At 55.3% G+C, this 115,343-nt stretch carries 104 protein-coding genes (2 of these 104 only partly in view); 68 read left to right on the top strand and 36 right to left on the bottom strand.

What is annotated here, in order from left to right; all coding sequences use genetic code 11:
* Window positions 1-347, bottom strand: partial view of a LysM peptidoglycan-binding domain-containing protein gene (locus ACYASS_RS24810; protein WP_463588069.1) — the 5' portion only. Its footprint begins 679 nt before the window's first position; the window shows 347 of its 1,026 coding nt (coding positions 1-347); it begins with the start codon at window positions 345-347; its stop codon lies beyond the left edge, outside the window.
* A 139-nt stretch (window positions 348-486) separates the two neighbouring features.
* Between ACYASS_RS24810 and def the strand changes: the two genes are divergently transcribed.
* The 4 genes from def (at window position 487) to trkA (ending at window position 4,971) form a co-directional block, all read left to right on the top strand.
* Window positions 487-993: a peptide deformylase gene (gene def / locus ACYASS_RS24815; protein WP_027901565.1), complete on the top strand. Its 507-nt coding sequence runs from the start codon at window positions 487-489 to the stop codon at window positions 991-993.
* Window positions 994-1,138: 145 nt separating this feature from the next.
* Window positions 1,139-2,098: a methionyl-tRNA formyltransferase gene (fmt, locus tag ACYASS_RS24820; protein WP_463588070.1), complete on the top strand. Its 960-nt coding sequence runs from the start codon at window positions 1,139-1,141 to the stop codon at window positions 2,096-2,098.
* Complete coding sequence (gene rsmB / locus ACYASS_RS24825; protein ID WP_463588071.1) at window positions 2,095-3,411, top strand: 16S rRNA (cytosine(967)-C(5))-methyltransferase RsmB; 1,317 nt, start codon at window positions 2,095-2,097, stop codon at window positions 3,409-3,411. Before fmt ends, rsmB begins: the two co-directional genes overlap by 4 nt.
* A 186-nt stretch (window positions 3,412-3,597) precedes the next feature.
* A complete protein-coding gene (gene trkA / locus ACYASS_RS24830) occupies window positions 3,598-4,971 on the top strand; it encodes a Trk system potassium transporter TrkA (protein WP_243244665.1) in 1,374 nt (457 codons plus the stop codon).
* Window positions 4,972-5,082: 111 nt separating this feature from the next.
* Here trkA and ACYASS_RS24835 read toward each other — a convergent pair whose 3' ends face one another.
* The gene (locus ACYASS_RS24835; protein ID WP_122667201.1) at window positions 5,083-5,970 is read right to left on the bottom strand and encodes a lysophospholipid acyltransferase; all 888 of its coding nucleotides are present in this window, start codon (window positions 5,968-5,970) and stop codon (window positions 5,083-5,085) included.
* A 350-nt stretch (window positions 5,971-6,320) separates the two neighbouring features.
* Between ACYASS_RS24835 and ACYASS_RS24840 the strand changes: the two genes are divergently transcribed.
* Entirely contained in the window at window positions 6,321-7,037 is a 717-nt protein-coding gene (locus ACYASS_RS24840; RefSeq protein WP_463588072.1) for a PAAR domain-containing protein, read from the top strand.
* A 320-nt stretch (window positions 7,038-7,357) separates the two neighbouring features.
* Here the strand turns inward: ACYASS_RS24840 and ACYASS_RS24845 are convergent, their stop codons facing one another.
* On the bottom strand, window positions 7,358-7,909 hold the full coding sequence (locus ACYASS_RS24845; RefSeq protein WP_463588073.1) for a DNA-3-methyladenine glycosylase I: 552 nt from the start codon (window positions 7,907-7,909) through the stop codon (window positions 7,358-7,360).
* 80 nt (window positions 7,910-7,989) lie between these two features.
* On the opposite strand from ACYASS_RS24845, the gene glyQ reads away from it, so the two are divergent.
* Genes glyQ through ACYASS_RS24865 form a run of 4 tightly spaced genes read left to right on the top strand, consistent with a single transcriptional unit; the run spans window position 7,990 to window position 12,377 of the window.
* Entirely contained in the window at window positions 7,990-8,943 is a 954-nt protein-coding gene (gene glyQ, locus ACYASS_RS24850) for a glycine--tRNA ligase subunit alpha (protein ID WP_020292021.1), read from the top strand.
* Entirely contained in the window at window positions 8,940-10,994 is a 2,055-nt protein-coding gene (gene glyS / locus ACYASS_RS24855) for a glycine--tRNA ligase subunit beta (protein WP_463588074.1), read from the top strand. Before glyQ ends, glyS begins: the two co-directional genes overlap by 4 nt.
* Before the next feature lie 14 nt (window positions 10,995-11,008).
* Window positions 11,009-11,560, top strand: a complete 552-nt coding sequence (gene gmhB, locus ACYASS_RS24860; RefSeq protein WP_463588075.1) for a D-glycero-beta-D-manno-heptose 1,7-bisphosphate 7-phosphatase — start codon at window positions 11,009-11,011, stop codon at window positions 11,558-11,560.
* 46 nt (window positions 11,561-11,606) lie between these two features.
* On the top strand, window positions 11,607-12,377 hold the full coding sequence (locus ACYASS_RS24865; protein ID WP_463588142.1) for a lysophospholipid acyltransferase family protein: 771 nt from the start codon (window positions 11,607-11,609) through the stop codon (window positions 12,375-12,377).
* Between the two features lie 198 nt (window positions 12,378-12,575).
* Here ACYASS_RS24865 and ACYASS_RS24870 read toward each other — a convergent pair whose 3' ends face one another.
* Entirely contained in the window at window positions 12,576-13,412 is an 837-nt protein-coding gene (locus ACYASS_RS24870; protein ID WP_463588076.1) for a helix-turn-helix domain-containing protein, read from the bottom strand.
* Between the two features lie 119 nt (window positions 13,413-13,531).
* Here ACYASS_RS24870 and ACYASS_RS24875 point away from each other — a divergent pair, with 119 nt between their 5' ends.
* Window positions 13,532-13,882 (top strand): DUF2834 domain-containing protein, encoded by a 351-nt coding sequence (locus ACYASS_RS24875; protein ID WP_463588077.1) that lies wholly within the window; start codon window positions 13,532-13,534, stop codon window positions 13,880-13,882.
* 223 nt (window positions 13,883-14,105) lie between these two features.
* On the opposite strand, the gene gyrB is transcribed toward ACYASS_RS24875, so the two are convergent.
* From gyrB to dnaA, 4 genes are read right to left on the bottom strand one after another with little or no spacing between them, the layout of a single operon-like run.
* Complete coding sequence (gyrB, locus tag ACYASS_RS24880; protein ID WP_463588078.1) at window positions 14,106-16,523, bottom strand: DNA topoisomerase (ATP-hydrolyzing) subunit B; 2,418 nt, start codon at window positions 16,521-16,523, stop codon at window positions 14,106-14,108.
* A 4-nt stretch (window positions 16,524-16,527) separates the two neighbouring features.
* Window positions 16,528-17,631 (bottom strand): DNA replication/repair protein RecF, encoded by a 1,104-nt coding sequence (gene recF, locus ACYASS_RS24885; RefSeq protein ID WP_463588079.1) that lies wholly within the window; start codon window positions 17,629-17,631, stop codon window positions 16,528-16,530.
* A 24-nt stretch (window positions 17,632-17,655) separates the two neighbouring features.
* Entirely contained in the window at window positions 17,656-18,759 is a 1,104-nt protein-coding gene (gene dnaN / locus ACYASS_RS24890) for a DNA polymerase III subunit beta (protein ID WP_243244676.1), read from the bottom strand.
* Window positions 18,760-18,797: 38 nt separating this feature from the next.
* A complete protein-coding gene (dnaA, locus tag ACYASS_RS24895; RefSeq protein WP_463588080.1) occupies window positions 18,798-20,312 on the bottom strand; it encodes a chromosomal replication initiator protein DnaA in 1,515 nt (504 codons plus the stop codon).
* A gap of 585 nt (window positions 20,313-20,897) precedes the next feature.
* On the opposite strand from dnaA, the gene rpmH reads away from it, so the two are divergent.
* The 5 genes from rpmH (at window position 20,898) to mnmE (ending at window position 24,822) form a co-directional block, all read left to right on the top strand.
* Window positions 20,898-21,032 carry a 50S ribosomal protein L34 gene (rpmH, locus tag ACYASS_RS24900; RefSeq protein ID WP_003213577.1) on the top strand — a complete coding sequence of 45 codons (135 nt, stop codon included), beginning with the start codon at window positions 20,898-20,900 and terminating at the stop codon, window positions 21,030-21,032.
* A 16-nt stretch (window positions 21,033-21,048) separates the two neighbouring features.
* A complete protein-coding gene (rnpA, locus tag ACYASS_RS24905) occupies window positions 21,049-21,450 on the top strand; it encodes a ribonuclease P protein component (protein ID WP_027901579.1) in 402 nt (133 codons plus the stop codon).
* Window positions 21,443-21,688: a membrane protein insertion efficiency factor YidD gene (gene yidD, locus ACYASS_RS24910; RefSeq protein ID WP_027901580.1), complete on the top strand. Its 246-nt coding sequence runs from the start codon at window positions 21,443-21,445 to the stop codon at window positions 21,686-21,688. Before rnpA ends, yidD begins: the two co-directional genes overlap by 8 nt.
* A gap of 2 nt (window positions 21,689-21,690) precedes the next feature.
* Window positions 21,691-23,373, top strand: a complete 1,683-nt coding sequence (yidC, locus tag ACYASS_RS24915) for a membrane protein insertase YidC (RefSeq protein WP_463588081.1) — start codon at window positions 21,691-21,693, stop codon at window positions 23,371-23,373.
* Window positions 23,374-23,451: 78 nt separating this feature from the next.
* Entirely contained in the window at window positions 23,452-24,822 is a 1,371-nt protein-coding gene (mnmE, locus tag ACYASS_RS24920; protein ID WP_463588082.1) for a tRNA uridine-5-carboxymethylaminomethyl(34) synthesis GTPase MnmE, read from the top strand.
* Window positions 24,823-24,877: 55 nt separating this feature from the next.
* Here the strand turns inward: mnmE and ACYASS_RS24925 are convergent, their stop codons facing one another.
* The 3 genes from ACYASS_RS24925 to ACYASS_RS24935 all read right to left on the bottom strand — a co-directional run bounded on the left by ACYASS_RS24925 (window position 24,878) and on the right by ACYASS_RS24935 (window position 28,868).
* Window positions 24,878-27,319 carry a TonB-dependent siderophore receptor gene (locus tag ACYASS_RS24925; RefSeq protein WP_463588083.1) on the bottom strand — a complete coding sequence of 814 codons (2,442 nt, stop codon included), beginning with the start codon at window positions 27,317-27,319 and terminating at the stop codon, window positions 24,878-24,880.
* A gap of 95 nt (window positions 27,320-27,414) precedes the next feature.
* The gene (locus ACYASS_RS24930; protein ID WP_463588084.1) at window positions 27,415-28,362 is read right to left on the bottom strand and encodes a FecR domain-containing protein; all 948 of its coding nucleotides are present in this window, start codon (window positions 28,360-28,362) and stop codon (window positions 27,415-27,417) included.
* Entirely contained in the window at window positions 28,359-28,868 is a 510-nt protein-coding gene (locus ACYASS_RS24935) for a sigma-70 family RNA polymerase sigma factor (protein ID WP_463588085.1), read from the bottom strand. Before ACYASS_RS24935 ends, ACYASS_RS24930 begins: the two co-directional genes overlap by 4 nt.
* Window positions 28,869-29,446: 578 nt before the next feature.
* Between ACYASS_RS24935 and mnmG the strand changes: the two genes are divergently transcribed.
* From mnmG to ACYASS_RS25045, 22 genes are all read left to right on the top strand, one after another.
* Window positions 29,447-31,339, top strand: a complete 1,893-nt coding sequence (gene mnmG, locus ACYASS_RS24940; RefSeq protein ID WP_463588086.1) for a tRNA uridine-5-carboxymethylaminomethyl(34) synthesis enzyme MnmG — start codon at window positions 29,447-29,449, stop codon at window positions 31,337-31,339.
* A complete protein-coding gene (rsmG, locus tag ACYASS_RS24945) occupies window positions 31,336-31,980 on the top strand; it encodes a 16S rRNA (guanine(527)-N(7))-methyltransferase RsmG (protein WP_463588087.1) in 645 nt (214 codons plus the stop codon). Before mnmG ends, rsmG begins: the two co-directional genes overlap by 4 nt.
* 18 nt (window positions 31,981-31,998) lie before the next feature.
* Entirely contained in the window at window positions 31,999-32,790 is a 792-nt protein-coding gene (locus ACYASS_RS24950; RefSeq protein ID WP_122667186.1) for a ParA family protein, read from the top strand.
* A 9-nt stretch (window positions 32,791-32,799) separates the two neighbouring features.
* Window positions 32,800-33,672, top strand: coding sequence for a ParB/RepB/Spo0J family partition protein (locus ACYASS_RS24955; protein WP_243244686.1), 873 nt, complete (start codon window positions 32,800-32,802; stop codon window positions 33,670-33,672).
* Between the two features lie 146 nt (window positions 33,673-33,818).
* Entirely contained in the window at window positions 33,819-34,226 is a 408-nt protein-coding gene (locus ACYASS_RS24960; protein ID WP_463588088.1) for a F0F1 ATP synthase subunit I, read from the top strand.
* A 16-nt stretch (window positions 34,227-34,242) separates the two neighbouring features.
* Window positions 34,243-35,112 (top strand): F0F1 ATP synthase subunit A, encoded by an 870-nt coding sequence (atpB, locus tag ACYASS_RS24965; protein WP_027901591.1) that lies wholly within the window; start codon window positions 34,243-34,245, stop codon window positions 35,110-35,112.
* Window positions 35,113-35,259: 147 nt separating this feature from the next.
* The gene (gene atpE, locus ACYASS_RS24970; RefSeq protein WP_002555987.1) at window positions 35,260-35,517 is read left to right on the top strand and encodes a F0F1 ATP synthase subunit C; all 258 of its coding nucleotides are present in this window, start codon (window positions 35,260-35,262) and stop codon (window positions 35,515-35,517) included.
* Between the two features lie 57 nt (window positions 35,518-35,574).
* On the top strand, window positions 35,575-36,045 hold the full coding sequence (locus ACYASS_RS24975; protein ID WP_243244687.1) for a F0F1 ATP synthase subunit B: 471 nt from the start codon (window positions 35,575-35,577) through the stop codon (window positions 36,043-36,045).
* Window positions 36,046-36,057: 12 nt separating this feature from the next.
* The gene (locus ACYASS_RS24980) at window positions 36,058-36,594 is read left to right on the top strand and encodes a F0F1 ATP synthase subunit delta (protein WP_027901593.1); all 537 of its coding nucleotides are present in this window, start codon (window positions 36,058-36,060) and stop codon (window positions 36,592-36,594) included.
* 21 nt (window positions 36,595-36,615) lie between these two features.
* Window positions 36,616-38,160 carry a F0F1 ATP synthase subunit alpha gene (gene atpA, locus ACYASS_RS24985; protein ID WP_032628510.1) on the top strand — a complete coding sequence of 515 codons (1,545 nt, stop codon included), beginning with the start codon at window positions 36,616-36,618 and terminating at the stop codon, window positions 38,158-38,160.
* A 50-nt stretch (window positions 38,161-38,210) separates the two neighbouring features.
* Complete coding sequence (gene atpG / locus ACYASS_RS24990; protein WP_087269415.1) at window positions 38,211-39,071, top strand: F0F1 ATP synthase subunit gamma; 861 nt, start codon at window positions 38,211-38,213, stop codon at window positions 39,069-39,071.
* 27 nt (window positions 39,072-39,098) lie between these two features.
* On the top strand, window positions 39,099-40,478 hold the full coding sequence (gene atpD / locus ACYASS_RS24995) for a F0F1 ATP synthase subunit beta (protein WP_122667181.1): 1,380 nt from the start codon (window positions 39,099-39,101) through the stop codon (window positions 40,476-40,478).
* A 44-nt stretch (window positions 40,479-40,522) separates the two neighbouring features.
* A complete protein-coding gene (locus ACYASS_RS25000) occupies window positions 40,523-40,948 on the top strand; it encodes a F0F1 ATP synthase subunit epsilon (RefSeq protein WP_027901597.1) in 426 nt (141 codons plus the stop codon).
* A gap of 115 nt (window positions 40,949-41,063) precedes the next feature.
* Window positions 41,064-42,431, top strand: a complete 1,368-nt coding sequence (gene glmU, locus ACYASS_RS25005) for a bifunctional UDP-N-acetylglucosamine diphosphorylase/glucosamine-1-phosphate N-acetyltransferase GlmU (protein WP_463588089.1) — start codon at window positions 41,064-41,066, stop codon at window positions 42,429-42,431.
* 314 nt (window positions 42,432-42,745) lie between these two features.
* Window positions 42,746-43,513 carry a DeoR/GlpR family DNA-binding transcription regulator gene (locus tag ACYASS_RS25010; RefSeq protein WP_463588090.1) on the top strand — a complete coding sequence of 256 codons (768 nt, stop codon included), beginning with the start codon at window positions 42,746-42,748 and terminating at the stop codon, window positions 43,511-43,513.
* Window positions 43,514-43,523: 10 nt separating this feature from the next.
* Window positions 43,524-45,359, top strand: a complete 1,836-nt coding sequence (gene glmS / locus ACYASS_RS25015; RefSeq protein WP_463588091.1) for a glutamine--fructose-6-phosphate transaminase (isomerizing) — start codon at window positions 43,524-43,526, stop codon at window positions 45,357-45,359.
* A 281-nt stretch (window positions 45,360-45,640) separates the two neighbouring features.
* Window positions 45,641-46,495, top strand: a complete 855-nt coding sequence (locus tag ACYASS_RS25020) for a TnsA endonuclease N-terminal domain-containing protein (protein ID WP_054068352.1) — start codon at window positions 45,641-45,643, stop codon at window positions 46,493-46,495.
* Window positions 46,492-48,660 carry a Mu transposase C-terminal domain-containing protein gene (locus tag ACYASS_RS25025; protein ID WP_463588092.1) on the top strand — a complete coding sequence of 723 codons (2,169 nt, stop codon included), beginning with the start codon at window positions 46,492-46,494 and terminating at the stop codon, window positions 48,658-48,660. Before ACYASS_RS25020 ends, ACYASS_RS25025 begins: the two co-directional genes overlap by 4 nt.
* Complete coding sequence (locus ACYASS_RS25030; RefSeq protein WP_439852297.1) at window positions 48,657-50,117, top strand: ATP-binding protein; 1,461 nt, start codon at window positions 48,657-48,659, stop codon at window positions 50,115-50,117. The genes ACYASS_RS25025 and ACYASS_RS25030 overlap by 4 nt, the downstream gene beginning before the upstream one ends.
* A gap of 16 nt (window positions 50,118-50,133) precedes the next feature.
* Complete coding sequence (locus ACYASS_RS25035) at window positions 50,134-51,801, top strand: TnsD family Tn7-like transposition protein (protein ID WP_463588093.1); 1,668 nt, start codon at window positions 50,134-50,136, stop codon at window positions 51,799-51,801.
* A gap of 358 nt (window positions 51,802-52,159) precedes the next feature.
* Window positions 52,160-53,791 carry a TniQ family protein gene (locus ACYASS_RS25040; protein WP_463588094.1) on the top strand — a complete coding sequence of 544 codons (1,632 nt, stop codon included), beginning with the start codon at window positions 52,160-52,162 and terminating at the stop codon, window positions 53,789-53,791.
* Between the two features lie 187 nt (window positions 53,792-53,978).
* Window positions 53,979-54,311, top strand: a complete 333-nt coding sequence (locus ACYASS_RS25045) for a DUF2790 domain-containing protein (protein WP_039593249.1) — start codon at window positions 53,979-53,981, stop codon at window positions 54,309-54,311.
* Window positions 54,312-54,616: 305 nt separating this feature from the next.
* On the opposite strand, the gene ACYASS_RS25050 is transcribed toward ACYASS_RS25045, so the two are convergent.
* From ACYASS_RS25050 to ACYASS_RS25075, 6 genes are all read right to left on the bottom strand, one after another.
* Window positions 54,617-55,084: a DUF411 domain-containing protein gene (locus tag ACYASS_RS25050; RefSeq protein WP_039593193.1), complete on the bottom strand. Its 468-nt coding sequence runs from the start codon at window positions 55,082-55,084 to the stop codon at window positions 54,617-54,619.
* The gene (locus ACYASS_RS25055) at window positions 55,074-55,877 is read right to left on the bottom strand and encodes a c-type cytochrome (RefSeq protein ID WP_397478709.1); all 804 of its coding nucleotides are present in this window, start codon (window positions 55,875-55,877) and stop codon (window positions 55,074-55,076) included. The genes ACYASS_RS25050 and ACYASS_RS25055 overlap by 11 nt, the downstream gene beginning before the upstream one ends.
* Before the next feature lie 9 nt (window positions 55,878-55,886).
* Complete coding sequence (locus ACYASS_RS25060; RefSeq protein WP_039593195.1) at window positions 55,887-56,861, bottom strand: copper resistance protein B; 975 nt, start codon at window positions 56,859-56,861, stop codon at window positions 55,887-55,889.
* Complete coding sequence (locus tag ACYASS_RS25065) at window positions 56,833-57,081, bottom strand: hypothetical protein (RefSeq protein WP_143170045.1); 249 nt, start codon at window positions 57,079-57,081, stop codon at window positions 56,833-56,835. The genes ACYASS_RS25060 and ACYASS_RS25065 overlap by 29 nt, the downstream gene beginning before the upstream one ends.
* A 12-nt stretch (window positions 57,082-57,093) precedes the next feature.
* A complete protein-coding gene (locus tag ACYASS_RS25070; RefSeq protein WP_101159749.1) occupies window positions 57,094-59,070 on the bottom strand; it encodes a copper resistance system multicopper oxidase in 1,977 nt (658 codons plus the stop codon).
* A 177-nt stretch (window positions 59,071-59,247) separates the two neighbouring features.
* Window positions 59,248-59,454: a co-regulatory protein PtrA N-terminal domain-containing protein gene (locus tag ACYASS_RS25075; RefSeq protein WP_019816895.1), complete on the bottom strand. Its 207-nt coding sequence runs from the start codon at window positions 59,452-59,454 to the stop codon at window positions 59,248-59,250.
* A gap of 383 nt (window positions 59,455-59,837) precedes the next feature.
* Here ACYASS_RS25075 and flgB point away from each other — a divergent pair, with 383 nt between their 5' ends.
* Window positions 59,838-60,251: a flagellar basal body rod protein FlgB gene (flgB, locus tag ACYASS_RS25080; RefSeq protein WP_034115527.1), complete on the top strand. Its 414-nt coding sequence runs from the start codon at window positions 59,838-59,840 to the stop codon at window positions 60,249-60,251.
* Window positions 60,252-60,361: 110 nt separating this feature from the next.
* Here the strand turns inward: flgB and ACYASS_RS25085 are convergent, their stop codons facing one another.
* On the bottom strand, window positions 60,362-60,562 hold the full coding sequence (locus tag ACYASS_RS25085; protein ID WP_047292961.1) for a heavy-metal-associated domain-containing protein: 201 nt from the start codon (window positions 60,560-60,562) through the stop codon (window positions 60,362-60,364).
* 358 nt (window positions 60,563-60,920) lie between these two features.
* Between ACYASS_RS25085 and ACYASS_RS25090 the strand changes: the two genes are divergently transcribed.
* From ACYASS_RS25090 to ACYASS_RS25105, 4 genes are read left to right on the top strand one after another with little or no spacing between them, the layout of a single operon-like run.
* Window positions 60,921-61,196 (top strand): metal/formaldehyde-sensitive transcriptional repressor, encoded by a 276-nt coding sequence (locus tag ACYASS_RS25090; protein ID WP_073470825.1) that lies wholly within the window; start codon window positions 60,921-60,923, stop codon window positions 61,194-61,196.
* Window positions 61,197-61,216: 20 nt separating this feature from the next.
* Window positions 61,217-62,131, top strand: a complete 915-nt coding sequence (gene dmeF / locus ACYASS_RS25095) for a CDF family Co(II)/Ni(II) efflux transporter DmeF (RefSeq protein WP_074759365.1) — start codon at window positions 61,217-61,219, stop codon at window positions 62,129-62,131.
* A 39-nt stretch (window positions 62,132-62,170) separates the two neighbouring features.
* Window positions 62,171-62,542 carry a hypothetical protein gene (locus tag ACYASS_RS25100; RefSeq protein ID WP_024014914.1) on the top strand — a complete coding sequence of 124 codons (372 nt, stop codon included), beginning with the start codon at window positions 62,171-62,173 and terminating at the stop codon, window positions 62,540-62,542.
* Between the two features lie 2 nt (window positions 62,543-62,544).
* On the top strand, window positions 62,545-62,727 hold the full coding sequence (locus ACYASS_RS25105; protein WP_024616838.1) for a DUF1289 domain-containing protein: 183 nt from the start codon (window positions 62,545-62,547) through the stop codon (window positions 62,725-62,727).
* A gap of 37 nt (window positions 62,728-62,764) precedes the next feature.
* On the opposite strand, the gene ACYASS_RS25110 is transcribed toward ACYASS_RS25105, so the two are convergent.
* The 3 genes from ACYASS_RS25110 to ACYASS_RS25120 all read right to left on the bottom strand — a co-directional run bounded on the left by ACYASS_RS25110 (window position 62,765) and on the right by ACYASS_RS25120 (window position 66,348).
* Window positions 62,765-65,122 carry a heavy metal translocating P-type ATPase gene (locus ACYASS_RS25110; protein ID WP_463588095.1) on the bottom strand — a complete coding sequence of 786 codons (2,358 nt, stop codon included), beginning with the start codon at window positions 65,120-65,122 and terminating at the stop codon, window positions 62,765-62,767.
* Window positions 65,123-65,303: 181 nt separating this feature from the next.
* Window positions 65,304-65,837 carry a cupredoxin domain-containing protein gene (locus ACYASS_RS25115; protein WP_019816982.1) on the bottom strand — a complete coding sequence of 178 codons (534 nt, stop codon included), beginning with the start codon at window positions 65,835-65,837 and terminating at the stop codon, window positions 65,304-65,306.
* 157 nt (window positions 65,838-65,994) lie between these two features.
* Window positions 65,995-66,348 (bottom strand): co-regulatory protein PtrA N-terminal domain-containing protein, encoded by a 354-nt coding sequence (locus ACYASS_RS25120; RefSeq protein ID WP_024014911.1) that lies wholly within the window; start codon window positions 66,346-66,348, stop codon window positions 65,995-65,997.
* Between the two features lie 204 nt (window positions 66,349-66,552).
* On the opposite strand from ACYASS_RS25120, the gene ACYASS_RS25125 reads away from it, so the two are divergent.
* The 12 genes from ACYASS_RS25125 to ACYASS_RS25180 all read left to right on the top strand — a co-directional run bounded on the left by ACYASS_RS25125 (window position 66,553) and on the right by ACYASS_RS25180 (window position 81,721).
* Complete coding sequence (locus ACYASS_RS25125) at window positions 66,553-67,239, top strand: heavy metal response regulator transcription factor (RefSeq protein WP_019816984.1); 687 nt, start codon at window positions 66,553-66,555, stop codon at window positions 67,237-67,239.
* Window positions 67,239-68,627, top strand: coding sequence for a heavy metal sensor histidine kinase (locus tag ACYASS_RS25130; protein WP_243241216.1), 1,389 nt, complete (start codon window positions 67,239-67,241; stop codon window positions 68,625-68,627). The genes ACYASS_RS25125 and ACYASS_RS25130 overlap by 1 nt, the downstream gene beginning before the upstream one ends.
* Before the next feature lie 360 nt (window positions 68,628-68,987).
* Complete coding sequence (gene copC / locus ACYASS_RS25135) at window positions 68,988-69,371, top strand: copper homeostasis periplasmic binding protein CopC (RefSeq protein ID WP_024014909.1); 384 nt, start codon at window positions 68,988-68,990, stop codon at window positions 69,369-69,371.
* 3 nt (window positions 69,372-69,374) lie between these two features.
* Complete coding sequence (gene copD / locus ACYASS_RS25140) at window positions 69,375-70,313, top strand: copper homeostasis membrane protein CopD (RefSeq protein ID WP_024014908.1); 939 nt, start codon at window positions 69,375-69,377, stop codon at window positions 70,311-70,313.
* Window positions 70,314-70,386: 73 nt separating this feature from the next.
* The gene (locus tag ACYASS_RS25145) at window positions 70,387-70,728 is read left to right on the top strand and encodes a hypothetical protein (RefSeq protein WP_080377434.1); all 342 of its coding nucleotides are present in this window, start codon (window positions 70,387-70,389) and stop codon (window positions 70,726-70,728) included.
* Between the two features lie 100 nt (window positions 70,729-70,828).
* Entirely contained in the window at window positions 70,829-72,085 is a 1,257-nt protein-coding gene (locus tag ACYASS_RS25150) for a TolC family protein (protein ID WP_243241218.1), read from the top strand.
* Entirely contained in the window at window positions 72,082-73,563 is a 1,482-nt protein-coding gene (locus ACYASS_RS25155) for an efflux RND transporter periplasmic adaptor subunit (protein ID WP_463588096.1), read from the top strand. The genes ACYASS_RS25150 and ACYASS_RS25155 overlap by 4 nt, the downstream gene beginning before the upstream one ends.
* A complete protein-coding gene (locus ACYASS_RS25160; protein ID WP_206403300.1) occupies window positions 73,560-76,703 on the top strand; it encodes an efflux RND transporter permease subunit in 3,144 nt (1,047 codons plus the stop codon). The genes ACYASS_RS25155 and ACYASS_RS25160 overlap by 4 nt, the downstream gene beginning before the upstream one ends.
* A 353-nt stretch (window positions 76,704-77,056) precedes the next feature.
* Entirely contained in the window at window positions 77,057-78,223 is a 1,167-nt protein-coding gene (locus ACYASS_RS25165; protein WP_099586113.1) for an SAVED domain-containing protein, read from the top strand.
* Complete coding sequence (locus ACYASS_RS25170; protein WP_206403299.1) at window positions 78,224-79,474, top strand: nucleotidyltransferase domain-containing protein; 1,251 nt, start codon at window positions 78,224-78,226, stop codon at window positions 79,472-79,474.
* Complete coding sequence (locus tag ACYASS_RS25175; RefSeq protein WP_463588097.1) at window positions 79,458-81,242, top strand: HesA/MoeB/ThiF family protein; 1,785 nt, start codon at window positions 79,458-79,460, stop codon at window positions 81,240-81,242. Before ACYASS_RS25170 ends, ACYASS_RS25175 begins: the two co-directional genes overlap by 17 nt.
* Window positions 81,239-81,721 (top strand): Mov34/MPN/PAD-1 family protein, encoded by a 483-nt coding sequence (locus ACYASS_RS25180; RefSeq protein ID WP_206403297.1) that lies wholly within the window; start codon window positions 81,239-81,241, stop codon window positions 81,719-81,721. Before ACYASS_RS25175 ends, ACYASS_RS25180 begins: the two co-directional genes overlap by 4 nt.
* A gap of 29 nt (window positions 81,722-81,750) precedes the next feature.
* Here the strand turns inward: ACYASS_RS25180 and ACYASS_RS25185 are convergent, their stop codons facing one another.
* Window positions 81,751-82,299: a 3'-5' exonuclease gene (locus tag ACYASS_RS25185; RefSeq protein WP_206403295.1), complete on the bottom strand. Its 549-nt coding sequence runs from the start codon at window positions 82,297-82,299 to the stop codon at window positions 81,751-81,753.
* 223 nt (window positions 82,300-82,522) lie between these two features.
* Between ACYASS_RS25185 and ACYASS_RS25190 the strand changes: the two genes are divergently transcribed.
* Entirely contained in the window at window positions 82,523-83,161 is a 639-nt protein-coding gene (locus tag ACYASS_RS25190) for an antitoxin Xre/MbcA/ParS toxin-binding domain-containing protein (protein ID WP_463588098.1), read from the top strand.
* A gap of 122 nt (window positions 83,162-83,283) precedes the next feature.
* Here the strand turns inward: ACYASS_RS25190 and arsH are convergent, their stop codons facing one another.
* The 4 genes from arsH to ACYASS_RS25210 are packed head-to-tail and all read right to left on the bottom strand — an operon-like array spanning window position 83,284 to window position 86,180.
* Complete coding sequence (gene arsH, locus ACYASS_RS25195; protein WP_322375176.1) at window positions 83,284-83,997, bottom strand: arsenical resistance protein ArsH; 714 nt, start codon at window positions 83,995-83,997, stop codon at window positions 83,284-83,286.
* A 29-nt stretch (window positions 83,998-84,026) separates the two neighbouring features.
* Window positions 84,027-84,497, bottom strand: a complete 471-nt coding sequence (locus ACYASS_RS25200; RefSeq protein WP_074754935.1) for an arsenate reductase ArsC — start codon at window positions 84,495-84,497, stop codon at window positions 84,027-84,029.
* A gap of 15 nt (window positions 84,498-84,512) precedes the next feature.
* A complete protein-coding gene (locus ACYASS_RS25205; protein WP_463588099.1) occupies window positions 84,513-85,796 on the bottom strand; it encodes an arsenic transporter in 1,284 nt (427 codons plus the stop codon).
* Between the two features lie 27 nt (window positions 85,797-85,823).
* Window positions 85,824-86,180, bottom strand: coding sequence for a metalloregulator ArsR/SmtB family transcription factor (locus tag ACYASS_RS25210; RefSeq protein WP_099456557.1), 357 nt, complete (start codon window positions 86,178-86,180; stop codon window positions 85,824-85,826).
* 526 nt (window positions 86,181-86,706) lie between these two features.
* On the opposite strand from ACYASS_RS25210, the gene ACYASS_RS25215 reads away from it, so the two are divergent.
* The 5 genes from ACYASS_RS25215 (at window position 86,707) to ACYASS_RS25235 (ending at window position 90,430) form a co-directional block, all read left to right on the top strand.
* Window positions 86,707-87,252 (top strand): arsinothricin resistance N-acetyltransferase ArsN1 family B, encoded by a 546-nt coding sequence (locus ACYASS_RS25215; protein ID WP_099456556.1) that lies wholly within the window; start codon window positions 86,707-86,709, stop codon window positions 87,250-87,252.
* 74 nt (window positions 87,253-87,326) lie between these two features.
* Window positions 87,327-87,767 (top strand): DUF6957 family protein, encoded by a 441-nt coding sequence (locus ACYASS_RS25220; RefSeq protein WP_135290085.1) that lies wholly within the window; start codon window positions 87,327-87,329, stop codon window positions 87,765-87,767.
* Between the two features lie 748 nt (window positions 87,768-88,515).
* Window positions 88,516-89,070 (top strand): hypothetical protein, encoded by a 555-nt coding sequence (locus tag ACYASS_RS25225; RefSeq protein ID WP_463588100.1) that lies wholly within the window; start codon window positions 88,516-88,518, stop codon window positions 89,068-89,070.
* Window positions 89,071-89,124: 54 nt separating this feature from the next.
* Complete coding sequence (locus tag ACYASS_RS25230) at window positions 89,125-89,463, top strand: hypothetical protein (protein ID WP_463588101.1); 339 nt, start codon at window positions 89,125-89,127, stop codon at window positions 89,461-89,463.
* A gap of 337 nt (window positions 89,464-89,800) precedes the next feature.
* Window positions 89,801-90,430: a pyridoxamine 5'-phosphate oxidase family protein gene (locus tag ACYASS_RS25235; protein WP_243244692.1), complete on the top strand. Its 630-nt coding sequence runs from the start codon at window positions 89,801-89,803 to the stop codon at window positions 90,428-90,430.
* 36 nt (window positions 90,431-90,466) lie between these two features.
* On the opposite strand, the gene ACYASS_RS25240 is transcribed toward ACYASS_RS25235, so the two are convergent.
* From ACYASS_RS25240 to lpdA, 8 genes are all read right to left on the bottom strand, one after another.
* Window positions 90,467-91,018 (bottom strand): ankyrin repeat domain-containing protein, encoded by a 552-nt coding sequence (locus ACYASS_RS25240; RefSeq protein WP_463588102.1) that lies wholly within the window; start codon window positions 91,016-91,018, stop codon window positions 90,467-90,469.
* A 69-nt stretch (window positions 91,019-91,087) separates the two neighbouring features.
* Entirely contained in the window at window positions 91,088-92,563 is a 1,476-nt protein-coding gene (gene katB / locus ACYASS_RS25245) for a catalase KatB (RefSeq protein ID WP_463588143.1), read from the bottom strand.
* Between the two features lie 193 nt (window positions 92,564-92,756).
* The gene (locus tag ACYASS_RS25250) at window positions 92,757-93,545 is read right to left on the bottom strand and encodes a substrate-binding periplasmic protein (protein WP_463588103.1); all 789 of its coding nucleotides are present in this window, start codon (window positions 93,543-93,545) and stop codon (window positions 92,757-92,759) included.
* A gap of 133 nt (window positions 93,546-93,678) precedes the next feature.
* Window positions 93,679-95,571, bottom strand: a complete 1,893-nt coding sequence (locus ACYASS_RS25255; protein WP_463588104.1) for an acyltransferase family protein — start codon at window positions 95,569-95,571, stop codon at window positions 93,679-93,681.
* Between the two features lie 42 nt (window positions 95,572-95,613).
* Window positions 95,614-96,927, bottom strand: a complete 1,314-nt coding sequence (locus ACYASS_RS25260; RefSeq protein ID WP_463588105.1) for a hypothetical protein — start codon at window positions 96,925-96,927, stop codon at window positions 95,614-95,616.
* A 2-nt stretch (window positions 96,928-96,929) separates the two neighbouring features.
* On the bottom strand, window positions 96,930-98,237 hold the full coding sequence (locus ACYASS_RS25265; RefSeq protein ID WP_463588106.1) for a hypothetical protein: 1,308 nt from the start codon (window positions 98,235-98,237) through the stop codon (window positions 96,930-96,932).
* A 441-nt stretch (window positions 98,238-98,678) separates the two neighbouring features.
* The gene (locus ACYASS_RS25270) at window positions 98,679-100,301 is read right to left on the bottom strand and encodes a glucan biosynthesis protein D (RefSeq protein ID WP_243244698.1); all 1,623 of its coding nucleotides are present in this window, start codon (window positions 100,299-100,301) and stop codon (window positions 98,679-98,681) included.
* Between the two features lie 251 nt (window positions 100,302-100,552).
* Window positions 100,553-101,953, bottom strand: coding sequence for a dihydrolipoyl dehydrogenase (gene lpdA / locus ACYASS_RS25275; RefSeq protein ID WP_463588107.1), 1,401 nt, complete (start codon window positions 101,951-101,953; stop codon window positions 100,553-100,555).
* Between the two features lie 342 nt (window positions 101,954-102,295).
* Here lpdA and hflK (ACYASS_RS25280) point away from each other — a divergent pair, with 342 nt between their 5' ends.
* The 5 genes from hflK (ACYASS_RS25280) (at window position 102,296) to cfaB (ending at window position 109,768) form a co-directional block, all read left to right on the top strand.
* Complete coding sequence (hflK, locus tag ACYASS_RS25280) at window positions 102,296-104,248, top strand: protease modulator HflK (RefSeq protein ID WP_463588108.1); 1,953 nt, start codon at window positions 102,296-102,298, stop codon at window positions 104,246-104,248.
* A gap of 11 nt (window positions 104,249-104,259) precedes the next feature.
* On the top strand, window positions 104,260-105,312 hold the full coding sequence (gene hflC, locus ACYASS_RS25285) for a protease modulator HflC (RefSeq protein WP_463588109.1): 1,053 nt from the start codon (window positions 104,260-104,262) through the stop codon (window positions 105,310-105,312).
* Window positions 105,309-106,373: a protease modulator HflK gene (gene hflK, locus ACYASS_RS25290; RefSeq protein ID WP_463588110.1), complete on the top strand. Its 1,065-nt coding sequence runs from the start codon at window positions 105,309-105,311 to the stop codon at window positions 106,371-106,373. Before hflC ends, hflK (ACYASS_RS25290) begins: the two co-directional genes overlap by 4 nt.
* On the top strand, window positions 106,370-108,301 hold the full coding sequence (locus tag ACYASS_RS25295) for a cation-translocating P-type ATPase (protein WP_463588111.1): 1,932 nt from the start codon (window positions 106,370-106,372) through the stop codon (window positions 108,299-108,301). The genes hflK (ACYASS_RS25290) and ACYASS_RS25295 overlap by 4 nt, the downstream gene beginning before the upstream one ends.
* Before the next feature lie 282 nt (window positions 108,302-108,583).
* The gene (gene cfaB, locus ACYASS_RS25300) at window positions 108,584-109,768 is read left to right on the top strand and encodes a C17 cyclopropane fatty acid synthase CfaB (protein WP_463588112.1); all 1,185 of its coding nucleotides are present in this window, start codon (window positions 108,584-108,586) and stop codon (window positions 109,766-109,768) included.
* A gap of 45 nt (window positions 109,769-109,813) precedes the next feature.
* On the opposite strand, the gene cls is transcribed toward cfaB, so the two are convergent.
* A complete protein-coding gene (gene cls / locus ACYASS_RS25305) occupies window positions 109,814-111,253 on the bottom strand; it encodes a cardiolipin synthase (RefSeq protein WP_463588113.1) in 1,440 nt (479 codons plus the stop codon).
* 169 nt (window positions 111,254-111,422) lie between these two features.
* Between cls and ACYASS_RS25310 the strand changes: the two genes are divergently transcribed.
* Window positions 111,423-111,944: a DUF3617 domain-containing protein gene (locus ACYASS_RS25310; protein WP_122667162.1), complete on the top strand. Its 522-nt coding sequence runs from the start codon at window positions 111,423-111,425 to the stop codon at window positions 111,942-111,944.
* On the opposite strand, the gene folE2 is transcribed toward ACYASS_RS25310, so the two are convergent.
* Window positions 111,928-112,845, bottom strand: coding sequence for a GTP cyclohydrolase FolE2 (folE2, locus tag ACYASS_RS25315; RefSeq protein WP_463588114.1), 918 nt, complete (start codon window positions 112,843-112,845; stop codon window positions 111,928-111,930). The genes ACYASS_RS25310 and folE2 overlap by 17 nt on opposite strands.
* Before the next feature lie 108 nt (window positions 112,846-112,953).
* Between folE2 and ACYASS_RS25320 the strand changes: the two genes are divergently transcribed.
* Both ACYASS_RS25320 and zigA read left to right on the top strand, forming a co-directional pair.
* Window positions 112,954-114,174, top strand: a complete 1,221-nt coding sequence (locus tag ACYASS_RS25320) for an N-acetylmuramoyl-L-alanine amidase (RefSeq protein ID WP_463588115.1) — start codon at window positions 112,954-112,956, stop codon at window positions 114,172-114,174.
* 157 nt (window positions 114,175-114,331) lie between these two features.
* On the top strand, window positions 114,332-115,343 hold the 5' portion of the coding sequence (gene zigA, locus ACYASS_RS25325; RefSeq protein ID WP_463588116.1) for a zinc metallochaperone GTPase ZigA. It continues 197 nt past the right edge of the window; the window shows 1,012 of its 1,209 coding nt (coding positions 1-1,012); its start codon is at window positions 114,332-114,334; its stop codon lies beyond the right edge, outside the window.

A 115,343-nucleotide genomic window follows, 5' to 3' on the forward strand; every position in this document is an offset into this window, starting at 1 on the left:
GGAATGCTTGGCACTGCTTCGACCATAGGCGTGCTGCGCACCCGGGGCGAGAGTTTGACGGTGCCGCGCGACTCACCACGATTGAGGGTTACCCGTGGCTGACCGTCGACATAACTCAACGACAGAATGTCACCGGGATAGATCAGATCAGGGTCGTGGACCTGCGGATTGGCACGCCAGATCTCCTGCCATTTCCAGGGCTCGCTGAGGAATTTTCCTGAAATGTCCCAAAGCGTGTCACCGGCAACCACTGTGTAACGCTGCGGATGGCCTTCCCTGAGTTGCACTTGCGCCTGCACAAGACCGGTCGCGGCCAACAGCAGCAGGGCGAGTAGTGATTTCCTCATGCAGTGAATCCCTTTATCATGTTGCTTCGCGTGAACATAGAGTCCTATCCGGCTCGGTGTGAAAATGGTTGCCCCGCTTGAACGTCCAAAGCCTAGCAGCCGATTTTGACTTTACCCTACAAGTGCAGCTCTTACGTATATGGCTATTCTAAACATCCTCGAGTTTCCCGATTCGCGCCTGCGCACCATCGCCAAGCCGGTGGCCGTAGTAGACGCCGACATTCGTCAGTTGGTCGATGACATGTTTGAAACCATGTATGAGGCGCCAGGTATCGGGCTGGCTGCAACCCAGGTCAACGTCCACAAACGTGTCGTGGTTATGGACCTCAGCGAAGACCGCAGTGAGCCTCGGGTTTTCATCAACCCCGAGATCGAAATGCTGACCGATGAAATGGATCAGTATCAGGAAGGCTGCCTTTCCGTTCCGGGCTTCTATGAAAACGTCGATCGCCCGCAAAAAGTGCGTATCAAGGCACTGGACCGTGACGGCAAGGCTTACGAAGAAATCGCCGAAGGCCTGCTTGCTGTGTGTATCCAGCATGAGTGCGATCACCTGAACGGCAAGCTGTTCGTCGATTACCTGTCCAACCTCAAGCGCGACCGGATCAAGAAAAAGCTCGAAAAACTGCACAAACAGAACGCTTGATTCCTACCTGACTGTAAGAGCTACCGCAGGCTGCGAACGACCGGGAACCGGTCGCCATGGCCATTGTTGCTGAAGGTTGTTCCAACCTTATCGCAGCCTTCGGCAGCTCCTACAGTTCAAAATGCCCTTTCCCAACGAGAAGCCCATGACTGAGCCACTGCGCATCGTCTTCGCCGGCACACCAGAGTTTGCCGCTGAACACCTCAAGGCCTTGCTCGACAGCCCTCACCAGATCATCGCGGTCTACACCCAGCCTGATCGCCCGGCGGGTCGTGGACAAAAGCTGATGCCCAGCCCGGTCAAGCAACTGGCTGTGCAACACGATATTCCGGTGCTGCAACCGCCAACCCTGCGCGATGCCGCGGCTCAGGCCGAACTGGCTGCGCTCAAGCCTGATTTGCTGGTGGTGGTCGCTTACGGTCTGATCCTGCCGCAAGTGGTGCTGGATATTCCGCGCCTGGGCTGCATCAACAGCCACGCATCGCTGCTGCCACGCTGGCGCGGTGCGGCGCCAATTCAGCGCGCTGTAGAGGCAGGCGATGCCGAAAGCGGTGTGACCGTGATGCGCATGGAGCTGGGCCTGGACACCGGACCGATGCTGCTCAAGGCCGTCACGCCCATCACCGCTGAAGACACCGGCGGCTCGTTGCATGATCGCCTCGCCGAACTGGGCCCGCCTGCTGTGTTGCAAGCCATTGCCGGTCTGGCCGATGGCACACTCGTCGGCGAAGTCCAGGATGACAGCCTCGCCACTTACGCTCACAAACTCAACAAGGACGAAGCGCGCATCGACTGGAGCCGTCCCGCTATCGAGCTTGAGCGTCTGGTTCGCGCATTCAATCCATGGCCGATCTGCCACAGCACGCTGAACGGCGAAGCCCTGAAAGTCCTCGCCGCTAGCCTCGCTGAAGGGCAGGGCGAACCAGGCGTCATTCTCGAAGCAAGCAAGGACGGTCTGATAGTCGCCTGTGGCCAGGGTGCACTGCGTCTGACGCGGCTGCAATTGCCCGGCGGCAAGCCACTTAATTTCACCGACCTGTTCAACAGCCGCCGCGAGAAATTCGCCATCGGCACCCTGCTGGGCCAACAGGTGACAGCACAATGAACCCGCGCCTAGCCGCCGCCAAGGCACTGGCCGCTGTGCTCAGCGGCAAAGCTTCGCTCAACAGTTCGCTGCCGACGCAGATGGACAAGGTTGAAGTCCGTGATCGCGGCCTGACTCAGGATCTGGCGTTCGGCACCGCCCGCTGGCAACCGCGCCTTTCTGCACTGGCGGCAAAACTGTTGCAAAAGCCTTTCAAGGCCGCCGATGCCGACGTCGAGGCGTTGCTGCTGGTGGGTTTGTATCAACTCCTGTATTCGCGCATCCCGGCTCATGCCGCCATCGGCGAAACCGTGGGCTGTGCTGACAAACTGAAAAAGCCCTGGGCCAAGGCGCTGCTTAACGCGGTATTGCGCCGGGCTCAGCGTGAAAGCGAAGCGTTGCTGGCAGAGCTGGAACACGACCCGGTGGTGCGTACATCGCACCCGCGCTGGCTGCAAAAAGCGTTGAAAGCCGCCTGGCCGGAACAGTGGGAAGCCATCTGCGCCGCCAACAACGCGCATCCGCCGATGATTCTGCGAGTCAATCGTCGGCACAACAGCCGCGATCAATACCTCGAACTGCTGGCCAAAGCCGACATTGAAGCCGTCGGCTGCACATTCAGTCAGGACGGTATTCTCTTGGCCGAACCTTGCGATGTACGCAGTCTGCCGGGCTTTGCCGAAGGTTGGATCAGCGTGCAGGACGAAGCGGCGCAACTGGCTGCCGATCTGCTGGAATTGGCGCCAGGCCAACGTGTACTGGATGCCTGTTGCGCACCTGGTGGCAAAACCTGTCACTTGATGGAAGTCCAGCCTGCATTGGCAGGCGTAGTGGCGGTGGATCTGGAAGCCAAGCGGCTGGTGCGGGTGCGCGAAAACCTGGAACGCCTGGGCCTGAGCGCTGAACTGATCGCCGCCGATGCCCGGGAAACCTCACAGTGGTGGGACGGCAAACCGTTCCAGCGCATCCTGCTTGATGCGCCGTGCTCGGCAACCGGCGTGATCCGTCGTCATCCCGACATCAAGCTGACCCGACAGGCCGATGACATCCCGGCCCTGGCAACCCTGCAAGGCGAGTTGCTCGACGCCCTTTGGCCAACCCTGCAAGTCGGCGGCATTCTGCTCTACGCCACTTGCTCGACGCTGCCCATGGAGAACACCGAAGTCATAGACGCGTTCCTCGCGCGGACATCCGGTGCACGTGAGCTGGACATCGCCGGTCAGCTCGCCCAGCAACCGCCAGGCCTCAAGCAGCCACACGGTCGCCAACTGCTCGCGCAGGAAGGCGGGCATGATGGGTTCTATTACGCCAAACTGATCAAGATCGCTGCTTGATTCGCGATACTCAAATTCAATGCAAACTCTTGTGGGAGCTGGGCTTGCCCGCGATGAACGATGGCGCTTTTTGAAGAAAGACCGCAGCGCCTATATCGTCGGAATGCCGCCCAGACCAAGCCCGGCTCCCACAGGTATTTACGCCATTTCCATAGGTTTGCTAACGCCGCTTCAAGGAGCAACTGATTGAAAATCATCATCCTCGGCGCAGGGCAGGTTGGCGGTACGCTGGCTGAGCACCTCGCCAGCGAAGCCAACGACATTACCGTGGTCGACACCGATGGCGACCGGCTGCGTGATCTGGGCGATCGTCTGGATATCCGCACGGTGCAGGGCCGCGGCTCGTTCCCGACCGTACTTCGTCAGGCCGGTGCAGATGATGCCGACATGCTGGTGGCGGTCACTAACAGCGATGAAACCAATATGGTCGCCTGCCAAGTGGCCTATACGCTATTCCACACCCCGACCAAGATCGCCCGTGTTCGGGAAGCGGCTTATCTGACCCGCGCAGGCCTGTTCGACAACGATGCCATCCCCGTAGACGTGCTGATCAGCCCCGAGCAGGTCGTTACCAACTACATCAAGCGCCTGATCGAATACCCAGGCTCGCTGCAAGTGATCGACTTCGCAGGTGGCAAAGCACAGCTGGTGGCGGTGAAGGCCTATTACGGCGGCCCGCTGGTCGGTCAGCAACTGCGCCAGTTGCGTGAACACATGCCCAATGTCGACATGCGTGTGGCGGCTATTTTCCGTCGTGACCGGCCAATCCTGCCGCAAGGCGATACTGTCATCGAAGCGGATGACGAAGTGTTCTTCATCGCCGCCAAGGCGGACATTCGAGCGGTCATGAGTGAGATGCGCCGCCTGGACGAGAACTACAAACGCATTGTCATCGCGGGCGGCGGGCATATCGGCGAGCGGCTGGCGGAAGCCATCGAAAGCCGTTATCAGGTCAAGATCATCGAGATGAACCCGGCGCGCTGCCGACACCTGTCCGAGTCGCTGAACAGCACGGTCGTGCTGCAAGGCAGCGCCTCGGACCGTGATCTGCTGCTGGAAGAGAACATCGCCAACACCGACCTGTTTCTGGCCCTGACCAACGACGACGAAGCCAACATCATGTCGTCGCTGCTGGCCAAGCGCATGGGCGCACGCAAGGTGATGACCATCATCAACAACCCGGCCTATGTGGATTTGGTGCAGGGCGGCGAAATCGATATCGCGGTCAGCCCGCAACTGGCAACCATCGGCACCTTGCTGGCCCACGTGCGACGCGGCGATATCGTCAGCGTGCACTCACTGCGTCGCGGTGCAGCCGAGGCCATTGAGGTGGTTGCTCACGGCGATACCAAGTCCAGCAAGGTGATCGGCAAGGCCATCAAAGACATCGCTCTGCCGTCGGGCACCACGATCGGCGCCATCATTCGTGCCGACGAAGTACTCATCGCCCACGACGCCACTGTGATCGAAACCGGCGACCACGTGATCATGTTCCTTGTGGATAAAAAGTACATCCGCGATGTGGAGCGGTTGTTTCAGGTGGGGTTGAGCTTTTTTTAAGCGGGTACACAGCCCCGGTAGGAGCGAACTTGTTCGCGAGCAATAGTGCTGTGCAATCAGGAATATCGTCTCGCGAACAAGTTCGCTCCTACCGGTATTGCATCTAGCCCATTAATACCAGCGAGCCTCTCCGGCAGGGCGTTTCTTGAAGCGCTTCATGGTCCACATGTACTGGCTCGGATACGCCCGCACATATTTTTCCACCACCTGGCTCATGGCCGCGGCAGACGTTTCCGTGTCGGTGCTGTACATGGCCTCGGGCGCAGCTTCCAGCACCACTTTGTAGCCCGAACCGTCCGGCAGGCGCATGGCATGCAGGAACACGCCGACCGCCTTTCCACCGGCCAGCATGTTGGGCACAAACTTGCTGGTCAGGGCTGTAGTGGCGAAAAACGGCACGAATATGCCTGCCGATTCAGCCGGCTCAGGATCAGCAGGAATACCCACCGAGCCACCTTTACGCACTTCCTTGATGACGCTGAGAATGCCTTCCTTGGTGGAGGCCGCCACCCGGTTACCCAGTTGCACCCGCTGTTTGCGCAGCAGGTCATCGACCGCTTTTAGTTTGGGCGGGCGGTAGAAAATGATCGGTTTGCACTGGCTGCAGTAGAAGTGGTTCAACACTTCCCAGTTGCCGAGGTGACTGGTGATGCCAACGACACCCTTGCCGGAAGCCAAGGCATCCTTGAGCACGTCGAGGCCTTCCACTTCGCGCACCAGATCGATTGACTTCTGAGCAGGCCAGATCCAGGCACAAGCGCTTTCGGTAAGGGTCTTACCGATGTCCATCAAGCTACGACCGACCAGACGCTCGCGCTCGGCAGGGTCCATTTCCGGAAAGCATTTGGCCAGGTTGATGCGCGCGACCTCACGAGAGCGGTTCGGCAGTTTCCACATCAGCCAGCCGATACCCGCACCGGCCCACTGCACAACGCGCCAGGGCAACAAGGCAAACAGTCGCAACGCGCCCACCATTAGGGCACCTTTAAACTTTTCCACAGATCACTCCCCAAAACTCAAGGCGGCCATTGTACCCATCAGGCCACATGACCTGGCTAGTCATGACGTTAATGCAGAAATGAGCGACTTATGTCGAACCCGGTTGCTCAAAATAAGTAGGAGCAAGACTACGCACTCTAGAGAGTTTGCTGATAACACCTGTCGAGCACCCCGCCTTATCTGCACCTCCGCGCGATCCAATATTCATCACTTCGCCCCCCGTACTGGGTGAGGCGGGTCACTGACGCAGCTGATATTCGAAGAAACCGCATGGATGCGCACAGGCACATGGATAGGACGCACAATGGCGCAACCAGGCGTAATAGTTATAGGGCATTACATCGGATTGGGTGATCAAACAAGCTGTGGAGGGCGCCGTCCTGGAAGGCGGTACCGGGATCAATGCATACGGCATCCGTCCTTCCCACGAAGGTGACCGGGTTACCTGTGGAAAGGATGGCAAAACCTATCAGATTGTCGATGGCGCTCCTTACATGATGAGCAGCGAGGGCAAGCGGCTGGCTGGTTCGCTGCACAGCTACAGCACTTGCCCGTGCAGGGCCCGACTGATCAGCTCAATGCGTACTGCCCGCTATGGCGCGTGGGGGGATGAGCTACCTGAAGACTCTGCCTTTCGCCGAGGTCATATACCTTGCAATCACTCCAATCGCATGGAGGAACTGGCCAGTTCCATCGCCGACGAGATGAACCGCAACATAAGCCATCCTTCGGCGTTGGAAATGAAAGCTCTCAATAACTACGACCCAATAGTCGAAACTAAAGAGTACATGGCCTTTCCGTTTTACCGAAGACTTGGCATCCAACCTGATTTCCATACGCTTGCTCTTGCCAAACGAGCGAGGGCGTTGGCTTTATGGACCGAGCGGGTTGGGCAGAATCGGCCGTGGGATCATAAGCCGATCATATTGGCTAAATTTGGCGGTGATCTGGCGAGTTTTACTGCTGACGCTAACCGCAATTTACAGTTTTTGGTACATGGGTCAGCCGAGAGTGGAGGTCTATTATTCAGACACTGCAAAGAGCCAGCTGGATTTTGTCTGGAATAACACGCATGTCATCTATAGGGGGACAATTCTTCCGGGTGGTGCAACAGGAGACTCAGGGCATATCTTTCCTGATGAAAGCTTCTTTATGTTTTTTGAGTGGACAGCTTCGAAAAAACATCGCTGTTTGAAAATCAACCCGAAATGGCCGACAACCAAAATCTATATCCGCGCTGATGGAACAATCGATAGCAGCTCCAAAAGCGGTACCGATCTGAACCGATTGAGCTCCTGCGCTGGAGAAGCGCCGAAGGGGGAGAAGTAGCAGGGCTGGCTCTCACCTTAAAAATGCGCACCGTCGCCTTCACCACGGTGCAAGACAATCAGCGGGCCAAAACCGCGTATCGATCACAATCCACGGTGTGGTCCATGACCATACCGCTCGACTGCATGTAGGCGTAACAGATGGTCGGGCCAACAAAGGTAAAGCCTGCTTTCTTCAGCGCTTTGCTCATGGCCTCGGCCTCGGGCGTGATAGCCGGGACTTCGCTGCGGTCCTTGCGGTGGTTGATCTTTTGCTCACCGCCAACGAACGACCAGAGGAATTCGACCGGGTCGTCCAGCCTCAACCATGCTTGCGCGTTACGCCGGGCGGCATTGAGCTTGAGACGATTGCGAATGATGCCCGGCTCCTGCATCAGGACTTCGATTTCATCGTCAGTCATGGCGGCGACTCGATGCACATCAAAACCGAACATGACCTCCCGGTAACGCGCACGCTTTTTCAAAACGGTGATCCATGACAGACCGGCCTGGAACCCTTCGAGCAAAAGCAACTCGAAGAGCTTCTGCGCATCGCGCAACGGCACGCCCCACTCCTGATCGTGATAATCGATGTAAATCGGCTCTTCGTTGCACCAATAGCAGCGTGGCATAGGGCTTCCAAGGGTGGAGGTGCTGCTGAATCGGGTATACTCCCGCTCTTTAAATCGCAGCCCCAGTACAGGTGAATTTCGTGAGCCAGCCTACGCCAGCCGTGCGTACCTTCCAAGACTTGATCCTCGCCCTCCAGCAATACTGGGCCGAGCAAGGTTGTGTGGTACTTCAGCCCTACGATATGGAAGTAGGCGCCGGCACTTTCCACACCGCCACGTTTCTGCGCGCCGTAGGCCCGGAAACCTGGAACGCAGCCTACGTGCAACCAAGCCGCCGTCCTACTGACGGCCGTTACGGTGAAAACCCGAACCGCCTGCAGCACTACTACCAGTTTCAGGTAGTCCTCAAACCGAACCCGGACAACTTCCAGGAGCTGTATCTGGGCTCGCTGAAGCACGTTGGTCTGGACCCGTTGGTCCATGACGTTCGTTTCGTTGAAGACAACTGGGAATCGCCGACTCTCGGCGCCTGGGGTCTGGGCTGGGAAATCTGGCTCAACGGCATGGAAGTGTCGCAGTTCACTTACTTCCAGCAAGCAGGCGGCATCGAGTGCTACCCGGTGACCGGTGAGATCACCTACGGCCTGGAACGTCTGGCGATGTACCTGCAGAACGTCGATTCGGTCTATGACCTGGTCTGGGCTGATGGTCCATTCGGCCGCGTGACTTACGGCGATGTGTTCCACCAGAACGAAGTGGAGCAATCGACCTACAACTTCGAACACGCCAACGTCGACAAGCTGTTCGAACTGTTTGATTTCTACGAGAGCGAAGCCAAGCGCCTGATCGAACTGGATCAGCCGCTGCCACTGCCAAGCTACGAGATGGTTCTGAAGGCTTCTCATACCTTCAACCTGCTGGACGCCCGCCGCGCTATTTCGGTAACTGCTCGTCAGCAGTACATCCTGCGTGTTCGTACTCTGGCTCGTTCGGTTGCCCAGGCTTATCTGATGGCACGCGCCAAGCTGGGCTTCCCAATGGCTCCACCTGATTTACGTGATGAAGTGCTGGCCAAGCTGGAGGCGCAACAATGAGTGCTCAAGATTTCCTGGTTGAACTGGGCACCGAAGAGCTGCCGCCAAAAGCACTCAACACTTTGGCTGACGCCTTCCTGGCCGGTATCGAAAAAGGCCTGCAGTCTGCTGGTCTGACTTACAGCGCCAAGCAGGTTTATGGCGCACCGCGTCGTCTGGCTGTATTGATCACTGGTCTCTCGACTCAGCAGCCTGATCGCAGCATCAACCTTGACGGTCCTCCGCGTCAGGCGGCTTTCGATGCTGAAGGCAACCCGACTCAGGCAGCCCTGGGTTTTGCCAAGAAGTGCGGCGTAGATCTGAGCGAAATCGACCAGAGCGGTCCCAAGCTGCGCTACAGCCAGAGCATTGCTGGCAAGCCAACCGCGAGCCTGCTGCCGACCATCGTTGAAGACTCCCTGAACGACCTGCCGATTCCCAAGCGCATGCGCTGGGGCGCTCGCAAGGAAGAGTTCGTGCGTCCAACCCAGTGGCTGGTCATGCTGTTCGGCGATCAAGTCATCGATTGCACGATCCTGGCTCAGACTGCTGGCCGTGACTCCCGCGGTCATCGCTTCCACCATCCAGAAAGCGTTCGCATCACCTCTCCAGCCAGCTACCTGAGCGATCTGCGCAACGCGTATGTATTGGCTGACTTCAACGAACGTCGTCAACTGATCACCAAACGCGTCGACGAACTCGCAACCCAGCACGAAGGCACTGCCATCGTGCCGCCGAGCCTGCTGGACGAAGTGACTTCGCTGGTCGAGTGGCCGGTTCCACTGGTGTGCTCGTTCGAAGAGCGCTTCCTGGAAGTGCCGCAAGAAGCACTGATCACCACCATGCAGGACAACCAGAAGTATTTCTGTCTGCTGGACGCTGAGGGCAAGTTGCTGCCGCGCTTCATTACCGTGGCCAACATCGAAAGCAAAGACCCGCAGCAGATCGTACTGGGTAACGAGAAAGTGGTTCGCCCACGTCTGACTGACGCCGAGTTCTTCTTCAAGCAGGACAAGAAGCAGAAGCTGGAAACCTTCAACCAGCGTTTGCAGAACGTCGTGTTCCAGGCTCAACTGGGCAGTGTTTTCGACAAGGCTGAACGTGTATCCAAACTGGCCGCATTCATCGCCCCGCGCATCGGTGGCGATGCTCAACGCGCGGCCCGTGCCGGTCTGTTGTCCAAGTGCGACCTGGCCACCGAGATGGTCGGTGAATTCCCTGAAATGCAGGGTATCGCCGGTTATTACTACGCCAAGGCTGACGGCGAGACTGACGACGTAGCCCTGGCGCTGAACGAGCAGTACATGCCGCGCGGTGCTGGCGCTGAACTGCCAACGACATTGACCGGTTCGGCAGTGGCCATCGCTGACAAGCTGGACACACTGGTCGGCATCTTCGGCATCGGCATGCTGCCAACCGGCAGTAAAGACCCGTACGCATTGCGTCGTGCCGCGCTGGGCATACTGCGCATTCTGATCGAGAAGCAACTGGACCTGGATTTGATCGAGACTGTGAAGTTTGCAGTGGGTCAATTCGGCGCCAAGGTCAAAGCTGCCGGTCTGTCCGAACAGGTACTGGAGTTCATCTTCGACCGCCTGCGTGCGCGTTACGAAGACGAAGGCGTCGAAGTGGCGGTTTATCTGTCGGTTCGTGCCCTGCAACCAGGCTCGGCGCTGGATTTCGATCAGCGTGTTCAAGCCGTTCAGGCGTTCCGCAAACTGCCGGAAGCGGCAGCGTTGGCCGCGGTGAACAAGCGCGTATCGAATCTGTTGAGCAAAGCTGAAGGCAATATCGCTCAGACCGTCGAGCCCAAGTACTTCGATAACGCTAACGAGTTCTCGCTGTATTCGGCGATCAAGCAAGCGGATCAGGATGTTCAGCCAATGGCTGAAGCGCGCCAGTACAGCGAAACCCTCGCGCGTCTGGCAGCCCTTCGTGAGCCGGTTGACGCGTTCTTCGAAGCCGTGATGGTCAATGCCGAGGATGCCAGCGTGCGTGCCAACCGCTATGCGCTGCTGGCGCGTCTGCGTGGCCTGTTCCTGGGTGTCGCTGACATCTCGTTGCTGGGCTGAGAAAGGGGCGTACCGTGAAGTTGCTGATCCTCGATCGGGATGGAGTTATCAATCATGACTCCGACGCTTACATCAAGTCGGTGGCGGAGTGGATTCCGATTCCCGGATCGATTGAGGCCATTGCGCAACTGAGCAAAGCGGGCTGGACGGTTGCAGTAGCGACCAACCAGTCCGGCATCGCCCGAGATTATTACGATCTGGCCACTCTGGACGCCATGCACGCACGTTTGCGTGAGTTAGTAGCGGAGCAGGGTGGCCAGGTTGGTTTGATTGTCTATTGCCCGCATGGGCCCGATGAGGGATGCGATTGCCGCAAACCGAAACCGGGCATGTTGCAAACCATCGCCCGACACTACCAGACCGAGCTGGCGGGAACATGGTTTGTGGGCGACAGCAGTAGTGACCTGAAGGCCGCACTGGCCGTCGATTCACAACCGGTTCTGGTGAAGACCGGTAAAGGTGAGAAAACACTGGCCGGTTCGCTACCCGCCAATACGTTGGTTTTTGACGATCTAGCGGCGGTTGCCGCAGAACTTATCCACAATAGCGCGCCGCAAAACAACTAGCGGTACGCTTGATGAACGGGCTTTCGCCCGCATGGTAAAAGCAACTATGTCGATCATCCAGGCAATCAGGACTTTTCTCTTTTACCTGTTGCTAGGCACCAGCTCTCTGCTGTGGTGCACGTTAAGCTTCTTTATCGCCCCGTTCCTGCCATTCAAGGCTCGCTACCGCTTCATTAATGTCTACTGGTGCCGATGCGCAATCTGGTTGACGCGCGTGTTCCTGAACATCCGTGTTGAAGTGACTGGCGCGGAAAATGTTCCCCAAACACCTTGCGTGATCATCTCCAATCACCAGAGCACGTGGGAAACGTTCTTTCTGTCACAGTACTTCTCGCCACTGAGCCAAGTGCTCAAGCGTGAGCTTCTGTATGTCCCGTTCTTTGGCTGGGCGATGGCGATGCTGCGTCCTATCGCGATTGATCGTGACAACCCCAAAGCTGCCCTCAAGCAAATTGCCAAGAAGGGCGACGAGTTGCTCAAGGACGGTGTCTGGGTGCTGATCTTTCCAGAGGGCACCCGCGTCCCGTTTGGACAGGTAGGCAAGTTCTCGCGCGGTGGCACTGCATTGGCAGTCAACGCAAACCTGCCTGTACTGCCTATCGCACACAACGCTGGCAAGTACTGGCCGAAGGAAGGCTGGGCGAAAAAGCCAGGGACTATTCAGGTCGTGATTGGCGAACCCATGTACGCAGAAGGCGAGGGCCCACGCGCTATCGCTGCCCTGAATGATCGCGTTCAAACCTGGAACGAAGACACTCAGAAAGCTTTGGGTTCAATTGCTGCACCGACCTCGAGCAATGAAGAAGCCCTGATTTGAGTTTTGTGGATAACCTGTGCACTGTTTTTGATTTTTTCGTAAAAATCGGCGGCAAACCCTTGGATTCACTGCTTATTTCCGATGCTCATTAAAGAGCCAAAAACGTGCATAAGTTTTTATGAGCTTCTAGAACCGACCTCTTGGGGTCGGTTTTTTTATGGCTGGAATTTATGCGAATCCTTTATGCGCTGAATAACACTATGACTGTTTAGTACCGCCTTCAGGTAACCCGGCTTTCAATTTTTCGTAAGCTTGGGTCATGACGTTCCAGGTTTTCGTATCAGCAGGAATCAGGTGCTCGATACGCAACGACTCCATGGTGACGTCTAGCGGCATACCGAATGTTGTAAAAGTGGACATGAATTTCAATTCACCCTGCCTTGAGTTGAGTCGTGTGAATAATAGCGGGGGTGGTTCATTGGTTAGCGCTGATGAGCCGCTTGGTACTGGCAGACTTTTCAGGAGACCTGCCAGCTTGAGGTTACTCAAGCTCTCTCTTGCAGCTCTTTGCCAGGCCACCAACCTGATCTCCTCAACGTTGATTAAATGGTCGCCTAACCCGCCAGGCTGCAATAGGGTTTCGAGCAGATTAAGTCCATTAGATGCAGCGGCATCAAGGCCTACCAGATCAAATAGAACTCCGGCGCTTACATTCGCAGCCAACACATCCCACTCACTACCCATGACAATCGCCGGGGCGGGATTGTTGGCGTGAAGTAGATGAGTAATAGCTTCGCGAACCGCCTCCATACTCGGAGAGGTGAGGGGAGTAGCTTCGTAGCGGGGCGCATAACCGGCTGCGAGAAACACTTTATTGCAATGCTCTAAAGGCGCTTCGAGTGCCGTCAGCAGGTTATGCAAAGTAGAAGGACTCGGCCTGGCCCGTCCTGTCTCAATGCAACTGAGGTGGCGCTGAGACACGCCAGAAATCAAAGCCAGATCAAGTTGGCTCAATTTGGCCTGACGGCGCAATTGCCGTAACAGCTCACCGGCATCAACTGGGGGCGTGGATCGAAGAAAAGGTAGGGGCTTCATTCATTGACTCTAACGGCGGGAGTTCAGTGAGTCCATGACCTGTGAGGTCATTGATCCTGTGAGGAAAATATCACTAACTTGGCTTGCCAAGCTCATCGCTGATTACTCAAGGAAGACTAATGAATAAACCCTACCTCGCATTGGCCACCCTGGTGGTTTTCTCGCTCTATACGGCGGGCACCCTGTGGCTGTCCGAACAATCACTGGTCAGTTTTGGCATTGAGCTCCTATCCAGTCCAGACACTGCACAGGTGGTCATTGACCTCTACATGCTCGGTTTCCTTGCTTGCGTCTGGATGTATCGGGATGCACGCGCAAGAGGTCATTCCACCGTATCTCTCCTGCCTTATTTTTTAATAACAGTGTTGTTCCTGTCGATCGGCCCATTGCTTTACATCGTGATCAATGGCTTCAGAAGAGCATCGGCAGATATGGTTGATCATGGGGACGGATCCGAGAAGGTGGGTTGAGGGGAGGGCAGAGTTGCTGACGAGACGAGTTCATCGGCTTGCAGCCCAACGCTTCGCGAACAAGTTTGCTCCTACAGATGGAGCATCTGAGCCCCTGGAATAGTGCCATTGGACCAACCGGAGCTTCGACTCAATTCTGTTCCACGTGGAACATATATCAACTGTCAAAAAAAACCCCGGCTCAATGGCCGGGGTTTTTGTTTGCTATATAACGCGTACCTTTTTAGAAATCCAGGTTAGACACTGCCAAAGCGTTGCTTTCGATGAAGTCACGGCGAGGTTCTACTGCGTCACCCATCAAGGTATTGAAGATCTGGTCTGCACCGATAGCGTCTTCAATGGTGACCTTGAGCATCCGGCGAACCGATGGGTCCATCGTGGTTTCCCACAACTGATCGGGGTTCATTTCGCCCAGACCTTTGTATCGCTGGATGGTGTGACGCTTGGTGCTCTCCGCCATCAACCAGGCCAGGGCTTCCTTGAACTCGGTGACCTGTTTTTTACGCTCGCCACGTTGAACGTAAGCACCTTCTTCCAGCAGAGTACTGATCTGCAGGCCCAAGGCGGTTACGGTCTTGTAGTCGTTACTGCCGAAGAAATCACGGTTGAAGGTCACGTAGTTGGACAGGCCGTGGGAGATCAGTTCAACCTCTGGCAGCCATACATTACGTTCGCGATCTTCACGCAGGCTGGCTTTGTAAACCAGACCCGACTTCTCACCACCACGCAGACGTGCGTCAAACAGCGCCAACCAGGCTTGCATGCCTTCGTGGTCAGACAGCTGCTCAAGAGTCACAGGAGGCAGGTAAACGAAGTGCTCGGTGAGCTCCTGAGGATACAAGCGCGACAGACGCTTGAGAGTCTTCATCACCATGCGGAAGTCATTGACCAGACGCTCCAGCGATTCGCCAGAAATACCAGGTGCAGACTCGTTCAGGTGCAGGCTCGCGTCTTCAAGAGCCGACTGGGTCATGTACTCTTCCATGGCCTCGTCGTCTTTGATGTACTGCTCTTGCTTACCCTTCTTGACCTTGTACAGCGGCGGCTGAGCGATGTAGATATAGCCACGCTCGATCAGTTCCGGTAGCTGACGGAAGAAGAAGGTCAGCAGCAACGTACGGATGTGAGAACCGTCGACATCAGCATCGGTCATGATGATGATGTTGTGATAACGCAGCTTGTCGATGTTGTACTCATCGCGGCCTATGCCACAGCCCAGGGCGGTGATCAACGTACCTACTTCTTGCGACGAAATCATCTTGTCGAAACGTGCTTTCTCGACATTGAGGATCTTACCTTTGAGTGGCAGGATCGCTTGGGTTTTACGGTTACGCCCCTGCTTGGCTGAACCGCCAGCAGAGTCACCTTCCACGAGGTACAGTTCGGAAAGGGCAGGGTCTTTTTCCTGGCAGTCAGCAAGTTTGCCCGGCAGGCCTGCGATATCCAGCGCGCCTTTACGACGAGTCATTTCACGAGCTTTACGAGCGGCTTCACGCGCGCGCGCAGCGTCGATCATCTTGCCAACAACAGCCTTGGCTTCGTTCGGGTTCTCCAGCAGGAAGTCAGAGAAGTATTTACCCATCTCTTGCTCTACTGCGGTTTTAACCTCGGAAGAAACCAACTTGTCTTTGGTCTGCGAGCTGAACTTCGGATCCGGTACTTTCACCGAAATAATCGCGGTCAAACCTTCGCGCGCATCGTCACCGGTGGTCGCGACCTTGTGCTTCTTGGCCAGACCTTCCTGCTCAATGTAAGCGTTAAGGTTACGCGTCAACGCGGAGCGGAAACCCACCAGGTGAGTACCGCCATCGCGTTGCGGTATGTTGTTGGTGAAGCACAACAGGTTCTCGTTGAAGCTGTCGTTCCACTGCAAAGCGATCTCGACGCCAATGCCGTCGTCGCGCTGAATGTTGAAGTGGAACACCTGGTTGACCGCAGTCTTGTTGGTGTTCAGGTATTCAACGAAAGCACGTAAACCGCCTTCATACTTGAAGAGTTCTTCCTTGCCGCTGCGCTCATCTCGAAGGACGATGCCAACACCGGAGTTCAGGAAGGACAGCTCACGAATCCGCTTGGCCAGAATGTCCCAGCTAAAGTGGATGTTCTTGAAGGTTTCAGCGGAAGGCTTGAAGTGGATCTCGGTGCCAGTTGTGTCGCTGTCACCCACAATACGCATCGGCTCCTGTGGAACACCGTGAACGTATGTTTGCTCCCAGATCTTGCCGCTACGACGCACAGTCAGCAGCAGCAGTTCGGACAAGGCGTTAACTACAGAAACACCCACACCATGCAGGCCGCCGGATACTTTGTAGGAGTTGTCGTCGAACTTACCGCCAGCGTGGAGCACGGTCATGATGACCTCTGCTGCCGACACGCCCTCTTCTTTGTGCACGTCTACCGGAATACCGCGACCATTGTCACGGACAGTAATGGATTCGTCCGGGTGGATCGTGATAGTGATGTCGTCGCAATGGCCGGCCAGTGCTTCGTCGATCGAGTTATCAACAACCTCAAACACCATGTGGTGAAGACCGCTGCCATCGTCAGTGTCACCGATGTACATTCCGGGACGCTTGCGTACGGCATCTAGTCCTTTCAGTACCTTGATACTGGAGGAGTCGTACGTTTGGTTTTCGCTCATGCAATCACTCCCGATGATCGTGGGTCTGGGTGATACGGCCTTGTTCCACGTGGAACAAAGCGACTGGCGTTTCCGTTTGCCAGCCGTCCCTCAATAATTCGTGGTCTACACAGGTGATAAAAACCTGGCAGCGTAAGTCTTCAAGCAAGCGGCAAAGCGCACGGCGATGCTGGTCATCCAGTTCAGACGGTAAATCGTCAACCAGGTAAATACATTGGCCACGACGAGCCTGGCTAACGAGATGTCCTTGAGCAATACGCAGCGCGCACACCACCAGTTTCTGCTGACCACGCGACAAGATATCTGCCGCGTTATGCGCGCCTAATCTAAGTCGCAAATCAGCTCGCTGCGGTCCAGCTTGCGTATGGCCCATCTGTTGATCGCGATGGAGGGAAGAGGCGAGCACAGTGCTCAAGTCTTTTTCCTTGTCCCATCCACGGTAGTAACTCAGGGTCAAACCTTCGAGTTCGACCAGCTCACTTAGAGTCTGCTCGAAGACGGGCTTTAACGCCTTGATGTATGACCGCCGATACCCATCAATTTCATCGCTGGCCAGGCACAGTTCCCGGTCCCATGCAGCTTGCGAAGCGCCGTCAAGTGTACCATGCCGAAGCCACGAGTTACGTTGCTTGAGGGCCTTCTGGAGGCGCTGCCAAGTAGCCATAAAACGAGGTTCCACGTGGAACACTCCCCAGTCCAGAAACTGCCGACGAATCTTCGGCGCACCTTCCAGCAAGCGGAAACTGTCTGGGTTGATGAGCTGCAGGGGCAGAGTTTCAGCAAGTTGCGCAGCGCTACGAGCGTTCTGCCCATCTATGCGTATTTGAAAATCCCCCTGACGATCACGGGAAACACCCAGATTGCTATGCCCACCTTCAATCAGATCGACCTGACCAAAAACCGTGCAAGCGGGTTGCTCATACTGGATAACCGGGAGCAGTCGAGCACTACGGAATGACCGCGCGAGACCAAGCAAATGGATGGCTTCCAGCACGCTGGTTTTGCCACTGCCGTTGGCGCCGTGAAGGATATTGATACGGGGGGAGGGGGAGAAGGTCACCGGGTGCAGATTGCGCACCCCGGTGACCGAGACGCGACTAAGAGACATCTAGCTTCTGCTGAACATGGAGGGTTACAGACGCATCGGCATGACTACATAAGCGGAGTCGTCGTTATCCGATTCCTGTACCAGCGCGCTGCTGTTGGAATCAGACAGAATCAAACGAACTTGCTCGGTAGTCATTACGCCCAGCACGTCGAGCAAGTAGCTGACGTTGAAACCGATCTCCAGCGAGGCGCCGTTATAGTCGACGCTGATTTCTTCTTCCGCTTCTTCCTGCTCAGGGTTGTTCGCCTGGATTTTCAGCTGACCGCTGGCCAGTTGCAGGCGAATACCGCGGTACTTCTCGTTGGACAGAATTGCCGTGCGGCTGAACGCTTCACGCAATGCCTGGCGATCGCCCAATACAAGCTTGTCGCCACCTTTAGGCAGAACACGCTCGTAGTCCGGGAACTTGCCATCAACCAGCTTGGAGGTGAAAGTGAACTCACCAGTGGTTGCACGAATGTGATGCTGACCCAGGACGATACTAACGATGCCATCCTGCTCAGTCAGCAGGCGCGCCATTTCCAGAATACCTTTGCGCGGCACGATGACCTGATGACGGTCAGCTTGTTCGATATCGGCAGTCATCGAGCACATCGCCAAACGGTGACCGTCGGTAGCGACAGCACGAAGAATACCGGCGCTGACTTCAAGCAACATGCCGTTGAGGTAATAACGAACGTCTTGCTGAGCCATAGCAAAGCTGGTGCGTTCGATCAAACGGCGCAGTTTGCTTTGTACCAGGTTAAAGGTCAGCGAGCCTGGACCTTCTTCAACAGTAGGGAAATCATTGGCTGGCAATGTCGACAGAGTGAAGCGACTGCGACCGGCCTTGACGACCAGCTTTGCATCATCGACTTTGATGTCGATCAGCACATCGTTAGGCAAGCTTTTGCAGATATCCATCAGCTTGCGGGCAGGAACAGTGATTTCGCCTGGCTCGGCAGGTTCTTCCAGCTGAACACGGCCGACGAGCTCGACCTCAAGGTCTGTACCGGTCAACGAGAGCTGCTGCCCTTCGACAACCAGCAGCACGTTGGATAGCACCGGCAGGGTCTGGCGGCGTTCAACAACGCCGGCGACCAATTGCAGGGGTTTCAACAAGGCTTCGCGTTGAATGGTGAAATGCATGGTCTAGTCCCTTGCCTTAATAAGCTGCGCTGATGTCATCAAGTGGTCAGTGTACGCAGCAGGTTCTTGTAGTCCTCGCGGATATCCGCGTCGGATTCCTTCAATTCATTAATCTTGCGGCAGGCGTGCAGCACAGTAGTGTGGTCTCGCCCGCCAAACACATCGCCAATTTCCGGCAGACTGTGGTTAGTCAGTTCCTTCGATAATGCCATCGCCACCTGACGCGGCCGGGCTACAGATCGGGAACGACGCTTGGACAACAGGTCGGAAATCTTGATCTTGTAATACTCGGCGACAGTGCGCTGGATGTTATCCACACTCACCAGCTTGTCCTGCAGTGCCAACAGGTCCTTCAACGACTCGCGAATCAGCTCGATAGTGATATCACGGCCCATGAAGTGCGAGTGAGCGATAACACGCTTGAGCGCACCTTCAAGTTCGCGAACGTTTGAGCGGATACGCTGTGCGATGAAGAACGCAGCGTCGTGAGGCAGATCAACTTTCGCCTGATCCGCTTTCTTCATCAGAATCGCGACACGGGTTTCCAGCTCAGGTGGCTCAACAGCCACTGTCAGACCCCAGCCGAATCGCGACTTCAGACGCTCTTCAAGTCCCTCAATCTCTTTCGGATAACGGTCGCTTGTCAGAATGACCTGCTGACCGCCTTCGAGCAGAGCATTGAAGGTGTGGAAAAACTCTTCCTGAGAACGCTCTTTACGCGCAAAGAACTGAATGTCATCGATCAGCAACGCGTCCACAGAACGATAAAAACGCTTGAACTCGTTGATCGCATTCAACTGCAGCGCTTTGACCATGTCTGCCACGAAACGCTCCGAATGCAGGTACACGACCTTGGCGTTCGGGTTTTTCTTGAGAAGATGGTTACCCACAGCGTGCATCAAGTGAGTTTTACCCAAACCCACACCACCATAAAGGAAGAGCGGGTTGTAGCCATGCTTGGGGTTATCCGCCACTTGCCAGGCCGCGGCACGCGCCAGTTGGTTGGACTTACCCTCCACGAAATTCTCGAAAGTAAACGTACGATTCAGGTAGCTGGTGTGTTTAAGCGCACCTTCTACCTGGACCGTACGCTGCTCGGCACGAGCAGGTGCTTGTTGAGAAATCGCACCAGCCATCGGATCGAAGCTGTCTCGAGAGGGTTCGTCGTTAACCTGTAATGATTGTACGGGCGCAGGAGTAGTCACTTGAGCAGGTGCAGGCGCCTGATTCACAGGCTGGCTGGCCGCCATTGCTTGCGAAGCCGCCGCAGCCAATGGCGCATTCGGTGCCGCACGAGGAGCGGAGCTGCGCTTGCTGCCTATTAATAAGGAAAGCGCAGGTGCCAGCCCTTGACCGTGCTCACCGAGCAGTTCAAGCAAACGGCTCAAATACTTTTCGTTGACCCAATCGAGAACGAAACGGTTTGGTGCATAGACACGCAACTCGTCGCCTTCGGCTTCAACCTGTAGCGGACGGATCCAGGTGTTGAATTGCTGGGCAGGCAGCTCATCGCGCAAAAGCTCTACGCATTGCTGCCAAAGTTCCAATGACACGGACATCCCCTAGGTTAAAAGCCGGTGAGGCAAAAACAGCCGACATTGTACCGACCGCGGCGGTACTTATCCACATGTAGGTGGCCTGCTGGCCGGGATAAATCCGGATTTTACTTCCAATCGAGCCGACCAGTGGCATGTGCATAAGGTCTGTGGATAACCATCCTTCAGCTCATTGCATAACCCAGGCTTAAAATCTGTGGATAAGCGCCCTGTGGATAAAAAGCTATTCCACACACAGGTTTTCCGACAGTGCAGCACAGGCAGAGCACGGCTTCTCGACAGTGTTGTCATTCTCTGTACACGTTGATTATAAAGGTCTAAGCCTAGTTATCCACAGACGATGGCTTACGTTACTTTAATAAGCTCTATAAAGAAGCTTTAAATACTTCTCTTCTTTTATTTCTATATCTGGGTGCGGAACATAACCAGGCTTTCAGGTGAAAGTGATCAAAAAGCCGTTACATAACTAAATGAAGGAAACGTTGGTTGGAAATTGACCTAGAGGCTTGCTTTCTCTAGAATCCCCGGTCTCTTAAAACGGGGGCCATTCCGGCCCGTTGTGGACGAACCAGGTAACACGCCATGAAACGTACTTTCCAACCAAGCACTATCAAACGCGCTCGCACTCACGGCTTCCGTGCCCGCATGGCCACCAAGAACGGCCGTGCCGTCCTGTCGCGTCGCCGCGCCAAAGGTCGTGCGCGTCTGGCAGTTTGATAATCCGGCACTGGAGGTGAGTCAGGACTTCAGTCGGGAAAAGCGTTTGCTTACCCCCCGGCATTTCAAGGCAGTCTTTGACTCCCCTACCGGCAAGGTTCCGGGGAAAAATCTCCTGCTCCTTGCGCGCAACAACGACCTTGATCATCCCCGCCTGGGGCTGGTTATCGGTAAAAAGAGCGTCAAACTCTCCGTTGAGCGCAACCGTTTGAAACGCCTGATGCGCGAATCATTTCGCCACCACCAAGACAATTTGGTCGGCTGGGATATCGTGATTGTCGCGCGTAAAGGCTTGGGTGACGTAGAAAGCCCCGAACTGATTCAGCATTTTGGCAAGCTATGGAAGCGCCTGGCACGCAGTCGGCCGGTTCCAGAAGCAAAAACCGAAACTGCAGGGGTAGATAGTACCGATGCGTAAACTGGCACTCGTTCCGATCCAGTTCTATCGCTATGCCATTAGCCCGCTGATGGCCAGCCACTGTCGTTTCTACCCCAGTTGCTCCTGCTACGCGTATGAAGCCATTGAAAATCATGGCCTTCTGCGCGGTGGCTGGCTGACCTTTCGTCGATTAGGTCGCTGTCATCCGTGGAATCCCGGTGGTTATGACCCGGTTCCGCCTGTCCCTACCTCCCGTTCTTCTTCGATGGCCGAGTAATCATGGATATTAAACGCACGATCCTGATCGTCGCCCTGGCAATCGTGACCTATGTCGGGGTTCTGAAATGGAACCAAGACTACGGCCAAGCCGCCTTGCCGACTCAGAATGTTGCTGCCAGCACACCTGCACCGGGCATTCCGGACACCGCTACTGGTGCTCAAACGTCTCCAAGTGCAGATGTTCCTAGTGCCAATGGCGAAGCTGCTGCTCCTCTGGAAGCTCCGACAGTTGCCAGCAAAGACCTCATTCAGGTCAAAACCGATGTGCTTAACCTGGCAATCGATCCGGTCGGCGGCGACGTCGTTCAACTGCGACTGCCACTGTATCCGCGTCGTCAGGACCATCCTGAAGTTCCGTTCCAGTTGTTTGACAACGGTGGCGAACGTACTTTTCTGGCTCAAAGTGGCCTGACCGGTACCAATGGTCTCGATGCTCGTTCAGCAGGTCGCCCGGTTTACTCGTCCGCACAGAAGAGCTACCAACTGGCCGATGGCCAGGAAAATCTGGTTGTAGATCTGAAGTTCACCGACAACGGTGTCAACTACATCAAGCGCTTTACGTTCAAGCGCGGCCTGTACGATCTGGTTGTCAGCTATGAAATCGATAACCAGAGCGCTCAGCCTTGGTCGGGTAACCTGTTTGCCCAGCTGAAACGTGACGGCAGCGATGATCCATCCTCCACAACTGCTACTGGTACCGCGACCTATCTGGGTGCCGCGTTGTGGACAGCCGCCGAGCCTTACAAAAAAGTGTCGATGAAAGATATCGACAAGGCTCAGCTCAAGGAAACCGTTCAAGGTGGTTGGGTTGCATGGCTGCAGCACTACTTCGTAACGGCGTGGATCCCGAGCAAAGACACTGCCAACGCAGTTCAGACTCGTAAAGACAGCCAAGGCAACTACATCATCGGCTTCACCGGCCCGGCTGTAACAGTCGCACCGGGTAGCAAAGGTGAGTTGAGTGCCACGTTGTATGCGGGTCCGAAGAGCCAGGCGGTACTGAAAGAGTTATCCCCAGGTCTGGAATTGACCGTTGACTACGGGATTCTGTGGTTCATTGCCCAACCAATCTTCTGGTTGCTGCAGCACATTCACGCGATTGTGGGTAACTGGGGCTGGTCGATCATCTTCCTGACCATGCTGATCAAGGGTTTGTTCTTCCCATTGTCGGCAGCCAGCTACAAATCCATGGCTCGCATGCGCGCTGTAGCACCGAAACTCGCGATCCTGAAAGAGCAGCATGGCGACGATCGGCAGAAAATGTCGCAAGCGATGATGGAGCTGTACAAGAAAGAGAAGATCAACCCACTGGGTGGATGCTTGCCGATTCTTGTGCAAATGCCTGTATTCCTGTCGCTGTACTGGGTACTGCTTGAAAGCGTTGAAATGCGCCAAGCACCATGGATCCTGTGGATAACAGACCTGTCGATCAAAGACCCGTTCTTTATTCTGCCGATCATCATGGGCGCTACCATGTTCATCCAGCAGCGCTTGAACCCGACTCCGCCGGATCCGATGCAGGCCAAGGTCATGAAAATGATGCCGATCATCTTCACGTTCTTCTTCCTGTGGTTCCCTGCTGGTCTGGTTCTGTACTGGGTTGTGAACAACACCCTGTCGATCGCTCAACAGGCATACATCACTCGCAAGATCGAAGCGGCGACCAAAAAAGCCGAAGCTTGATCTAACCTGTGAATAAGTTTGACAAGGCGCCCCCTAGTGGGGCGTTTTGCTATCCGCTATTTGTCCTGGAGCCGGACCATGAATACCCCACGTGAAACCATTGCAGCCATCGCCACCGCCCAAGGCCGCGGCGGGGTAGGCATCGTGCGTATTTCCGGACCTCTTGCCGCCAAGGCCGCCTCAGCTATCACAGGCAGAACCCTGAAACCGCGATTTGCGCACTACGGTGCGTTTGAAGATGGCGCCGGGCACGTTATTGATGAGGGGATTGCGCTTTATTTTCCGGGCCCTAATTCGTTCACAGGCGAAGACGTGCTCGAGCTCCAAGGGCACGGTGGTCCCATTGTTCTGGATATGCTGCTGCAGCGCTGTCTCGAATTGGGTAGCCGTCTGGCCAGACCCGGCGAATTCAGCGAACGCGCTTTCCTTAATGACAAGCTGGATCTGGCACAGGCCGAAGCCATCGCTGATCTGATTGAGGCCAGTTCCGCACAGGCTGCACGCAATGCATTGCGTTCATTACAGGGGGCGTTTTCGCGCCGTGTGGATAACTTGACTGAGAAACTGATCAGCTTGCGTATCTATGTCGAAGCCGCGATCGACTTCCCCGAGGAGGAAATTGATTTCCTGGCTGACGGTCACGTGCTGTCCATGCTCGATGCGGTACGCGATGAGTTATCCACAGTGATGCGTGAGGCAGGGCAAGGTGCCCTGTTACGGGATGGCATGACCGTAGTGATTGCCGGACGTCCTAACGCGGGTAAGTCCAGCCTGCTGAACGCGCTGGCTGGTAAAGAAGCAGCCATCGTTACAGAAATTGCGGGCACCACCCGGGATATTCTTCGTGAACATATCCACATTGATGGCATGCCCCTGCACGTCGTCGATACAGCAGGGCTGCGCGATACTGAAGATCAGGTCGAGAAGATTGGAGTACAGCGTGCGCTGAAGGCTATCGGCGAAGCTGATCGCGTGCTGCTGGTGGTGGACGCGACTGCACCTGAGGCACTCGATCCCTTTTCGCTATGGCCAGAGTTTCTGGAGCAGAGGCCGGATCCAGCCAAAGTCACCTTGATCCGTAACAAGGCGGATCTGAGTGGAGACACCATCCAACTGCAGACCAGTGCTGATGGCCACGTCACCATCAGTTTAAGTGCCAAATCTGCCGGTGAAGGCCTGGATTTGTTGCGCGAGCATCTCAAAGGCTGCATGGGCTATGAGCAAACCTCGGAAAGCAGCTTCAGCGCTCGCCGACGTCACCTGGAAGCATTGCGCCATGCAGGTGACTCGCTTGAGCACGGCAGGGCCCAGCTAACATTGGCAGGAGCAGGTGAGTTGTTGGCAGAAGATCTACGCCAGGCTCAACAGTCTCTGGCGGAAATTACCGGCGCATTCAGTTCGGATGATCTGCTTGGAAGGATCTTCTCCAGCTTCTGCATCGGAAAATAGATAGGGATCGTTGGCCACTGGGGATAACTCGACAGTGGCCAACTTATCCACAACCCTACCAGTTATAGCTGACGGTTCCCAACAGCGTCCGGCTGTCTCCCCAGTAACAGCGCCCCGCATCGTTGCATCCCGACACGTATTCCTTATCGAAGAGATTCTTGGCGTTTACGTCCACTGACCAATTCTTGTCTATCTGGTAGCCAATATTGGCGTCTACCAATGTCACGTCGCCGGCATCGAGTTTTCCGTACAGCGTCGTCGGGGTGTAGGAGAAGGTGCTGTCGAAATAACGGATGCCTGTACCCACATGCAGCCCGTTCAGATAGCCGTTCAGGAAACGGTATTTAGCCCAGGCTGATGCCTGATTGCGCGGAACGCCTGTGATCTGGTGCCCTTCAATGAGTGAACCTGGGGCATCTTTGGTCACTTTCGCGTCGGTGTAAGAATAGGATGCGGTTATATTCAGGTTTTGGCTGATATCACTGTTTATCTCAAGCTCAACGCCTTTGGAGCGACTTTCCCCAACCTGTCGGTAACTGGCACTGGCCGTATCGAAGTAGGTATCGTCCTTCTTGCGCAGATCGTAGACGGAAGCCGTAAGGGAGGTGTTCCAACCGCGAGGCTCGTATTTCAAACCCACTTCATACTGGCTACTGGTAATTGGGTCCAGCGGAGCACCGCCGTTGGATATCTGTTGCACCGGAACAAAGGCAGTCGAGTAGCTGACATACGGCGTCAGGCCGTTGTCGAACTGGTACATGATCCCGCCTTGGTAAGTAAACTTCTTATCGCTGGCGCTAAGGTCGCCAGCCGGGGCCAACTTGTTGCGGAAGTCACTGTCGACCCAATCCTGACGGCCACCCAACAAGAAGATCCATTGGTCGTATTTGCTCTGGATCTGCCCGTAAACCCCCTGCATCTGCTGTTCAAGAAGCGTGTTCTGTACAGGAATGGATGTCACTGGATCCCCCGCGTAAATGGGATCATAGATGTTGATGCGGCCCGCGAAGCCGGCATCCCAGTCCTGGCTGAATGATGTTCGGTCAACACTCACACCAAACAGGACCGTGTTCTCCAGACCACCGGTGTTGAATTTACCTTCCAACTGGTTATCCAGTGAGTAAACCATTGATTTGTTATAGCGATCATAGGCCATGACATTCAGCTGGGTACCGAACCCGGCGCTGTCGAGACTCCCCGGCCAGGTTTCATGCCGGGTGATGCGCGACTGCATATATCGCGAGTTCTGCCGGAATTGCCAGTCATCGTTGAAGCTGTGGCTGAACTCATAGCCAGCACTCCACATTTCACGTTCGAAAGTGTTCCAGTCTGGAACGCCGAGCATTGTGTCCTTGTCCAGCTTGCCATTCGGGTTGCGCAACAACGTGCCAGCAGCTGGCAACCCTAACTCCATATTGGTGTGGTCTTTCTGATAGCTGCTCAGCAGAGTCAGGCTGTTGTAATCATCGAAATTCAACGTCACCGAAGGTGCGATGTAGAGTCGATCATCGGGTACGTGATCTGTCTGTGTGTCAGCGTTACGCCCGAGCATGACTACTCGCCCCAGAACATTACCGCTTTCATTCAAAGGACCAGAGATATCTACACCTAGTTGCCGACGGTTGTTGGAGCCGTAGCTGAGTTGGACCTCGCCCTGGGAGTTTTCGGTCGGGCGTTTGCTGACAAGATTGACCAGACCGCCCGGCGCATTTTCGCCGTAGAGAATCGACGATGGCCCGCGGAATATCTCGACTCGTTCAAGTCCGTAGGGCTCAGTGGTGGTGTCATAGCGATTGCCCTGCACACGCAACCCGTCACGCATCAACCCATAGCCGTAGTCAGTGGCATTGAAACCTCGGATGAAGAACAGGTCGCCCGCCAGGTTGTCGCCCGCAGCGAAAGGCGGCGCAAAAATACCCGGCACATAACCTAACGCCTCTGTGAGGGTTTGGGTTTTCTGATCCTTCATGCGTTGCGCAGTGACGACCGAAACCGAGCGCGGCGTTTCTGCAAGCGGTGTGCTGGTTTTAGTCCCCACCCGACTGTTTTCAGCCTTGTAGCCACGATCCGGTAACTCGAAACCACCGGATTGGGTACTGTCTATATTCGTCGGTGATAAAACAATCGACCCATCCTCAGGCATGGATTGCAGGACATAGCTGCCAGGAGATTGCGCGACGACCTGCAGCTTCGCTCCCTGCAGCAGTGCTGAGAAACCTTGTTCTATTGAGTAGTTGCCGCGCAGACCCGGACTCGTGCGGCCGACTGTCTGCTCCGGAGAGAATGAAAGGATCACATGGGAAGCCGACGCGAACTGATTCAATGCGCTATCAAGTGGCCCCGCGGCGATGTTGTAGTTCTGAACAGCAACGGCAGCCATGACGCTGGTGGTTGTCACTGCGCACCCAATGCCACTGGCCGCCAGCAGCAAGCTATAGCTGATGCATTGTCGAGAAAGGTGCTGCCGGGCATGGAGCGGAAGAGGTGGGAAGCGCATTTTTATTAAAGACCCCGAGGTGATGAATTCGCATTTACCTGTAGGGCCGTGCCTGAACTAAAAAAGATAACCCTCGCCGAGAAATTTTTTCAGCGTCAGACGATACGCTTCACAGACACCCAATAACGGGTGAAGTAACTCACACGAATCGGCAGCGTCGCTTGTAGATTGGCCAAGACTGCCTCTGTAGCATCCACACGAAATGCACCAGACACCCGCAAGCTGGCTGCCTGTTCATCGCACTGCATTACCCCAGGGCGATATCGAGCCAATTCCTTGATGACATCCCCCAGCCGCGCATCCAGAACAACTAGCTGACCATCGAGCCACGCCGTCTCGGCCTGTGGATAAATACGGGTTGGGCCAACCCCTTCAGTGTAGAAATCCACCCCCTGACCCACTGTTAACAGGCTCGGTGAGGTTAATGAACGGGCAGGATGAATGCTGACGCGATCCTCCAGCACCCCGACTCGAGTGCCATATTCCATTTGCCTGACAACGAATCGAGTACCAAGAGCCTGCACTCTTCCGTCTCGAGTTTCGACATAGAACGGCCGGGTATCCCCTCGCTTGCCGGTACGAATCAGAATCTCACCGTCACGCAAACGAATCAGCCGCTGCTGGCTATCAAATGCCACGTCTATTGCGGTATCCGTGTTCAGCTCGACTTGAGTACCTTCCGCCAGTTCTACATGTCGACGCTGACCCACCGGCGTGCGGTAGTCTGCCCACATATTCTTCAGCGCAGTGTGCTGTTGAATATTCCAGCCTACATAGCCGGTGCCTGCCAAAGCCAGCATTAACTTGAGCACCTGCCGACGTCGCTGAGGGGCCGATAAAACGCGGCGGGTCAGGTCAGGAGACAAGCCGCCAAGGCCTCGTTGCAGTTGTTCCATTCGTTCCCAGGCAACCCTGTGGGCGGGGTCGCTTTCAAGCCAGCGACGCCAGGCTGTCTGGTCTTGCTGAGTCAAAGGCTCACTCTGAAAGTGCACATACCAACTGGCGGCAGCCTCGAATACCGTGCGGTCGGGCGCAGGACTCACGACATCTGCGCCATGAGCATCGTGCATTCAGTAAGCGCGCGGATCATGTGCTTTTTCACAGTCGTCAGGGACACCTTTAACTGAGTCGCTATCTGTTGATAAGTCAGCCCGTCGATCTGCGAAAGAACAAAAATGTGCTTGGTGCGGGCCCCAAGGTCACTCAACGCTTTATCCACAGCCATCAGGGTTTCGATGATCAACGCCTTGTCTTCTTCACTGATCACCGTCGTTTCCGGCCTGTCAGCCAATGTCTGCAGGTAAGCCTGTTCAATCGTCCTGCGCCGGTAACGATCAATCACCAGACCGCGAGCCACCGTAGCCAGGTAATCACGTGGCTCACGTATAGGCGCGGCATTGGAAGAACCAAGAATACGAACGAAGGTGTCCTGGGCTACATCGGCGGCATCGCACGCGTTGTTCAGTCTGGCTTTGAGCCAGGCGTTCAACCACGAGTGATGCTCCTCATATATGCACTGCACGGCGACCGCATGGGAGTAGGAGGGCATGGCGACAAGGTACGTTAATGATAATAGCTATTATTAGCTTTTGTCGGGGGAACTCACAATAGCTGTGTTTTAACCATTTCAGTCATGGCTTGAGGCCTAGTTTTTTCACTCGACAATGCCTTGGCTCGATTACATCGCTCACCAGCCCATCAATAAATGTGGTTGCCCACCATGGATTGGCGCAAATTTCGTACATTAAGCTCTGTGGATAACAGCCGTTAAGGTCGGTTGATAACAGGGGTCGAAATCTGAGCATAACCCCCTCAGTGGACAAGTATGGTTTTAATCCACAGGCTAAAGCCGGTTATCCAGAACCCTCCCGAGCACATGAACACAGACTTTTGATTCTCTGTACATATTGAAATACGTGGCCTGCATAAATCTATCCACAGAAAATAGCCTCTGTATAAATAGCATTTAAAATAAGGTTTTATAAATCTTCTTTCTTTTTAATTTCTTTATCTCGGACTTTTCCACAGCTGGTTAATTTTTGTGCAACGGGTTCCTTTCAGGGGGGGTAAGTCCCTATACTTGTCAGCTATCCCAATTTCCCATCTAGAACAGGCACGAGGTGCGTGGTGGATTTCCCTTCCCGTTTTGAAGTGATCGTCATCGGTGGCGGTCATGCCGGTACCGAGGCCGCACTGGCGTCGGCACGTATGGGTGTAAAAACCCTTTTGCTGACCCACAACGTGGAAACGCTGGGTCAGATGAGCTGCAACCCTGCTATTGGCGGGATTGGTAAAAGCCATCTGGTCAAGGAAATCGACGCGTTGGGCGGCGCTATGGCTATGGCCACGGACAAAGGTGGTATCCAGTTCCGCGTGCTGAACAGCCGCAAAGGCCCTGCAGTCCGGGCAACTCGTGCACAGGCAGATCGTGTTCTGTACAAAGCGGCAATTCGCGAAACCATCGAAAATCAGCCGAACCTGTGGGTATTCCAACAAGCCTGTGATGACTTGATCGTTGAGCAGGACGAGGTACGCGGTGTTGTGACCCAAATGGGTCTGCGTTTCATGGCCGATTCGGTTGTGCTGACGACCGGCACCTTCCTGGGTGGACTTATCCACATCGGGATGCAGAACTACTCCGGTGGTCGCGCAGGTGATCCGCCTTCAATCTCGCTGGCACATCGTTTACGTGAGTTACCGTTACGAGTGGGTCGCCTGAAAACCGGTACTCCTCCGCGTATCGATGGTCGTTCGGTCGATTTCTCGGTCATGACAGAACAGCCGGGTGATACACCGATTCCGGTCATGTCGTTCATGGGCTCCAAGGAACAACATCCACAGCAGGTCAGTTGCTGGATTACCCACACAAACGCCCGAACTCACGAAATCATTGCGGCTAACCTTGATCGCTCACCTATGTATTCAGGTGTTATCGAAGGTGTTGGCCCACGTTACTGCCCTTCGATCGAAGACAAGATTCATCGGTTTGCCGACAAGGAAAGCCATCAGGTCTTCATCGAACCCGAAGGCCTGACGACGCATGAGCTCTATCCGAACGGCATTTCGACTTCGTTGCCGTTTGACGTGCAATTGCAGATCGTCCGGTCGATTCGCGGTATGGAAAATGCTCACATCGTGCGTCCTGGCTATGCCATCGAATATGATTACTTCGATCCACGCGATCTGAAGTACAGCCTCGAAACCAAGGTCATCGCGGGTCTGTTTTTCGCAGGGCAAATCAACGGCACCACCGGTTACGAAGAAGCCGGTGCTCAAGGTTTGCTCGCTGGAACCAACGCGGCATTGCGTGCGCAGGGCAAGGAAAGCTGGTGTCCACGTCGCGATGAAGCGTACATCGGCGTGCTTGTGGATGATTTGATTACTCTGGGTACCCAAGAGCCGTACCGGATGTTCACTTCCCGTGCGGAGTACCGCTTGATTCTGCGTGAAGACAACGCCGATTTGCGTCTCACCGAGAAAGGTCGCGAGCTGGGTCTGGTCGATGATCAACGCTGGGCTGCTTTCTGCACCAAGCGTGAAAACATCGAACTGGAAGAGCAGCGCCTGAAAAGCACCTGGGTCCGTCCTGGGACCGAGCAAGGCGATGCGATTGCCAGCCATTTCGGTACACCTTTGACTCATGAATACAACTTGCTCAACCTGCTGACCCGTCCAGAAATCGACTATACAAGTCTGGTTTCCCTCACGGGTCATGGCAGCCCTGATCCGCAAGTGGCTGAACAGGTCGAGATCAAGGCTAAATACGCGGGCTACATTGACCGCCAGCAAGACGAAATCGCCCGACTGCGTGCGAGTGAAGATACGAAGTTGCCTGAAGATATCGATTACACGACCATTTCCGGGCTCTCGAAAGAAATTCAGAGCAAGCTGGGGATAACTCGTCCTGAGACACTGGGACAGGCGTCGCGAATCCCCGGCGTCACGCCTGCGGCAATTTCCCTGTTGATGATTCACCTGAAAAAACGCGGCGCGGGCCGTCAGTTGGAGCAAAGCGCTTGAGTTCTATGGTTACCCCGCAACACGCCGAAGAGTTATCCCGTGGCGCGCAGGAACTGGGTGTACCACTCAGTGAAAGCCAGCACTCGCAACTGCTGGCTTATCTGGCTCTGCTGATCAAATGGAACAAGGCTTACAACCTGACGGCTGTGCGTAACCCGGACGAAATGGTTTCACGGCACCTGCTCGACAGCTTGAGTGTTGTACCTTTCGTTGACGGTGAGCGTTGGCTGGATGTGGGAAGTGGCGGGGGGATGCCTGGTATTCCCCTGGCCATCATGTTCCCGGACATGAAAGTTTCGCTTCTGGACAGCAATGGCAAGAAAACGCGCTTTCAGACTCAGGTCAAACTTGAGCTCAAGCTGGATAACGTAGAAGTTATCCACAGCCGCGCAGAGTCCTTTCATCCGGAGCTTCCGTTCACCGGGATTGTTTCCCGTGCGTTCAGCAGTCTGGAAGACTTTACTGGGTGGACTCGCCATATGGGCGATACCAATACGCGATGGCTGGCAATGAAGGGCCTGCATCCGACCGATGAACTGGTAGCATTGCCCGCAGATTTTCATGTGGATAGCGCACAAGCCTTGACCGTACCCGGTTGCCAAGGCCAACGTCATCTGCTGATACTGCGCCGCACGGCATGACTGGGAACACAAGCACGCATGGCTAAGGTATTCGCGATTGCGAACCAAAAAGGTGGTGTGGGTAAAACCACCACCTGTATCAACCTCGCAGCATCGCTGGTCGCCACCAAGCGACGCGTACTGCTGATCGATCTGGATCCGCAAGGTAATGCCACGATGGGCAGTGGTGTGGATAAACACGCCCTTGAGCATTCGGTGTATGACCTGCTCATTGGTGAGTGCGATCTGAACCAGGCGATCCAGTTCTCCGAGCATGGCGGTTATCAATTGCTGCCTGCCAACCGCGACCTCACTGCAGCTGAAGTGAATCTTCTGGAAATGCAGATGAAGGAAAGCCGTCTGCGCAATGCGCTGGCGCCTATCCGCGAAAACTACGATTACATTTTGATTGATTGCCCGCCGTCCTTGTCGATGCTGACATTGAACGCGCTGGTTGCTGCTGATGGGGTAATTATCCCCATGCAATGTGAATACTTTGCTCTGGAAGGTCTTAGCGACCTTGTGGATAACATCAAACGCATCGGTGAATTGCTCAATCCTGCGCTGAAAATCGAGGGGTTGCTGCGCACCATGTATGACCCGCGGTTGAGCCTGATCAACGACGTGTCTGCGCAACTCAAAGAGCATTTCGGCGAACAGCTGTACGACACTGTAATCCCGCGCAACATCCGTCTGGCCGAGGCACCGAGTTTCGGGATGCCCGTTCTGGCCTATGACAAGAGTTCGCGCGGTGCACTGGCCTACCTTGCTTTGGCAGGGGAAATGGTTCGTCGTCAACGGCGCGGTTCGCGCACAGCTCAGCCAACTTAAGGAAACCCCATGGCCGTCAAGAAAAGAGGTCTCGGACGTGGGCTGGACGCACTTCTGAGCAGTCCAACCGTCAGCTCCCTCGAAGAACAAGCCGTGAAGGCCGATCAGCGTGAACTGCAGCACATTCCGCTGGACCTGATTCAGCGCGGCAAGTATCAGCCGCGTCGCGACATGGATCCTCAGGCGCTTGAAGAGCTCGCTCAATCGATCAAGGCCCAGGGCGTAATGCAGCCGATTGTGGTGCGTCCAATTGGTGAAAACCGCTTTGAAATCATCGCAGGTGAGCGCCGTTGGCGTGCAAGCCAGCAGGCCTCCATGGAAACCATCCCGGCGATGGTGCGTGATGTGCCGGATGAAACCGCTATAGCGATGGCGCTGATCGAGAACATTCAACGCGAAGACCTCAATCCCATTGAGGAGGCGGTCGCTTTACAGCGTCTTCAGCATGAGTTCCAGCTCACTCAGCAACAAGTTGCCGATGCTGTCGGCAAATCGCGGGTGAGTGTTGCCAACCTGCTGCGCCTGATCGCGCTGCCGGATGTGATCAAAACCATGCTTTCCCACGGCGACCTGGAAATGGGTCACGCTCGTGCATTACTCGGTCTGCCGGAAGATCGGCAGGTTGAAGGGGCGCGACATGTTGTCGCACGAGGCCTGACGGTTCGCCAGACAGAAGCGCTTGTGCGTCAATGGTTGAGTGGAAAACCTGCTGCCGCCGAGCCAGTGAAGACCGATCCGGATATCAGCCGCCTTGAACAGCGTCTGGCCGAGCGGCTGGGCTCTGCGGTGCAAATTCGTCATGGGCAGAAGGGTAAAGGGCAGTTGGTGATCCGGTATAACTCACTGGATGAGCTGCAAGGGGTGCTCGCCCACATCCGCTGAAACAATTGCACTGTAGCGTGTGATCGGAAATCACTACCTGAAGGTTGAATAGGGGCTGAACCGCCCCTATACTCTGCGCGCATTTTGTCGGCACAAATTATGCCAAGTTATTGATTTTGGCGGCCGACGCACGAGGAGCAGGAGTGATGGAAACACGCATGCCAAACCGCTTGCCGTTCCATCGACTGGCGGTTTTCCCGGTACTGCTGGCTCAATTTATAGTCCTGCTGCTGTCAGCCTTGGCGCTGTGGCAGTGGCATGGAGTCGTAGCAGGATATTCAGGGCTGTGCGGAGGCCTGATAGCCTGGCTGCCCAATTTGTACTTTGCTCATAAGGCTTTCCGGTTTTCCGGGGCTAGAGCAGCGCAAGCCATTGTCCGGTCATTCTATGCCGGCGAGGCGGGCAAACTGATTTTTACGGCAGTGCTTTTTGCATTGACCTTTGCAGGTGTGAAGCCATTGGCGCCGATTGCTGTATTCGGCGTGTTCATGTTGATCCAGGTGGTCAATTGGTTCGCTCCCCTGCTGATGAGAACAAGACTTTCGAGACCTTAGGGCGTTTGAGGCACACATGGCAGAGCAAACAGCTTCGGGCTATATCCAGCACCACTTGCAGAACCTGACCTTCGGTCAGCTACCAGATGGCGGCTGGGGTTTCGCCCACACCGCGGCAGAAGCGAAGGAAATGGGCTTTTGGGCTTTCCACGTCGATACTCTCGGCTGGTCTGTTGCCTTGGGTCTGATTTTCGTCCTGATTTTCCGTATGGCGGCCAAGAAGGCGACTTCCGGTCAACCAGGCGCGCTGCAAAACTTTGTTGAAGTGCTGGTCGACTTCGTCGACGGCAGCGTGAAAGACAGCTTCCATGGCCGTAGCCCGGTGATTGCACCGCTGGCGCTGACCATTTTCGTCTGGGTGTTCCTGATGAACGCCGTCGACCTGGTTCCTGTTGACTGGATTCCTCAGTTGGCGATCCTGATTTCGGGCGATTCGCACATTCCTTTCCGCGCTGTTTCGACCACTGACCCTAACGCCACTCTGGGCATGGCTCTGTCGGTCTTCGCGCTGATCATTTTCTACAGCATCAAGGTCAAGGGTATCGGCGGTTTCATCGGCGAACTGACCCTGCACCCATTCGGCAGCAAGAACATTTTTGTTCAGGCGCTGTTGATTCCGGTGAACTTCCTGCTTGAATTCGTGACTCTGATCGCCAAACCGATCTCGTTGGCACTGCGTCTGTTCGGCAACATGTATGCGGGCGAACTGGTGTTCATCCTGATCGCCGTCATGTTCGGCAGCGGCCTGCTCTGGCTCAGCGGCCTGGGTGTGGTTCTGCAATGGGCGTGGGCTGTATTCCACATCCTGATCATCACCTTGCAGGCATTCATCTTCATGATGCTGACCATCGTGTACCTGTCGATGGCTCACGAAGATAACCATTAAGACTCGCCTGGCGCGTCTGGATGTACCTCTCGCTCCGGCGAGAGGAGGCCGCAAGCGGGTAACCGCAAGGGCTGATGTAAAACGATTTGTTTTACCGCTTTAATCTAAGAAAACCTAACCAATACGACGTAAAAGTCGGGAGGAAAGATGGAAACTGTAGTTGGTCTAACCGCTATCGCTGTTGCACTGTTGATCGGCCTGGGCGCACTGGGTACTGCAATCGGCTTCGGCCTGTTGGGCGGCAAATTCCTGGAAGGCGCTGCTCGCCAACCAGAAATGGTTCCAATGCTGCAGGTTAAAATGTTCATCGTTGCCGGTCTGCTCGACGCCGTAACCATGATCGGTGTTGGTATCGCTCTGTTCTTCACCTTTGCGAACCCCTTCGTTGGTCAACTCGCTGGCTAATCTCTCGATTCTTCGAGGTGATTGGTGTGATGGACAACGAACGAGCGAGGTGTTGGCGTGAACATTAATGCAACCCTGATTGGCCAGTCCGTTGCGTTCTTCATTTTTGTGCTGTTCTGCATGAAGTACGTTTGGCCTCCGGTCATTACGGCTTTGCACGAACGTCAGAAGAAGATCGCGGATGGACTGGACGCTGCCAGCCGAGCAGCTCGCGACCTGGAGTTGGCCCAAGAGAAAGTGGGTCATCAACTGCGCGAAGCTAAAGCTCAGGCAGCCGAAATCATTGAGCAAGCCAAGAAACGCGGTACTCAGATTGTCGACGAAGCCCGTGAACAGGCCCGTGTCGAAGCTGACCGTGTGAAGGCTCAGGCTCAGGCCGAGATCGAGCAGGAACTGAACGGTGTCAAAGACGCGCTGCGCGCCCAATTGGGTAGCCTGGCAGTTGGCGGTGCTGAGAAGATCCTGGGTGCCACAATCGATCAAAACGCGCACGCGGAGCTGGTTAACAAACTGGCTGCTGAAATTTAAGCGAGGGCGATCATGGCAGAACTGACCACGTTGGCCCGACCTTACGCTAAGGCAGCCTTCGAGCACGCCCAGGCCCACCAGCAACTGGCCAATTGGTCAGCCATGCTCGGCCTGGCTGCAGCGGTGTCGCAAGACGACACCATGCAGCGCGTACTCAAGGCCCCGCGACTGACGAGCGCAGACAAGGCCACCACTTTTATTGAAGTGTGTGGCGACAAGTTCGATGCCAAGGCACAGAATTTCATCCATGTCGTTGCTGAAAACGACCGTCTCCCGCTTCTGCCGGAGATCGCCGAACTGTTCGACCTGTATAAGGCTGAGCAGGAAAAATCGGTCGATGTGGATGTCACCAGTGCTTTTGCATTGAACCAAGAACAGCAAGACAAACTCGCCAAGGTTCTCAGTGCACGGCTCGGCCGGGAAGTGCGCCTGCACGCTGCGGAGGATGCCACCCTTATCGGTGGTGTCGTAATCCGCGCCGGCGACCTGGTTATCGATGGCTCAGTTCGCGGCAAACTCGCGCAACTAGCCGAAGCATTGAAATCTTGAGTTTGAAGGGGCAGCAGAGCAATGCAGCAACTCAATCCTTCCGAAATAAGTGAAATCATCAAGGGTCGCATCGACAAGCTCGATGTAACCTCCCAAGCCCGTAACGAAGGCACTGTCGTCAGCGTATCTGACGGCATCGTGCGGATTCACGGTCTGGCCGACGTAATGTACGGCGAGATGATCGAGTTTCCGGGCGGCGTCTACGGTATGGCGCTGAACCTTGAGCAAGACTCTGTAGGTGCTGTAGTACTGGGCGCATACACGACTCTGGCAGAAGGCATGAGCGCCAAGTGCACTGGCCGCATCCTCGAAGTTCCGGTTGGTAAGGAACTGCTGGGTCGCGTAGTCGACGCACTGGGTAATCCAGTTGACGGCAAAGGTCCGCTGAACAACACCGAGACCGATGCGGTCGAGAAAGTTGCTCCAGGCGTGATCTGGCGTAAGTCGGTAGACCAGCCTGTACAGACTGGCTACAAGGCTGTCGATGCCATGATTCCAGTCGGCCGTGGCCAGCGTGAGCTGATCATCGGTGACCGTCAGATCGGTAAAACCGCTCTGGCCATCGACGCAATCATCAACCAGAAAGACAGCGGCATCTTCTGCGTCTACGTTGCAATCGGTCAGAAACAATCGACCATCGCCAACGTTGTTCGCAAACTCGAAGAAAACGGCGCATTGGCTAACACCATCGTCGTGGCTGCAAGTGCTTCTGAATCCGCTGCGCTGCAATTCCTTGCACCGTACTCGGGTTGCACCATGGGTGAATTCTTCCGCGACCGCGGTGAAGACGCGCTGATCGTTTATGACGATCTGTCCAAGCAAGCAGTGGCTTACCGCCAGATTTCCCTGCTGCTGCGCCGTCCACCAGGCCGTGAAGCTTACCCAGGCGACGTGTTCTATCTCCACTCCCGTCTGCTGGAGCGCGCATCGCGTGTTTCCGAAGAGTACGTAGAGAAGTTCACCAACGGCGCAGTAACCGGCAAAACCGGTTCCCTGACCGCATTGCCGATCATCGAAACTCAGGCTGGCGACGTTTCCGCGTTCGTTCCGACCAACGTGATTTCCATCACTGACGGTCAGATCTTCCTGGAATCGGCCATGTTCAACTCTGGCATCCGTCCAGCAGTTAACGCCGGTGTTTCGGTATCCCGTGTGGGTGGTGCCGCTCAGACCAAGATCATCAAGAAGCTCTCCGGTGGTATCCGTACCGCTCTGGCTCAGTACCGTGAACTGGCAGCATTCGCCCAGTTTGCTTCTGACCTGGACGAAGCGACCCGTAAGCAACTTGAGCATGGTCAGCGCGTTACCGAGCTGATGAAGCAGAAGCAATACGCACCAATGTCGATTGCTGACATGGCGCTGTCGCTGTATGCCGCTGAGCGTGGGTTCCTGACCGACATCGAAATCGCCAAGATCGGTAGCTTTGAACAAGCGCTGATTGCTTACTTCAACCGCGATCACGCCGATTTGATGGCGAAGATCAACGTGAAGGGTGACTTCAATGACGAAATCGACGCTGGCATGAAAGCCGGTATCGAGAAGTTCAAGGCCACCCAAACCTGGTAAGCCGCAGCGGGGGCCGAAAGGCTCCCGCTTGCTAACCTGATAGGTGTTACATGGCAGGCGCAAAAGAGATTCGCAGCAAGATTGCGAGCATCAAAAGCACGCAAAAGATCACCAGCGCCATGGAAAAAGTGGCGGTCAGCAAAATGCGCAAGGCTCAAATGCGCATGGCTGCTAGCCGTCCTTACGCGGAGCGCATCCGCCAGGTGATTGGTCATCTGGCCAACGCTAACCCGGAATACCGCCACCCGTTCATGGTCGAGCGCGCTGTAAAGCGTGTCGGTTATGTCGTAGTGAGCAGTGACCGTGGTCTGTGCGGTGGCTTGAATACCAACCTGTTCAAGGCTCTGGTCAAGGACATGGCGGTAAACCGTGAAAACGGCGTAGAGATCGATCTGTGCGTGGTTGGCAGCAAAGGTGCGGCATTTTTCCGCAACTTCGGCGGTAACGTCGTCGCTGCGATCAGCCACTTGGGCGAAGAGCCGTCGATCAATGATTTGATCGGCAGCGTCAAGGTGATGCTGGATGCTTACCTGGATGGCCGTATTGATCGCCTGTCCGTGGTATCCAACAAGTTCATCAACACCATGACCCAGCAACCAACGGTTGAGCAGTTGATTCCGTTGGTGGCTACCCCGGATCAGAAACTCAAGCACCACTGGGACTATCTCTACGAACCCGATGCCAAAGAGCTGCTTGACGGCTTGATGGTTCGCTACGTTGAGTCGCAGGTGTACCAGGCGGTGGTCGAGAACAACGCAGCTGAACAAGCAGCGCGGATGATCGCGATGAAGAACGCCACAGATAACGCCGGTGATTTGATCAGTGATTTGCAGCTGATCTACAACAAGGCGCGTCAGGCAGCGATCACCCAAGAGATCTCGGAAATCGTCGGCGGCGCTGCCGCGGTTTAACGGTTCAAATATTAGAGGAACCAGCTAATGAGTAGCGGACGTATCGTTCAAATCATCGGCGCCGTGATCGACGTGGAATTCCCACGCGATAGCGTACCGAGCATCTACAACGCGCTGGAAGTTAAAAGCGCGGCAGGGACCACCCTGGAAGTTCAGCAGCAGCTGGGCGACGGCGTGGTTCGTACCATTGCGATGGGCTCCACCGAGGGCTTGAAGCGTGGTCTGGAAGTTGCAGACTCTGGCAAAGCCATCTCCGTACCAGTCGGTAAAGCGACTCTGGGCCGGATCATGGACGTGCTGGGCAACCCGATCGACGAAGCTGGCCCGATCGACACCGAAGAACGCTGGGGCATTCACCGTCCTGCGCCGTCCTTCGCTGAACAGGCTGGTGGCAACGATCTGCTGGAAACAGGCATCAAGGTTATCGACCTGGTTTGCCCGTTCGCCAAAGGCGGTAAAGTAGGTCTGTTCGGTGGTGCCGGTGTAGGCAAAACCGTAAACATGATGGAACTGATCCGTAACATCGCCATCGAGCACAGCGGTTATTCCGTGTTCGCCGGTGTGGGTGAGCGTACTCGTGAGGGTAACGACTTCTACCACGAGATGAAGGACTCCAACGTTCTGGACAAAGTGGCACTGGTTTACGGTCAGATGAACGAGCCGCCGGGTAACCGTCTGCGCGTAGCACTGACTGGCCTGACCATGGCCGAGAAGTTCCGTGACGAAGGTAACGACGTTCTGCTGTTCGTCGACAACATCTACCGTTACACACTGGCCGGTACTGAAGTATCCGCACTGCTGGGCCGTATGCCTTCCGCAGTAGGTTACCAGCCGACCCTGGCTGAAGAGATGGGCACTCTGCAAGAGCGCATCACTTCCACCAAAAACGGTTCGATCACTTCCATCCAGGCCGTATACGTACCAGCGGATGACTTGACTGACCCGTCGCCAGCGACCACGTTTGCCCACTTGGACGCAACCGTCGTACTGTCCCGTGACATCGCCTCCCTGGGTATCTACCCAGCGGTAGATCCACTGGATTCGACTTCGCGCCAGCTGGACCCGAACGTTATCGGCCAGGAACACTACGACACCGCTCGCGGCGTACAGTACGTGTTGCAGCGCTACAAAGAACTGAAGGACATCATTGCGATCCTGGGTATGGACGAGCTGTCGGAGACCGACAAACAGTTGGTTAACCGTGCTCGTAAGATCCAGCGCTTCCTGTCGCAACCGTTCTTCGTGGCTGAAGTCTTCACTGGTGCATCGGGTAAATACGTTTCCCTGAAAGACACCATTGCTGGCTTCAAAGGCATCCTCAACGGTGACTACGACCACCTGCCAGAACAAGCGTTCTACATGGTCGGCGGCATCGAAGAAGCGATCGAGAAAGCCAAGAAACTGTAATCCCAGCGCCTGGCAACGGGCGCTAATCAGGTCGAGGCAAGCAAATGGCTATAACAGTCCATTGCGATATCGTCAGCGCGGAAGGAGAAATTTTCTCCGGTCTGGTCGAGATGGTGATTGCGCACGGCAACCTGGGTGATATCGGTATCGCTCCAGGCCACGCGCCGCTGATCACTGATCTGAAACCAGGTCCGATCCGCTTGATCAAGCAGGGCGGAGCAGCGGAGGTGTTTTATATCTCCGGTGGTTTCCTCGAGGTTCAACCGAACATGGTCAAGGTGCTTGCCGACACTGTGCAACGTGCTGATGACCTGGACGAAGCCTCTGCTCAGGCAGCCGTAAAGGCAGCCGAGAAGGCCCTGAACGAAAAAGGCGCAGATTTCGATTACGGATCTGCAACTGCTCGTCTGGCCGAGGCCGCAGCTCAGCTGCGCACCGTTCAGCAAATTCGCAAGAAGTTTGGCGGTTAACCCGTCGCCTTCTGCGCGATTGAGAAAAAGGGTAGCCTCGGCTACCCTTTTTCTTTTTTCAGGATCAGCCGACGCTTGTGGATAAGTGACGCGGCGCGCCTCAGTTGGAAATCCCATGTCTCTCGATATCGTTATTCTCGCGGCAGGCCAAGGCACACGCATGCGCTCCGCACTTCCTAAAGTCCTGCACCCGGTTGCTGGCGACTCTATGCTGGGACATGTTATCCACAGCGCTCGGCAACTATCGCCTCAACGTATCCATGTGGTGATTGGCCATGGCGCGGATGTCGTACGTGAGCGCCTGGCTGCAGATGATCTGAATTTCGTCATGCAGGACAAGCAACTGGGCACTGGGCACGCCGTCGCTCAGGCGTTGCCGGAACTAAGCGCCGACACCGTACTGATCCTCTATGGAGATGTACCGCTGATTGAAGTTGAAACCCTTCAGCGTTTGCTGAAACAGGTCAATGCCGAACAACTGGGCTTGTTGACCGTCAACCTCGACGATCCCACCGGTTACGGCCGTATCGTGCGCGATGAGCAGAACCGTGTATGTGCGATCGTTGAACACAAAGACGCCACCGAAGCCCAGAAAGCTATAACCGAAGGCAACACCGGCATTCTCGCGGTCCCGGGCAAGCGCCTGGCTGACTGGCTGGGACGGTTATCGAACAACAATGCTCAAGGCGAGTATTACCTGACTGATGTGATTGCCATGGCAGTCAACGACGGTCTGGTGGTTGCCACTGAGCAGCCCCACGACGCTATGGAAGTCCAAGGCGCCAATGACCGTAAGCAACTAGCTGAGCTGGAGCGTCACTACCAGCTACGCGAAGCACGCCGTTTGATGGCGCAAGGGGTGACGTTGCGCGATCCAGCCCGTTTTGATGTACGCGGTGACGTGACAGTAGGGCGCGATGTGCTGATCGACATCAACGTCATCCTCGAAGGTCGGGTGGTCATTGAAGACGACGTGATCATCGGCCCCAACTGCGTGATCAAAGACAGTACCTTGCGCAAAGGCGTTGTGATCAAGGCTAACAGTCACCTCGATGGTGCCGTGATGGGCGAGGGCAGCGATGCCGGCCCATTCGCACGCTTGCGTCCTGGCAGTGTGCTGGGTACCAAAGCGCATGTGGGTAACTTTGTGGAGCTCAAGAATGCTCAGTTGGGCGAAGGCGTTAAAGCCGGTCATTTGACCTATCTGGGGGACACGGTGATTGGTGCTCGTACCAATATTGGCGCAGGCACCATTACGGTTAACTATGACGGGGTCAACAAACACAAGACCTTGATTGGTGAGGATGTATTCATCGGGTCCAACAACTCGTTGATCGCGCCGGTGACTATCGGCGACGGCTCCAACACTGCAGCGGGCTCGACCATCAATCTGAATGTGGATAAGTCGCAGCTGGCTGTTGCTCGCGCCCGTCAGCGCAATATTGATGGCTGGAAGCGCCCGGTGAAAATCAAGAAAGACTGAAGTTATCCACAACGTGGCTGATGATTCTCTATCGCTTGGCAGCGGTATATCGGCTACCACGCTATCTCTGTAGGAGCGAGCTTGCTCGCGATGGCGTCAGCACAGGCGATATCCTCATCGACTGCCAGACCGAATCGCGAGCAAGCTCGCTCCAACAGGTTCCGCGTTTGCTGCGCGACAACGCGACGCATACATGTCTAAATTCACCATTGATGTGATGCATTATAAATAGGCGTTGCATCAACCCTTGACGCCTTCCTTCGAATAGGTTTTGATTGCCTTCGTTATCTTACGAATCGAAACTTAAGTCAGCCATGTCGAAACGCAACACACCTCAAAGACGCCACAACATACTTGCATTGCTCAACGAGCAGGGCGAAGTGAGCGTGGACGAGCTGGCCAAGCGTTTCGAAACTTCTGAAGTTACGGTTCGCAAGGATTTGGCTGCACTCGAAAGTAATGGTTTGCTGCTGCGTCGCTATGGCGGTGCGGTCACGTTGCCTCAAGAACTGATCAGCGAAAGCTCACAGCCTGTCTCCAGGCACAAGCAAGCCATCGCCCGAGCCGCTGTTCAGCGCATTCGCGAGCATGCGAGGATCATCGTCGACAGTGGCAGCACCACTGCTGCTTTGATTCCCGAACTGGGCCAGCAGCCAGGCCTTGTAGTGATGACCAACTCCCTTCATGTGGCCAGCGCATTGAGCGAACTGGAGCATGAGCCTGTTCTGTTGATGACCGGTGGTACCTGGGACCCGCATTCGGAGTCTTTCCAGGGCCAGGTTGCTGAACAGGTGCTGCGTTCCTACGATTTTGATCAGTTGTTCATCGGTGCCGATGGCATCGACCTGTCTCGCGGTACGACCACCTTCAACGAATTACTGGGGCTGAGCCGGGTCATGGCTGAAGTGGCCCGTGAAGTAGTGGTGATGGTCGAGGCAGACAAAGTAGGTCGCAAGATACCCAATCTGGAGCTGCCCTGGAGCAGCATCCATACCCTGATTACTGATGATCGCCTGCCCGTCGAGGCACGCGAACAGATACAAGCCCGTGGCATAACCCTGATTTGTGCCGCTGTCAGCTAGGAGAGAACGTATGTGTGGAATTGTCGGCGCAGTCGCTGAACGCAACATCACCGCTATTTTGGTCGAAGGCCTCAAGCGTCTGGAATACCGTGGCTACGATAGTGCGGGCGTCGCGGTGTTCAGCAATGCAGGTGTGCTTGATCGTCGCCGTCGCTCCGGCAAGGTGAGCGAGCTGGAACAGGCGCTCGCTGGTGAGCCGTTGCTGGGCCGTCTTGGCATTGCCCACACCCGTTGGGCCACCCACGGTGCGCCCTGCGAACGTAATGCCCACCCGCATTTTTCCGGCGACGAACTGGCAGTTGTCCACAACGGCATCATCGAGAACCACGAAGTGCTGCGCGAGCGCCTCAAAGGTCTCGGCTATGTATTCGTTTCCGACACCGATACCGAAGTCATCGTCCACCTGCTGCACCACAAGCTTAAAGACACACCTGACCTGACTGTCGCGCTCAAAGCTGCGGTCAAGGAACTGCACGGCGCCTATGGCCTTGCGGTCATCAGCGCCAAACAGCCTGATCGACTATTGGCTGCTCGCAGTGGCAGTCCTCTGGTGGTTGGCCTGGGCCTTGGGGAAAACTTCCTCGCGTCCGACCAAATGGCGCTGCGTCAAGTCACTGACCGCTTCATGTACCTGGAAGAAGGCGATATTGCCGAGATCCGTCGTGAGAGCGTGCAGATCTGGGCTGTGGATGGTTTGCCGGTTGAACGCGAAATCGTGCAATACCGTGAAGGCGCAGAAGCGGCTGATAAAGGCGAGTTCCGCCACTTTATGCTCAAGGAAATCCACGAGCAGCCAAAAGTTGTGCAGCGCACGCTTGAAGGCCGTCTTGGCCAGCAACAAGTATTGGTGCAGGCATTTGGTCCGCAAGCAGCCGAGTTGTTCGCCAAAGTACGTAACGTGCAAATCGTTGCCTGCGGTACCAGTTACCACGCGGGCATGGTTGCGCGTTACTGGCTGGAAGGATTGGCAGGCATTCCATGTCAGGTAGAAGTTGCCAGTGAGTTCCGTTATCGCAAGGTAGTGGTACAGCCGGACACGCTTTTCGTCTCCATCTCGCAGTCCGGCGAAACCGCCGACACCCTGGCCGCACTGCGTAACGCCAAGGAACTGGGCTTCCTGGCCAGCCTCGCGATCTGTAACGTCAGCATCAGCTCGCTGGTTCGCGAGTCCGACCTGACGTTGTTAACCCAGGCGGGGCCGGAGATCGGTGTGGCCTCGACCAAGGCTTTCACTACTCAGTTGGTGGCTCTGTTGCTGCTCACGCTGTCGTTGGGGCAGGTGCAAGGCACATTGGCTGAAGGCATTGAAGCCGAGCTGGTTGAAGAACTACGTCGTCTGCCTACTCGTCTGGGCGAAGCGTTGGCGATGGATAGCACGGTCGAGAAAGTCGCCGAGTTGTTCGCCGAGAAGAATCACACCCTGTTCCTGGGCCGTGGCGCTCAGTTCCCGGTGGCCATGGAAGGTGCGCTCAAACTCAAAGAGATCTCCTACATCCACGCCGAAGCCTATCCGGCGGGTGAGCTCAAGCATGGTCCGTTGGCGTTGGTCGACAGCGATATGCCGGTAGTGACCGTTGCACCGAACAACGAGCTGCTGGAAAAGCTGAAATCCAACCTGCAGGAAGTCCGCGCCCGTGGTGGTGAACTGATTGTTTTCGCTGACGAACAGGCCGGCATGAGTAATGGCGAAGGCACCCACGTCATCGCGATGCCGCACATCGTTGACGCCTTGGCACCGATCCTCTACACCATCCCGCTGCAACTGCTTTCGTACTATGTGGCGGTGTTGAAGGGCACGGATGTGGACCAGCCGCGTAACTTGGCCAAATCGGTGACTGTGGAATAAGGTTATCCACAGGGACGGTTTGGTTGGTTTTCAACAATAAAGATTGACACAAAACAATAAAGTTTGACACGCACGAACATAGATTGACACAAGGCTCAAACCCCCGTATCTACGGGGGTTTTCCTTTCCAGGCTTTCCCTTTGGTCTGGATTCATCGCTTCAACTTTCAGCGGGTGTAGTCTGGAAAATGTTTTGAATGCGGCCGCTTTGGCGGTCGTGTCCTTCTACGACTTTTTCTCGACGCGAGGTGAAGCGGTCCGCATCGACTGAGGAGGCGTGGGTTGCGAGGTCGTAAATTTGCATCACAGCAGGACATTGAACGGCACATTGCAAATGGATTTGGCGAAGGCGCCGGGGCAAGCTACGTGCCTTGGCTGCGGGTACAAGATGTCCCGTCGATAGGTCGTTCGCACAAGATTCAAGGTGTGAAGATCGAGAGGATTCATCACCTCCTGTCAGATCTCGAGCGTTCCTACTTCCTTGTGTGTGAATTTTCTGAAGACGTCGTGGATATCCGGGAGCAATACCCTTTACTACCCACAGAGCGTGCGCAAGCGATAGCGTCGGCGATCGATGTACGCTATCCAAGATACCCTAGAACAACACTGCCTTATGTGATGACAACAGACTTCCTGTTAACTGTTAAGGACCCGAGCGGAAACTTCAAATCGGTAGCTAGGACGGTGAAGTATCGTTCCGATTTAATTGGCAACGGAAGTAAAAGAACGCTTGAAAAACTTGAAATTGAAAAGCGTTTTTGGGAAAGCCAAGGTGTTGATTGGAAAATCGTAACAGACGAGTTTTTTACACGAGATTTGATTAAAAATCTTGGACTAATCAGGAGGTACTCGAAGCTCTCTCGTGATTTAATGAAAGCGCCGTTGCATTCGAATTTTATCGAGTGCCTTGTAAACAGCCGGGAATATTCGTGGACCTTGGCCACCTGTCTAAGAAAAACAGCATCACTTTTGTCCATTTCCTATATAGACGCTCAAGCGATTTTCTTTCATCTGGTTTGGAACAAGATACTGAAAATCGATTTGGTTAACACTCCTCTCCACCTTACTGGTCTAGTTCCTGGCTTCGAAGTTTCACCGAGCCCTGTCCAAGTATCGTTGAAGGAGAAAATGTCATGACTGTTCTCGTTAATGACGTTTTCGAGCCTGTAACCGATCTGTCGGTCATTGCTACGATAGCCAGGCTCCTTTATCAGGATGAAACGCATGACTTAGCAGTTTTGATGGATCTAGCTGACCCACCCCGGCAGCCGTACGCGGTTGGTCTGGAGGAGCTGCGTCGCTCGATAGCGTCTGGTCACACCAAACCAGCAGCCATCACCACGCCCGAGTTTATGCTTGTGCTTGAGGAACAGTTGGATGAGAGAGCCAAGCAAGGCCGGGACGAAAAGTGGGCCGTCATCGCCCCTCTATTAGATCCTGAATACCCGGGACAAATATTTGTACGAGGTGAGTTAGGCCGGCTTGTTAGCAGACGGGCGTCAGAGCTCGGAATCCAGCGGAAAACGATCTATCGGCTTCTTTACCGATATTGGTTTTATGGTCAAGTTCGCAACTCATTGCTTAATAATTATACGGCGGTAGGTGTTGCCGATAGAAAATATGATCCGAGCAGGCCACCAGGGCGAAAGCCTAAATTTCAAGGCGTTCTTACTTCGCCTTCCAAGATGCTCAGTGCGGTTGATAAACGATGCATCCGTGTTGGATATGCTCTTTATGTAAGAGATAAGAAATCTTCCATTTCGAGCGCATATGACGAAATGTTGAGACGATTTTACTCAGTCCGAGACATCTCTAAAAACAGTGAAGAAGAGCTTCGTTTGTTGCCTGGTTCAGAACTCCCCAGCTTGAGGCAGTTCCAATATTGGGGACAGATTTTTTTCGACGAGATTGCAACCGAGCGTGGCCGTAAAGGATTGAGGAGATGGTTAAAGGACTGCCGTCCGCTTTCAGGTACCGTTCGCGATTGGCTGCGTGGACCCTGTCATCAGTTCGAGATCGACGCGACTATTGCCGATATTTATTTGGTCAACAGCTACTCCAGGCGGATGCTCATTGGCCGGCCCGTAGTGTATATCGTTGTGGATAGCTTCTCCGGAATGATTGCTGGTCTCTATGTAGGATTGGAGGGCCCTAGTTGGAATGGGGCCAGGCAAGCGCTGTTCAACGCGTTTACCTCCAAAGTCGAGTTCTGCGCTCAGAACGGCGTCGAAATCAATGCAGATGATTGGAATTGTCACCACCTGCCCCACCAGATTTACGCCGACCGAGGAGAGATGCTGTCACTCGCAGCAGAGGGGCTATCGTCAGGATTGGGAATTGAGATGGGCACTGCTCCGCCTTATCGGCCGGATTGGAAGCCTATGGTGGGAAGTCGGTTTGGCATTTTGAATGATTTGACGGGTATCAGATGGCTACCTGGCGGGGTAGCAGCGCGAGACAAAGAGCGAGGCGAGCGAGATTACCGGCTCGATGCCACGCTGAATCTCAAAGAGTTCACCCAAATTCTCATCAAGTGCGTACTCCACTATAACGGGCACCATCGACAGCCTGAACGACTGACGCAGGCGATGATGAATGACGGCGTTGAACCTACACCCAACGGGATATGGAATTGGGCCTGCGACAAGGACGTGATCGAATCCAACAAACGTCCTGACGAGCTGGTTTACCTCCATCTCTTGCCTCGCGAGCGCGCGACCGTTCAAAAGGGTGGGGTTATGTTTCGCGGCATGCACTACGTGTGTGATATGGCCATAGAAAAAGATTGGTTTGCCAAGGCTCGCAAAGGGGGCGTTTGGTCAATAGAGTGTTGGTTCGATCCGAACTCGGCGGCACACATTTGGATTCAGGGAGAGGCCAAGCAGTTTATCCGTTGTGATCTTCGACGATCGGATGCCGGTTACGCGAATTACCGCTCGGACGAGATTTTTGATCTGCTCGAAGCCTATCGCCAAAAACCGCCTACTCGCCGGCGAGCCGAGCTGGAAAGCCGTGTGCAGCTTAGCGATCAGGTCCACCAGATCATCAGTCATGCACTCGCAGAACGAAAACTGGAACCTGCTCCGCCCACCAAGGCAGAGGCCACTGGAAACATCCGCGAGAACCGCGCAGAAGAACGTCTCCGTGAGCGTGAAAATGCGGTTGTTCCTGAAGGCGTTAGGGCGGAGCCAGCTTCACTTCAATCTGAATTGACACCGAAGGCGCATGATTCATATGCCGGCGAGCGCACTGCGCAGGTTATCGATTTGCTCAAAAGAATTCGGCCAGGACAGGCAAAATGAAAGGTGCACAGACGTTTGCCAATTACGTCAGACAGGACATTAGTGAGTATGCGGGTAACCCGCTTATCGAAGCTTTGCCTCCGATATTGTCGGAGGCGGCGGCTGTTGAGCTGATCTCGAATTTTCCTCAGCCGGTGGATCCGAAAGAGCTGACGCTCGAAGGAGCCACTCGAATTCACTGTATCGACCGGCTAAGAACCGTGGTACAGCCGTTTTTGCTACATCTGGAACTGGAGGCCCTGTTCTCACTGCTCATTCGTCGAGGGTATGTTGGGCGTAACCCGATGTCGCCCGCTACCGTCCGGCATTTGCATTCTTTATCTGGGGCTCAGCGTTACCACGATGCGTTCAAGTCCACTGCAGAAACGTTTACCGTCGTTGGCCTGAGCGGCATTGGCAAGTCAACGGCACTCCACGCCATTTTGAGCCTTTATCCACAGACAATCCGTCATGAGCGCTATGAGGGAAAGCAGTTTGTTCATACCCAAATCACATGGCTGAAGCTTGACTGCCCTCGGGATGGATCGCTGGCTGGATTTTGTCAGCAGTTTTTTTATGCGGTGGGTGACGCTCTAGGGGACAAGGATTATCACAAGCGCTACAGGCATCGAAACATCAATGATGCGCTGCAACAGATGGAGCAGGTGGCCAGCACGTTTTTCATAGGCGCCTTATTGATCGACGAGCTGCAAAACCTCCACCTGGCGAAAACCGGTGGTAAGGAGAGCATGCTGAATTTTTTTCTGCATTTGGTAAATAACATTGGGATCCCGGTCGTTTTCAGTGGCACGAATTCGACGATTAGCCTGTTCTCAGAAGCCATGCGGACTGCCCGCCGAGTCTGTGGTGCCGGCACGCTCGAATTCAAACGATTCGAAAAGGATGATGAGGAGTGGCGGTTGTTGGTCGAAAACCTCTGGAGCTATCAGTGGTGCAAGCAGACTGCTGAGCTGACCGCCGAGATTTTTGACACGCTGTATGAGCACACTCAAGGCGTCACAGATTTCCTGGTCAAGCTGCTGGTATTGAGTCAGCGTTATGCGGTCCAGAGTGGCTCGGAGTGTTTGACTGCTGAGATCCTGGTGAAGGTAAGCAACTCAAAAATGCAGATTCTAAAGCCAGCCCTTTCAGCTCTGCGTAGCCGAGATCCGAAGCGGATGCGACAGTTCGACGATTTGCTGCCGATCGAGGATCAGCTGAGCGAAATGATGGTCTTCGATGGTTTGGCACGAGAGGATCGCCTTGCCTTGCTTCGAAGCGTTGTATCCCGTGAGAAGCCGGCAGACCCATCTCCAAACATTCTTGCGAAAGACCATCCATCGCCGATTGCTACTGCTGTGGAAAACTCAGAGGCTAAAGCGCTTAGCGAACATGACGCTCCTCTCGAAGCTCTGCGCGCTTCGGGCTGGCTCAACGAGGACCTTTTTGAGTTCTCACCGATGTATCACAAAGCGTGAGTCGGAGGGTGGTGAAGTGCACCTTAAACTCCATTTCTTCCCTGCCGCGTTTCCCGACGAGACGCTGCACAGCGTGATTTCTCGCTATGCCCGTCTTTGTGGTGTTCGTAATTGCCAAGCAGCATTTGCCGGACTGAAATCGGCGGCAGCATTTTCGCAAAATGTGGCATTCCCGAGTCATTTAGGGGATTTTGTCGATGCACTACCCAGCGGTACCGAGCTATCGGTAGCCGAGGTCCTCATGCGCCACACATTATTACCCTACTATGCGCCGTTTTTGAGGATGAGCCAGGTTGAACACGCTCGGACGCTGATGACCGCTGATGGGAAAGGCTTGATGTTAAAGCTGGGCGTCAACGCGAGCCGTATTGGATTCGCCTCCCGAGTGCGGTTATGCCCAGAATGTATCGCCCAAGATCAGGCTCAACGGGGAGTTGCTTACTGGCACAGGGTACACATGCTTCCAGGCGTGCTGGTATGTCCGCATCACGGCACGTCACTCAGGATTCTTGATCCTCGCTGGTCCAGCCGCAGCTCTCGACAACTTAATCTGCCGAGTGATGAGAATGTGCAAGCACACACGGTACTTCTCGACACCCCGTTGCGGTGTATGCCGCCGCTTCACGAAATAGCGTTGCGTTCGCTTCAGGTCATCGAGTCTGAAGTCAATGCTTTGTCGGCGGAGGCGGTGCGCTACACGCTTTTACAAAGGGCAACGCAGCTCAACCTTGCCTCTGATAACCATCGCTTGCACCTGCACATGCTGGCGCAGCACATGGCCGATTTTTTTGCCGCACTCCCGCGAGAATGGGAATTTTCTATACTCGGAGATGTTCGTGCAGGTATACCCGCCTCATGGGTCACGAAGCTGCTTCGTACGCCTATAACCTCCCACCATCCGCTCAAATACATTTTATTGGCTGGCGCTTTGGGCATTGACATGGCGAGCTTGCTGCATGGTCAATGCCCAGTGAAACAGGCGGTGGCATGTGATCCGAAAGCTCACATTCGACTTCACACGCGCCTTTCTCCGGTGATGCCTGGTGAAGGCCTGGACTGTTCGTCAGCCGCTGTGTGGAAACTTGCTCTTGAGGGAGCTGATGCCAAAAAGATCGCTGGTGTTCTAGGCGTTTCATTGGCGTATGTCTATCGGCACATCCGAAATGTACCCGGCGGGCAAGATGCTTGGAGGGAGGCACGATTTCACATTGCGCTATGCGCAAGACGCGCGGCTTTCGAGGCTGATTATCGTTTTCACAAAGCACATGCCTGCAGGGGGTATGCGTGGCTGTATCACCACGATAGGCATTGGCTTTCGGAGTCCACTGTAAACCCAAGCCCCCATCGTACGCCCCGTCTAAAAAGCACCGAAATGTTCGCTGCCCTCGATGCGAGACTGGCCGGCGAAGTCCGTCAGTGTGCTGACGCGCTTTATGCTCTTGCGGGTAAGCCTGTTCGCATTTCGCGTACCAGAATTGGCCGGGAGCTTCATGTTCTGTCTCGCTTCGAAAAGCAGCTCTGCAAGCTTCCTCTCTGTGCAGCAATGCTCGACAAAGTATGTGAACCAATTGAAGGCTTTCACGATAGGCGTCTGCGATGGGCTAGGCGCAAATTGCTCTCGGAGGGCAAGCCTGTATCACGTTCTTCGCTCTACAGGGTCGCGAGCATTCGGCCCACGCTCTAATCCAGCCAGGCATTCCCTCCATCTAAAAAGTTCTAAATCAATTCACAATGAAACATTGTTTTTCTGTAAATGAAAAATTGCACCCTCCAGAATAGGTCCGGCATACGCTGGATCATCACGATCAGCATGTAACCGAATTAGTTTTGCAATCGCCATTGGCTGACCTATCCGGGTTATCGATACGTGTTCTGTATTTCAAGGAGTACGGGCGCGGCGGGGTTTAGATGAATTCACTGCGATTAAAAGTTGAGCGGCTGTGTCATTTCCAAATCCAGATCGGATACAGAATTTTACGGGTTGCATATATACTGCCCCCGGATGCACGTTCTCTTCGACCCCTACCTTTAATTGGTAAATGATGTCTGATCTATTATTTTTTCCCGTGTCGATGCCGGATGAAATGCTGCACTCTCGTGTCACCCGCTATCACTATCTGTCAGGTAACAGAACCGCGACGGAAACCTATCGCGATTTGTTCGCATCGAAACCCTTTTGCATCGGTGGCATCGTACCCAAGCAGATCGAGAGGCTCGCGCACAGGCTGCCGGGGCAATCGGAGAGCAATCTCGCAGAGTTGATCAGTAGCAATACTACTTTTCCTGCTTACCGGCCGTTTCTTGGCGTTAAGCAGGGGCCGGAGAACGACGTAGGGCCACTGGGTTATGACGGGGTGGTACGGGTGCCCCGCAGAGAAGAGTCCACCCATGGCAAGGCTAAGCTTTGTCCTACCTGCGTTCAGGAAGATCTGATTGAGCGGGGTTCTGCCTACTGGCATCGATCTCACCAGATACCCGGTGTTGCCGTCTGTTGGCGTCATGGCGACGCATTGATCAATGCCTGCCCCGAGTGCTCTCGCCCGTTCTACCGTAAATTGAAGCTGCTTCCCAATCTGACTGAGCCATGTGCATGCGGCTGGAGCCCGTTAAACAGCGCAGCAATACACAAGGGGTCAAAGATGGAACAGAAAGTCGCTCTGTTCGCACACGATATCCTGCAACGCAATATCCCTCCGATAGGCAGTACGGTATTGAGTTCGTGCTACGTCCGCCAATGCAAGAAGCGCGGATTCATTTTCGGAAAAAATGCGGGTATTGCAAAACTGTTCGACAGCATCCAAAGCGCTTACGGCGACGAGCTTTTGGCGCAAATTGATCCGGCCTATAACACCGGGAAGCATGAGCAATGGATCCGGCTCAAATCAGACAAAGGTCAGCTAAATATGCCGCTCGCGCGGCATTTGATCATTGCTCTTCATTTGTTTTCCAGTGCAGATGGCTTTGAAGAGGCTCTGAAGAATGAGTCTATCCTGCTGAGTGCCGCTGTTTCTCCGCGAGCGCCCAAAGTCGAAGAATCGCGTCTTAGCCAAAAAACTAGATATCGCCAAAAAATCGAGTTGCTTTTAGCGCTACGTACCGATGCCGATATCGAGTACCTCTGGAAGAAGGCGTACAAACCTACGCAATGGATTCTAGAAAATGATAACGCATGGTTAATGGCAAAACTCCATGCACCTAAAAAAGCTACAGTTAAGGTCGAAAAGTCCATCGATTCTAGAGACGACGCCTATGCAGCCCTTATCGAAGCGGGCGTAGATGAGCTGTATAAAGTTACGAAAGATCCGAAGAGAGTGAACATTCGGAATTTGCAATCGCTGCTCCCAGGTTCGTTACCTCATGAGCTGGATCTACGCAAGCAGAGGTTCCCTCTTACTTATCAACAGATCAAGATTCATCAGGAGTCAGTATGGCATTTCCGTCTAAGAACTTTAGTGTGGACTGTCTCTGAACTCATCAGGATGAAGCTCCCCGTGAATTACTCGACGGTAAGATTGACCTCAGCGGTATCAAGCAAGGTTTTCCTGGCTTTTTGCAGTTTCTTCGAGTGGGATCTGGAAAGCCTGGCAAGAACCGGGGTCGACGCGGAGGTCCTGCTCAGGTCTACCGGCGTATCGAGGAATTGGGAGGGACCACCGGTTCAAATAAGCTTTTGAGGGCATCTTTGTTCCGTCACCGTCTGCCAACCTTGGGTGTTAACAAAAATCCTATCTGGCTTGAAAGCGTAAATGCGGGGTAGCGTCCACCTTTCACATTAGTAACCTTCGCGGCAGCTTTCTGAAAGCTTTCACTTGTTACTCTTTAACTCAGTAAATTGAGCTTTAGGAGAAAATCATGAAAGCAATGACAGCAGTGAAAGCGTTTTGCGCCGCTTCGATTTTGACCTTATCTTCATTAGCCATGGCTGAAGGAGGCGGTGACCGCGTGTATGGTCGAATGATGCAAGAGAACCAACAAGCAATGGAGCAATATGCCTCAAGGAACGGCAAGACTCCTCCTGAAGTTGTTCATTATGAATATGGTATGAACCTCGATATCCAGAAGGTCGTCAGTGTCACGCAAGCCAATAAAACCTGTGGGGTTGCTCCTTCACGCATGACCTATGAAGACTCTACGGGCAAGCTTAACACCGTGGAATATAAGGTCATGGCCGACAACTGCCCCCATGGAAGCTAGACAATGAAAATTATTTAAGAACTGCATAATTTTCCTTTGTCCGAAACTAGCTTACTGCTCGCTGACTTAGAAGTAATTTTCAGGAAAGCCTGAAGTTATCCACTTTATGAAATCATGTCCGTCAGTCGAGGGGTTTCTAACGTGCAGTAAACAATTGCTCGACCACCTGATACATCCCGCCTCCTTGTTTTTCCTTTGGTTTGGGAGGTGGCTTAGGCGCCCTAGTGGCGCCTTTTTTACGTTCGAAATGAGCTATGTCCTCTGCACGGCCATGACCTTCACCATGCAGGAGCGAGATTAGAAGATCAGTTTTCGGGGTATTCAGCGACGACGTGGTCTGTGCCTGCCTTTGACAAGCCGATTACCTTATACGCGTCATGTTTCCCGTCCACTTCCATTCCTGGGGAGCCGGCCGGCATGCCTGGAACGGCAATCCCGAGCAGGTCATCACGTTTGCTCATCGCAATGATTTGCTCGGCGGGCACGTGACCTTCAACAAACTTTCCGTTGATGGTTGCTGTGTGACAGGACGAGAGCTCAGGAGAAATTCCGAAACCGCGCTTGATCGCGCTCATGTTGGTTTCCACGTGATCAACGACGGTAAAGCCGCTGGCTTCAAGGTGCTGGACCCATTTCTTGCAGCACCCGCAATTAGCGTCGCGATGTACATCGATCGTCAATGGCTCTGCTGCGTGACTGGCTGAACTGATGAACAGAGCCACGAAAGCAGCGAGACGAAGTGCCCGTCTGCGACGAAGAGAATTATTTCGCATGGGTATGTTCCTTCCCATCAGTATGTGTATGTGATTTGGGCTGTACGGTTGGAGTCGGGGCCGCGTCATCTGAAGCTTCCCTACCCTTATGATCGGCGTGGTCAGCAGGCTCCTTTGCAGATGGCGCTGCGGAGGGGCCATGGGCATGTGCCGTGTTTTTCTCGTCATCATGAGCGCGGACTTCCGCCCTTTGGTCGGAAGCACCTGCGCCACTTTGCCCCTGGATCGTTCCATGCTGACCCTCATGGTTGTGCATCACGCTTTCGCCACCACCGTGTTGATGGCCACTGCTACTCGTGATCAGAGCTTTGTATTGCTCTGCATCCAGTGACGGAAGCTGCTGGAGAAATGCAACCATCCCCCATACGTAGGGATCGGCCATGCTTTTGCCCCACGCGGGCATGCCGGTGGATTTGATTCCGTGTTTGATGATCCAAAAAGCTGCAGCTGGGTGCCCGTCGACGCCCAGTTTCGAAAGATTCGGAGGTGCAGGGTAAAGGCTGTTACTCAGTTCGGTGCCTGCAAGCCCCGGAGCCAAATGGCAACCGACACACATCGAGTTGTAGTTGCCAGCACCTTCACGGATGAGAGCTTCTTGGCTCAGGTCGGGGACCTGAATGTCGCGCGAGCGCACGTGTATCGAGCGATCCCGAGCAATAGAAAGTAGCGCGTAGACGGGGGCAGAGTGGGGATCATCCGCCCCGACATTGATCACGCCGAAATACACCACGCCGGCAGCCGCTGCTACGGTGGCCAGACCAGCAGCTATTAGTGCCTTCAGTGTAATCTTCATGCCCGGTTCTCAGAACCACATCCGTATACCGGCGACAAAGCGTGCCTCGCTGGCATCTTCACCTTCCTCACGTGCAAAGTCTGCCGTATTGCCATAGGAACGGCTCCAACTCACCCCGATATAAGGGGCAAATTGGCGGACAATCTCATAACGCAATCGGAGCCCCACTTCGGTGTTGGCTAATCCGGACCCGATGCCGCGCTGAGGGTCATTCTTCCCATAAAAATTGACCTCGGCCGTCGGCTGCAAGATCAATCGATTCGTCAGCAGAATGTCGTAATCGCCTTCCAGTCGAGCAGCCGATTGACCGTTCTCACCGATGTAGGCAGTTGCTTCGGCCTCGAAGTTGTAGAGGGCCATGCCCTGAATGCCGAGTGCGGCCCAGGTTTGAGGGGACCCTGGTTTGAAATCCTGTCGTACACCGGTGACGACGTCCCACCACGGTCCGATGGAGTGCCCCCAGAGCGCGGATAATTCAGCGCTTTCCGTCACGCCATTGGTACGTTCGCCTTCCGAGCGCAACCACAGTCGATCAATGTCACCGCCGATCCATCCTTTCGCATCCCAGGCCAACGCACTACCGTTGTCAGCATCCTGGTATTCAAACTTATCCAGCAGCATGAAAGAGTTGATTGTTTTGTCGTGGACACCATGACCAGCGACATCTGGGAAGGCGGCTGCACGGTCAGCATCGGTAAGAACGGGGATAGGGGTTCGACTGGTTGTCGTCGTCCCTTCATCCATACTTTCCATGCCGGTCATTTGACCGTCGTCCATTTTCATCTTGCTGTGCTCCATAGCCCCCATGTTGCTATGGTCCATCGCTCCCATGGAGCCATGGTTCATCTTGGAGTGATCCATCTCTTCAGCGGCGTGAGCCACGGCAAAGAAGACAGGACTCGTAGAAACTGCCAATACCATCAACGTTGGGCGTAAAAAATTCCTGGTCATGATCTCAATCCGCCTTCTTGTTTTCTTGGTCATGATCCATCGACTCATGGCGCATCTTGGTATGAGGCATCGTCGCGTGATTCGGCGTTGCCTCGTTTGACGTGGTCGCAGTCTTGTTCGGCGCATCCGCAGAAGTAGCAGGTGAAGGATCACCACGTTCTTCGACTGCCAATGCTACGCAGGAGAATCCACCCATCAGGCCAAAGGCAAAGAGGCAACCGACCAGCGATTTACGATTTAGGTGTGTGCTCACAGATCGTCTCCTTTACTCATCAACCCGTACTTCACGGAACATGCCCATTTCCATATGGAAAAGCAGGTGGCAGTGATAGGCCCAGCGACCTAAAGCATCGGCGGTGACTCGATAGCTGCGCTTGGTACCCGGTGGCATGTCGATTGTGTGCTTACGTACCATGAACTTGCCGTTTTCATCTTCAAGGTCGCTCCACATTCCATGAAGGTGGATGGGGTGCGTCATCATGGTGTCGTTTACCAAGGTGATGCGAAGACGCTCCCCGTACTTGAGGCGAAGGGGCTCAGCATCAGAAAATTTGATGCCGTTGAAGGACCAGGAAAACTTTTCCATGTGACCGGTCAGATGCAGCTCAATGGTGCGATTGGGCTCTCGGCCATCAGGGTCCTGGAAAGTGCTCTTCAGATCTGAGTAAGTGAGCACGCGTCGACCGTTGTTCCGCAAACCGATACCTGGATCGTTCAGTTTTGGCGTTGGGTTCATGGCCTGCATGTCAACCAACGGGTTGTTGGTTTCGGAAGCTGGGTGAGATTGCATCTCGCCTCCCATGCCCCCCATGCCTCCCATCTGGCTGTGATCCATGCCGGCCATGTTGGGCATGTCACCTTTGTCCATCCCCGCCATCTTGCTGTGGTCCATGCCGGCCATGTTGGACATGTCACCTTTGTCCATACCTGCCATCTTGCTATGGTCCATGCCGGCCATATTAGTCATGTCACCACTGTCCATGCCGGTCATCCCGGTCATGCCACCTTCGTCCATTCCCTGCATCTTGCTGTGATCCATGCCAGCCATACCTGACATGTCACCCGGTTTCATATCGCCGCCGCCCATGCCAGCCATGCTGCCATGGTCCATGCCAGCCATACCGCCCATGCCCATGTCATCCATGGTCAACAGCGGACGCGGATCGATCGCCGGTACCGGTGCTTTCAGTCCTTCACGAACTGCCAAGGTCCCCCGCGCATAGCCGGTTCTATCCATGGACTGGGCGAAGATTGTGTAAGCCTCCTCGGTGGCAGGCTCAACAATCACATCATAGGTTTCTGCCACGGCGATGCGGAATTCATCGACACTGACTGGTTGGACATATTGGCCGTCGGCCGCCACCACGGTCATTTTCAAACCAGGAATGCGAACATCGAAATAGCTCATCGCTGAGCCATTGATAAAGCGCAGGCGCAGCTTCTCGCCAGGCTTAAAAATACCGGTCCAGTTGCCGTTCGGCGCTTGGCCATTCATGAGGTAGGTGTAGGTATCCCCGCTGACGTCTGCCAGATCAGTGGGGTTCATTTTCATTTCGGCCCACATTTTCCGGTCGGCGACGGCAGCAGACCAACCTTGCTTGCTGACGTCGTCGATGAAGTCGCCCACGGTACGTTTGTGGTGGTTGTAGTAGTCCGATTGTTTCTTGAGTTTGGCCATGACGCGACCAGGATCCTCATCGGTCCAGTCAGTCAGCATCACCACATAGTCGCGATTGTATTGAAACGGCTCAGGCTCTTTCGAATCGATGACTATTGGCCCGTAAACACCTGCCTGCTCTTGCAACCCAGAATGGCTGTGGTACCAGTACGTGCCGTTTTGATGCACCTTGAACTTGTATTCGTACATGCCGTCGGGCGCGATGCCGTGGAAGCTCAAACCCGGTACGCCATCCATGTTGGCAGGCAAAATAATGCCGTGCCAGTGGATGGAGGTGTCTTGATCCAGACGGTTCTTCACGCGCAGAGTGACCGTCTCCCCTTCGCGCCAACGCAGCAAAGGCCCCGGCAACGAGCCATTGATGGTCATGGCTGTGCGCGGCGAGCCAGTGATGTTTACCGGCGTTTCACCAATAAACAGATCAAATTCGTTGCCGGTGAGGACGCTCGGCAGGCCTGGACTGGTCACTGCCCATACAGGAGTGCGCCACAGACCAAGGCCGCCAAGGATGCCGCCGGCGGCCAGGCCTTTAACGAATGTCCGTCTAGAGGTTTTGGAATGCATGCCGTTTATTTCCAATCAGTCAAAAGGGAGCCGTTCAAATCAACCCGTGAGTTGGCAAGATGAGCTTCGCTTACCGAAAAAAAGACGAATTTTTCATTGCAGGCGAGCTTAGAAATTGCCACATCTAAACCACCTTCGTGATTACATTTCTGTCAGCTTGGCCGCGTGCCTAATCGTTCAGCAGTTTTTATGATCCATCGCTTTGGCTTTGCTTTCAGCGACAGGCGGTTGAGCGCTCTGCGTTTGAGCTACCTGGTACGATTCCATCGAATTCGTCCTGGCCACTTCCATACGTGCGAAAGTCCGGTCACCACCGCCTTCAGCCATGGCCAGAGTGGAAACAGTCAGCGCTGCGACGACGAACAAGGTTTTGATGGTGTTCATATGGGCTACCTCAGATGTGTGAAAATATCCCCTCTGAATCACATCATGGATTGGACTCTTTGGGGGTGAGCAATAGACTCAGTTGGACTATAAGAGACACCCCCTGTCAGGAAGCTTAGGCCAATATTACAGTTGTGTCAGTTTGGGATATTTTTCTTGAAGTACACGCTATTTAATACGTATGGTCTCCATCTTTTCGCATTGCGCGACTTTTATTGAATATAAGATTGAAGTGTAATCATTGCTTTGGGTTCCATTAATTCTCACGGAGGCGATGTTCTAGGTCTCTCCATTAAAATTAATAGGAGACTTGAATGCGCTGCTGCAACAGCTGAATGTTCAATGATCACAGAAGATAGTAATGCCACCGAGGGTGATTAATTGTGAGCATTAATTTTGAGAAAGCATTAGGCTCCGCAGAAAGAGCGTTAGTTTATCGTGGCCAAAGAGCTGAGATCTTGAGTAACAATATCGCGAACGCTGACACTCCGAACTTCAAAGCCCAGGACTTGGATTTTTCTACTGTGCTCGCCAGCCAAACCAAAGAACCTGCTACCACTGCGTTTTCTTTGAAAACAACAAACGCAAAGCATTTTCTTAAGAAAGAATCGGCGGTGGCTATATACGGGCGCGACTTGCTTTACAGCACGCCGGCTCAGCCTGCCTTGGACCAAAATACTGTCGATCAGCAGGTCGAGGTCGCCAAATACACAGAAAACGCAATACGTTTCAACGCGGCTTTTACTCGGTTGAATGGAGCATTCAAGGGTTTGCTCAAAGCTCTGCGCGGTGACTAGCAGCGCAGGCGCATGCGAGCCCATTTTGACCGACACAGCAGCTTAAGTACTCCTAGATTCAGAGGTATTCTCCTCCAGACGGCGCTCTACTTAGGAGCAGGAATCTCCGTTCAATGGCTGATCTTGGAAGGAAAGCCAACCGCCTCCACAGCTTTACGAAGCTGTTCCGCGTTTTCGCTACTTTCAACACTCACCTTACCGGTTGATCGATCGACTGAGACCGTAGCGTTGCCGTCCAGTGCCTGGATCGCTCTGGTGATTTTGCCGACGCAGCTGCCGCAACCAATGCCTGATACATCTAAGACGACCATGTTAATTATCCTCGTGCTGAGCGGTGTCTTTTCCCCGCAGCTAAAGCATCGACGTTGACACCGTGGCAAGGTCAACAATTATCTAATCAAGGCCGTGAGCGTCATTTCGAGAAATTTCACAAACTTGACCACCCGGTTGTTAATCAGCTCACTACCGTTTGAACGGATTCGACCAGTGCGCCCTATGGCCCTGGTCGGTTGAGGTCGCCTAACGGCACATTGCGGCTCTCTTGCTTGATCCCTCGATTTTGTAAGCCTCTCGTTCCGTCAAAAAGCTTTGATCTGTCCTCCCGCGAACCTTGCATAGGTATAGGGGGTACGCCTATCATGCGAGCTAATATAGCCAGGGGGGTATCACGTGGGCCACATCGCATCACACAAAGACGATCTTCTTAAACGCGTAAAACGTATTGCCGGACAGATTCAAGCTGTTGAACGAGCATTGGAATCGGATCTCGACTGCGCCAAGACACTCCATCTTGTTGCGGCCACTCGGGGTGCCATCAACGGGCTGATGGAAGAGATCATCGAGGATCACGCACGAGAGCATGTCGCGAACCCTGCGCTCAGCGAAGAAGAGCGTAACAAGGGCGTCGAAGAGCTTCTTGAAGCTATCCGCCGGTACTCCAAGTGAATGCATCCAGGTAAACACGTATGAGCAGGACAGACATCGATTACACACACGACCACGTGTTTCTAGGCTCAGCGCACGACGAGAATGCCAAGCGTACGCTTTGGGTTGTAGCACTCACGGTGGTAATGATGATCGGGGAGATCACCGCCGGCTATATCACGGGTTCGATGGCGTTACTGGCCGATGGCTTCCACATGGCAACCCATGCCGGCGCATTGGGCATCGCGGCGGCCGCTTACGGATACGCAAAACGCCACGCTACCAGCCAGCGCTACAGTTTCGGTACAGGAAAGGTTGGAGACTTGGGCGGGTTCGCCTCGGCGCTGATTCTCGGCATTGTTGCGTTGGGCATTGGCGTTGAATCGGTCATGCGTTTGTTGCAGCCAACACCGGTTCAATTTGGCACCGCGACCCTCATCGCCGTTGTCGGTTTGCTCGTCAACATTGTCAGTGCCCTGCTGCTGGGGCATGGGCACGACCACGACCACGACCACGATCACCCTCATGCCCACAACGGAAACGACAACAACTTGAGGTCGGCCTATGTCCATGTCATTGCAGACGCGTTGACGTCGATTCTGGCCATCGCTGCATTGCTTGCCGGTCGGTATCTGGGCTGGGTGTGGCTCGACCCGGTCATGGGTATCGTCGGCGCTATCGTTATCGCGCGTTGGGCCTGGACCTTGATGGGGGTAACTGCGGGCGTGTTGCTCGATCAGACCGACGCCCACGTTGCCGAGGAAATCCGCGAACTCGTTGAGAAACCGGGTGGCGCTACCATTACAGACTTGCACGTTTGGAGGGTGGGTCCTCAAGCGCGCGCGGCGATCGTCAGCGTTCTAGGTGAAGCCACTGTGAACGCCGACAGCATTCGTGAACGTCTCAAACCGGTTCACGAAGTCAGCCACCTGACCGTCGAGTTCCGACAAACATGACTCAGCGCCTGTCCAGCACAGCCTCTATAGGAAACACCGATGCCGCCCGGTAAACGTGAGCTGGCTCGAATCGAGCGCCAGTTGATCGTCACGCTCACCGACGCGTGCGAAACAGCAAAGGACGAGATAAAGGGCTTTATTTGGCTCACTCACACCGCTGACCTAAGTGCGTTGGCTGAAACCCTAAAGGTCATCTGGGTGTTCGAAACCCTGGCTGACAGGAAGCGGGCCGAGATTGATGCGAAGGCCCGCATCTTTGAGTTGACGGCGATCGCCTTGAAAGAGGCCAATCTTGACCTGCCTGTTTCAGACCGCAATGTCCGCTTTGACTCGGAGCAAGAGTGCCAACGCACGCACATAGGCGACTGGAAACGTCGCATGGCTCAACTACATAAAGCTAAGGGGGACTGACCATGGCAAAAGAAATCGAGAATCCTTGTATCTCGGTTTGCCAACTCAGTGGTGATCTGTGTGTGAGCTGCGGGCGAAGCAAGGAAGACATCAGAAAGTGGAAGCGCATGAAGCGGCCTGAAAAAATGGCCGCTGTGCAACGGGCGAATGCGCGCTTAAAGGGACTGAAGAAAGCACATGGATAGCCATTCCCCCGAGTTAAAACCGCTGCAATTTTGAAGGTCAGTCAACTCGGGTATTCCTCAGCCTCAATGCATTGAAAACTACAGATGCAGAACTGACGCTCATGGCTATGGCAGCGATCATTGGCGACAGGAGGTGCCCCGTCAATGGATAGAGCAAACCAGCGGCAAGAGGTATACCCATTGAGTTGTAGAGAAAAGCAAAGCCCAAATTCTGGCGCATGTTTTTAACTGTGGCGACCGAAAGAGCTCGTGCTCGTAAGATCCCCATCAGGTCACCTTTTACCAGCGTGAGTTGCGCGCTATTCATCGCCACGTCTGTCCCCGTTCCCATGGCTATCCCCACATCTGCTCGCGCTAGGGCCGGAGCATCGTTGATACCGTCACCCGCCATGGCCACTTTTCGCCCGTATTGCTGTAGGTCTGCCACCAGGCGCTCCTTGTCTTGGGGTTTGACTTCACCGTGGACTTCTTCAATCCCCATTTCCCTAGCGACAGCCCGAGCGGTAGTAAGCCCGTCCCCAGTAGCCATGATGATTTTAACGTCGTGAGCCTTAAGCTTGGTGACGGCCTCTTTTGAGGTTGGCTTGATCGGATCTGAGACGGCCAACAAACCTGCCAATGCGCCGTCGACGGCGAGGTAGACAATACTGATGCCGTCAAGTCGCAATACCTCAGCGCGCTCTTGTAGGGGGCTGGTGGTCACGCCTGCGGCTTCCATCAACGCGGTGTTCCCCAGCTGGAGCTTTTTGCCATCGACAACGCCACTGACCCCGATACCCGAATCAGACTCAAAGGATTCCGGCTTGGTCAGCTTGATGTTCTCGGATCTGGCGTGATCGACGATCGCATGTGCTAAAGGATGCTCGCTGCCCTGATCAAGGCTGGCAGCCAGGTGAAGGACGTCGTCGCGATTGAAGGTGGGAGTGGCCTCCACGCTGTGAAACACGGGCCGTCCCTCTGTCAGGGTGCCTGTCTTGTCGACAACCAGCGTGTCGATTCTGCAAAGGCTCTCAATCGCACTGGCATCTCTGAACAAAACACCCATGCTTGCTGCTTTACCTGTCGACACCATGATCGACATAGGCGTAGCAAGTCCCAACGCACAGGGACAAGCGATGATCAGCACGGCGACAGCGTTGATTAGACCAAACACCCAACTGGGCTCAGGGCCGAAAAGCCCCCAACCGATAAATGTCATTATCGCAATCGTGATAACACCCATCACGAAGTAGCCGGCAATCGAGTCGGCCATTCGTTGCATCGGAGCCTTGGAACGCTGAGCTCTCGCGACCATCTGTACGATCTGGGACAGCATGGTTTCGGCACCGACCTTCTGCGCCTCCATTACCAGGCTTCCATGCGTATTCAGCGTGGCACCGATCAGGCTATCTCCAGCTTTCTTCATTACCGGGACTGGCTCGCCAGTGAGCATCGACTCATCCACCGCACTTTCACCCTCAAGTACCGAACCATCAACTGGCACCTTTTCACCTGGTCTGACCCGTAAGTGGTCTCCCAGGTGCACATGGGTGAGAGGAATATCTTCCTCCTGGCCATCGGCATTGATCCGACGTGCAGTTTTGGGCGAAAGGCCGAGAAGAGATTTAATGGCGGCGGAAGTTTGTGATCGGGCTTTGAGCTCAAGGATCTGCCCAAGCAACGTGAGCGAGATGATGACCGCTGCCGCTTCGAAGTAAACGCCGATACGTCCATCTTGCATGAAATTGGCGGGAAAACTTTGGGGGAAGAGCGTTGCTATGACGCTGTACAGATAAGCTGCGGCGGTGCCCAACCCAATCAGAGTCCACATGTTGGGACTGCGATTTTTAACCGAGGCCAGTCCCCTTACAAAAAAAGGCCATCCTGCCCATAAGGTCACGGGTGTCGCCAGAGCGAACTCGATCCAGTTTTGAGCTGAACCATGAAGAAGTTGTAACGAGTGACCCGCCATCGCGAGCACGGTTACGACCACGGTTAAGGGCAGCGACCACCAGAAGCGGCGATTGAAATCCCGGAGTTCAGGATTTTCTTCTTCATCAAGCGCCGGCATGACAGGCTCTAGTGCCATGCCACATTTAGGACAGTTACCGGGTCCGGTCTGCCGTATTTCAGGATGCATCGGGCACGTAAATTCAGCGCCCGTTTGTACCGCAGACTCCGGCGTTGTGCTGCCTGACTCGTCGCGCGCCACGTGGCCACTGTAGCGCTCAGGGTCCGCTCGAAACTTCTCCTGGCATTTCAGGCTACAGAACCGATACGTCTGTCCCTGGTAAGTCTCAGCAAATTTACTCGACGAAGTGACTGCCATTCCACACACCGGGTCATGTAGATCAGCATCATCCCGGGAAGCAGCATGGGTGTGATTATGGTCGTGATGGCCAGAGGTGGTAGGCATGTCTATTCCCCTTGTAAGGTGCTACTAGAAATGAGCATATTCAGTACAACGATTATTTGCGGCTCCACAGTGGTGCGGTGATGTTTCCGCACGGACCCCGGCTGAGTAAGCGTTGCTATGTTACTTGCGACTTAGCGTAGCCAACTCTTGCGTCGGGCCGGCAGAAATAGCCGACTCCGGTTTATTTCAGATCAAACTCGCCGACCATTCCCGATTGGTAATGCCCCGGCACGTTGCAGGCAAACTGAAGCCCTGCACTGTCGTTGAAGGTCCAGATCAGCTCTTGGGTTGAGCCAGGCTCAATCAGGACACTGTTAGGGTCGTCATGCTCCATTGCGACCATCTTCATTCCGCCCATGCCGTGGCTCATGCCGCTCATCTTCCCGGTACCGGTAGGGCTTAGTGTTCCGTTCTTGAACATGCTTGCCATTTCTTTCTGGTGTGCTGCATGAGCAGCGGCTTTGCCGATGTTGAACTCATGCAGCAGCGAACCCTCGTTGCGAAGGACAAAGCGGATTGTTTCACCAGGTTTTACGTCGATGCTTTTAGGCTTGAAAAAAATGTCGCCCATCTCGACCTCTACAGTGCGGGTAACGTCAGAGGCCACACCAGGCTGGCCTATGTCGTCTTGTCCATGCCCAGCATTAGCCATAGCCGTAGCAGCGAAAAAAAGGGTCATTGCTGCGATGAACGGGGTAGCGAGCGTAGTTTTCATGGTGACCTCAGGAATACGTGGGAACATTGGCTATGCTAATGATGCTCAGCTGCCAGCTAACTGACTTGGGCATTACTTCTTTGTCAGTTTTCTAAATAGATACGGCGTCCAATTGACGCCGCAACAAGATGCTGACAAGTACTTATCCTGGGGGCGTTTATTGATGGTTTTCTGAAAGCATCAATTTGTGCTCGCGCTGCATCTGGCGCAAAACGTCGTCAACAATTTTGTCGTGCTTCTCCATCCAGGCTAGATGCTGTTGGGGTGACATTGAGGCATCTGGGTGATCGTTGTGGAGCTGGCTCATGATGTCGCCAAGCATCTTCATGTGTTCTGCCATGTGGACGTGACGCTCTCCTTCAGGGGCTTGTTCAGCTTTCATCAACGTGGCCTCGGCCTTGTCGCGCAAACCTTCCATACGCTCAATCACACGATCTCCGCCGCTTTCAGCCCACACAGAAGCCGAGACCAGTATCGAGCTTACAAAAAACAGCATTTTCAGGTGGTTCATCGGGGTAGCTCCTCATGAGGGAATCCGACTTCCATACGATTCATCGCTCAGAGGTCGGTCGAGCACCAATGAAGTGCTCATGTCTGAACCCTAGCCAGCACTCGCTGACATCTACCTGAAGCCAAGATTACTTTTCTGTCAGTTGCTGGTTGGCTGCCAGTTTTCGTTGCAGACTCCGCTTAACCTTTATCTGAGAACGACCTCATGAGACTTCTTGTCGCTGAAGACGAACCAAAAATAGGTATCTATTTGCAGCAAGGGCTCAACGAGGCCGGGTTCAATGTCGACCGTTTCACGAATGGAAAAGAGGCGCTTCAGCACGCTTTGAGCGAAGCCTATGATCTGCTGATTCTCGACGTCATGATGCCGGGTTTGGATGGCTGGGAAGTCCTGCAGAAGGTGCGCGCTTCCGGGAAAGACGTCCCGGTGCTTTTTCTCACCGCCAGAGACCGCGTTGAAGACCGAGTGAAGGGACTTGAACTCGGTGCGGATGACTATCTGATCAAACCCTTCGCGTTTTCTGAATTGCTTGCTCGAGTCAGAACGCTGCTGCGTCGCGGTAGCAGCGCACCTTCGCAAACCTTTATGAAACTGGCTGACCTTGAAGTGGACCTGCTCAAGCGTCGAGCCATCCGAGGAGGCAAACGCATAGACCTTACGGCCAAAGAGTTCGCGTTGCTTGAGCTTCTGCTGCGTCGTCGAGGGGAGGTGCTGCCAAAGTCTCTTATCGCCTCCCAGGTTTGGGATATGAACTTCGACAGCGATACCAACGTTATCGAGGTTGCAGTGAGACGGCTCAGGGCCAAGATAGACGACGATTTTGAGGTCAAGTTGATTCATACCTCAAGGGGAATGGGTTACATGCTCGATGCACCAGATTCGGAGTCGTGATGAACCGGATGTCCCTGACGACTCGTATGAGTCTGATGTTTATGCTCGCGGTAACGGCCGTGCTCACGGTCGCCGGACTCAGTTTCAATAACCTCAGCCGGCATCATTTCAAGATGCTGGATCAGCAGGCATTGTACGAAAAACTCCACTCGACCCAGCGGATCTTGTCCGGGCTGAGCAACATCGATCAATTCAGCGAGGCTAAACCGGAGTTAGAAGCGCTGCTGGGCGCACACCGTGATTTGACTGCGCTTATCATCGATGGCGACGGCAAGGTGCTGTTTGCGGATCCCGGCCCGGTCGACGTTCCGAAGGCGTTTCGAACAACCACAAACACAACCGTCTGGGAATGGCGGGAGCAAGAGCAGATGTTCCGTGGTGTGACTGCGCAATCCGTAGTGACGGGACAAGAAAGGCCATTAACTGTCATGTTGATTTTTGACGTTACGCAGCATATGTCCTTTTTCGAGACGCTCGAACGATGGTTTTGGATAGGGTTGGTGATCAGCGCATTGGTCAGTGCTGCACTCGGCTGGATGGTAGCTAGCAGTGGCATGCGGCCTATCCGCCAGGTCACACGGGTTGCTGCCTCCATGTCAGCAAAATCACTCAAGGAGCGTATTCCCCTGGCACCCGTTCCGAAAGAGCTTCAACAGATGGTGTTGTCGTTCAACGCCATGTTATCCAGGCTCGACGATGCATTTGTCCGGTTATCCAACTTTTCGGCAGACATTGCCCACGAACTACGGACCCCCGTGAGCAACTTGATGACCCACACTGAAGTGGTGCTTTCGAGAAAAAGAAACATCGAGGACTACGAAGACAATTTGTACTCCAATCTTGATGACTTGAAGCGCATGAGCCGGATGATTGATGACATGCTTTTTCTGGCGAAATCTGACAATGGTCTAATTACGCACGAGAGCAAGCCAATAGACCTGGTGGCTGTCGTGGAAAAATTGCTTGAGTACTACCGCCTGTTGGCTGATGAACGAGGGATCGAGCTCAAGGTTTCAGGACGGGGGAGCGTGCGAGGTGATGTTCTTATGCTCCACCGAGCGATTTCCAATCTGCTCTCAAATGCGCTGCGCTACACCTATGAAGGGACGTCAATCAGTGTCGATATTCAGCACAAGGATGCGTCGGTAACGGTTGTCGTGGAAAACTATGGTGAGCCCATTGCCCCCGAACACCTTGAAAAGCTGTTTGATCGTTTTTATCGCGTGGACCCAGCGCGGCGAGAAGGAAGTCCGAGCAACGCAGGGCTAGGTCTGTCAATTACCCGATCAATTGTCGAAGCGCACAATGGCAAGATCTGGTGTACGTCAGGCGACGGGAAAACGGCTTTTCATCTTGAGTTTCCGGCCGTCGATTCAACGGTTAGCTGAGCGACGAACATTTGTGATCATCGGCGGGTTGGCGTTCTGCGCTTAGCTACGCCTCTGCGGATTTTGTAGATCGATTTAACTCCCCGGTCCTGCGGTATGCCGTCTCTTTTCCAGGCCTTGCTACGCTCAACGACTAGATGCCAAACATCGGATCAAGCTGACTGAAATGTAATCGAACAGTTTGTGATCGTGTGGCATCGTGTTCTCGCACTGTAACGTTAGGGCTAGCGAGTTTCTCCTGTTCAACCTGGCGAAGAGGACGGGGGCTCCGAGTTAATCAACAGTGGTTTTTAAAGAAATTAAAAACTAGTTCCTCCCAAAAAACCTCGAATCAACAGCGCTTGCTGTGAGGAGTCTTGCATGTCATTCCTTAAAACTACGTCCGTGGCCGTTGCAATCACTGCTGGTTTGCTTCTGAGTGCAGTGGCCCAGGCACATCCGAAACTACTTTCTTCCACTCCGGCAGAAGGCTCGGATGCGGCGGCTCCGTCGAAAATCGAACTGCATTTTTCTGAGAATCTCACCACTCAGTTTTCCGGTGCAAAGCTGATCATGACCGACATGCCTGGCATGCCTAACTCCCCCATGGGTGTAAAGGCCGCTGTCGCTGCTGGTGGTGATCCGAAAACGATGGTGATTACGCCGGCTGCACCGCTGACCACCGGTACCTACAAAGTTGAATGGCGTGCAGTGTCTTCGGACACCCACCCGATCACCGGCAACTTTTCATTCAAAGTGAAATGATCCATGAGCGACTCATTAAATATCGTGGTTCGCTTTGCTCTCTATTTTGACCTGATGTTGTTATTTGGACTGGCCATATTCGGCTTGTACAGTCTCAGGGGAAAGGAAAGGGTATCGGGCACGGTCTTGAACTTTGAGTCGCTTCTTTACGGTACTTCTATTGCAGGTGTAGCTCTGTCCCTTGCTGCGATGTTGTTGCTTGCAAAAGCAATGAGCGGTGTATCGGAGCTTATGGAGCTACATCACCACATTTTTGAAATGGTCATCATGGGCACCGATGTTGGGTTGACCTGGATGGTTCGGATAGCCGCCTTGGTGGGGGCAATTCTGGGCGTCGCGTTGAATAAACGATATCCGACACCCAGCCTCTGGATCGTCACCGCCTGTGGAGCAATCGCGTTGGCCACGCTAGCCTGGACAGGGCATGGTGCCATGGACGAAGGCAGCCGCCGCTACTGGCATTTTCTCAGCGACATTTTCCATTTATTAGCGGCAGGTGGCTGGTTGGGTGCTCTAGCGGCCTTCGCTCTACTGCTGCGGTTGAAATCGCTGAAGGGTGAGGAGGAAGCACGTATTCTTGCCCGCGTGCTGACTGGCTTTGAGTCGGCCGGCGGTGTGATTGTTGCGATCATAAGCGTTACGGGAGTTGTAAATTATCTTTTCATCGTCGGTCCCAACCTTGATGAGGTCATGCTCAGTACCTATGGTCAGTTGCTGTTTTTGAAGATCCTGCTCTTTGCCGGGATGATCGTTTTAGCGACGCTGAACCGCTTTCACTTAAGCCCGCTATTGGAGCGCTCGGTTCGCAATGGTCAATACTCTGTAGCGGTCAATGCCTTGCGCCGCAGCATGAAATTCGAATTCCTGATGGCAATCCTCATCATCTGTCTTGTCGCATGGTTAGGCACGCTAAGTCCTGAAATGGAAATGAGCGCGCAATAGAGGTTTCTGGCAGCTAACCAAGAAGCCTAGAACGTGATTGTTAGCACCATTTCTACTGGCTACACTTCAGCCCATGACACGCTATCTACGGCTTTGCCTGATTTTCCTGATTAGCCTGGCGCTTCCCTTCAGCGGGATGGCGGGTGTTCAGGCGCCGACAGAGCCGTGCCCCATGCAAACCATGGGCATGGCGATGATGGACGGCATGGGCCAAGACTGCTGCCATGACATGAAAAGCCCAACCGAGCACGGTAAACCCTGTAAGCCGGGCCAGGAGTGCAAGACCGGCGGCATGCTGCAAGTCTCCATCATCAAGCCTCCGGTGACCCTGTCGAGCCCCCTCGCAGCGTCCATCTCCATAGATTCCCATCCTGTGCAAACCCCATCAGGGGTATGGCGACCTCCCCGCATTTGATTCCTGTACCACACTGAGCCTCATTCCGCGTCAGGCGGTATGGGATATCTGCGTGCATCTCTCATGAAGCACGCAGTGGATCATCACAGGAATCGTGAACATGAAATCCAAGTGCTATTGCACAGGGCGGCCCCTCGTGGCCATCTTGGCGGCAAGCGTATTGGCCACGCCGAGTTTCGCTGCTGCGTTGACACTCGATGATGCTTTGCAACTGGCTGAAACCAATGCGCCGTCGCTGACTGCACAAGATGCAAAAATTCGTGCCGCCACTAGCGCAGCCATCCCAGCCGGGGAACTACCCGATCCCAAGTTGCTGGTAGGTATACAGAACTATCCCATTGGGGGGCCGGATCGCTGGAGCATCGATCAGGACTTCATGACCATGCAAATGGTCGGTGTCAGTCAGGAAATGCCCAACAGCGCCAAACGAAAAGCCCGAATTGAGGTTGCTGATGCAGCCATTGAGCGCGCTGCCGCTGAGCGTCAGGTCGAACGTCTAAAGGTTCGTCAGGCCACGGCGCTGGCCTGGATCAGCAGCTATTCCGTTGAGCGTAAAGACGCGCTGTTCCAGGACTTCTATAGGGAAAACCGCCTGCTGGCCGATACCGTCCGCGCGCAGATTGCCGGTGGCCGCGCTCAACCTGCTGATGCCGTCACGCCCAAACAGGAGGCGGCACAACTGGAAGAGCAGCAGGACGATCTGATTCGCCAGCGATCGCAAGCCCGATCAGCTTTGAAGCGCTGGATTGGACCAGCCGCAAACGATAAACCCGTGGGCAGCTTGCCTGAATGGCCTGTAGAAGCCTCTGGTTACTCTCATAAGGTTCAACATCACCCAGAATTGGCTGCGTTTGCCCCAATGACCCGCGAAGCGCAGGCCAGGGTCCGCGAGGCCGAAGCGGAAAAGCGGTCTGATTGGAGCTGGGAAGTCGACTATCAGCATCGCGGCCGAGAGTTCGGCGACATGGTCAGCGTGCAGTTTTCATGGGATCTACCACTGTTTCCTGACTCGCGACAAAACCCAAAAATCGCAGCCAAGCATGCGGAACTCAATCAGCTTGAGGCTGAGCGTGAAGTCCTTTCACGCGAGCACACCCAGCAATTGGAGGATGAGTTAGCGGACTATGAGCGCCTGAACCGCGCCGTTCATCGAGCCAAGACCAGCCTGCTCCCTTTGGCTAAAGAAAAGGTCGAGCTCACTATGGCCAGCTATCGCGCCGGCAAAGGCGATCTGAACTCCGTCGTGGCCGCTCGGCGCGAGCTTATCGAAGCCCGTCTCAAGCAGATTGATGTTGAAGAGCAGCGTGCTCTCACCAGCGCTCGCCTGTATTTCGCCTATGGGGAGTCCGCTCAATGATCTCTCGAACATGGAAAGGGGTTTTTGTTGTCAGCATCTCAATTGCCTTGGGCGTTGCCGGTGGTTACTGGTTGGCCCAACCGAGGGTGAGCGCAGTACCGGATGCAGCATCGGAGCCGAAGCCGGAGCCATCAGTCGATCGCAAGGTTCTGTATTGGTACGACCCCATGTACCCACAACAGAAATTCGATAAGCCGGGTAAGTCGCCCTTCATGGACATGGAGATGGTCCCTCAGTACGCGGATAGCAAGGGGGACAGCGCCACTGTTCGCATTGATCCAAGCCTGACCCAGAATCTTGGTGTGCGACTGGCTACGGTCAATCGAGGTGTGTTTGCTTCGAGTCTGGACGTTGTCGGTGTATTGACCTTCAACGAGCGTGACGTCGCCGTCATCCAGGCCCGTACGGCGGGTTTCGTCGAGCGCGTGTATGCCCATGCTCCTGGCGATGTGATCAAAGCCAACGCCGCCTTGGCGGATATTCTTGTCCCGGAGTGGGCTGCGGCTCAGGAGGAGTTTCTCGCACTCAAGCGTAGCGGCGATGCGGGCTTGCTGGCAGCGGCTCGCCAGCGTTTGCGGCTTACCGGGATGCCGGCGGCATCGATTACTCAAGTAGAGCGCAGTGGCAAAGTCCAACCGAACCTGACCCTCACCAGCCCTATCAGTGGGGTGTTGCAAGAACTCGATGTGCGCGAAGGTATGACAGTGGCTGCCGGCCAAACGCTGGCACGCGTGAATGGGTTGAGTAACGTCTGGCTGGCTCTGGCGGTCCCGGAGACTGAATCCGGGTCGATCCAGCTGGGCCAAGTGGCTGAGGCGCGTTTGGCCGCGTTCCCAGGCGTCGTGCTCAACGGCGTGGTAAGCGCGATTCTTCCAGAAACCAATCCCGATAGTCGCACCCTTCGCGTGCGCGTCGAATTGCCTAATCCGCAAGGCCGTCTCAGGCCGGGCATGACCGCACGCGTGAGCCTTAATCGCGCGACGGAGCAAAGTGTGCTGTGGGTGCCGAGCGAGGCGGTCATTCGCACCGGTCGACGTGCTCTGGTGATGCTCGCTGAAGACGCCGGTCGCTATCGTCCCGTGGAGGTGCAACTTGGGCAGGAAAGCGATGGCAAGACGGCGATATTGAAAGGCTTGGAAGAGGGCCAAAAAGTGGTTAGCTCTGGCCAGTTCCTGCTCGACTCAGAGGCCAGTCTTAAAGGCATCGTTGCCAAATCAGCGGAACCTTCACCCACCAGTGCCGCCGCCGGTTTGCATGAAGCGGATGGGAAAATCGTTGAGATCAACGATAAAGAAGTCACTCTCGCTCACGGCCCTTTTAAGACGCTGGGCATGCCTGGCATGACGATGACGTTCCCGCTCGCCAATCCCGCTCTGATGCAGGGCCTTAAAACGGGCGACAAGGTCCGGATAGGTGTGAATCAGACCGACGACGGCTTGCGCGTTGAGCGTCTGGACAAATCAGGGGGCCAGCCATGATTGCCGCCCTGATTCGTTGGTCAGTAACCAACCGATTCCTGGTGCTACTGGCGACGCTGTTCATCACGGCCTGGGGCATTTGGTCGGTGCAGAGCACGCCCATTGATGCGCTACCAGACTTGTCCGATGTGCAGGTGATCATCCGCACCCCGTATCCTGGACAAGCACCCCAGATTGTCGAGAACCAGGTCACCTATCCGTTGGCCACCACCATGCTCTCAGTGCCAGGCGCCAAGACGGTGCGTGGTTACTCGTTCTTCGGTGACAGCTTTGTCTATGTGCTGTTCGAAGACGGCACTGACTTGTATTGGGCTCGCTCGCGGGTGTTGGAGTACTTGAGCCAAGTACAAAGCCGCTTGCCGGCCAGCGCCAAACCGGCGTTGGGGCCAGATGCGACAGGCGTGGGATGGATCTTCCAGTACGTGCTGGTGGATCGCACTGGCGGGCATGATCTGGCGCAGCTACGCGCACTTCAGGACTGGTTCCTAAAGTTTGAGCTCAAGACCCTGCCCAATGTGGCGGAAGTGGCCACTGTGGGCGGCATGGTCAAGCAGTACCAGGTGCAGCTTGATCCGCTCAAACTGGCCAGCCTTGGTATTACGCAGGCCGAGGTGACCGAAGCGATCGGCAAGGCCAATCAGGAAACGGGTGGCGCGGTGCTGGAGATGGCAGAGACCGAGTTCATCGTGCGTGCATCCGGCTACCTGAAGACGCTCAATGATTTTCGGGCGATCCCACTCAAGCTGGGATCGGGCGGTGTGCCGGTGAACTTGGGCGATGTCGCCACGATCCAGTTGGGGCCGGAGATGCGCCGTGGCATCACCGAACTCGACGGCGAAGGCGAGACGGTTGGCGGCGTGGTGATTTTGCGCAGCGGTAAGAATGCTCGCGAGACCATTGCGGCGGTCAAAACCAAACTCGACGAACTGAAAAGCAGCCTGCCGGCCGGGGTGGAAATCGTCACCACCTACGATCGCAGCAAGCTGATCGACCGTGCTGTGGAAAATCTCAGCCACAAGCTCATCGAAGAGTTCATCGTTGTCGCATTGGTTTGCGGGATCTTTCTTTGGCACCTGCGCTCGTCCCTGGTGGCGATCATTTCCCTGCCGGTCGGTGTGCTGATGGCCTTTATTGTCATGCGCTACCAAGGGATTAACGCGAACATCATGTCCTTAGGCGGGATAGCCATCGCCATCGGCGCCATGGTCGATGCTGCTGTGGTAATGATCGAAAACGCACACAAGAAGATTGAGGCCTGGCACGTCGCCAATCCTGGTGAGGAACTGAAGGGTGAGCGTCATTGGCATGTAATGACCGAAGCAGCGGCTGAAGTTGGACCAGCTCTATTCTTCTGTTTGTTGATCATCACCCTTTCGTTCATTCCGGTGTTCACCCTGCAAGCGCAAGAGGGGCGGTTGTTCGGCCCGCTGGCTTTTACCAAAACCTACGCCATGGCCGCAGCAGCAGGATTGTCAGTGACCTTGGTGCCGGTGTTGATGGGCTATTGGATTCGGGGACGGATTCCTAGTGAAAAAAACAACCCGCTGAACCGCTGGCTCATCCGGATCTACCAGCCGGGTCTGGATGCAGTGTTGCGGCGACCGAAGATCACGCTGCTGGTGGCGGCGTTGGTGTTTTTTAGTGCGCTATGGCCAATGTCGCGCTTGGGTGGCGAGTTTCTTCCGCCTTTGAATGAGGGCGACCTGCTCTATATGCCTTCGGCCCTGCCTGGATTGTCCGCACATAAAGCGGCGCAACTGCTGCAACAGACCGACCGCCTGATCAAAACCGTGCCGGAGGTCGAACATGTCTTCGGTAAAGCGGGACGTGCCGAAACTGCCACCGACCCGGCGCCGCTGGAGATGTTCGAAACCACTATCCAGTTCAAGTCACAGGAGCAATGGCGCCCAGGCATGACTCAGGAAAAACTGGTGGAGGAGCTGGACCGAGTGGTGCGGGTTCCTGGGCTGACCAATATCTGGATACCACCGATTCGCAACCGAATCGACATGCTGGCTACGGGGATCAAAAGTCCGATTGGTGTAAAGATTGCCGGCACCAATCTGACGGAGATTGATTCCGCGACTCAAGCGGTCGAGCGAGTGGCCAAGGGCGTACCCGGTGTCAGTTCGGCTCTGGCCGAGCGATTAACCGGTGGACGTTACATCGACGTGGATATCGACCGAGAAGCCGCCGCCCGATACGGACTGAATATCGCCGATGTGCAGTCAATCGTGGCCGGCGCTATCGGCGGTGAAAATGTGGGCGAGACCATTGAAGGGCTTGCACGCTTCCCTATCAACGTCCGTTACCCTCGGGAGTGGCGGGATTCGCTTGGCGCTTTGGAGCAGTTGCCAATTTACACCCCGCTAGGCAGCCAGATCACCCTTGGCACAGTGGCGAAGATCAAGGTCAACGACGGGCCGCCGATGCTCAAAAGTGAAAACGCACGGCCTTCAGGCTGGGTGTACATCGACGTGCGCGGCCGGGACATTGCCTCCGTAGTCGCCGATTTGCGCCGGCTCGTCAGCGAGCAGGTCAAGTTGCAGCCCGGCATGAGCCTGAGCTACTCAGGTCAGTTCGAATTTCTTGAGAGGGCCAACGCACGACTAAAACTGGTGGTCCCTGCCACGCTGCTGATCATCTTCGTGCTGCTTTACCTGACATTTGCCCGCTTTGACGAGGCCCTGCTGATTATGGCCACGCTGCCATTTGCCCTCACGGGCGGTGCATGGTTTCTTTATCTTTTGGGATTCAACCTGTCGGTTGCCACCGGGGTCGGCTTTATCGCCTTGGCCGGCGTTTCTGCCGAATTTGGCGTGATCATGCTGCTCTACCTGAAAAATGCCTGGGCCGAGCGTCAAGACCTCGGTGACGACACAGAACGCGAGTTAATGGCCGCGATTCGTGAAGGCGCTGTGCAGCGCGTTCGACCCAAGGCCATGACCGTGGCGGTGATTATCGCTGGTTTGTTACCTATACTTCTGGGAAGCGGTACCGGCAGCGAGGTGATGAGCCGCATTGCCGCCCCGATGATTGGCGGTATGGTCACGGCGCCCTTGCTGTCGCTGTTTGTCATTCCAGCGGCCTATCAGCTCATGCGCCGCCGAAACCTATCCGCTGAGCTTGGCAGGGACTGACGCGTAGAAAATGTACAAAAGGGGCTGCACTTGCAGCCTCGTTTGCTCTGCACAGCTCGTTTTCATCAGTCCTGTTCGCGATGTGTATTGAAATTAGCGAGTTTATGTCTTTTGCATAAACTCGCTAATTTCGATACATACGCTGTGGTCAGTGCCATGACCCACCAGCACTTGCCTGAGAACGAACGCTGCCACCACTGTGTTTCGATGACCCAGAAAAGCATTCTGACTCAAAGCCGACTCAGCATTCGTCACCCACAGATCTCTCTTGAAATGGAGGCAAATGACCTTAATATGATCTTATCTTGCCATCATCGTTTTCAATCATGGATGTTTCTCGGGGGTAGGTCGGAATGGCAGAACAAGAAGACGCTAAGCCCGCAAGCGGGCGCTTCAACACAAATGATGAGACGAAGCGGATCGTATGGACACAGACCGCTGGTCATTGTGAACTGTGCGGTACGGATCTGACGTTCGACTATCGTGCCGGCAAGCCAATGAGATGGGGCGAAGTGGCGCATATTCTGCCCGCCAGTCCCAAAGGCCCTCGGGGACGCGCCGATCATGATGCTGAGGCGCACACAAACGATACCGCTAATCTGATGCTCCTGTGCCCAGGTTGTCATGACAAAATTGATCGTGACGCAGATGGGTATCCTGAAAATGATTTGAGTGGTTTACACCAAGCGTACCTGGAACGCATCCGACTCGCCGCAACGACCCCCGATGGTGGTAGAGCCATTCCTCTCATCGTCCAAAGTCAGCATTTTCAGACAATCAACGATATTCCCGTTCGCGATCTGTTGACTGCGATGTCCGCCGAGGGATTAACCGCCTTCGATCAAGGCATCAAAATCACTTTCCCTGCGCCCGGACCACGCGGCCGCGACGCTACCTATTGGCAAAACGTCAAAGACAGCATCCAGTATGAGCTGGAACAGCAACTCAAGCGTCGCGGCGGCACCTACGGCGATTCGCCTGCGCTGGCAGTAGTCGGCTTGGCCGACATCCCGGCTTTGATGATGCTGGGCCAGAGTATCGGCGACCGTTCCAAGCGCTTGATCTTCTCCTTTCACCGCGAACATCGTTTGCGCTGGCCCGATCAGTCCGCCGAGCCGCCCGCTTTTTTGTTTACACCTCCCCCCGAAGGCGACGGGCCACTGGCGCTGGTGCTTTCTATTTCTGCGCAAGTCCCAGTTCGCGACGTGACTGACGCTCTGCCCGGTGCACGTATTGCAGAGCTGGCGATCCCAGAACCAAGCTATGCGATGGTACAGAACCGTCGAGTGATTCATGCCTTTCGCGACGCACTTCAAATACGGCTGAGCCAGCTTGAAGCTCTGACTCCTGACCCTATCCACGTCTTCGCCGCAATTCCTGCGGCATTGGCCATCGAGTTTGGCGCGTTGCTCACAACGCAGCATCAACATACGTACCTGATCTTCGATCGGGACAAAGAAAACCATGATCGGTTTACGCAAACACTGCAATTGGGCTCGGTGGCCCAGGAGGCTAGGTAAATGCTATTGAGCAACGAACAGACCAAGCGCAGCAGTTGGGAATATTTTCTGCTTCGCGCCGCGCGGGAGATCTCGCTGTCGGAAGCGCAGTACGAAAAAATCAATGACCGCTACTCCCAACTGGAAAAAATCCTCTCGGCTTCCGACAACCCGCTGCTCGCAGAGGCCCACATCTTTGTTCAAGGCTCGATGCGGCTGAAAACGACCATCAAGCCAATCCCGGGCGCGCCTGCGGATCTGGACACCATTGATGCGGACGCGATTATCTGGCTCCCTCACGCTCAAGGCGCTAGTGCGAAGGAAGTTTTAGAAGCGATTGAGCAGCGTTTTAGGGAAGGCTCCCGCGTTCAGGAAGAAGTTAAACAGTTACGTCGTGGCATCCGCATCGTTTATGCCGACGAAAATCCAGGCTTCCACATCGACGTCACGCCTGCCCGCGCAATCAACGGAAATGGCGAAGCAAACGGCGAGGGAAAGCTGGAGGTTCCAGATCGGGTCACAGGGTGGAAAGCAAGCAGCCCTATCCCGTACTCGAATTGGTTACAGGTTGCCTCCGCCCAGGAAATCTCTCTGGAAAGCTTGGTAGTTGCCAAAAGCCAGCGAATGCTCGATGCCGCGACACAAGATCCTTTGCCGCATTATCAGGATTACATCGATCAAGATCCCCTGCGTGCGACCATAAAGCTGCTCAAGCGGCATCGCGATGAATGGGCCATCACCACAAGGAGCGCTGATACTCGCCCCATATCTGCGGTCATCACCACCCTGGCCACTCACGCATATCTTGATGTCGTGAAGGAATCGCAGTCGAAGCCTTTGGCTCCGCTCGATGCAATTTTGGAAATCGTCCGCAGAATGCCGCAGCACATCGCGCATAGAGGAAACGATTGCTTTGTCTGCAACCCTGCCGATAACGGCGAAAACTTTGCAGAAAAGTGGAATCGACCAGGCGAAGGGCAAGGCTATCGCCAAGCATTTGCCAAGTGGCATGCGGACGCCAGTGCATCCGTATCACTGGGTTTGGAAAGTTTTGAATCCAATGATTCCTTTGCCGAAGCAGTGAAAAAGAATTTCGGTATTGCACCGGCACTCATTACGGCAGTGAACAATGAAATCCCTGCGAATTGGACCATGCCCGGCCGACCGGATGGCACTACTCGAAACTCTGCTTCGATGGGTTCGCTCTTCGGAGGGGCCAGCGGTGGCGCAACCTCTCAGTCGAGCGTAAAGCCAGTTGGACGTCTTGGTTGATCCTATTACGACGCCATTGCAGCGCGGAATCGCCGCACTGCGAAATACCCTAGGTCAGGACGCTGCCGATGCATTGCTCCAGCCCGCACCCATGCGGGCTGACGAAGCGGCGTCCTTTTACTTTCCCTTGCCCATCGATTACACGGGGCAGGAGCGGCGACTGCGTATTGGTTTCCCCTCCAATTTTCCCCGTGGGCTTTTGCGGCTGAACGTCGAACCCTCTCCATGGCTGGTTTGGCCGCATGCCACCAGGTCGGGGCTTTGCCTTCATGGCTTTCAGGAACGCCCCATCATGGGCTCCCCGGAGGTTGTGGTAGAGGACAGCCTTGCTCGCTTGGCACAGATCGTTTCGTTGTCCAAGCTGGGATCAAGCCAGGCAACGCGCGATATCGAATTTCAGAATGAGATCACTACCTACTGGTCTTTTCAGCACGGTCAGTCATTCCAGAACCTTTTACTGTTGGATCGACCTCAGGCTGCCTCGCAGTTGTTTGCACTCAGCGATCCGCGCCGGGCTGTGCCATCCGGTCAGGAAACGGTTTGGTTAGCATCGAACGTAGCTGCACTCAAAGGGCATTACCGACGGGTTGTCGGGCGTTCCGCTGTCATTCGCGCGGCCGAAACTCCCGGTTTTTACGTCAAGCTTCAGACTTATCCGGATATCCGCACCCCGGATCCAGAAGATTTATTGCCGTGGCTAACGCCCCACCTTAAACCCGACGATGCCGAGCAATTGCTGGCATGGTTTGAGCAGAATGGAACATTGGCGAGTCGATGGATTGTTCTGGAGCTTCCAGGAGGGGCAGATGCTCCAACATATTGCCTGAATGTGCGCTCGCTCGGCGTACAGCAGGAGCGGGGGGCAAAGTTTGGCCTGCGTACAGCGCGGCGCCGGCCAGCTATCGCAAATGCACATCCACCGGCGCTCGTCCGGGCAACTACCCTGGACGTGCTTGATCGAGCGTCCATTCTGTCCCGCGATATAAGCGGCACCGCACAGCGCCTGGAAAATACTCGGGTAGTTTGCGTTGGTGTTGGCTCGCTAGGCAGTGCGGTCGCAATACAGTTGGCACGATCCGGTGTCGGCCACCTTACTCTCATCGATCCTGACACCTTGGTGTCAGCCAATCTGGGGAGGCACGTTCTGGGAGCGGATAGTCTAGGGAGACTGAAAGCGTCAGCGTTAAGGGACAAGATTCTGTTAGATCTTCCGACGACAGAATGCACCGCATATTCGACTTTTGCCGAAGTGGTAATGAGCAGCAAACCAGAAGTGTTCGATAACGCAGATCTGGTGGTGATCACGACAGCAGACTGGCAGTCGGAAGTCACTGTATGGCGAGTCAAATCCAGCGGTGCTCCTTGGGGGCTTGTACAAGCCTGGAGCGAACCGCATACCCAGGTAGGTCATGCGCTATTTGCACCAGCCGGCACCTTTGATGGCCGTCATCTATTCACGGACGTCGGCGATTTCGTGCATAGATTTACAGAGTGGCCGGGAGGAGGTGTTGTTCCGCTGCCCGCCTGTGGGGAGAGCTTCATCCCAGGCGGCTCACTGGGGATGACCAATATCGCCTCTATGGTGTCGCACACGGCCCTACGCGCATTAACTGGCAACATCGCCACTGCATCTTGGATCAGCAGCATTTACAGACCTGAAGATGTGCTGAGCCTGGGAGGCCAATACCAAGGGCCCAAACTGCCAGAGGGGGCGCAGCAAATCCTACTCGAGCGTGGATGGCCGGAAGATAAGGACGAAACGGTATGACGGATATCGCATGGCGCTGGCGATGGCCGGATGTGAATTCCGAGCTATTGGTGTCCCAAGCTGTCGCGGACATCTTGGTTAGTCATCGGCAGGGCCTTTTTGGCGTGGAGCGAGGGGGACAGTTATTCGTCAACCCGGTTGATCCGAAAGGGTTGCTGCTGGCCTTAGCCACGGTGCCCCATCGCGCCGATCGATCAGGCTGGTCTTGGCTAGAGTTGGATGCGGAGCGGTGCCGCCAGGAGATCCAGGCTGCCAACGAACAAGGGTTGCGTCTGGTAGGGTATTGGCATACGCATCCCCAATCCGTTCCGGTGATCTCTCCGGCAGACATCGGCAGCTTCTCCAAATTTGCTGCACGTTACACGCAGGATCTGCCGCGCCCGATAGCCGTTATTGTCGGCAAGTCCGAAAAACCCGAAGGTATCAAGGCGTGGTCGTTCAGGGACGGCAGATATGTTGAGGCCACCTGGGTCAGATGAGCTTTAAGTCCGTGAGGGTGGAAGGCAAGTCAGCGTTTACCTTTACCCGCTAGCATCAGAGCGAAGAGCTCTGCCTGAAAGCGGGCATCATCCAATGCGTTATGGTTCGGCTCGCTGAGTGGCTTCAGCGCAGCGGTCATTTTGGATGATTTTGTTTCCTGCCAGCTGCAACCTACAGCGCCCATAAAGAAGGCCTTCATGTCGATAGCGGTAAAACCAAAGGGGTTGGTTTCCAAGTATTTATGAAAGTAGTAGTTGACGAATGACCAGTCAAACGGTGCATTTAGTCCTACGAAAATGACCTTTTGCCCCGTTTTGCAGGACGACTTCAGCCACTTATCAAATGTCAGCATCGCCTGTTGCGGAGCGAGGCCATCGCGCTCCAGCTTCTCCAAACTCAGCCCCGATACTGCCAGCGCTTCGGGGTCGTGTTTCGGACTGTCAGGTCGTAGTTCAAGATAAATGGACGTTTCAGGTTGGGCTACAAGGCAAGCTCCAATGGAAAGCAGACTGTATTCGCCTGGTATAGGCCCAGACGTCTCGACATCGACGGAAACATAAAGCTCATCAGGGTGCATGTCATATCCTTTTGTGTAGTTACCTGATCACGCTCAGGCTTAGCCATGTGAAGGTGGAAAGGCAGGTATTGCCGTTGACCCATTTTTTGCCCTTTCACTCGCTATCTGGCGTTCGAGCAGCGGCAGTGCCTGTCTGTCAGAGGATCGCCGATTCCTTTGGTCAGCTCTGCGCCCAAGCATAATGATGTGTGTCATTCTGATGGCGGATGAGGGCCGGACGATCATGAGTGAAAACGAGCGTTGGATAGTCAGGTGCCAAAAAACTGAGGATGGCACTGGTGAGATCATCATCGATCTGCCTCAAGAATTGCTGGACCAAATGGGGTTAGGGGTTGGGGACGACCTGGAACTAACGGTAGCGAATGACACGTTGGTGCTGACGCCCGTGCACAACGCAACATCAGTGCGGCCCATGTTTGCTGGCGTCCTGCGTCATGATGTTTATCATGCTTACCGCATGCGTCTGGATGCGCTTCTTCATATCTCTGTCAATGCTTCGGATCTGGACATTCACGACATGATAGTAGCTGGCTTCTCGGTCAGCCTGATCAAAATGCTTTGTGATGATGGAACCCTAAGCGAAGAAGAACGCGACAGAATCATTCAACCCAAAACGCTGAAAACAAAACTGTCAGCCAACCAGCGCTTAACGCTGCATGAGAGCGATCGCCTGTTCCGGTTCGCACACATTACCGCCATGGCTGAGGTGATTTTCGGTGACAAAGGGAAGGCCAAACAATGGCTTTCCAAACCCAAAGCCCGTTTTTTGGGAGAAAGCCCATTGGCGATGGTCACTACAACCTTTGGCACACATTTAGTCGAAGAAATGCTGACTCAAGTGTCGGAGGGCATGTCATTTTAATCCAGCCGCAGCCGAGTAGAATCAACCCAAGCGAGTACGCGATCGCAGTTGGCATTATTAAGGCGGCGCGCTCCGTTAACTCGGGTGCCCACGGAATTGCTGAATATTTTTCTAACCTATCTTCAGATGGAGCGCTGATTCACCCGTTTCGACAGCTCTTCAGCCGACTCTTTGCGTTCCGAGTAACGGTCTACCAGGTAATCCTGACGGTCACGCAATAGCAGGGTGAACTTCATCAGTTCCTCCATCACGTCGACCAGGCGATCGTAGTAGGACGAAGGCTTCATACGTCCATTCTCGTCAAACTCGGTAAACGCTTTGGGCACTGAAGACTGATTGGGGATCGTCACCATGCGCATCCAGCGACCCAGTACCCGCAACTGATTCACCACGTTGAAAGACTGAGAGCCGCCGCAAACCTGCATGACGGCCAGGGTTTTACCTTGGGTCGGACGTACCGCGCCCATCGCCAATGGCACCCAGTCGATCTGAGCTTTAAAGACGGCGCTCATCGATCCATGACGCTCTGGGGAACACCACACCTGTCCTTCAGACCACTGCATTAGCTCGCGGAGTTCCACGACTTTGGGGTGGGTATCCGGAGCATCATCAGGCAGTGGTAATCCTGACGGGTTGAAGATTCGTGTTTCCGCACCGAAGTGCTCCAACAACCGCGCGGCTTCTTGGGTTACCAACCGGCTGAACGAACGCTCGCGGGTCGACCCGTAAATCAGAAGGATGCGCGGTTTATGCGTGGACGGCTCACGAGGAGTGAGTCGCTCCATGCTTGGGACGTCGATGAGATCTGCTTCGATGTTGGGAAAATGGTCTTTCATAGTAACTCCTGGCCCCTGCGACGCTGGGCTTACAACGTGCCGATGCGGGTTAGCTCATTTTTAAGGTCTGCCTCGCTCAACGTAGCGATAGGCAACGAAATGAAGGCGTTGACCCGCTCTTGGATTTTACTCAGGGTTTGCTGGAATGCCGCCTCGATTTGCGCTTCAGATCCCGAAGCTTCGGAGGGATCTGCCAGCCCCCAGTGAGCCTTGAGCGCCGGGCCGAAGAAAATCGGACAGGCTTCGCCGGCAGCCCGATCGCACACCGTGATCACGATGTCTGGTGGCGACCCTTCAAAGGCATCGGATGCTTTACTGCTAAGACCTTCAGTAGGGATACCAGCTGCTTTGAGCGTTTCAATCGCTCGCGTGTTTACACGACCACTTGGGAAGCTTCCGGAACTGACGGCTTCCATCCCTTCAGGGGCAAGGTGATTGAACACCGCCTCGGACAAAATGCTCCGGCAGCTGTTGTGGGTGCACATGAATAGGACTTTCATCGTGGTCTCCTGGAATCAAAAGCTGAGGCGCAAAGCCAAGGCGCTCAGGGTGGCAATGAGGATTGGAAGCGTGAGCACCACACCGGTCTTGAAGTAGTAACCCCAACTGATGGTGATGTTCTTTTTAGCCAGCACATGTAGCCAGAGCAGTGTGGCTAGGCTGCCGATTGGAGTGATTTTCGGACCAAGATCGCAGCCAATGATGTTCGCGTAGACCATGGCTTGATGAACTACGCCAGTCGCTTCCGTTGCATGGATCGAGAGCGCGCCGATGAGCACTGTTGGCATGTTGTTCATGATCGAAGAAAGCACGGCGGTCAGGAGTCCTGTACCCAGCGATGCCCCCAAAATGCCATATCCAGCGAATACGTTGAGCAATTGAGCAATGTGGTCAGTCAGTCCGGCGTTCTTCAAGCCATACACCACCAGGTACATGCCCAGCGAGAAGATCACAACTTGCCACGGGGCGCCCTTGAGCACCTTGCTGGTGTTGATGGCGTGACCTTTGGCGGCGATGACGTAGAGCACCAATGCGCAGGCGGCGGCGATAGCACTGATGGGGATACCCAGTGGCTCGACAACGAAAAAGCCGACCAGCAACGCGAGCAGCACCCACCATCCAGCCACGAAGGTTGCACGATCCCGGATCGCATCTTCAGGGGTATGCAGTTGTGCCAGGTCATAAGTCTTGGGCAAGTCTTTGCGGAAGAACCACAAGAGCATCCCCAGCGTTGCAGCGATGCTGACCAGGTTGACCGGCACCATAATTGCGGCGTACTCGCTGAAGCCAATGTTGAAGTAATCGGCCGAGACGATATTCACCAGGTTGGAGACCACCAGCGGCAGACTTGCGGTGTCGGCAATGAATCCTGCGGCCATCACAAATGCCAGAGTTGCTGCGGGGGAAAAGCGCAGGGCCAGCAACATGGCGATCACGATGGGAGTAAGGATTAGCGCTGCACCGTCATTGGCGAACAGCGCTGACACTGCGGCTCCCAACAAGATGATGAAGGCAAATAACTTGCGGCTGCTGCCACCTCCCCAGCGAGCGACATGCAACGCAGCCCACTCGAAGAAACCAGCCTCGTCGAGCAGCAGGCTGATGATGATCACAGCGATGAACGTCGCCGTGGCGTTCCACACGATATTCCATACCACCGGGATGTCGCCGAGACTGACCACCCCGCTCAGCAACGCGAGCATGGCACCCAATGAGGCACTCCAGCCAACACCCAGCCCTTTGGGCTGCCAGATGACCAGAACGATGGTGACGATGAAAATAAGTAGCGCGATTAGCATGCGAGCGGCTCGTTTCGAAAGGTTGGATCAGCCGCACACGGTCTGATTGACTGGACGATCGTTCATTCCACAGAGCCGCTTGGTTTCTGTGTCCAGCCACTGCTGGTTGGCATCAACGACACCCTTAAGCACTTCGGTGACCCAGGTCGGCAGTTCGGGATGGAGTCGGTAGTAAACCCATTGGCCTTGGCGCCGATCCGCCAGTAACCCGGAGGATCTCAGCAGTGCGAGATGTCGAGATATTTTTGGTTGGCTCTGCTTAAGAGCGGCGGTCAGTTCGCATACACAGAGTTCTCCCTCGCGGGCGATGAGTAGCGTTATTTTGGTTCGAGTGTCATCTGCCAGGCTTTTGAACAAAACGGTAGGAGTAATTGGCTCGTTCATGAGGCCTCCAGGTGTATGGTTTTCACCAATACAAATAATTTGATCCGTACGTGGATATCGTGAAGTGCATGCTTCTTCCGCGTACGGAAAATTGAATATACGACAATTCGGATATACGGTAAATTGAATATATATAGAAGATCCGGCGTAATCCTGTCCAAGTCAGAGCGAGCTGCTTTGGTGCGTTGGCTCTGAAACGTCTTCGGCCAATAGTCGATGAAAACTTGAGGGAGAGAAGCTACTGCCTATCAATTCAGCAGCATTTGCTTGGCAGAAAGTCGTCACGGCTAACGGCACTATTCTTGGCGAAGGTTCTCGGTGGCAAAGACGTCGTCGTAGATATCCCGCAGCCTGGTCTCCACGAGCAGAAACTCCCAATTCAGTGAACGGTGCTCTCTGCGGTACGTGGATGCGGTGAGCCCGTTTGAGGGAAAGCGCACGGTTCTATCGCGACATTCTGAAGGGCCGAGCCTTGCATGGGTCAGCCCTTCAAACACAATTCTTTACAGGGGCAGCAAGGAAAGAAATGAATTACAACGTGAGGGTTGCCACACCCGCTGATGCCTCCGCCATCCAGGCTATCTACGCGCCAATGGTTTTGGACACGGTCATCTCGTTCGAGCTGATACCACCGACTGTTGATGAGATGGCCGCACGAATAGCCGCAACACTGCCGACGCATCCCTATCTGGTGGCCGAGGTGGAAGGCAAGGTCGTTGGATACGCTTATGCAAGCCAGCATCGAGCGAGGGAAGCCTATCGTTGGTCGGTGGATGTCACCGTGTATGTCGACCCGGTTGTGCACCGAAACGGGGTAGGTCGTGCGCTTTATCAGCAGCTTTTACCACTTCTAGAGAAACAGGGGTTTCATGCCGCCTATGCCGGTATTGCCTTACCCAACGCGGGAAGCATAGGCATCCATGAAGCGCTCGGCTTCACCCACATTGGCACATACCCTGAGGTTGGGTTCAAGCACGGCCAGTGGCATAGCGTGGGTTATTGGCGTAAACCGCTTTGTGCTGCGATTCCGCCTATAGAAATCATCCAGTTCAGTGAGGTGGAGGGATTGTAAACGTGCAGACTGTGAGGTGAGGTTGCTGCTATTCGTCGGCATTGGAACCAAGCGACTCACTGGAAGCTATGCTGATGGATGATTCTCGTTCGAGTCGGTGTTTTGATCGACTGGAGGAACGAATGAATTTGGCTGGGTTTATTTCACTTCTCTCCGCAGGTGAGGAAATAGGCGGGTGCCAACTCGCGCCCTCAGATGCTGTGGCACTCGCCCATCTGCATTTTCCTTCACGTGCCTATTGTCTTGTTGCTGAATGGGCAATATTAGATCTCGACGTTACAACCCTTCAGCGGAAAGCGATCACCGATAGAGAGCTAATCCCTGCTCTGGTTTACGCTTTAACTGTTATCAAAGACAGCAAAGGCCGCTTCCAACTTGGTGATTGGGTCAGGACAACGCTCGGGGTTTCGTTCACCCACGCTTGCTTATTTGAGACGAAAAATACGGTTTATGTGCTTATGGGAACCGGACGTAGGTTGCGCACAGATATAGACATCGCATTGAGCTTGTGCTGAAGATCGCATCTTATGCGCTCCGTCTTCATGACTGCTGCCTCTAAATGTTCGTGTCAAACTATGATGTGAGCAGCCGGGCACTATATTTGAAGCTCAGCCCATCTGTGTCAATCTATGTTGCTGTAGCCTTCACCCAAAATCATCCTACAGACCCCGGTTTACGGGAGGGGTTGTGTCAAACTATGTTGTTGGTAACCATTGGTGGTTTTTGTGAATTAAAGCTGTCGCTTGTGAGTTAAAAACGTCGCGAGCGGCCGCTTCCCCTCTTTTGCGTTTTCATGACGCCGCGAACGCCGCAAGCTGAGGTTCGCAGTGAGAGGTCGTGAGCGATCTGTCACCGCATCACGTGGCCGGTATGGGACGTGGTCTTGCCACTGCTTGGCGCGGCCTTGATGTCACGAGACTGGTTCTCCAGTAATACGGCACGCCGCTCTTGATCATCGAAGTTCAAGTCGGGTGTTAGTTCGCGTAGAGCCGCAAGATCAGCAGCATTGATCACAGGAACTGTTATGGCTCAGCCCTGCCAGTCAAATGCTGGAACGCCTGCTGTAGGTAAGGGGGCATTGGCCAAACATCGCCGAATGGCATTCGTTCGCCCCTCCTGGACGGGAATGGGCGAGTTGCCCTGCAGCTGACACAGCAGGGGCTAAAGCCCCTTCCAAACCGCGCTGGAACCCTTCAAAATTTCCGACCCTACTACCCTGGCTCAAGGACGTGCCTGCAGACGATCATCATTCTGTATCTCGAGTTGGTCGTCGATGGCGAGGGGAAAATTTCTCATGTTCTTGTTGGGACAGAAAGCTATGAGGGAATCAACGAAGCTTTGATCCCGGCGATGCCACGCCCAAAACCTGGGAAAGAGCCACACCCAGTGTTCCTGACCAAATGCTTCTCAGATATCGATCATCATGTTTGGAGTTTGGAAAATGTTGCTGCCGAATTGTCCTATGGCCAGCTGCCTGCCGTTTATAACGTTTACATAAAACGGCGTGATATTTCTAAAGAAGAGTTTTTTGATCAGACGCTCAAAAAGAACCCGGCGACAACAATCTTCAAACTTTTGAGGCAAGGTACCCTTGTTGAAGTGGATTACGGGTTTGTTCAACAGACAGCTCGTTCCACTGCGGAGCTGAAGACTAATAAGCGCTACATGGACACGCTTCTCGATGCTGAAATGCACAAGCGCAGGCTTGCGGTCGTTGTGAAGGTGATCTCCAAAAACCTTATCCAGGTGGCCCCAATAACCTCCCAGCCAGCAGCTGATGGTGACCGCACCATTTTTACGCTGGAGCAAGACACCTAGGACAAGATGCCAAGATATAAGCACAGTGGCAAAGACAGCCACGTCATTTGCAGCATGCTGGAGAGCGTGTCGATCCAAAAGGTGCTGCCCCCAACGAGCTATTTCAAGAACACGACCGGGCGTAACCCAAGCTACGGGGTTGCTCTCAGTCGTGGTGAGATCCGGACATTGAAGGAATCACTTGTTCACGCTGTCGGGGCATCAGACTACGTTCCTGTCAATGAGGTGATCCTGAAGCGCAAATCCGTTCAAGAACGCGATGCAAGCATTGTCCAGCTCAGTGAGCAGCTTGCGGCGGCTCAGGCAAAAGTTGATGAGCTCATGGCTATCGAGCGAATGGCAAAGCGATGGACGGAGGAGATGGACGGAGGAGATGGGCAGGAATTTTGCTGAAGAGGTTGAGTTTCAACATGACCTGGATCGCGAAGGTGGACTTGAGTGACCCTGATTTCGATCCTTTTCTAAGCGGAAGCTGTGGCCTGAAAGGCCCGGTTTCAAAGGCCTAAGCACTCGAGTGCAAGCTGTATGGCTTGACATAGTTATTATGCTCTATAGAGTTGGCCGCATATGGTCGAGCAAAGAGAGCAGGACTCTACCTCGGCGACACGGCTAAAACCGTTTCCTGTGCAAGTAAAGTGTCAAAGAAACCGCCCCGAAAAAGGCGGTTTTTTTATGTCCAAAATTCGGCCCAGGCAACAGGCTATAAGTCTCACTGGAACCCGTGGAGAGCATGATGGATTCTGAAAACACTGCATATGTGACGACGACTGAGGCACTGGAAAAGCTTTACGGGCCCACGGCAAGGCCGTCCATGGTCAAGGAAGTCGACCATATTCATCCGGTTTACAGGCCTTTCATAGAAGCCGCGCCGTTTGTCGTCCTTGCGTCCTCAGGCCCTGGCGGACTCGATGCATCTCCGCGGGGCGATCAAGGCGGATTTGTTCACATCGAAGACAGCAAGACTCTGTACCTGCCTGATCGTCGAGGTAACAACCGCATCGACACGCTCCGTAACATCGTCACTGATCCGAGGGTGGCGTTGTTGTTCATCGTACCGGGTGTTGGCGAAACTCTGCGGGTCAACGGCACCGCTCAAATCTCGATCAAACCCGACCTGTTAAGCCGCTTTGCGGTCAAGGGCCAATTGCCGAAGTCCGTTCTCCACATCACCGTGACCAGTGTCTATTTCCAGTGCAGTAGAGCCGTTATCAGAGCCGGTTTGTGGGATCCGGCACGACATGTCGAGCGCAGTTCTCTTCCCACTGCAGGCCAAATCCTGAAGGAAGTGTCAGCGGCGGAAATTGACGGTGATGCCTACGACAAGGCCTTGCCAGGTCGTATTGCTGACACCCTGTATTAACTAAGCCATCGCATTGCTCTTGGCTATACGCTGGCCTCAGCGCGCAGGCTGTACCGTCTGAAACTCCCCTCGTTCAAGATTCTGCACCTGATTGCCCATAGCATCCGTGGCGTTCAGATCGGCGCCTTTGGCGGCGAGGGAGTCGAGGATGTCCTTGCGATGGAAGAGGGCGGCGTACATGGCCGCGGTCTGGCCTGCGTTATTGCGTTGATCTGGCGCGCAGTCGGCGGCGACCAGTTGGTGGGCAATACTCAGCTCGCCTTTGAAGATAGCCCCCATCAGCGCTGTATTGCCTCTCAGGTCCTTGGTGCAAGGATCGGCCCCTGCCTCCAATAGTTGCGTCACGGTCGCTTGATGGCCGTGATAGGCCGCAAGAATCAAGGCGGTGTAACCCTTTTCATCCTGGACGTTCAGGTCGAATCTGGCGTTGATGAACTCGCTCAGCATGTCCTGTCGGCCGTCACGTGCCGCCTGGAAAAACAGTGTGCGCAACTGCGCTTGAGTGTCGGCTTGTGTTTCTTCGGTCGGAGTTGCATTGGCTATGCCGGTGGTAACGCATAGCAGCAGTGCGTATAGAAACCTGCCCATTTGGAAAATCCTCCAAAGTACCTCGGCTCGCTACGCCTGATAGCTGAAGCGCAGCGAGCGAGGTATTGATCAGTCCTTCAGTGCGGCAGCGAGTTGCTTGACCTTGTCGAGATCGCCTTTGGCAACCTTGGTCACGCCTGTGCCGTACTCCGGATCAGCCTTGTAGAGGAAAGAGAGCATGATGTTTTTGCTCTCGGTGTCGGTGGTGGCCAGCGACTCACCAAAGCTCTGGATCAGATCCTGCTGGTCTTTCTTGCTGTACGAGCGATACAGGTCGCCCGCCTGCTTGAAGTTCTGCTCACGCTGGATCTTCGCTTGCTGGGTGGTGCCAGACACCGGCAATTGGCTGTAGCGAGCGGCTTCAACGGCAGGCCGCGGGTTGAGGCGGCTTGGCTCGTAGTTGACGCCGGTGGTCGTGTGACCGCTATTCAGCGAACCGTCTTGATTGCCGTTGTTGACCTTAACCTTTGGGGCGTTGATCGGCAGGCTCAGGACGTTGGTCCCGACGCGGTAGAGCTGAGTATCGGCGTAGGAAAATACCCGACCTTGCAGCAAGCGGTCTTCCGAAGGCTCGATGCCGGGTACGACGTTGGCCGGAGCCATGGCGACCTGTTCGGTTTCCTGGAAGAAGTTATCCACATTCTTATTCAGGACCATCTGACCAATTTTGCGCTCGGGAACGTCTGGCCAGATTTTGGTCGCGTCCAGTGGGTCGAAATCAAACTTGGCCAGGTCCTCAGGTTTGATCACCTGAACGTACAGGTCCCATTTTGGGAAATCACCTTTCTTGATCGCGTCTACCAAGTCGTTGGTCAGGTGGCTGTAATCTTTGGACTGGACTTCTGCGACCTGCTTGGGATCAAGGTTCTTCAAGCCTTGCAGGCTTTTCCAGTGGAACTTCACGTAGTTCACTTCGCCCTTGGCGTTCACCAGTTTGTAGGCGTGAACGCCGTTGCCGTCCATGGTGCGGTAGCTGGCTGGCGTACCTTCATTGGAGTACAGCAACGTGAGGGTGCGAGTGGCTTCCGGGACATGAGAGAAGAAATCGAAACGGCGGGAATCGTCATCCAGGTTGGTGCGTGGGTCAGGTTTGAACGCGTGGACCATGTCCGGAAACTTGATTGCGTCACGGATGAAAAACGTCGGGAAGTTGTTGCCTACCAGGTCCCAGTTGCCGTCTGCGGTATAAAACTTGGTGGCGAAACCGCGCGGGTCACGCAGGGTTTCCGGCGAATGATTGCCGTGCACCACAGAAGAGAACCGCACGAACACGGGTGTGTGTTCACCTTTGCTGAAGACCTTGGCCTTGCTCAGGTCGGAGGCGTCATCAGACGCGACGAATTCCCCATGCACACCGGTGCCGCGCGCGTGCACGACGCGCTCGGGGATGCGTTCGCGATCAAAGCGCTGGAGTTTTTGCAGGAGTTGTATGTCTTGCAGCAGGACCGGGCCGGTAGCGCCCGCTGTCTGGGAGTTCTGGTTGTCGCCGACGGCGGCACCGTTATCACGGGTCAGGTTATCGGCGAAGGCTGCGGAGCTGGCCATCAGGCTCGCGCCGATCAGGCTCACGGCTAAGTGGGATCTAGGTGGGTACATCTCAGGTCTCTCTCTATTTTTGGTTGTTTTGAGAGCCTAAGCGTAGAGACGGGTCTTGCCATTAATGAATTGTTTTAAGCTATGTCCTTGATAAATTTAGCAATATGAACTTAATTTCGAATTAATGATCGATCGCCATTTATCAACAGGTTGCGTCGCTGTTTTGACAACCGTCAGCAGGATGGGGAGAGAGGTAGAACCTGCGAATCCTGTCTACTTCTCCACTGCGGACAAGTGCCCGGATCGCCTTGTTTATATCCGGAAGCAGCCCCACCAATTCTGGCTGTAACTTGATACTTATCGGGGAATCACTGAGCCGCGCGCCCCGCTGGAAAAGGTTCGGGTCCAAGTGTTGTTCTGCAATGAGGTAATCGAAAAGATCATCGACCATCGCGACGGCGTCGACGCGTCTGGCCAATAGCAGTTGAAGCAATGCCGGGTCCTCGGAGGTTTCCAGCTGGACCAGACGTTTATCCGCGAAAGACGGGTCCATGGTCAGGTAGGTATAGCCCCTGACAGTACCAATAGTCAGGCCCCGTAACTTATCCACAGGGATCGGGACGGCGGGGCTGCCTTTGAGATAGTAAAGGTGTTCTTTGACGCGGATGTAGGGTTCGGAAAAAACAAAATGGCGAAGCTCTTCAGGGCTGTTCCATTGCGATGAGTCGGCGTAGTTCAAGTCGAGTTCGCCCTTGCCCAGCATCGCTTGCAGACGATTGACCGGGTAAGAAACGAAGTGGGCTTCTATGTTGGCCTGATGCAACACTCGCCGGGCGATATCAGTGGAGATGCCGCGCAGGTTGCCTTGCGCGTCCTCATAGCTGAACGGTCGCCATTGACTACCTCCCGCCTGATAGGTTTCTGCCTGTGCTGCTGCCAGCAGGCTCAACATCGCCAGGGTCATTGCGAGAAGGGTTTGTCTCCAAAACATGTTCAATCCTGCCTCCCTGCAAAATGTTCTGCGCTCAACTTAACAGCCAAACGTGGCGACGGCGTGAAGATTTACGTTGGGCGTAAAAAAGCCCGCGCTGAGCTGTGTCAGGCGGGCTAGTCGTCGCAGGCTGTTATCGAGTGGCTTGGGTTTTTAGCTCGGGCAAAACAAAATTCTTCACGATGTATAGCGAGCCCTTTTCACTGAGATGGCCCGAGTCGATCTGCAGCAGTGAGTGGTCCTGCAGCCTGACCAGGCAGGAGTTGGCCACGCAGAGCCTGTCGATCAGTGACACGAAATCGACAGCCTCGGGATCGATCTGGCTTCGAGTCGCCCGATCAGTTGCCATGACGCTTTGGTCCAGCGCCGGGTCGCTGATGTGCGAGTCATTCACTCCCCAATGGCGATTGGCGATAACGTTCGGTAATGAAGGGCTCCATTGTGGCAGCGGCCCCAATAACACGATGTGTTTGACCCCATAGCTCTTGAGGCGTGCAGCGATTTCACTCCAGTGCGTTTTATCGTGTTGATCTTTCTGGGCGATCACTACAACGTCCGGACGCAGTTCGCGAATACTTTGCAGTGCAGTCCTGTTGGAGTAGTTGCAGGTGAGGCGAGGTGCTGTGGCGCGTCCGCTGTCCTGGGTCAGGCTGGGTTTACAACCTGCAGAAGCCACCTGATAAAACGGCGTGCCACGCGTTAGCAGCGTTCGCAAACCCAGTGATAGAGCCTGAGCATGAGAGTCGCCCCACAGGAAGACTCCGCCCTGGCCACGCTTCTCTGTGCAGGATGGATCAATGGCGGAGAGACCCCGCTCAGTGAACGCAGAAAAGGCATCGCATTTGAGCCAGTAGGTTTCATAAAGATTTTTCTGCCGGTTGGCGTAGTCCTGCACGAAGCGCGCTTTGTCCGAGATGCTTACCGAGCGAAGCGGGGAAACCGCCCCTTCCGTCGCGTTAACTGCACCGGCAGCGACGAACACCGAGCCAATCAACGCGCTCACGCTGGCGAATCTCCAGCGCAATCTGCCTTGTGTTGCAGCGGGTGATTTTTCGATCAGTTGATAAGACGTCAAGCCCAATGCAAACGCGCACAGAATGCCGAGCAGCAGGTTGGGCGTTTCGCCCAGATAACCTGAGTAGCTCATGAATACCACTACCGGCCAGTGCCAGAGGTATAGCGAGTACGACAGTGTTCCGGTCCATTGCGAGAACCGGTTGCTGGTCAGGAAGGAATCTTGTCGCGCGGCAAGGATCACCGCCAAAGCCCCCATCACCGGCAACATGGCCAGGTAACCGGGCCAGACATCTTTCTCTGAAAGAACAAAGAAGCTTGTAAGCATCAACCCCAGCCCGACGCGCTCCAGTGCGCGCTGATGCGGGCGTTGAAGGCTGACCGGAAAGACGCAGGCAACTGCACCCACCAGCAGTTCCCAGGCTCTTGTGGGCAGCAGATAGAACGATGGCTCTGGCCATTTGAACGAGCCGTAAACACAGAAACCGAACCCTGCCAGGCATGCGCCGAGGATCAGCCAGCGTAGATGCTGCAAGGCGATCACTCGGCTCAACGCCAGCAACACCAGTGGGTAAACCATGTAGAACTGCCACTCCACCGAGAGCGACCACGTGTGCAGTAACCATTTCTCGTGTGCGCCAGGAGTGAAGTAACCGGCTTCGAACCAGTAAATAACATTCGATATAAACCCCAGGCTGGTAGCGATATGTTTGCCCAACTCGCTGTAGTCCTGCGGCAACAGATAAAACCAGCCCGCGAGCAGAAGTACAAAGCACAGCACCGCCAGCGCCGGAATAATGCGCCGGGCACGGGACTTGTAGAACGCGAGCAGGCTGAAATTGCCCGCCTCCAGACTGCGCAGGATGATCCCGGTGATCAGATAACCGGAGATCACAAAAAAGATATCCACACCCGCAAATCCGCCGGGCAACCAACCTGGATTGAAGTGGAAAAGCAGCACGGCAATCACTGCGATGGCACGCAATCCATTAATGTCTTTTCTGAAGTCCATGGCGTTCTTCGCTGGCGTTGGCAACAGGGGGAGGGGATGAAGTCAGGGGCGTTGTGGCGCGACGGTTTCGGAGTTCAGACTGATGATTTTCGGAAAGCGGGTAAGGGTGACAGGAACCGAACACTGGCCATCCTGACAACGCCAGAATTCCTCGCCGGACATCTGGCCTTTGCCGGGGTCGGCGGTGTCAACGAACATGACCGGGCCTTTCATCTGGCGTGCGCTGATGATCTGCTCCTGCCGTGAACCGCCGACCGCCCAGGCGGCGATGACCTGTGCGTTGCCTCTGCTGAAGTGCAACTGATAGACGTTGGCAGACTGAAGACTGGCCTGAGCGTCCCAAGTGAAATGTTTGATTATCTCGGCGAGGGCCAAGACCACGCCATAAGCGGGTTTGGGAGAAAGGTTTTCATTGAGCAACCCGAAGTTGTGCTCCTGATCGGTCCTATCTGGCCCGTCGTTGATCAGGTCATACCACCACAGGCCTTTGATATTGGGGACCGTGCGAGCGAATAACAGAATTCGCGCCAGATAGGCCGCCTGCGTCTGTGCGGTGTTGCCGCACGGGCCCTTGTGGCTGGGCCAGGCCATTTCCGTGATGTAGATCGGGACGATGCGACCGGCCCTGGTACGGACATGCTGTTCATAGTCGCGCAGCCATTGCACCCAGCTTTCCGGGTTGTTGCGCCCATCAGGTGCGCAGTGGGCATACGGATGAATCGAGAGCCCATCGACCAGATCCAGCACGCCAGCGTCGATCAGCCGATCAGCAAAACCGTTGTCCATGCCTTCGGGCGTTACCGAGCCTGCGAGGATTTTGGCGGGGATGCCGTTGACCTCTGCGGTGTTCTTGCGGATCAAAGGGACCGCTTCGCGGACCAGAGTGGCGTAGTCGGCACTTAGCTGTGGGTCCTTGGGTGCTTCAAGGTCCCACTCGTTCCAGATCTCGTAAAAGTCGACTTTGTTGCCCAACTGGCCGGTGACGTAATCCACGTAGTTCAAATAGCCCGCTTTGACCGTTGGCGAACGGGGTTTGGCGTTGTCGTGGAATGAGGTGCTGTAGTCCAGCAGCGTCAGCCTTTCAAGTTTGAGGCTGCTGGCTGTGCTGAGGTAATCGCGCCATGGCGCAATGATGCGCCATTGATTGGACTTTGGTTCTGCGGTTGACCAGAAGGCGTCATCCTTGACGGCGCCAAAGCCTGCCTTTGCCGCCAGTTGCAAAGCAGGTTTTGGCGAGGCATCGAAGTTCATCAGGTGTGTGCTGATACCCAGAATGAAGGCTTCTTCGGCGTTCGCCGCAGTGCAGGTCAGGCAGGCAATGCAGGCCAGTCCGATGGCAAATCCTTTGCCAGACATAGTCAGTACACCGTCGGTGCAGGCGATAAGTGAAACGCCTGCGGCCGCGGAGTTTTGCGGCTATCCATGAGTTTGTCGGACAGCGCATGACCGATCGCCAGACCCAGGAACAGGTTGGCCACCGTGACTTCAAACATGTCGGTGGTCCAACTGATCATGCAGCAACAAAAGGTTATCGCCAGCAGAGCTTTGCCCACATGGCTGTCGTCATCACTCAGCACGAAAAACAATGGAATCTGCATCACGTACAGCAGCACTCCTCCCAGCCCCAGCATCGCCCACAAATACATCGCGCTGCTGTCAGAACCGACCAACATTTCGCCGCCGGGTACCGGGAACATTGAAGCTGCGCCGCCGAACATACCAAAGCCCGCGCCGGTCAGGGTCCAGCCCTCTTTGCTGATCGCGTGAGCGACATTTGGCCAGGTATTGATTAGCCGGTCGTACAAGGTGCCCAATGCAGAGCTGCTGCTACTCACGGTGCGCATGTCAAAGTCGTAAACCATGCCCAGCACCGGCAGTGTCAGCCCCGCCAACACCGTGATGGTGCAGACGATACGGGTCGTCCAGCGCATGCGGCTGATCAGCAATAGCATCAGGGTCAACGCGAATGCGGCAGCGGGGGCTTTACTGGTGGTCAGGACGATTGCGTAAAGCGCCACCGGGCTTAATAGAATCCAGAGCAGGCGAGAGCGCAGCAGTATCAACAGATACAGGCTGTAGATAGCGATAAGGATCGACAGGATGTTGGAGACCCGGGCAAAACCGGCGATCCGGTCTTCGGTGTCCGTGGTCCACGATGTGTTGGCGCTGAGTTGCGCGTCGCCGATGCTGTAGCTATAGCCTTTCCAGGGCACGGCGGTGAATTTATCCAGCGCAACGCCTATCAGAGACGCCCCCAGACACAGGCCAATCACCCAGAGAAACAAGCGGCGGCGGTGGAACAAGTGTTCGCTGCAGACCAGCCCGAACAGCAGGGGGCTAATGCCGAATAGCGCAAAGGCGACGTTATTCAGGGTCGCGCCGTGCAGCATGGCGAGCAAACTTGAAACCATCAACAGCAGCATGCTCAGCCAGACCATCCGGCCTGCTTTGTAATCGCGTAGCTCCAGCGCGAACATCACCAGGCATGCGACCTTCGGCAGGTACAGCAAAGGTGCGATACCCGCCTTGTCGAAGTAGAAGCGCAGCGCGCCGGAAAAGGTCTCGATGAGGATCAGGCTGATGGCAATCCATACTACCGCCGTCGACTTGTTGAAGGACAGAATCGACGAGCGAGCGTCGCTGCCATTCGCAGAGTTCAACATCATGTTTTCTGCCTCGGGGAATGCTGATTGGGAAGGCCGATCTTCTGTAGGAGCTGCCGAAGGCTGCGGTAGCGGTATGGCCGGATGACTGCTTCGCAGCCTTCGGCAGCTCCTACAGGGTTAGGGTCAATCTGGAAGCCTGCAGTTTGTTTTGACAGAAGCGACTTGTCGGGATGAGCAGAAAACCATCGTCCACGCTACCGCCCCATCGGCCAGTGGGATGGACGACGCGACAGGACTGACAGGGAGGGGTGAATCAGAAATGACAGTGGGTATATCAGCCTGAGTTCAGGAGACTGTCAATAAATTAGTCAATATTCGAACGCGATCCGACGGGCGATCGCTGTGGTAGCTCGCAAGCATATGAATTAAAAGGAATCTTAAAATTGACGTATTCAGGGATGATTCAGAGGTGCCTGCAGAGCACCTCTGAATCAGGCCGGCTTAGGCCGGGTATTTACGTTTATCAGGTGCTGGCGGGAAGTATTGGTAGAGCCAGGTCTCACTCAGCGTTCGGTCCTGGGTCTTAATGTACATACGCATCTGAACCGGTTCGACCGAGTCACTGTCTGGCAGCCAGTCGAAAATGATCCGGTAACCCTTGATATCCGGCAGCACGAGAATATTGAACTCCTGCAGCTTGCCATGCGACACGGTCACGATCGGCTCGATAGCGGTGCCTTCCGGCAGGCTTTCCAGGCCGCCGCCGTTGAAGTCCACCGCGAAACGGCGCGCCCAGAACTTCGGGTAATGCTCGCCCGGTGCCCAGCCTTCCGTGAAGCCGCCCATACCGGAGCGGGTCGCGTGGACCTGAGCCAGCGGCGTGCGCACAGGTGGTAGCGGCGCCCAATACAGCTTGTAGCCGTAATTGACCGACTGACCAGCCTTGATCTTGTCCTTCGGCGTCCAGAACACCACGATGTTATCCATCGTCTCGCCGGTGGTCACGATTTCCACCAGATTCACTGCGCCTTCGCCCCATGCAGTGGTCGGTTCCACCCACAGGCTTGGGCGGCGGTGATACCAGTCAACGGTGTCCTGATAGCTGGCGAATTCGTGGTCGGTCTGCACCAGGCCGAAACCTTTCGGGTCTTTGTCGGCGAAGGCGTTGAACTGCAGGCTAGGCGGATTGTTCAGCGGACGGCAGATCCATTCGCCGTTACCACGCCACATCGCCAGGCGATCCGAGTCATGGATCTGCGGGTGAATGGTGTCGCACATCCGACGTTCGTGAGTACCGCAGCTGAACATACTGGTCATCGGCGAGATGCCCATCTGATCGATGTCAGTGCGTGCGTTGATGTTCGCATCGATGTCCATGACCACCTGGCCGGACTGGCAGTCGATATCGAAACGGTAGGCGCCGGTGCAGCTCGGTGAATCCAGCAGCGCGTAAACGACAAAACGCGTGGCGTTCTTGTCCGGGGTTTCAAACCAGAACTTAGTGAAGTCCGGAAACTCTTCCTGACGCTTGGCATAGGTGTCGATGGCCAGGCCACGTGCCGACAAGCCGTATTGCTTGTTGCTGTCCACCGCGCGGAAATAACTGGCGCCGAGGAACGACACGACGTCGTTGATGGCGATTTCTGGCGCCTTGAACAGCTTGAAGCCGGCGAAGCCCAAGTCACCTTTGACCAGCGATTTGTCGATGCCGCTGGACTCGTAGTTGAACAGCTCGTGGCGGAAGTGCACTTCCCGGGACTCTTTGGTCTTCGGGTTGACGCTGTACATGCGTACCGGCGTCTTGAAGCCCATGCCGACGTGGAAGAAATGCACGTCCAGTTGGCCGTGAAGCTCGTTCCACAAGGAGTGGCCAGCGTCGTATTTGATGGCGTTGAACTGCTGAGGCGTCATGTTGGCCAGTACTGGAGGCAGCACTTGCTTGTTGCTGACGTAGCCCCGACCGGCCAATTGCTTGGCATGGGCCTTCAATGCATCGAAGTCAAAATGTTCGATTTCGCCGTCGGCCGTGGCGGCCATCGCGCGTGCAGCAAAAAGTCCCGAGGCTGGCACGCTGCTATAAGCTGCCAACGCCATCGAAGCTTTCAGGAGAGTCCTGCGATTCATAAGGTGAAGCCCCTAACGAGTGCTGTGCATCCTGCACAAGAAAATTGCGCGCTACGACTCCTTGCTGAACGCCAAACTACCGACAACAGATAACAAACACAGCATCTGGTTCGAAAAAAACATAAATAATTACGATTTAGATGTGTGGACGATGCCGATCTTCGGTAGGAGCGAACCTGTTCGCGAGAGGCTTTGACTGAAACGGCGCCTCGCCAACAAGTTAGCTCCTGCCTGGCATTTGGCGTGCTGTATCAAGACTGCGTCGGCAGCCCGATCACGCTCATCGCCGCCTGGCGCAGGGCTTCGGAACGGGTAGGGTGGGCGTGACTGATCAGGCCGATGTCTTCGGACGAAGCGGCAAACTCCATAGCGACGCAAAACTCGCCGATCATTTCGCTGACGCTCGGGCCTACCAGATGCACACCCAGAATTTCATCAGTGCGCTCATCAGCAAGGACTTTGGCAAAGCCATCAGTCTCGTGATTGACCTTTGAGCGACTGTTGGCGCTAAACGGGAACTTCCCGACTTTGTAGGCGCGGCCATCAGCCTTGAGTTGCTCTTCGGTTTTGCCCACGCTGGCCAGTTCCGGGCGGGTGTAGATCACGTTAGGGATCAGGTTGTAATTAACCTCACCCGCCTTGCCGACGATGCGCTCCAGGCATACCGTGGCTTCGTCCTCGGCCTTGTGCGCCAGCATCGGGCCGGAAGTGACGTCGCCGATCACCCAGACATTCTCGGCAGCGGTACGATGGCCTTTGTTTTCCAGCATGCCGCGCTTGTCGACAGTAAGGCCAACCGTTTCCAGCCCCAGCCCCTTGGTGTATGGCCGACGCCCTATGGACACCAGCACGTAATCAGCCTCGATCAGCTCGGCGTCACCCCCGGCTGCGGGCTCCACGCTGAGATTGACGCCGTAATCCGACGTTGTAGCGGTGGTGACTTTCGAGCTCAACTTGAAAGTAATGCCCTGACGCGACAGTGAGCGCTGCAAGGTTTTGCCCGCTTCCAGATCAGTTCCGTGGGCGACGTGGTCAAGGTATTCCACCACCGTGACTTTCGCCCCCAGACGCCGCCACACCGATCCCAGCTCCAGCCCGATAACCCCTGCGCCGATGACCACCAAATGCTTGGGCACTTCGGTCAAAGACAACGCACCGGTGGAGTCCAGAATGCGCTTGTTGTCGATGTCGACACCGGGCAGCGGCGTGGGCTCGGACCCGGTGGCGATGATGATGTCTTTGGCTTGCAGCTCGGTTTCCACACCTTGTGCATCGGTGACGATGACTTTGCCTGGGCCTGCAATGCGACCCCAGCCCTTGATCCATTGCGCTTTGTACTTGCGAAACAGGAATTCAATGCCCTTGGTCAGGGCGGTCACGCTCTCGCCTTTCTGTTTCATCATCTGCGCAAGGTTGAGCGTGGGTGTGACGTCGATACCAAGCTTGGCGAACTCTTCACCCGTCGCCGATTCGTACAGCTCCGACGCATGCAGCAGTGCTTTTGAAGGAATGCAGCCTACGTTCAGGCAGGTACCGCCCAACGTCTCCCGGCCTTCAATGCAGGCCACGCTCAGCCCCAACTGACCGGCACGAATGGCAGCGTTATAGCCGCCGGGGCCGCCACCGATAATCACAACGTCATAGCTGCTCATAGCTTTTCCTCGGGTTATGGATGCTGCGCTGTCATGCAAAAACTCGATCCCCTACAGATAAGTGATTCCGTAAAGATGCCGTGTTCGGAAAATCTGAAGATCAAGCGCTTTAAATTATGGTTGTAATATTCAAAGTGGCGGGCGTCAAGTTCGCAAGATTAATCAAAGGTATTTCTCCGCCCATAGCGCCGTGGATATCAGCGTAGAGCGTTGTCCGAAATGTGCCGTGTGTCTGACAGAAATTTCACTATGTCTGTTATATCGTAACGCCATATTCTAAGGGCCCAGCCCGGCGCACTTGTCGGGTGCTGGCGGCAAGATTCGGTAAGTTCTGAGGCGTCGATGCGGGTTGATCTGGATGTTGAGCACGGCAGCCTGCAGGGCCTGCCCAGGTTTCAAAGAGCTGCGTTGCATGCAGCGCGTTTACGACGACTGACCTGGATGGCAGGCGGCGCTGGTATTTTCGGATTGATACTGGCGCTGTTCGCTGATTTATTCGCGCCGAATTCGCTGTGGGCGGCGGTGCTGGCCAATGATGCTGCGGTCTTGCTGCTCTTGGCGGCCGCCGTGCAATCGGCTGAAAGTGTCGCGCAGTGGCGAGCGCTGGCGTTAGACGCAAAAGTACCCGGCATCGTAACGGCTGATCCGGAAGCTGAAGAGCCCGGTTGGTATGACCGGCTCATTGAGCGGATCAGCCATCTGGGTAGTACCGCGTTGGCGCAAATCGGCGTGCCGACCCTGTGGCTGGCGGGATGGACCATTCTTTCGTTGGTGTGTATTCAAGCCGTTTGGGATCTGGCGCTGCCGGGTAGCGATCTCTCGAGAATGGGCACCGTCGCCGGTGGTATTTCCCTGTTGCTCGCCTTCGGTTTACTGGTACTGGAACGTCAGCTCAACGGTGAGCAGGCCGAATGGCCGGAAGCCTTGCAACTGGCCCAACTGCTGCGCGTCGCAATCGCTGTGTTACTGGTTGGCGCAGTCTGCCTGTTTTTTTCCAGCGTAGAGCGTCCCTGGACTGCCCGGCTGGCGGTACTGGGCGGTTTATTGCCCGCGCTTGTGGCCCTCGAACTGCTGATTCGCGCCGCGCTGTCGCTGTTCAACTCTCGTAATCCACGTGTCGAGCCTCGGTTGGTCGCGAGCAGTTTTGCGGCCGGTTTGCTGCGCTGGCCGCCGCAACCTTTGCAGGCTTTACAGCACGAGTTGCACAACAGGTTTGGCATTGATTTACGGCAAATCTGGGCCTTTACCTACATGCGTCGGGCGTTTTTTCCCGTGCTGTCGGCGGTGGTGGCGCTCGGCTGGGCGCTCAGTGGCGTGCATGAAATCCCGATGCAGGGGCGAGGTATCTACGAACGTTTCGGTAAACCGGTAGAGGTGCTCGGCCCCGGTTTGCACGCGGGTCTTCCCTGGCCATTTGGGCGCGTGTTGGCGGTGGAAAATGGTGTGGTGCACGAACTGGCTACCAGCGTTGCCGATACAGGCGGCGTCGATTCTGCTCCTGCGCTTGATTCGGCAGAGGGTCCAGCCCCCGCCAGTACCAACCGTCTGTGGGACGCCAGCCACGTCAATGAAAAGTCTCAGGTGATCGCCAGCAGTGCGGGCGACAAGCAGGGTTTTCAAATCGTCAACATGGACGTGCGTCTGGTGTATCGCATCGGCTTGACCGACGAAGCCGCCATGGCCGCCACCTACAACAGCGCTGATGTACCGATGCTGATTCGCAGCACTGCCAGCCGGGTGCTTGTGCACGATTTTGCGTCGAGAACGCTGGACGAACTGTTGGGTGAGCAGCGTTTTGATCTGGCACTGGATATCGGTAATGCAATACAGGCTGACTTGAATCGACTCAACAGCGGTGTGGAGATCCTTGCCACCGTGGTTGAGGCGATCCACCCGCCGGCGGGAGCAGCCAACGCCTATCACGCGGTTCAGGCGGCGCAGATCGGTGCGCAGGCGCTGATCGCTCGCGAACGAGGCGCGGCAAGCAGCACCTCCAATGTGGCGCAACTGAACGCAACCGCTGCACACGACAAAGCCGCCGCGAGTGCTCGGGAAGTCATGGCAGGAGCACAGGCAGCGCAGCTGCGTTTCAGTGCCGAGCAACAGGGCTACGCAAAAGCAGGGCAGGCGTTTCTGCTTGAACAGTACCTGACGCAACTGAGCCAGGGCCTGGCCCATTCAACATTGCTGGTGCTTGATCATCGTCTGGGCGGTGCCGACAACGCACCCACCATTGACCTGCGTACTTTCACACTACCGGCAGACCCAACGGCGCCGCGTAAAGCCGTTCAGTAAGGAGTCGACCTTTGAGTCTGTTTCATAACCACGATCATGCCGGTCACGATCACAGTGGCCATGGCCATCACCACGGTCATCATCACGGGCACGCCCACGACGAGTCTTCCGGCCCGCGTGTATTTCCGTGGCGACGGGGTTTGCTCGCCGCGCTGCTGATCGCATTTGCAGTGGCGGCGGCAAGCCTGGTGCAAGTGCGCTCCGGCGAGGCGACGGTGATTACCCGCTTCGGCAATCCGTCCCGGGTATTACTCGAACCCGGTCTGAGCTGGCGCTGGCCTGCGCCTTTCGAAGCGGCGATACCGGTTGATCTGCGTTTGCGGACTACTTCCAGCGGCTTGCAGGATGTTGGCACTCGCGACGGCCTGCGCATCATTGTCCAGGCCTACGTGGCCTGGCAGGTTCAGGGCGACGCGGACAACGTGCAACGTTTCATGCGTGCCGTGCAAAACCAGCCTGACGAAGCTGCTCGGCAGATTCGTACCTTCGTCGGTTCGGCGCTGGAAACCACGGCCAGCAGTTTCGACCTGGCGAGTCTGGTGAACACTGATGCCAGCAAAGTGCGTATCAGCGATTTTGAAAACCAGCTGCGTCAGCAAATCGATCAGCAACTGCTGACCACTTATGGCGTGCGCGTGCTGCAAGTGGGGGTCGAGCGTTTGACCCTGCCGTCAGTGACGCTCAATGCCACGGTGGACCGGATGCGCGCCGAGCGCGAAACCATCGCCACCGAGCGCACTGCTGTGGGTAAGCGTGAGGCGGCGCAGATTCGTTCGGCAGCGGAACGCGATGCGCGGATCGTTGAGGCGGACGCCACGGTAAAGGCCGCCGATATCGAAGCTCAATCGCGTGTCGAGGCCGCGCAAATCTATGGTCGGGCTTATGCGGGGTCACCGCAGCTCTATAACCTTCTGCGTTCACTGGACACGCTGGGGACGATTGTTACACCCGGCACCCGGCTGATTCTGCGCACCGACGCTGCGCCGTTCAGAGTGTTGGTCGATGGCCCTCCAACACTCAATGGCCCATCTGCCCCGCAGAGCAAAGCCGGGTCGCAACCATGAGTGAACCTGTCGTTTCAGGTCCGCAACGCGCACCGGTCAACCCATGGTTGCAGGCCAGCCGACTGGCCTTCCTGGCGTTGTATGGCGTGACGGTTCTGGCTGCCGTCGGCTGGGCAGTGTCCAATGTGCGGCAGATTGATCCGCAAAACCGTGCGGTAGTACTGCGTCTGGGCGCATTGGAGCGGATTCAGAACGCAGGATTGCTCATCGCTTGGCCGCAACCGTTCGAACAGGTGGTGTTGCTGCCCTCGGCGGACCGGGTGATAGAGCGTCGTGTCGAGACTTTGCTGCGCTCGTTTCAGGCCGTACAGGCTGATCGGGCGGCGAGCTTTGCGGCACCGATGAGCGATGCGTTGGCCGGGTCGGGTTATCTGTTGACCGGGGACGCAGGCGTTGTGCAACTGGACGTCACGGTCTACTACAAAGTCAGCGACCCGTATGCCTATGTTCTGCAGGGCGATCACGTGGCGCCAGCGCTGGACCGAATCGTCAATCGCAGTGCGGTGGCCCTGACGGCTGCGCGGGATCTGGACACTATTCTGGTGGCTCGACCTGAGCTTGTTTCGGCCGACAGCCAGTCTGCCGAGCGTCGCGAACGGCTGCGTGGCGATCTGGTAAGCGGCATCAATCAGCGGCTTTCAGAGCTCAGTACAACCGGTTCAGGTATTGGTATCGAAGTTACCCGGGTCGACGTTCAATCCAGCTTGCCCGGCGCAGCCATCAACGCGTTCAACTCTGTCCTGACCGCCAGCCAGCTTGCTGATCAGGCGGTGGCTAATGCGCGCAACGATGCGGAAAAGCTCATTCAGGCTGCGAACCAACAGGCAGACCGTACTTTGCAGGTGGCCCACGCACAGGCTTCCGAGCGGCTGGCAAAAGCCCAGACCGATACGGCCACGGTGGCCAGCCTGAGTGAGTCGATGCACTCCGGGAGCGACCCCGGACTGTTGCAACGACTCTATCGCGAGCGCGTACCGAAGATCCTTGGTCAGGCGGGTTCGGTGACTACTGTTGATCCGCGTGATGATTCCCGGCTGATCATTCAAGGAGCAGAAAAATGAGTAGCGAAGCGGTTCACGATCCCGTTGCCGGGCAAGCGTCGCAAAGCATGCTCAGCGCGCCGGAACAACGCAGCGCCGCCCGGCAACTGACTCTGGCGATGCTGGCGTTAGGGTTGTTGGGGTTGGGCTTGATCTGGCGCCTCATTGCGCCGGATCAGAATGGCGTCAGCCAGCTGTTACTGGGGGCGTCGTCGCTGCTGGTGGCTATTCCGGTAATCAGCGCCGGTTGGCACAGCTTGCGCTACCCGAGCCTGCACGGTGTCACCGATCAACTGATCGCGTTGGCCATGCTCGGTGCCTGGGCTACCGGAGACCTGATGACGGCGGCCTTGTTGCCCATCATCATGATCTTTGGCCATGTCCTGGAAGAGCGCAGCGTGATTGGTTCTCAGGAGGCAATTCAGGCGCTGGGCCGCTTGACCCGCAGCCACGCACGGCTGATCAAAGCCGATGGCAGCGTGCAGGAAGTGGACAACTCGACGCTGGTTGCCGGGGATCAGGTGGAAGTTCGCGCAGGTGATCGGGTGCCTGCTGACGGCCGGGTAATCTCTGGCCAGGCCAGCCTGGACACCGCGCCTATCACCGGTGAGTCCGTGCCGCTGGAGGCCAGGCCGGGCGTTGAAGTATTTGGTGGCGCAATCAATCTCGACGGTTTGCTGCGCCTTGAAGTGACCCGTACCGGGCAGGATTCAACGCTGGGCAAGGTGATCGCGCTGATGCAAAGCGCCGAGCGCTCAAAGCCTCCGATCACTCGGTTGCTGGAGCGCTATGCCGGCAGCTACATGGTGTTGGTCTTGCTGATCGCCGCAGTGACCTGGTTCATCACCAATAACGCGCAAGCCATGCTTGCCGTGTTGGTCGCCGCCTGTCCCTGCGCCCTTGTGCTGTCGGCTCCCGCGACCGCCATTGCGGGGATCGCGGTGGCGGCAAGGCACGGGATTCTGATTCGCAGTTCGGCCTTCCTGGAAGAGCTGGCCGACCTGACCTCGCTGGTGGTCGACAAAACCGGCACGCTGACCTTTGGCACGCTGCGCATTGAATCCGTGCAGTGTGTGGGTCCTGAATTGCCGCATTTTCTGCCGTTGGCGGCAAGCCTCGGGAGCGCCAGCAGTCATCCGGTCAGCCGGGCGCTGGCCAGTCTTGTTCCACAGCGTCAGTTTCTGGCGCTGAGTGACATTCGTGAGCTTCAAGGCTTGGGGGTGGTGGCGTCCAGCGAATTAGGCGTTGCGGCGTTAGGCCGTCCCGAGTTGTTTGAGCAACTGGACATTGCCGCTGCGCCGGTCCCGATTCACGACGGCCCGATTGCCGGTCTGGCACTCGACGGTGTTTTTCTCGCCTGGCTTTTGCTTGCCGACACGCTGAAGCCCGAGGCGCAAGCGGCGCTGGCTGAGCTACGGGCGCTGGGTATGGGCAGGCAGTTATTGCTCACCGGTGACCGACACGCTGTGGCGAACAAGTTGGCTGTGGATGTCGGCATCACTGACGTGCAGTCCCAAGCGCTGCCCGAGGATAAGTTGACGCGGGTTCGTGCCGAGATCAGCAGTGGCTTTCGGCCCATGGTGGTAGGTGACGGCATCAATGACTCGTTGGCCTTGAAAGCTGGCGTGGTAGGGGTTGCGATGGGGGCTGGTGGTGCCGACATCGCTTTGGCATCGGCCGATATTGTGCTGATTGGCAGTGATCTGCGACGGCTGGGCACCTGTGTACGACTCAGTCGTCAGTGCCGAAGGACGTTGCAGGTTAATGTCATCATCGGCCTGGGCTGGACGTTGGCGATTGTCGCGCTAGCCGCCTTCGGTTGGTTGGGCGCAGCGGGAGCAATGGTGGCTGCGATCCTGCACAACCTCAGCACTCTGCTGGTGCTCGGCAACGCTGGCAGACTGCTGCGGTTGCATGAGCCGCTAGGTGAATTACCTGTAGCGAAGTAGCGCTGAGATATTGCTCAAACGCGAGAACCACCGAGTTAGAGCGGCTCACTAAGTATAAAAAATAGCTTGAGCTTTGAAGAACTCTGTTACAAATTAATAGTCACTCAAGGAGAGCGCTTTACTTTTCAGCTCCACGGCGGGCTCGAATCAGGTGGGATACAAGGCCGTTCCCGGAAGTCGATTCATAGTTAATGGCTATAGAGCCTATAGCGGGTCAGTTCTATTGCAGAACTGATCCTCAACTACGCTTTTCAAGTTCTTGATCATTGGGGGTTTACTCAAATGCTCGCGCAACTTCCACCGGCCTTAAAGAATCTGCACCTTCCGCTGCGTCTCAAGCTTTGGGACGGCCACGAGCTTGACCTCGGTCCGACGCCGAGTGTCACCATCTTCGTCAAAGACCCCCGACTGGTTTCCGACTTCAACCACCCAAGCCTCGATTTGCTCGGCAGCGCGTTTGTAGAAGGGCGCCTGGAAATGGAGGGTTCCATCAGCGAAGTGGTTCGGGTGTGCGATGAGTTGACCCAGGCATTGGGTGACGTCGACAGCGAAGACACTCCGGTTCGCTCGCCGCATGACAAGGCAACAGATGCCGCGTCGATTTCCTACCACTATGACGTTTCCAACGAGTTCTACCAGCTGTGGCTGGATCGGGAAATGGTCTATTCCTGCGCCTATTTCAAAACCGGTAATGAGAGCCTTGAACAGGCGCAGCAGGATAAATTCCATCACCTGTGCCGCAAGTTGCGGCTCCAGCCTGGCGAGTACTTGCTGGATGTCGGTTGTGGTTGGGGAGGACTTGCCCGTTTTGCAGCGCGTGAATACGGCGTCAACGTGTTTGGTATCACGTTAAGCCGTGAACAATTGAAGCTCGCCAGGGCTCGCGTGAAAGCTGAAGGCCTGGAAGACAAGGTTGAGCTGCAACTGCTCGATTACCGCGACCTGCCCCAAGACGGGCGCTTTGATAAGGTCGTCAGCGTTGGCATGTTTGAGCACGTCGGGCACGCCAATCTTGCGCTCTACACTCAACGCCTGTTTGGTGCGGTGAAGGAAGGCGGTTTGGTGATGAATCATGGCATCACCGCCAAGCACACCGATGGTCGACCGGTAGGCCGTGGTGCCGGTGAGTTTATTGGCCGCTATGTATTTCCTAACGGCGAGCTACCCCACGTATCGCAAATCAGCGCGGACATCAGCGAGGCCGGGCTGGAAGTCGTGGATGTCGAAAGCTTGCGCATGCATTACGCCAAGACCCTTGACCACTGGAGCACCCGGCTGGAAACCCATCTGGAGCAGGCGGCTGCCATGGTGCCGGAGCAGACCTTGCGTATCTGGCGTTTGTACCTGGCTGGATGCTCTTATGCGTTTGCCCACGGCTGGATCAATCTGCATCAGATTCTGGCGGTCAAACCCCGCGCCGATGGCAGTCATGATCTGCCTTGGACTCGTGAAGATATCTACCGCTAGAAGCCTGACCGGGTCCTCGATCCGGTTTATCCCCAGAATGAAGGGTTACAGAATCGGTGAAATGAGACGGGCTATTCTCATACCCAATTGTTGCAGGTGGTGCGTTTCGCGGCTTTCCTGAACTGAAACTTCATGGGCAAGCGCGAAGTCGTCGTTAAGCATTTGCTCTACTTCGCTGGCAAAACCGCTGTCGACGGTCAGCAGCATCAGTTCGAAATTCAGGCGGAATGAGCGGTTGTCCAGGTTGGCACTGCCGATCGCTGTAATCTCGTTATCCACCAGTACTACTTTCTGATGCATGAACCCGGGCCCGTAACGAAATACCCGAACCCCTGCGCGGACTGCCTCAAAGGCAAACAGGCTTGATGCCGCGTAGACCACGTAATGATCCGGCCGTGACGGCAGCAGCAGCCTTACGTCCACCCCGCGCAACACGGCCAGCCGCAGCGCGGCCGATACTGCCTCATCAGGTATGAAATACGGGCTGGTGATCCAGACCCGCTCTGTTGCCGCATGAATGGCTTCGACAAAGAACAGCGAACATGTTTCCTGCTTGTCTGCAGGCCCGCTAGCCAGCAACTGACAGAGCAAGCCATCTTCCGGAAAGCTATCGGGCAAGCTCAGGGGCGGTAACTCACGTGTTGCCCAGAACCAGTCCTCCGCGAACGACTCCTGCAGGCAGGCCACGACCGGGCCGATGACTTGCACATGCGTATCGCGCCAAGGTGCCAGGGGCGGCTTCAGTCCGACATATTCGTCACCTACGTTGTGCCCACCCAGAAAGCCTTTCAGGCCGTCCACGACGACTATTTTGCGGTGGTTACGGAAGTTGATCTGGAACCTGTTGAGCCAGCCTCCGCGGGTTGCGAAGGCCTTGATCTGTACGCCGCCTTTGCGCAGCTTTTCGTTATAGCTGCCAGGCAGGGAGTGGCTGCCTATGCGGTCGTAAAGCACATACACCGCGACGCCTTCCGCGGCCTTCTCCAGCAGCAGTTCCTGCATACGCTGCCCCAGCGCGTCATCATGGATGATGAAGAACTGAATCAGAATCGTCTGTCTGGCCTCGCGTATCGCTTCGAAGATCGCGCTGAACGTCGCATCGCCGTTTATCAGCAGTTTGACTTCGTTGTTGGCCAGCGCCGGGGTAAGCCCCAGCTTGGGCATGGCACGTAATGACGCATAGGCTTCAGAGCGTCTTGCGGCCACCGCTTCTTCAATCCAGGGACGCCAGTTCAGGTCGCTGATTGCCGTGCGCATTTCCTCGTTGGCCTGACGCCGCGCTTTGATGTACGCATCGAATGAGCTACGGCCAAACACCAGATAAGGAATCAGTGTGAAATAAGGAATGAACAGTAGAGGCATCGCCCACGCAATCGACCCTTGTGCAGTGCGCACAGTGAGCAGCGCATGGATGGCGGCAATGATCCCCAACAGATGAATGAATCCGATGACATAGCCAAAGAAATACGGGCTGTGGTAATCCATTCGAAACCTTTTCCTTAGCACCATTGCTGATTAACAGACCACAGTGAGTGCTGATTGTCGCTATTTAATTCGGGGTGCAACTGGCGGCATGATCTGTCGTCTAAGCCTCATCGTCCGGCAACCCTGTGTGGTTGCTCCTGTCCCTCATGGGTTGAACAAGGATCCAGAAATGAAGAAATCCACCTTGGCATTGATGTGCTGTCTGGTCGCGCCACTGGCTCAGGCGCAGATGCTGCAACCGGGCTTGTGGGAGCTGACCTCCAGTAATATGCAAGTGGATGGGCAGGCTATGCCGGATTTGCAGATGATCCTCGGACAGCTGAAAAACTTGCCACCCGAACAGCGCGCGATGGTCGAACGCAATCTTGAGTCGCAAGGTGTGACACTGGCTGGTAAGGGTGTGCGCTTTTGTCTGACAGACGCGCAGGTCAAGGGCGATGACATCCCACTCACTGATCCGAAGTCTGGATGCACGCAACGCATTACTGAACGCAACGGTAAAAACTGGAAATTCACCTTTAGCTGCCCGAAAGCGCAGGGCAACGGTCAGGCTCAGTTTTTGAGTGACCGGGAATTCACCACCCACGTCATCGGCACTTTCAACGCGACTGGCCAGCAGCAGAACGGAAGCATGGACACCCGAGCGGTCTGGCAGGGTGCCCAATGTGGTGCGGTCAAACCCCGGACCTGATATGGGGATTCCCCACGGCGCTCCAGCTACTTTGAGCCACAGCGTCGTGGGCATGCAGGCTTTCAGCGTGCACCACCTTCACCGTAAATGCTTTTAGCTGCGGATTACGCTGCAATGAGCCGTGCAGACGCCGAGCGGCATCTTCGCAAAACATCAGATTTTGCCCGTTCGCCAGTGCGAACGCCTGCTCATCCGCTCGCTTCACTGCTGTTTGGACGGCAGTACCCAGTGCGGCTTCTGCTTGATCGATCAAATGCAGAAGCGGAAATTCCTTAGATAATTCATTGAGTTGCACGTGCAAGTGGGCGGTGCTGCGTTGACTGTGAGGTGTCGCAACGATGCCCTCAGCGGTTCCCAACCATTCCAGAACACTCTGATAATCAAGATCAGGGCTGGCGAAATCTTCAATGAACTGCTGCTGGATCAGCTGTCGCGCTAAGGCCGCTGAGCAAGGGCACGTTGAGGAATAGGCCACGTCAATTTTTAGTTCCACGTGGAACATATCGTTTTCCAGACGCGCCAGGATGCTGATTGGATAGGATTTCCACCCTGCCAATGGGCTGACTAATGCCGGCCGCTTGAGCAAGTATTCAGTGTGGATATTCAGATATGCCCGCTGTGATAATCCTTCATGACTCTCAAGGAAGCACAGCAAAACTTGCTGAACTGTGCCCAGCGTGAGGTCTCTTCCTTGCATGAGCTCAAGTGCCAGATACAGCCTCGACATGTGTATGCCTCTGGCGCTGCCATCATCCAGGCTAACGCCTGCATCGACCTTGGCACTGGCGGGTTGCCCTTCAATGCATATCGGCAATGCGACGCCGCACATCCCCACCCAATCCAGCGGCTGTGTTTGACGGGACGCTTGCGCGGCAACATCCGGAAGTGAAGCAAGTTTCATGAAAAGAGGCCGTCGGTGATGTAAATCATCACGTTATACTATAACGATAGTTTCGACGATTTCTTTTTTTGGGGCCGGGATGCTCTTCACATTCGAATGGGCTAATGCATGCACCGCCGACAAGTTCTGCTCAATCTTCTTCTCGCCAGCGCAGCGCTGACGTTGCCATTCGGTGCCACTGCGGCTCAGATCAGAAATGCGCGGTTGTGGCGCAGCGACGACAAATTAAGGCTGGTGCTCGATCTCAGCGGCCCGGTGCAATACAAAACCTTCACCCTTGGCGCGCCAGACAGATTGATCATCGATATCAGTGGTGCACGGCTAAGCGGAGATTTTAGTCAGCTCGCGCTGCAAGACACGCTGATCAAATCCATTCGCTCAGGTCATTACGGCCAAGGTGATGACACTCGAATCGTTCTCGACCTTACGGGGCCGGTGAAGCTCAACAGCTTTCTGCTCGGCCCTGCCGGTGATCAGGGCCACCGTCTGGTACTGGATCTGGGTACCGGAGCATCCGCTCCACAAATAGCTGCGCAACCGGCGCCACACTCTCCTGTGACCAATGACAAGCCACATCCTAAGCGCAACATCATGGTAGTGGTCGATCCGGGTCATGGCGGCAAAGACCCCGGAGCGGTGGGAGCCAAGGGCGAGCGTGAGAAGGATGTCGTGTTGTCCATCGCTCAGCTTTTGGCCAAGCGGTTGAAACGGGAGAAGGGATTTGATGTGCGTCTGGTGCGCAATGACGACTTCTTCGTGCCGCTGCGCAAGCGCGTTGAGATTGCTCATCAACATAACGCTGACATGTTTATCTCGGTTCATGCCGATGCGGCACCACGCCTGACGGCGTCGGGTGCGTCGGTGTTTGCCTTGTCAGAAGGGGGCGCGACATCTGCCACTGCGCGCTTTATGGCTCAGCGAGAAAACGGTGCGGATCTTCTGGGCGCGACCAGCTTGCTTAACTTGAAGGACAAGGACCCGATGCTGGCCGGGGTAATTCTCGACATGTCGATGAACGCAACTATTGCTGCGAGCTTGCAGTTGGGGAACACCATTCTCGGTAGCCTGGCGAATATCACGGCGCTTCATCAAAAACGTGTCGAACAGGCCGGTTTTGCAGTGCTCAAGTCGCCGGATGTGCCTTCGATTCTGGTGGAGACCGGTTTCATCTCGAATGCCAGAGACAGCCAGCGTCTTGTCACGGCACGCCACCAGCAGGCAGTGGCTGATGGTTTGTTTGAAGGGTTGCAGCGGTATTTCCAGCGTAATCCGCCGATTGATTCGTACATGGCGTGGCGGCAGGAGCAGAAGCAAACCGGGCAGGTTTAGCAGCCCTTGGATGTTCCTCTGTCGCCGTGCTGGCTAACGGTAAACAGGGACAGGTTTACTGACTGCATTGTTATACTATAACATTATCAGGTGATTGATCCGGTGCCCCGCACCGCTATGCGACAAGGTCAAAACCTTGCAACTGATGGGTATCCCAATGCCAAATCGTCTTCCTGTCACCGTCCTGTCCGGCTTTCTCGGCGCCGGTAAAAGCACGCTGCTTAACTACGTCCTGCGTAACCGCGAAGATTTGCGGGTGGCCGTTATCGTCAATGATATGAGCGAGATCAACATTGATGGCGGCGAAGTTCAGCGAGATGTCAGCCTGAACCGCGCACAGGAAAAACTCATCGAGATGAGTAATGGCTGCATCTGCTGCACGCTGCGTGAAGATTTGCTCGAAGAGGTCAGCCGTCTGGCTCAGGACGGGCGCTTTGATTATTTATTGATCGAATCCACCGGAATTTCTGAACCGCTGCCTGTAGCAGAAACATTCACGTTTCGCGATGAGGCGGGCAAAAGCCTGACTGATCTGGCGCGGCTGGACACTATGGTCACGGTGGTCGATGGCGTGAATTTCCTGCTTGATTACCAGGCTGCGGAAAGCCTCGCGACCCGTGGTGAAACGCTGGGAGAGGATGACGACCGCTCGATCACCGACTTGCTGATTGAGCAGATTGAGTTTGCCGATGTGATTTTGCTGAGCAAGATCGACTTGATCAGCTCCAGCGAGCGTGAAGAACTGATCGCCATTCTGCAGCGGCTCAATGCCCACGCTGAGATTGTGCCAATGGTGATGGGCGAGGTGCCCTTGGCAAAGATCCTGAACACCGGCCGGTTCGATTTCGAGCGTGCGTCTTTGGCACCAGGCTGGCTCAAGGAACTGCGCGGTGAGCATGTGCCGGAAACCGAGGAATACGGCATCGCCTCTACGGCTTATCGCGCTCGTCGACCCTTCCATCCGGAGCGCTTCTTCAGCTTCATTGATCGAGAGTGGAGCAACGGCAAGTTGCTGCGCTCCAAAGGGTTTTTCTGGCTGGCCAGCAAGCATCAGGACGCGGGCAGTTGGTCCCAGGCCGGAGGGCTGATGCGTCACGGTTTCGCTGGCCGCTGGTGGCGGTTCGTTCCGCGTGCGCATTGGCCTCAGGACGAAGAAAACATCACCGCAA

It is taken from the genome of Pseudomonas sp. HP_14 (assembly GCF_055283875.1).

Excerpts from the sequence above, each read along its gene's own strand:
- def (WP_027901565.1), top strand. The coding sequence starts at position 487 with ATGGCTATTCTAAACATCCTCGAGTTTCCCGATTCGCGCCTGCGCACC.
- fmt (WP_463588070.1), top strand. The coding sequence starts at position 1,139 with ATGACTGAGCCACTGCGCATCGTCTTCGCCGGCACACCAGAGTTTGCC.
- rsmB (WP_463588071.1), top strand. The coding sequence starts at position 2,095 with ATGAACCCGCGCCTAGCCGCCGCCAAGGCACTGGCCGCTGTGCTCAGC.
- ACYASS_RS24845 (WP_463588073.1), bottom strand. The coding sequence starts at position 7,909 with ATGCCACGCTGCTATTGGTGCAACGAAGAGCCGATTTACATCGATTAT.
- glyS (WP_463588074.1), top strand. The coding sequence starts at position 8,940 with ATGAGTGCTCAAGATTTCCTGGTTGAACTGGGCACCGAAGAGCTGCCG.
- ACYASS_RS24865 (WP_463588142.1), top strand. The coding sequence starts at position 11,607 with ATGTCGATCATCCAGGCAATCAGGACTTTTCTCTTTTACCTGTTGCTA.
- ACYASS_RS24870 (WP_463588076.1), bottom strand. The coding sequence starts at position 13,412 with ATGAAGCCCCTACCTTTTCTTCGATCCACGCCCCCAGTTGATGCCGGT.
- ACYASS_RS24875 (WP_463588077.1), top strand. The coding sequence starts at position 13,532 with ATGAATAAACCCTACCTCGCATTGGCCACCCTGGTGGTTTTCTCGCTC.
- gyrB (WP_463588078.1), bottom strand. The coding sequence starts at position 16,523 with ATGAGCGAAAACCAAACGTACGACTCCTCCAGTATCAAGGTACTGAAA.
- recF (WP_463588079.1), bottom strand. The coding sequence starts at position 17,631 with ATGTCTCTTAGTCGCGTCTCGGTCACCGGGGTGCGCAATCTGCACCCG.
- dnaN (WP_243244676.1), bottom strand. The coding sequence starts at position 18,759 with ATGCATTTCACCATTCAACGCGAAGCCTTGTTGAAACCCCTGCAATTG.
- rpmH (WP_003213577.1), top strand. The coding sequence starts at position 20,898 with ATGAAACGTACTTTCCAACCAAGCACTATCAAACGCGCTCGCACTCAC.
- yidD (WP_027901580.1), top strand. The coding sequence starts at position 21,443 with ATGCGTAAACTGGCACTCGTTCCGATCCAGTTCTATCGCTATGCCATT.
- yidC (WP_463588081.1), top strand. The coding sequence starts at position 21,691 with ATGGATATTAAACGCACGATCCTGATCGTCGCCCTGGCAATCGTGACC.
- mnmE (WP_463588082.1), top strand. The coding sequence starts at position 23,452 with ATGAATACCCCACGTGAAACCATTGCAGCCATCGCCACCGCCCAAGGC.
- ACYASS_RS24925 (WP_463588083.1), bottom strand. The coding sequence starts at position 27,319 with ATGCGCTTCCCACCTCTTCCGCTCCATGCCCGGCAGCACCTTTCTCGA.
- ACYASS_RS24935 (WP_463588085.1), bottom strand. The coding sequence starts at position 28,868 with ATGCCCTCCTACTCCCATGCGGTCGCCGTGCAGTGCATATATGAGGAG.
- ACYASS_RS24950 (WP_122667186.1), top strand. The coding sequence starts at position 31,999 with ATGGCTAAGGTATTCGCGATTGCGAACCAAAAAGGTGGTGTGGGTAAA.
- ACYASS_RS24955 (WP_243244686.1), top strand. The coding sequence starts at position 32,800 with ATGGCCGTCAAGAAAAGAGGTCTCGGACGTGGGCTGGACGCACTTCTG.
- ACYASS_RS24960 (WP_463588088.1), top strand. The coding sequence starts at position 33,819 with ATGGAAACACGCATGCCAAACCGCTTGCCGTTCCATCGACTGGCGGTT.
- atpB (WP_027901591.1), top strand. The coding sequence starts at position 34,243 with ATGGCAGAGCAAACAGCTTCGGGCTATATCCAGCACCACTTGCAGAAC.
- atpE (WP_002555987.1), top strand. The coding sequence starts at position 35,260 with ATGGAAACTGTAGTTGGTCTAACCGCTATCGCTGTTGCACTGTTGATC.
- ACYASS_RS24980 (WP_027901593.1), top strand. The coding sequence starts at position 36,058 with ATGGCAGAACTGACCACGTTGGCCCGACCTTACGCTAAGGCAGCCTTC.
- atpA (WP_032628510.1), top strand. The coding sequence starts at position 36,616 with ATGCAGCAACTCAATCCTTCCGAAATAAGTGAAATCATCAAGGGTCGC.
- atpG (WP_087269415.1), top strand. The coding sequence starts at position 38,211 with ATGGCAGGCGCAAAAGAGATTCGCAGCAAGATTGCGAGCATCAAAAGC.
- atpD (WP_122667181.1), top strand. The coding sequence starts at position 39,099 with ATGAGTAGCGGACGTATCGTTCAAATCATCGGCGCCGTGATCGACGTG.
- ACYASS_RS25000 (WP_027901597.1), top strand. The coding sequence starts at position 40,523 with ATGGCTATAACAGTCCATTGCGATATCGTCAGCGCGGAAGGAGAAATT.
- glmU (WP_463588089.1), top strand. The coding sequence starts at position 41,064 with ATGTCTCTCGATATCGTTATTCTCGCGGCAGGCCAAGGCACACGCATG.
- ACYASS_RS25010 (WP_463588090.1), top strand. The coding sequence starts at position 42,746 with ATGTCGAAACGCAACACACCTCAAAGACGCCACAACATACTTGCATTG.
- glmS (WP_463588091.1), top strand. The coding sequence starts at position 43,524 with ATGTGTGGAATTGTCGGCGCAGTCGCTGAACGCAACATCACCGCTATT.
- ACYASS_RS25025 (WP_463588092.1), top strand. The coding sequence starts at position 46,492 with ATGACTGTTCTCGTTAATGACGTTTTCGAGCCTGTAACCGATCTGTCG.
- ACYASS_RS25030 (WP_439852297.1), top strand. The coding sequence starts at position 48,657 with ATGAAAGGTGCACAGACGTTTGCCAATTACGTCAGACAGGACATTAGT.
- ACYASS_RS25040 (WP_463588094.1), top strand. The coding sequence starts at position 52,160 with ATGTCTGATCTATTATTTTTTCCCGTGTCGATGCCGGATGAAATGCTG.
- ACYASS_RS25045 (WP_039593249.1), top strand. The coding sequence starts at position 53,979 with ATGACAGCAGTGAAAGCGTTTTGCGCCGCTTCGATTTTGACCTTATCT.
- ACYASS_RS25050 (WP_039593193.1), bottom strand. The coding sequence starts at position 55,084 with ATGCGAAATAATTCTCTTCGTCGCAGACGGGCACTTCGTCTCGCTGCT.
- ACYASS_RS25055 (WP_397478709.1), bottom strand. The coding sequence starts at position 55,877 with ATGAAGATTACACTGAAGGCACTAATAGCTGCTGGTCTGGCCACCGTA.
- ACYASS_RS25060 (WP_039593195.1), bottom strand. The coding sequence starts at position 56,861 with ATGACCAAGAAAACAAGAAGGCGGATTGAGATCATGACCAGGAATTTT.
- ACYASS_RS25070 (WP_101159749.1), bottom strand. The coding sequence starts at position 59,070 with ATGCATTCCAAAACCTCTAGACGGACATTCGTTAAAGGCCTGGCCGCC.
- ACYASS_RS25075 (WP_019816895.1), bottom strand. The coding sequence starts at position 59,454 with ATGAACACCATCAAAACCTTGTTCGTCGTCGCAGCGCTGACTGTTTCC.
- ACYASS_RS25085 (WP_047292961.1), bottom strand. The coding sequence starts at position 60,562 with ATGGTCGTCTTAGATGTATCAGGCATTGGTTGCGGCAGCTGCGTCGGC.
- dmeF (WP_074759365.1), top strand. The coding sequence starts at position 61,217 with ATGAGCAGGACAGACATCGATTACACACACGACCACGTGTTTCTAGGC.
- ACYASS_RS25100 (WP_024014914.1), top strand. The coding sequence starts at position 62,171 with ATGCCGCCCGGTAAACGTGAGCTGGCTCGAATCGAGCGCCAGTTGATC.
- ACYASS_RS25105 (WP_024616838.1), top strand. The coding sequence starts at position 62,545 with ATGGCAAAAGAAATCGAGAATCCTTGTATCTCGGTTTGCCAACTCAGT.
- ACYASS_RS25110 (WP_463588095.1), bottom strand. The coding sequence starts at position 65,122 with ATGCCTACCACCTCTGGCCATCACGACCATAATCACACCCATGCTGCT.
- ACYASS_RS25115 (WP_019816982.1), bottom strand. The coding sequence starts at position 65,837 with ATGAAAACTACGCTCGCTACCCCGTTCATCGCAGCAATGACCCTTTTT.
- ACYASS_RS25120 (WP_024014911.1), bottom strand. The coding sequence starts at position 66,348 with ATGAACCACCTGAAAATGCTGTTTTTTGTAAGCTCGATACTGGTCTCG.
- ACYASS_RS25125 (WP_019816984.1), top strand. The coding sequence starts at position 66,553 with ATGAGACTTCTTGTCGCTGAAGACGAACCAAAAATAGGTATCTATTTG.
- ACYASS_RS25130 (WP_243241216.1), top strand. The coding sequence starts at position 67,239 with ATGAACCGGATGTCCCTGACGACTCGTATGAGTCTGATGTTTATGCTC.
- copC (WP_024014909.1), top strand. The coding sequence starts at position 68,988 with ATGTCATTCCTTAAAACTACGTCCGTGGCCGTTGCAATCACTGCTGGT.
- copD (WP_024014908.1), top strand. The coding sequence starts at position 69,375 with ATGAGCGACTCATTAAATATCGTGGTTCGCTTTGCTCTCTATTTTGAC.
- ACYASS_RS25145 (WP_080377434.1), top strand. The coding sequence starts at position 70,387 with ATGACACGCTATCTACGGCTTTGCCTGATTTTCCTGATTAGCCTGGCG.
- ACYASS_RS25150 (WP_243241218.1), top strand. The coding sequence starts at position 70,829 with ATGAAATCCAAGTGCTATTGCACAGGGCGGCCCCTCGTGGCCATCTTG.
- ACYASS_RS25155 (WP_463588096.1), top strand. The coding sequence starts at position 72,082 with ATGATCTCTCGAACATGGAAAGGGGTTTTTGTTGTCAGCATCTCAATT.
- ACYASS_RS25160 (WP_206403300.1), top strand. The coding sequence starts at position 73,560 with ATGATTGCCGCCCTGATTCGTTGGTCAGTAACCAACCGATTCCTGGTG.
- ACYASS_RS25165 (WP_099586113.1), top strand. The coding sequence starts at position 77,057 with ATGGCAGAACAAGAAGACGCTAAGCCCGCAAGCGGGCGCTTCAACACA.
- ACYASS_RS25170 (WP_206403299.1), top strand. The coding sequence starts at position 78,224 with ATGCTATTGAGCAACGAACAGACCAAGCGCAGCAGTTGGGAATATTTT.
- ACYASS_RS25180 (WP_206403297.1), top strand. The coding sequence starts at position 81,239 with ATGACGGATATCGCATGGCGCTGGCGATGGCCGGATGTGAATTCCGAG.
- ACYASS_RS25185 (WP_206403295.1), bottom strand. The coding sequence starts at position 82,299 with ATGCACCCTGATGAGCTTTATGTTTCCGTCGATGTCGAGACGTCTGGG.
- ACYASS_RS25190 (WP_463588098.1), top strand. The coding sequence starts at position 82,523 with ATGAGTGAAAACGAGCGTTGGATAGTCAGGTGCCAAAAAACTGAGGAT.
- arsH (WP_322375176.1), bottom strand. The coding sequence starts at position 83,997 with ATGAAAGACCATTTTCCCAACATCGAAGCAGATCTCATCGACGTCCCA.
- ACYASS_RS25200 (WP_074754935.1), bottom strand. The coding sequence starts at position 84,497 with ATGAAAGTCCTATTCATGTGCACCCACAACAGCTGCCGGAGCATTTTG.
- ACYASS_RS25205 (WP_463588099.1), bottom strand. The coding sequence starts at position 85,796 with ATGCTAATCGCGCTACTTATTTTCATCGTCACCATCGTTCTGGTCATC.
- ACYASS_RS25210 (WP_099456557.1), bottom strand. The coding sequence starts at position 86,180 with ATGAACGAGCCAATTACTCCTACCGTTTTGTTCAAAAGCCTGGCAGAT.
- ACYASS_RS25215 (WP_099456556.1), top strand. The coding sequence starts at position 86,707 with ATGAATTACAACGTGAGGGTTGCCACACCCGCTGATGCCTCCGCCATC.
- ACYASS_RS25220 (WP_135290085.1), top strand. The coding sequence starts at position 87,327 with ATGGATGATTCTCGTTCGAGTCGGTGTTTTGATCGACTGGAGGAACGA.
- ACYASS_RS25230 (WP_463588101.1), top strand. The coding sequence starts at position 89,125 with ATGCTGGAGAGCGTGTCGATCCAAAAGGTGCTGCCCCCAACGAGCTAT.
- ACYASS_RS25235 (WP_243244692.1), top strand. The coding sequence starts at position 89,801 with ATGATGGATTCTGAAAACACTGCATATGTGACGACGACTGAGGCACTG.
- ACYASS_RS25240 (WP_463588102.1), bottom strand. The coding sequence starts at position 91,018 with ATGGGCAGGTTTCTATACGCACTGCTGCTATGCGTTACCACCGGCATA.
- katB (WP_463588143.1), bottom strand. The coding sequence starts at position 92,563 with ATGGCCAGCTCCGCAGCCTTCGCCGATAACCTGACCCGTGATAACGGT.
- ACYASS_RS25250 (WP_463588103.1), bottom strand. The coding sequence starts at position 93,545 with ATGTTTTGGAGACAAACCCTTCTCGCAATGACCCTGGCGATGTTGAGC.
- ACYASS_RS25255 (WP_463588104.1), bottom strand. The coding sequence starts at position 95,571 with ATGGACTTCAGAAAAGACATTAATGGATTGCGTGCCATCGCAGTGATT.
- ACYASS_RS25260 (WP_463588105.1), bottom strand. The coding sequence starts at position 96,927 with ATGTCTGGCAAAGGATTTGCCATCGGACTGGCCTGCATTGCCTGCCTG.
- ACYASS_RS25265 (WP_463588106.1), bottom strand. The coding sequence starts at position 98,237 with ATGATGTTGAACTCTGCGAATGGCAGCGACGCTCGCTCGTCGATTCTG.
- ACYASS_RS25270 (WP_243244698.1), bottom strand. The coding sequence starts at position 100,301 with ATGAATCGCAGGACTCTCCTGAAAGCTTCGATGGCGTTGGCAGCTTAT.
- lpdA (WP_463588107.1), bottom strand. The coding sequence starts at position 101,953 with ATGAGCAGCTATGACGTTGTGATTATCGGTGGCGGCCCCGGCGGCTAT.
- hflK (WP_463588108.1), top strand. The coding sequence starts at position 102,296 with ATGCGGGTTGATCTGGATGTTGAGCACGGCAGCCTGCAGGGCCTGCCC.
- hflK (WP_463588110.1), top strand. The coding sequence starts at position 105,309 with ATGAGTGAACCTGTCGTTTCAGGTCCGCAACGCGCACCGGTCAACCCA.
- ACYASS_RS25295 (WP_463588111.1), top strand. The coding sequence starts at position 106,370 with ATGAGTAGCGAAGCGGTTCACGATCCCGTTGCCGGGCAAGCGTCGCAA.
- cfaB (WP_463588112.1), top strand. The coding sequence starts at position 108,584 with ATGCTCGCGCAACTTCCACCGGCCTTAAAGAATCTGCACCTTCCGCTG.
- cls (WP_463588113.1), bottom strand. The coding sequence starts at position 111,253 with ATGGATTACCACAGCCCGTATTTCTTTGGCTATGTCATCGGATTCATT.
- ACYASS_RS25310 (WP_122667162.1), top strand. The coding sequence starts at position 111,423 with ATGAAGAAATCCACCTTGGCATTGATGTGCTGTCTGGTCGCGCCACTG.
- folE2 (WP_463588114.1), bottom strand. The coding sequence starts at position 112,845 with ATGAAACTTGCTTCACTTCCGGATGTTGCCGCGCAAGCGTCCCGTCAA.
- ACYASS_RS25320 (WP_463588115.1), top strand. The coding sequence starts at position 112,954 with ATGCACCGCCGACAAGTTCTGCTCAATCTTCTTCTCGCCAGCGCAGCG.